Source organism: Enterobacter cloacae complex sp. P43RS (assembly GCF_014930585.1).
Taxonomy (GTDB): Bacteria; Pseudomonadota; Gammaproteobacteria; order Enterobacterales; family Enterobacteriaceae; genus Enterobacter; species Enterobacter bugandensis.
Genome location: NZ_JADBRJ010000011.1, coordinates 1 through 112,049 on the forward strand (window position 1 = coordinate 1; position 112,049 = coordinate 112,049).

Genomic DNA, 112,049 nt, shown 5'->3' on the forward strand with positions numbered 1-112,049 from the left:
GTGAAACGCCGTAGCGCCGATGGTAGTGTGGGGTCTCCCCATGTGAGAGTAGGGAACTGCCAGGCATCAATTAAGTGAAGAGGCCATCCGCAAGGATGGCCTTTTTGCGTTTCTGCGCTGCACAAACCGTAGGCCGGGTAAGGCGAAGCCGCCACCCGGCAAGTCAGACCGCACTCCACTTCACAATAAACTCAGCAATCCCATCCTCATCATTTAAATCCAGCACCGGAACCTCAATATCGAGAGCAACATCGCTGGCCACCGCAATCACATGCTCATCCAGCGTTAACTCGCTGATGTCATGCCCGGCATCACTTCTGAACAGCAGGATCTTAGGCACGGCCTCATGCTTAAATCCCTCAACCAGCACCAGATCCAGCATGGAGTGATCCATCCGGCTTACCAGATACGCGAGATCCAGCGGTGCCTCATCCGGCGTTTCTGTCATCAATGCCCAACGCTGGTTGCTTGCTACCATTGTCTGCGCGGCACCCGCTTTGCGCAGTTCATAGCTATCTTTGCCCGGCTTATCGACATCCATATTATGGTGAGTATGCTTAATCAAGCCAGGACGAATACCGCGGGCGCACAGCGCGGGAATCAGTTTTTTCAGCAACGTGGTTTTTCCTGTCCCACTCCAGGCTGAAATGGCTAAAACAGAGTTCATCTCTTCTCCTGCATGGCCTGTAAATCTTCTATTGTGTTCACATTCACGAACGATGTTTTCATGTCTCTAAAATCAACAGCATGTCCGCCGACCTTACGCATAAACACCATCACTCTTCGTTCTCCGGAAGCCAGATAGTCGCTCATAGCAGGAATCAAGGATCGGTTAATGAGCGCGATAGTTGGGTGGTCGCGCTCGCCGTCATGCACCCAGACCACGGGTGAATCACCTCGCTGTTGCACCATCCGTTCAACCAGGCAGGTGGGTATATATGGCGTATCACACGAACAAAAGAGAAACCACTCTCCCTGCGACTGCTGCATCACCGAAAGCATACCGGCCAGCGGCCCCGGAAAATCTGCGAGATTATCCTGATAAACGGGAAACCCGCTGCGCTGGTAAATATCGATATGGCGATTTGCGCTCAGCGCCATTGCCGATACCTGATCGACAAGCGTATCAGCGACATGCTGCCATAAGGGCTTGCCTTTCAGGAGCTGTAGTCCTTTATCTTCCCCGCCCATCCGCGTAGCTCTGCCGCCTGCCAGAACGACCCCAGTGATTTCCAGGCTAAGATTCACGAATATCGCCTCTTTTATTGTGGGATTGACCCTGCTAACGTGTCACTCTAAATGAAAGGAGCACCACCATGAAATGTAAACGTCTGAATGAAGTCATTGAACTCCTCCAGCCAGCCTGGCAAAAAGAGCCAGAGCTGAATCTGATGCAATTCTTACAGAAACTGGCAAAAGAGTCAGGTTTTGACGGCGATCTGGCAGACCTTTCTGACGACATCCTGATCTACCACCTCAAAATGCGCGACTCAGCCAAAGATGCTGTTATTCCTGGTATTCAGAAGGATTATGAGGAAGATTTTAAAACTGCATTGCTGCGCGCCCGAGGCGTAATTAAAGAGTAAAAGCTTGTAAGCGGAGCCACCGAAATCGCTACAAGATGATATCCTGAATCATTCGTATAATTTCCGGATGATCGGATGAACGACCAGGCTTTTACTTTCCAGACACTACACCCGGATACCATTATGGATGCCCTGTTTGAACAGGGTATTCGTGTGGATTCCGGGCTAACTCCGTTAAACAGCTACGAAAACCGCGTCTATCAATTTCAGGACGAGGATCGTCAGCGCTTCGTCGTAAAGTTCTATCGCCCTGAACGTTGGTCTGCACAGCAAATTCAGGAGGAGCACCAGTTTGCTCACGATCTGCTGGTTGATGACGTTCCCGTTGCCGCGCCGATAAAGTTCAATAACCAAACGCTGCTCACGCATGAAGGGTTTTACTACGCCGTATTCCCCAGTCTGGGTGGCCGCCAGTTTGAAGCGGATAATATCGATCAGATGGAGTGGGTTGCTCGCTATCTGGGACGCATTCATCAGACGGGACGTAAAACAGCGTTCACTGCCCGACCAACGATCGGGATTCATGAATATCTCACCGAACCACGTCAGATATTCGAAACGTCTGCGCTGATCCCCGCTACGTTAAAGGATGATTTCCTCAACGCCACCGATAAGCTTATTGCTGCGGTGAAAACCTGCTGGCGTGATGATATTTCCGTTCTGCGCCTGCATGGCGATTGTCACGCCGGAAATATTCTCTGGCGCGATGGACCGCTGTTTGTCGATCTCGACGATGCGCGCATGGGACCAGCGGTTCAGGATCTGTGGATGCTGCTCAATGGCGACAAAGCCGAGCAGCGCATGCAGCTTGAAACGATTATTGAAGCCTATGAAGAATTTAGCCCGTTTAATTCAGACGAAATTGCCCTGATTGAGCCTTTACGTGCGATGCGTTTTGTTTATTATCTCGCATGGTTAATCAGGCGTTGGGACGACCCCGCATTTCCTCGTAATTTCCCGTGGCTTACCGGAGAAGATTACTGGCGCAGCCAGATATCTACATTCACTCAGCAGGTTAAGGTTCTTCAGGAACCCCCTCTGCAATTAACGCCGATGTATTAATTGGACACACCCAGGAGAGAGTTAATCATGAAAAAAATTTGGCTGGCGCTGGCAGGTATGATTCTGGCATTTAGCGCTTCTGCTGCGCAGTTTACCGACGGTAAACAGTTTATCACGCTGGAAAAGCCGGTTGCTGGCGAGCCACAGGTTCTGGAGTTCTTCTCATTCTATTGCCCGCACTGCTATCAATTCGAAGAGGTGCTGCATGTTTCTGACAACGTGAAGAAGAAGCTGCCGGAAGGCACCAAAATGACCAAGTACCACGTTGAGTTCCTGGGCCCGTTGGGTAAAGACCTGACTCAGGCGTGGGCGGTTGCGATGGCGCTGGGCGTGGAAGATAAAATCACTGCTCCAATGTTCGAAGCCGTACAGAAAACCCAGACCGTTCAGACCACTGCGGATATCCGCAAAGTGTTCGTTGATGCCGGTGTGAAAGGTGAAGAGTACGACGCCGCGTGGAACAGCTTTGTAGTGAAATCTCTGGTTGCTCAGCAGGAAAAAGCGGCCGCTGATCTGCAGCTTCAGGGCGTTCCGGCAATGTTTGTTAACGGCAAATATCAGCTGAACATGCAGGGCATGGACACCAGCAGCATGGATATTTTCGTACAGCAGTATGCTGACACCGTGAAATACCTGGTTGAGAAGAAGTAATTTCGTTGATATGAAAACGCCGGTCACTGACCGGCGTTTTTGTATGAAGATTTAATGCTGTCTATCTGTTCGTCTTTCTCTTTCCAGAGCGTATTAAGCCACTGCTGGAAACCACGTTTAAAATTCTTATCGTTAACGTAGTCACCGTGCAGCCCGGCATCGATCGGCACTAAATTCACCCGAACAACAATGCGAGTCAGCTTGCCGCTGAGCATATCGAAGAATGGCGTCCTGTCATTTTCCGGATAGCAGAGCGTAACGTTCAGAAGTTTATCGAACTGTGCGCCCAGCACGTTAAGCGCCATCGCAATACCCGCCGCCTTTGGCGGAAGCAGGTTCTGATAAGGGGAGCGTGTTTGTTGACGTTTATCTTCCGTAAACCGTGAGCCTTCAACAAAGTTCACGATGGTCGTTGGATGTGCGCGAAACTTTTCACAGGAGCGGCGCGTGGTCTCCACATCCTTACCGCGACGCTCCGGATGACGAATCAGATAGCTGCGCGAATAGCGTTTCATAAACGGCATATCAAGCGCCCAGCAGGCCAGCCCGATAAAGGGCACCCAGGCGAGCTGCTGCTTCAGGAAGTACTTGTTCATCGGGATATGTTTGCGAAAAAGCACGCATAACACCACGATGTCCGCCCAGCTGTGATGATTGCAAATCAGCAGGTACCAGTTCTTTTTGTTGAGGCTCTCAAGCCCTTCGACATCCCATTTCAGATGCGGATTCAGGCACAGCAGGATCGCTAGCCCTTCACACCAGCAATACATCATGAAATTACAAAACGCAGAGACGGATCGCCACACCGCAGGCACAGGCAGCAGCAGTTTAACGATCCCGGCGATAATGATTGGCACAGAACACGCAATCGTCACCAGAATAGTTAAAATGATGCTTAGCGGTAATGTTATTGCAGTGAGCAATCTCGACATGATGAGCTTTTTCAGGTGGTTAGCTTTAATGGACCGGCCGATGATACGGCGCCGGGGGCTGATTTTATCAGAAAAGTGACAAAATTATGGCGCTTTCATATCGTCAATAGACGGCTTTTCCCCTGAAGCAGAAGATTTCTCTAATATTGTGCGCTAATCAGGACTTATATCCACATAGACTAAATTGCCATCAGCAGGCTATTTTCATGCAGTGTTAGTTGTTAACATTATGATATGTAATAATTTATTCTCAACGCGCGCCTGCTTTAAGTATCTGTTTTTCATTTGAAGTGAAAATATTCACAAACTTATCCACAGTTTGAATTTTGCGAGCGATCCTCACGATCGCAAAATCTTTTCCTGTATCGAACCTGAATAACTGATGTTTTCATCCTTCTGTGGCATCCTTTACGCATAAATTGATTAAAGGCACGGACATTATGGTTCAGATCCCAGAAAACCCACTTATTCTCGTCGACGGCTCTTCTTACCTGTATCGGGCGTACCATGCGTTTCCTCCTCTGACCAATAGCGCAGGGGAACCTACCGGCGCGATGTACGGCGTGCTGAACATGCTGCGCAGCCTGATTCTTCAGTATCAGCCCACCCATGCGGCTGTCGTTTTTGATGCGAAAGGCAAAACCTTCCGCGATGAGCTGTTCGAACATTACAAATCCCATCGTCCGCCAATGCCTGACGATCTGCGTGCGCAGATTGAGCCACTGCACGCCATGGTGAAAGCAATGGGCCTGCCGCTGCTGGCCGTCTCTGGAGTGGAGGCTGACGACGTCATCGGTACGCTGGCGCGTGAAGCTGAAAAAATGGGCCGTCCGGTGCTGATCAGCACCGGTGATAAAGATATGGCGCAGCTGGTGACGCCAGGTATTACCCTGATCAACACCATGACCAACACCATTCTGGGGCCAGAAGAAGTAGTCACTAAGTATGGCGTGCCGCCAGAGCTGATTATCGACTTCCTCGCGTTGATGGGCGACTCCTCGGATAACATTCCTGGCGTTCCTGGCGTCGGTGAAAAAACCGCGCAGGCGCTGCTTCAGGGGCTGGGTGGTCTGGACACGCTCTACGCTGAACCAGACAAAATCGCCGGACTTTCCTTCCGTGGCGCAAAAACCATGGCCGGGAAGCTGGAAGAGAACAAAGAGGTGGCTTATCTCTCCTATAAGCTGGCAACAATCAAAACCGATGTGGAACTGGAGCTGGGCTGTGAACAGCTGGAAGTGCAACAGCCTTCCGCTGACGACCTGCTGAGCCTGTTTAAGAAATACGAATTCAAGCGCTGGACCACTGACGTGGAAGCCGGTAAATGGCTGCAGGCTAAAGGGGCCAAACCTGCTGCTAAGCCGAAAGAGACGATTGTCGTTGATGCCGAAGATCAGGCGGAAGAAGAAGCCGCAGCGCTCTCCTTCGACAACTACGAAACCATTCTGGAAGAGTCACAGCTGATCGCCTGGATCGAGAAACTGAAAAAAGCGCCGGTCTTTGCCTTTGACACCGAAACAGACAGCCTCGACAACATCTCAGCCAATATGGTGGGATTGTCCTTTGCGACAGAGCCGGGTATTGCCGCCTACGTTCCCGTGGCGCACGACTACCTGGATGCGCCGGAGCAGATCTCCCGAGAGCGCGCGCTTGAGCTACTGAAGCCGATTCTGGAAGACGAAAAGGCGCTGAAGGTTGGTCAAAACCTCAAGTACGACCGCGGCATTCTGCAGAACTACGGTATTGAGCTGCGCGGGATTGCCTTTGACACTATGCTCGAATCCTACATTCTGGACAGCGTGGCGGGCCGCCATGATATGGATTCCTTATCTGACCGCTGGCTCAAGCACAAAACCATTACCTTTGAAGAGATTGCCGGTAAAGGGAAAAATCAGCTCACCTTTAACCAGATTGCTCTTGAAGAAGCAGGGCGCTACGCGGCGGAAGATGCCGACGTCACGCTGCAACTGCATCTGAAGATGTGGCCGAAACTGCAGAAGCACGAAGGTCCGCTGAACGTATTCCAGCATATTGAAATGCCGCTGGTGCCCGTGCTGTCCCGTATCGAACGCAATGGCGTTAAGATCGATCCAACGGTGCTGCATAACCACTCTGGCGAGCTCGCGCAGCGTTTGACCGAGCTCGAGCAGAAAGCGCATGAGCTTGCAGGCGAGCCGTTTAACCTCTCTTCACCGAAGCAGCTGCAAACCATTCTGTTTGAAAAGCAGGGCATCAAGCCGCTGAAGAAAACCCCTGGCGGCGCGCCGTCAACCTCTGAAGAGGTGCTGGAAGAGCTGGCGCTGGACTACCCGCTTCCAAAAGTGATTCTGCAGTACCGCGGTCTCGCGAAGCTGAAGTCTACCTACACGGACAAACTTCCACTGATGATCAACCCGAAAACGGGCCGTGTGCACACGTCGTATCATCAGGCGGTAGCGGCAACCGGGCGTCTCTCGTCAACCGATCCTAACCTGCAGAACATTCCGGTGCGTAATGAGGAAGGGCGCCGCATTCGTCAGGCCTTTATAGCTCCTGATGACTACCTGATTGTCTCGGCTGACTACTCGCAAATCGAACTGCGCATTATGGCGCACCTCTCCCGTGACAAAGGCCTTCTCAGCGCGTTTGCCGAAGGAAAGGATATTCACCGGGCGACAGCAGCCGAAGTCTTCGGTCTGCCGCTGGACAGTGTAACCAACGAACAGCGCCGCAGTGCAAAAGCGATCAACTTCGGTCTAATTTACGGCATGAGCGCGTTTGGCCTTTCACGCCAGCTAAACATTCCGCGCAAAGAGTCGCAGAAGTATATGGATCTTTACTTCGAGCGTTATCCGGGCGTTCTGGAATATATGGAACGCACCCGCGCGCAGGCGAAAGAGAAAGGTTACGTTGAAACCCTGGATGGCCGTCGTCTCTATCTTCCGGACATCAAATCCAGCAACGCGGCGCGCCGCGCTGGCGCAGAGCGTGCGGCGATCAACGCCCCGATGCAGGGTACCGCAGCGGACATCATCAAGCGCGCAATGATCGCCGTTGATGCCTGGCTGGAGAAAGAGAAGCCGCGCGTGAAAATGATCATGCAGGTACACGATGAACTGGTGTTTGAAGTGCACAAAGACGATCTCGATATTGTGTCGAAAAAGATCCATGAACTCATGGAAAGCAGCATGACGCTAGATGTGCCGTTGCTGGTGGAGGTGGGAAGTGGTGAAAACTGGGATCAGGCTCACTAAAGGTTCTTTGAATAACGCGCTTTTTATGTAAGTTAGCAACATAACAACACGCGTTTTGTGACGATCATTAGAATTCCCTATGTAAAGAATGAAAAAAAACTACAAAAAGTGCTTTTTCTACAGCAAAAAAAGGGGTAGAGTTATCGACGTAGGGTACAGAGGTAAGATGTTCTATCTTTCAGACCTTTTACTTCACGTAATCGGATTTGGCTGAATATTTTAGCCGCCCCAGACAGTAATGACTGGGGCGTTTTTTATTGCGGCAAAGAAAAGTTCGGGCAAAAAAAAGCGCGGACATCGCCGCGCTCGGTATTACTCTTCTTCCGCTTCCGTCGCGGGTTCCAGCTCGTTAAACCAGCTGTCGAGCTTCTGACGCAGCTTGTCCACGCCCTGTTTTTTCAGCGAAGAGAAAGGCTCAACCTGTACATCGCCATTGAAGGCCAGTACCGCTTCGCGAACCATATTCACCTGCGCTTTACGCGCGCCGCTTGCCAGCTTGTCGGCTTTCGTCAGCAGCACCAGCACGGCGATATCGCTTGCTACGGCCCAGTCGATCATCTGCTGATCGAGATCCTTTAGCGGGTGACGAATATCCATCAGCACCACCAGACCTTTCAGGCACATGCGTTTTTCCAGGTATTCGCCCAGCGCACGCTGCCACTTGATCTTCATCTCTTCAGGCACCTGCGCGTAGCCGTATCCCGGCAAGTCTACGAGGCGTTTGCCTTCAGCCACTTCAAAGAGGTTAATCAGCTGGGTACGGCCAGGTGTTTTTGAGGTACGCGCCAGGTTCTTCTGATTGGTCAGCGTATTCAGGGCGCTGGATTTCCCCGCATTTGAGCGGCCAGCAAATGCCACTTCAATACCGGTATCAGAAGGCAGGTGGCGAATATCGGGCGCACTGGTGACAAAATGCGTCTGTTGGTAGTTCCAGGTAGTCACGTGGTCGTCTCCAAAAATCGTAATCTGGAGGGATTATACCCGAATGCGGGCAAAAGGCTTTTCTCATTGCACGAGGCTTGCAGGCGAATGCCCAAACGGCTGTAAGAGATCGGCTAATGTTACTATGGGAGATTTCAGAGAATTCGCAGGCGTTAAAAAATGCAAACTGTTTTAAATCATAAGCTTATTTCCAGGTAATTATCTGAAAATCCGTATTTGTACCGTTTAGTTGCTTGTTAGTTTAACGGAACAAGGTAAAGTATGCGGCAAGGCGAGGAAGCCAACAGGAAATCGACTTAAGGATTAGGGTCAGGAGCGCCAGGAGGCGAAGACGCAGGATAGTCAGGACGACCAGCGCCTGGAGGCGTTTTAACAGGAAATGGAACCATACACGGACGGTATCAGCCAAAGGATAAACAGGGTGTGTTGTTGGTAAACATGGAATGTCTGACCCGTTAAGGGTTGTGAGTCAGGAAAAAAGGCGACAGATTGCTCTGTCGCCTTTTTTCTTTGCTTGCTTTCTGCTAGATTTCGCCGCAATTCTATACTGAAGAAAACGACTTTAAGATAAAACATCATGAAAAAACCAACCTCCGCTGCGGGCGCGAAACGCCCTGCAAAAGCACGCCGCAAAACGCGCGAAGAACTAAACCAGGAAGCGCGCGATCGCAAACGCGATAAGAAGCATCGTGGCCATGCTGCGGGTAGCCGTGCCAACGGCGGTGGTGCAGCGGGCGCTTCTGCAAAAGGCAAACAGCAAAAAGACCCTCGTATCGGCAGTAAAACTCCCATTCCACTGGGCGTGACAGACACCCCGGTCACTAAGCAGCACAAACCAAAGAGCGAGAAACCTATGCTTTCACCGCAGGCTGAGCTGGATATGCTGGAGAACGATGAGCGCCTGGACGCGCTGCTGGAACGTCTTGAAGAGGGTGAAACCCTGACCGCCGAAGAGCAGTCATGGGTAGATGCCAAACTGGACCGCATTGATGAGCTGATGCAGAAGCTGGGTCTGTCTTACGATGACGAAGACGACGAAGAGGAAGAAGAAAAGCAGGAAGATATGATGCGTCTTCTGAAAGGTGGAAACTAACATTTGCACCCGGCAGGCACGATAGTCCTGCTTATAACCCTTCCGGTTATATGTTATCTGGTGTGGTTATTCGTTAAACTACGGCGGTTGTCGCGGCGACAGAAGTGGCTGCGCACCCGAATGATGGCCCGCGATGGGGCCAGAACGGGCCGCCGTATACGAACGCGACACCAACGGAAGGAGTGAGCATGTCAGCACCAACTATCGACTGGGATTTGGCCCTAATCCAGAAGTATAACTATTCCGGGCCGCGTTATACCTCATACCCCACCGCGCTGGAGTTCTCCGATGCCTTCGGCGAGGCGGATTTTCTGCAGGCCGTCGCGCGCTATCCAGAGCGTCCGCTGTCGCTCTACGTCCATATTCCGTTCTGTCATAAGCTCTGCTACTTCTGCGGCTGCAATAAAATCGTGACCCGTCAGCAGCATAAAGCCGACCAATACCTCGATGCGCTGGAACAGGAAATTGTGCACCGCGCACCGCTATTTAAAGGTCGTCACGTCAGCCAGCTTCACTGGGGGGGCGGCACGCCAACGTATCTCAATAAGGCGCAAATAAGCCGCCTGATGACGCTGCTGCGCGGAAATTTCAATTTTAACGACGACGCTGAAATCTCGATCGAAGTCGATCCGCGTGAAATTGAGCTGGATGTACTGGATCACTTACGCGCCGAAGGCTTTAATCGTCTGAGCATGGGCGTGCAGGATTTCAATAAAGAGGTGCAGCGTCTGGTCAACCGCGAGCAGGACGAGGAATTTATCTTCGCCTTACTCAACCACGCGCGTGACATCGGCTTTACCTCGACCAACATCGACCTGATTTACGGCCTGCCAAAGCAGACGCCGGAGAGCTTCGCCTTCACGTTGAAGCGCGTGGCTGAACTTAGCCCGGACCGCCTGAGCGTCTTTAACTATGCGCACCTGCCGACGCTATTCGCCGCCCAGCGCAAAATCAAAGATGCCGATCTGCCTTCTGCCCAGCAGAAGCTGGATATCCTGCAGGAAACCATCACCTCTCTGACCGAGAGCGGCTATCAATTTATCGGCATGGATCACTTTGCCCGTCCGGATGACGAGCTGGCGATTGCCCAGCGTGACGGCGTTCTGCACCGCAACTTCCAGGGTTACACCACTCAGGGCGATACCGATCTGCTCGGCATGGGTGTCTCCGCCATCAGCATGATCGGTGACTGCTACGCGCAGAACCAGAAAGAGCTGAAGCTCTACTACCAGCAGGTTGATGCAACCGGCAACGCGCTATGGCGCGGCATCGCGCTGACCCGTGACGACTGCATTCGTCGTGATGTGATTAAGGCGCTTATCTGCAACTTCCGTCTCGACTTTAGCGACGTGGAAGCACAGTGGGATCTGACATTCAGCGAATATTTTGCGGAAGACCTGAAGCTGATTGCGCCGCTGGCGAAAGACGGGCTGGTGGATGTGTCGGAGAACGCGATTGAGGTCACGCCGAAAGGGCGTCTGTTAATCCGTAATATCTGCATGTGCTTTGACGCGTATCTGCGCCAGAAGGCGCGTATGCAGCAGTTTTCACGGGTGATTTAAGGCGCAAAGCCGGGTAAGGCGAAGCCGCTACCCGGCTTTTACATTTCAACCTGCTAGCTAAACAGCCCAACCAGCGCCGCACATAATACCGCAGCAACAGCGGTTTGCGGCGTGTGGCTTTCAGCTGCTCCGCTCGACAGTAAAGTCACTAATGATTCCAGCATGATGGTTCCCCCAATTTCCGGGCACGATCATACAAAACTCATCGGAACAGTAAAGCGCAAAATAACGGCAATTTGCGCTCAATTAATAACCTTTACACAGCGGCGTACGATCACTCCATTCCCAGCTCTTTCAGCTTGCGCGTCAGGGTATTACGTCCCCATCCCAGCAGGCGCGCGGCTTCCTGCTTATGGCCCTGCGTATGACGAAGCGCGGTGGTCAACAGCGTACGCTCCATCTCTGGCTGAGCCTCAGACAGCAGGTTTTGATGACCGGAACGCAGCGCGCGGTCGGCCCACTGCGCCAGCAGCGTTGCCCAACTGTCTGGAAGCGCGTGCCCGGTGCTGCTTTCGGGCGCGGTGGCCTCAAACAGTTCGGCAGGGAGATCCTGAATTAACACTTCCTGTCCGGCGGCCATCACGGTCAGCCAGCGGCAGGTGTTTTCCAGCTGGCGTACGTTGCCCGGCCACGCCAGACGGGTGAGGGCGGCATCGGTTTCCGGGTGAAGCTGCTTGGCTTCCACGCCCAGCTCGCGGGCCGCCACCTGCAGGAAATGACGCGCCAGGCGCGGGATATCTTCCCGACGCTCGCGCAGCGGCGGCAGGTGGACGCGGATCACATTCAGGCGATGGAATAAATCCTCACGGAATTTGCCCTCCTGCACGCGCAGCTCCAGGTTCTGGTGCGTCGCGGCGATAATACGCACGTCCACCTTCACCGGCGCATAGCCGCCCACGCGGTAAAACTGCCCGTCGGCCAGCACGCGCAGCAGGCGAGTTTGAACGTCCAGCGGCATATCGCCGATCTCGTCCAGGAACAGCGTGCCGCCGTCAGCCTGCTCAAAGCGCCCCTGGCGAATGGTATTCGCGCCGGTAAACGCCCCTTTTTCGTGGCCGAACAGCTCGGACTCAATCAAATCCTTCGGGATCGCCGCCATGTTCAGGGCGATAAACGGCGCTTTTGCCCGCGGGCTGTGGCGATGTAACGCATGCGCCACCAGCTCTTTACCTGTACCCGATTCCCCGTTAATCAACACGCTGATGGACGAGCGGGACAGACGGCCAATAATGCGAAACACGTCCTGCATCGCCGGCGCTTCGCCGATGATGTCGGTGGTTGGCCCAAAATCGGGTGCGTGGCGCGGCTGTTGTTGCTCCTGGTAGTGGCTAATCGCGCGCTCAACCAGCGCCACCGCTTCGTCGATATCAAACGGTTTGGGCAGGTAATCGAACGCCCCTTGCTGATAGGCGCTCACCGCGGCATCCAGGTCGGAATGAGCCGTCATTATGATGACCGGAAGCATAGGATGGCGCTGTTTGATCTGCTTTAACAGCGCCAGCCCGTCCATGCCCGGCATGCGAATATCCGACAGCAGAACGTCCGGCGTTTTGGTGGTGAGTGCGTCGAGCACCTCGCTGCCGCTCTCAAACGTCGTGCAGCTTAAACCTGCCCCTGTGAGCGCGCGTTCAAGCACCCAACGGATGGAGCTATCGTCATCGACTACCCAGACTATCCCTCGTTGCATAAACGTCACCTTTATTTTTTAATCGGCAGGAAAACCGAAAACTCGGTATGTCCCGGCCAACTGGTAAATTCAATTTTTCCGGAGTGCTGATCGATCAAGCTGCGGGCGATAGATAAGCCCAGTCCCGTACCGCCTTCGCGCCCGCTTACCATTGGGTAGAACAGGGTGTCCTGCAGATGAGAAGGAATGCCAGGCCCGTTATCCTCAACGTCGATGCGTGCCGCCAGACGATAGCGCACGCCGTGCAGCGTGAGCTGGAAGGCGGTGCGGGTGCGTAAAATAATCTCGCCGCCTTCCGGCCCCAGCGCCTGCAGGGCATTGCGCACAATATTCAGCAGAACCTGCTCAATCTGGTCCGGGTCATGCGCCAGTTCCGGCAGGCTTGGGTCGTAATCACGCACCAGCGTGACGTTCTCCGGCAGCTCCATGGAGACGAGCTTCACCACCCGTTCAGCGACTTTATGAATGCTTTCTGAAACGTGCATACCCGGCTGCTGCGGCCCGAGCAGGCGATCGACCAGGTTACGCAGGCGGTCCGCCTGCTCAATGATGACGTTGGTATACTCCGCCAGCGCAGGGTCGGGCAGGGCTTTGGTCAGAAGCTGCGCCGCGCCGCGTAATCCACCCAGCGGGTTTTTGATTTCATGCGCCAGACCGCGCACCAGGTCACGGGCGGCAATTTGCTGCGCATGCTGAAGCTGCTCCTGGCTCAGGCGACGCTGATTATCCATCGGCGCCATTTCCAGCAGGATCAGTCCTTCCGGCAAACGTTGCGCGGTAAGGGAAAGAATATGTGAGCGCCCGTCGATCACCAGCGTGACTTCGTTATCGGTGAACCCCTGACCGGCCTGCAAACTTTCCTGCATCAGGCCAATATTCAGCGAGAAATAGCTCAACAATTCAGGAAGCGGGGTGCCAAACAGTTTGCGGGAACTCTGGGCGAGCAGCTGTTGCGCCGCCGGGTTGGCGTAATGGACGGCCAGCTCGTCGTCGACCAGCAGAATGCTGTTAATCAAAGAATTGAGGATCTGCCCAGCATCGGGCAGCGTGCCAGTTGCCATTCAGCAGTCTCCTGGAGTCGTTGCACTGTTTTAGTGCAGTATAGCGGTTTCGGCGTAAAAAGCGCGTGAGATCAGGTTGTTGGTGGAGAAAAAAGCCCATCCGGAGATGGGCTAAAAGTTTCCACGGCAACTACCCCCGGCGCTTTTGACGCCGGGTAAAACAACTAAATTAAACGCTGTAGTACAGTTCGAACTCAACCGGATGCGGAGTCATACGCACGCGGTCGTTCTCTTCAGTACGCAGGGCGATGTAAGCATCGATAGCGTCGTCAGTGAATACGCCACCCGCAGTCAGGAACTCGCGGTCTGCATCCAGCGCCTGCAGGGCTTCTTCCAGAGAGCCAGCAACCTGTGGGATCTCTTTCGCTTCTTCTGGCGGCAGGTCGTACAGGTTTTTGTCCATCGCTTCGCCTGGGTGGATCTTGTTCTTGATACCGTCCAGACCGGCCATCAGCAGCGCTGCGAAGCACAGGTATGGGTTAGCCGCTGGGTCCGGGAAGCGCACTTCGATACGACGCGCTTTCGGAGACGCCACCACCGGGATACGGATGGAAGCAGAACGGTTACGCGCAGAGTAGGCCAGCATAACTGGGGCTTCGTAGCCCGGGACCAGACGCTTGTAGGAGTTAGTGGTTGGGTTCGCCAGGGCGTTGATCGCTTTAGCGTGTTTGATAACACCACCGATGTAATACAGCGCCTGCTCGGACAGACCGGCATATTTGTCGCCAGAGAACAGGTTGGTACCGTTCTTGGACAGAGACATGTGGCAGTGCATACCGGAACCGTTGTCGCCAAACATTGGTTTTGGCATGAAGGTCGCGGTTTTACCGAAACGGTGCGCAACGTTGTGCACAACGTATTTGTAGATCTGAATTTCGTCCGCTTTTTTGGTCATGGTGTTGAAGCGGGTTGCCACTTCGTTCTGACCCGCAGTCGCCACTTCGTGGTGGTGCGCTTCAACAACCAGGCCCATCTCTTCCATCACCAGACACATGGTGGAACGGATATCCTGTGCAGAGTCGACCGGAGGAACCGGGAAGTAACCGCCTTTCACACCAGGACGGTGACCTTTGTTACCACCTTCGTATTTGGTGGAAGAGTTCCATGCGCCTTCGATGTCGTCGATAGCCACGTGGGAGCCAGAAATAGAGGCACCGAAGCGGATGTCGTCGAACAGGAAGAACTCTGGCTCTGGCCCGAACAGAACGGTGTCCGCGATGCCGGTGGAACGCAGGTACTCTTCAGCGCGTTTAGCGATAGAACGTGGGTCGCGGTCGTAGCCCTGCAGCGTGCCTGGCTCGAGGATATCGCAGCGGATGATCAGGGTTGGTTCTTCGAAGAACGGATCAATGACCGCTGTGGTTGCGTCTGGCATCAGAACCATGTCGGATTCGTTAATGCCTTTCCAGCCACCAATGGAGGAGCCGTCAAACATTTTGCCTTCTTCAAAGAATTCGGCGTTCACCTGATGAGCAGGGATTGTGACGTGCTGTTCTTTACCTTTGGTATCGGTGAAGCGCAGATCAACAAACTTCACTTCATGTTCGTTCAGCATCGTCAAAACGTGTTCAGCGGACATACTTAACTCTCCAGATTGGTCATTGTCGTCGTGGTAACGAGGTCTTCAATTTCTGTTGGTACTGGCTGTTGCCATGTATTTTTTATAAAGCGAAATCTGTGCCAACTTTTAAAACACCCCAAAAAGGCGTTATCATGCGCACCATAGTGCAAAAGGGCTGCACCATGATGGACTTGTTGCACCAGTATAGTGCTTCAATGTGAACATTAAGCACCATATTGGTGCAATTTACGTTAAAGTGCCCTTTTACCGCTCCGTGAAAGCGATCACAAAGCATCTCTGCAATACTTGTTTGCGGGGGATGTTTGTGATCCTGTTTTGTAGTGCGATTAATCCGTGTACAATAACGCGCTATTTCTAAATGCCTGAGGCAAAGTTGTGATCGAAAATTTGCGTAACATCGCCATCATCGCGCACGTTGACCATGGTAAAACTACCCTGGTTGATAAGCTGCTGCAGCAATCCGGTACGTTTGATGCGCGTGCCGAAACCCAAGAACGCGTGATGGACTCCAACGATTTGGAGAAAGAGCGTGGGATTACCATCCTCGCGAAAAACACCGCGATTAAATGGAATGACTACCGTATCAACATCGTTGATACCCCAGGGCACGCCGACTTCGGTGGTGAAGTTGAACGTGTAATGTCCATGGTAGACTCCGTTCTGCTGGTCGTTGACGCAATGGATGGCCCAATGCCACAGACGCGCTTCGTGACCAAAAAAGCTTTTGCCCATGGTCTGAAGCCAATCGTTGTTATCAACAAAGTTGACCGCCCTGGCGCGCGTCCTGACTGGGTTGTTGACCAGGTCTTCGACCTGTTCGTTAACCTCGACGCGACCGACGAGCAGCTGGACTTCCCTATCGTTTACGCCTCTGCGCTGAACGGTATCGCAGGTCTGGACCACGAAGACATGGCTGAAGACATGACCCCGCTGTATCAGGCGATTGTTGACCGTGTTCCTGCGCCAAACGTTGACCTGGAAGGCACCCTGCAGATGCAGATCTCCCAGCTCGACTACAACAACTACGTTGGCGTAATCGGCATTGGCCGTATCAAGCGCGGTAAAGTGAAGCCTAACCAGCAGGTCACTATCATCGATAGCGAAGGCAAAACCCGTAACGGTAAAGTCGGTAAAGTCCTGACTCACCTGGGTCTTGAGCGTATCGAGAGCGACATCGCTGAAGCGGGCGACATCATCGCGATCACCGGTCTGGGTGAACTGAACATCTCCGACACCATCTGCGATCCGCAGAACGTCGAAGCGCTGCCAGCCCTGTCCGTTGATGAACCAACCGTATCCATGTTCTTCAACGTCAACACCTCTCCGTTCTGTGGTAAAGAAGGTAAGTTCGTTACCTCTCGTCAGATCCTTGACCGTCTGAACAAAGAGCTTGTGCACAACGTTGCGCTGCGCGTTGAAGAAACCGAAGACGCTGACGCATTCCGCGTTTCCGGTCGTGGTGAGCTGCATCTGTCTGTTCTGATCGAAAACATGCGTCGTGAAGGTTTCGAGATGGCGGTTTCCCGTCCGAAAGTAATCTTCCGCGAAATCGATGGCCGTAAACAAGAGCCGTTCGAAAACGTAACGCTGGACGTAGAAGAGCAGCACCAGGGTTCTGTGATGCAGGCACTGGGCGAGCGTAAAGGCGACCTGAAAAACATGAATCCAGATGGCAAAGGCCGCGTACGTCTCGACTATGTGATCCCAAGCCGTGGCCTGATCGGCTTCCGTTCTGAGTTCATGACCATGACCTCCGGTACTGGCCTGCTGTACTCCACCTTCAGCCACTACGACGACGTTCGTCCGGGCGAAGTGGGCCAGCGTAACAACGGCGTACTGATCTCCAACGGTCAGGGTAAAGCGGTTGCGTTTGCGCTGTTCGGTCTGCAGGATCGCGGTAAGCTGTTCCTGGGTCACGGTGCTGAAGTTTACGAAGGCCAGATCATCGGTATTCACAGCCGTTCTAACGACCTGACGGTAAACTGCCTGACCGGTAAGAAGCTGACCAACATGCGTGCGTCCGGTACTGACGAAGCAACGGTTCTGGTTCCACCGATCAAGATGACCCTGGAGCAAGCTCTGGAGTTCATTGATGATGACGAACTGGTAGAAGTGACTCCACAGTCAATTCGTATCCGTAAACGTCACCTGACCGAGAACGATCGTAAACGTGCTATGCGCGGTGCGAAAGAAGACTAATACGGTCAATCCGTAGTAAAAAAAGCCGCTGAGAAATCAGCGGCTTTTTTATTAGAACGAATAACGTAACCCCAGGCGGATCCTGTACTGCTCGCGGTTGTAATCATTCCATCTGTCCAGCCACTGGAGTTCGAGGTACGGCAGCCAGTTTCTGTCGATCTTATAACTGAACTTGTTGGTAATTTCCCAGTGATGGTCTTTGCCATTTTTACTGTGGTAATCATTTATCCGCTGGAAAAAATGCGGCTCAAAGGTATAGAAAAACGCATCGGTCACCTTGAAATTCCAGTAGTTGGCAAATTCGTGCGTGTCGTTCTTATCCATCTGCCCGTTATAGTCCGGCGTATCGTAATTGTTATGGTTATAGCGATAGCGGAACGTCAGATTAAACCCGTCCGTGAATTTATAGTTGGTATCTAAATAAACCGCGCCACCCGAACCGGCGCTGCTGTCGTTGATCAACCCGCCCGGCTGGAAGGTGAGTTTGTCCGTCGGTTTAAAGAGCGGATACCACCCCTCTATTTCGTTATAGCTGTGCTTGAGCTCATCCCACCTCCCCACGTTGTAGGCGTTGGTGAACATCAACCCCGCGCCCATATCGAAGTTATAGCCGGCACGCAGGATCACTTCGTGCAGCTCAGAGGCCGTATTGTAGGCTTCACGGGTTTCAACATAGGCCCCGGCGAATACCGGGCAGGACACAGACGACACGATCAGTACAATGATGATTCTTTTCATAATTTGTCCATGTATCAGGTACAGAAAGGCCTCCCTCCTGATGAACAGGAAGGAAATACTGGCCGAATTATTGTTATAAAGTGACTGCTGACGCTTTATTGTTGGGTGTTATCTCAGGGGTATTCGCTGACTGTTTTTTCCGTTTTCCAATCTCCTCGATAATAAAGGCGAAGCGCGTTTCGTTGAGTTTATAAAACAGCCCCATGGTCACTGCGGCGACGATTGCCAGGCCGCACGGCCAGAGGAAAATAAGCTGACGCAAACCCAGCAGCGTGCCCGCGCTCTGCACGGCGTGAGGAACGTAGCCGATCTGGGTCAGCATGATGCCGGGCAGGAAGCCGGCGAGAGCGGCGGAGATTTTGCGCGAGAAGGTGTAGCCGGTGTAAACCGATCCCTCGGCGCGAATGCCGGTTTTCCACTCGCCGTAATCAACGGTATCCGGCACCAGCGCCCAGTTCAGGCTGTTCACAAACGCGGTGCCGAAAAAGGCCATGCAGGAAAAGAGCACGAACAGTAGGGAGCTGGTTCCCCAGAAGAAGTTCAGCACGTCGCCCACCGCCCACAGCGCCAGCCCGCCCAGATAGACCGGCTTCTTGCCAAAGCGCTTCACCGCGCCGGGCACCAGAAACACGCCAATCAGAATGCAGCCCATGCTGAAAAAGCCCATCCACGACAGCAGATGCAGATCGTTCAGCACGTACTGGGTGTAATAGACCTGAATCGCCAGCTTGATGTTGAACGCGGCGAGAGTACACAGGTTGGCAATGCACAGCACCAGCAGCGGCGGATTGCGGAAAATCGCGCAGAACGATTTAAGAATGCCGGGCTTATGGTGATCGGGCGTTATCTCGACATAGCGCTCTTTCACCCCGCTGTAGCACCACCACATGCAGAACAGGCCGCCGGTGGCGAACACCAGCGCAGCCACCAGATAGCCGAGGGAGGGCTGGTGGACGAACAGCGCCTGAATGGGCATAAAGCCGACGGTGCAGAGCAACAGCCCCACCGTGGCGCCACCCTGTCGCCACGCCGCCAACTGCGCGCGCTCGTTCGGGTTTTTGGTGATGGCAGGGACCATCGCACCATAGGCACAGTTCATCAGGCTATAGCAGAGCCCAAACATCATGAAGAGCACGGTGGCGAGCGCCGTTTTCACCGTCAGGCTAAAGTCGTTGGCCATAAACTGCGCCGTCGCGACCAGCGCCACCGGCACGGAGGCATACAAAATGAATGGCCGGAATTTTCCCCGCGCGCCGATGTTTCGCCGGGAATCCAGCAGCACGCCGGTCAGCATGTCGGTAAACGCGGTGAAAAACTTCGCCACCAGGAAAATTATGCCGCCGTAGAACGCGGGCATCCCCAGTTCATCGGTGTAAAACTTCAGCAGGTACAGCGTGCCAATACACAGCATCAGGTTCGAGCCAAAATCGCCCATCCCGTAGGCGCACTTCTCTCGCAGGCTCAATTTCAGGGTTAACGGATCAGTATTGTGTGTCATGGTCGATCCTCAGAGCGCCCCGCAGGGCGCTCTATCACGTCATTTAGGCCGTACGTTTGCGCAGTTCGATCTCTTCCACGATGCGCACATACATCTTCTCGTTGAGGTTGTAGAAGCAGCCCATCGCCACGATGGTGATGACCGCCAGCAGGCTCGGGTAGATAAATATCAGCTGCCGCAGCCCTTCAACCGTCCCGGCGGACTGCACCACGTTCGGCACGTAGCCGATCTGGGTGAGCATGATCCCCGGGAAGAAGCCGGCCAGCGCCTGGGATACCTTCCTGAAGAAGGTAAAGCCGGTGTAGACCGTCCCTTCGGAGCGCACGCCGGTGCGCCACTCGCCGTATTCCACGGTATCGGACACCAGCGCCCAGTTCAGACTGTTCACGAACGCGGAGCCGAAGAACGCCAGGCAGGAAAACGCCACAAAGCTCACCGAGCCGCCGCCGAAGAAGTAGTTGAGCAGATCGCCCGCCACCCAAATTGCCAGCCCGCTGATGTAGACCTTTTTCTTGCCGAAGCGCCGCACCGCGCCGGGCATCATAAAGACGCCGATAAAAATACAGCCCATGCTGAAGAAGCCCATGTACGACAGCAGGATCGGGTCGTTCAGCACGTACTGCGTGTAGTAGACCTGAATGGCGAGCTTAACGTTAAACGCGCCCAGCGTGCACAGGTTCGCGATACACAGGATAAACAGCGGGCGGTTCCCGGCAATGGCGCGAAAAGACTGCAGCAGCCCCGGCTTTTGCGCCGGGTTAGCGGGCTGCGTCTCGACGTAACGCTCGGTGACGCCCTTATAGCACCACCACATAAAGAACAGGCCGAACAGCGAGAAGAGGGTGGCGGCAAAGATGTAGCCAAGCTGGTCGTTACCCTCAATCAGGTTCATCACCGGGACAAAGCCCACCGTACAGAGCAGCAGGCCGAGCGTGGCGCCGCCCTGACGCCAGGCCGCCAGCGAGGCGCGCTCGTCCGGGTTTTTGGTGATGGCGGGCACCATCGCGCCGTAAGAGCAGTTCATCATGCTGAAGAACAGGCCGTACAGCATGAACAGCACCGTCGCCATCACCGTTTTGCCGGTGATTTCAAACGGCGTGCCGACGAAGTTGGCAATCGCCAGCAGCGTCACCGGGAAGGCGGCATACAGCACGAACGGGCGGAATTTCCCTTTCGGGCCAATCTTGCGTCGGGAGTCGAGCATGATCCCGGTGCCCATATCGGTGAAGGCGGTAAAGAATTTGGCAATCAGGAAGATGATCCCGCCGTAGGTGCCGGGCAGCCCCAGCACGTCGGTGTAAAACTTCAGCAAATAGAGCGTGCCGATATCCAGCAGGATGTTAGAGCCGAGATCGCCCATCCCGTAGGCGAGTTTTTCTTTAAACGGCAGGCGTAGGGTTGCCGGATCGGAAGTATGTTGACTCATTATTGTTCTCCGTCTGCCCGCAGGTTTCCCTGCGGGCGAGCCTTATCAGATATCACGTAAGGTGCTAAACAGATCTGCCCATTCGCTGTGCTGGCGATAGAAGACCGGCGGTTTGCCAATCGGGGCATCAACGGTCACGTCACCGCCCTGGCAGGTTTCCCCGGTCCACGCATTGACCCAGCTGTCCTGCGGCAGATAAAGCGACCAGTCCCGGCGGCCCTCTTCATGAACCGGTGCCACCAGCAGATCGCGGCCAAACAGGTACTGGTATTTCAGCGTGTAGGCGCGCGCGTCGTCCTCATAGTGCAGGAACAGCGGACGCATCACCGGCAGGCCGCTTTTCGCGTTCTGCGCAACCGCAGCTTTGATGTACGGCTTCAGGGTGGTGAACACGGTGGTCATGCGCGCAAAGTGCGCGATGGTTTCCGCATCGCCGTCGAACTGCCAGTTGTCGCCAGGGCGGTTGCCCTCGTGGGTACGCATCATTGGCGTAAAGGCGCTGAAGTCGCACCAGCGCAGCAGCAGCTCCTTGCTGCGCTTCATCTCGAACAGGGTGGTATAGCCGCCGATGTCACTGTGGTGCAGGCCGTGCCCGGTCATCGCCAGCGACAGCGCCGCAGGGATGACGGACGCCAGACCGTCGTCCAGGCTCCAGTCGACGTTCTGATCCCCCGCCCACATCATCACCGAGTGCTTCTGGCTGCCGGTGTAGCCCGCGCGCATGAAGAACAGGATCTCCCCGAGCTTGCCGGTTTCCTGGAGCGCCTCGTAGTTACATTTGGCCCACAGGGCAGGCCAGGCGTTATGCATGATCTCCGCGCTCACGCCGTTGTGCAGGAAGGTATCGGTCGGCAGATATTCCCCGAAATCGGCCATCCAGCCGCCGCAGCCCAGTTCGATCAGGTTCTTTTTAATGACCTCTTTGTACCAGCCGTAGGCTTCCGGGTTGGTCAGGTCGATAACGCCCGCGTAGAACTCGCCGAATTCAACGTGGTAGTCCTCACCGTTGGCGTTTTTGGTCAGATAGCCGCGTTTCGCCGCCTCTTCGCAGAGATCTTTATCGCTGGCGACGTACGGGTTGATATAGGAGAGGAACTGTACGCCCTCCTGCTTCCACTGCCCGATCCGCTCATCAAGCTGCGGATAGAGCGCGCTGTTCCACTTCCAGTTCCACATCACGCGTTTGCCGAAGGAGGTCATGCGGATGCCGGACCAGTCCTGCGCCCAGATGCCGTTCACCTTCACGCCGCCCTCGCGCATAGCGTCGAGCTTCTGCTGGCACACCTCGGTGCCGCCCTGGATGCCCAGCGTCACGCCGTCGTAAACCCAGTCCGGCAGCTCCGGCTGACGTCCCAGCAGGCCGGTCAGTTTTTCCAGCAGATCGACGTACGTTTCCGCACATTCGAAGCGCAGCGTGGCGTTATCTTCCCAGAACGCCAGCTCGTGGAAATCCGGCGCGCTGAAGTCAAAGTTCATGTAGCAGCTGTTATCCACGTGGCAGTAGTACTTCTGGGTGCTCACGAAGGTAGGCTGCGGGAAGAAGGTCCAGTAGTAGTCACCACCCGCGTTCTCTTTGCAGTCGGCCTGCCAGGTGACGTAGGTCTGCTTGTTGCGCCCCACGCCCTGCTCGCTGGTCCAAAGCGGGAACGGCTTGCCGCGCAGGTCGAAGTACGAGAATTGCTCGCCGCAGCCGTAGATATGATCTTCCGGCTGTGCCGCCAGCCGCAGCCAGATGCGGTTATGGCCGGGAGCATCATTTTTCAGCTTCAGCTCCAGACGGCCTTCCGCATCCACGCCCACCAGCAGGGTGGCGCTCACCGCATCGCCGCGGGTAAAGCGGATGGCCCAGCCCACGCTTTGCTGCGTGACGGTCGCGTCCGTCAGGGCAATCTTTTCGTTGAGCTTGTCTTTAATGCTGAAGTTGCCGCGAAACATCTCGATATCGGCCTCGCCTGCGCCGATCCACAGGCAAGGCGCTTCTTCAGAGTGGGACAAAATCAAGCGATCCTGCCAGCGCAGGGTGAAGCCACGTTCGTTATTTTTCAGGTCAATATTGTGTAGGGTACGCATAAAAACTCCGTCTTTATTATTTGGCCTGGCTGTCCAGCAATCCGGCGGCGACGGCAGGCGCTAAGCCCGGCGCCAGCGGCAGGCGGGGGATCACCAGGCAGTGCAGCAGATGGTAAATATCCTGCTTGCCGTCCCAGACTTTGGTGGTCACTTCGTTATTGGTGTCCAGCTCCTGCCACCAGGAACCGTTTTCGTAATCCATCAGGTACTTGATGCAGTAATCCCACCACTTCTGATACCAGGCTTCGTACTGCGCCTCGCCGGTGACGGTGTAGAGCGCATAAGCCGTGCCCATTGCCTCAACGATCGGCCAGCGCACGCGTTCGCGGACGATAGGCTTACCGTCCCAGCCCACGGAATAGACAAACCCGTCGGCGCCGTCGGGTGCCCAGGCGTCGCGGATGGTGGCGTGAAACAGGCCTTTCGCATCTTCCAGCAGCCACTCCGGCGGGGTTTCAAAGCGCGCTTCCAGCGCGGCGCGCAGGTGCAGCATCAGGCGGCCCCACTCAATCCAGTGCCCCGGCGTGCCGCCGTAGGCGCGGAAGCGGTGGGCGGGATTATCAATGTTGTAGTCGCGGATCGGGTTCCAGTTGGTGTCGAAATGTTCGTTAACGCGGTACTCACCTTTGCGCGCCACGTCGTGAATAATCACCGAGGCGATGCGCAGGGCGCGGTCGAGCCATTTGCGGTCGTGGGTCACGTCATAGACAATCAGGAAGGCTTCCACGGCGTGCATGTTGGCGTTACCGCCGCGGTAATCTTCCGTTTTGCTGAAGGCTTCATCCCAGGACTCGAGGCACATTTGCTTCTGTTCGCTCCAGAAATAGTGCTCAATCACCTCGATGGCATCGTCCAGCAGCTTGCGTGCCTGCGGGTGGCCGGTGGTGACGGCGCTCGCCGCGCCCAGCAGGACGAAGAAGTGCTGATAGCCCTGCTTGGAGGCGTCAATGACGCCTTCATCGTTTACGCAGGCGTACCAGCCGCCGTGCTGTTTGTCGCGCAGCGGACCGTTGAGGGCATTAATGCCGTGCTCAACCAGCGCATACGCGCCGGGACGGCCCATGTTCGCCGCCACCGCGTACACGTGAAGCATGCGGGCGGTGATCCAAAGATGGGTGCCCATATCGCTGCGAACCTGCCCGTTATTGCCCAGCCAGCCAAAGCCGGTCGGTACGGCGGCGTTTTTGCCGAAATCGAGAATGCGGTCGGTCTCTTGTTCGAGCCAGCGGTTGTGGCTCAGGGTGTTAAACCATTTCATGTTCGGGTCCTTTCTTAACGGCGAGCCATCATTTCGTCGACGATCTCACCCAGACGCTGAAGTTTTGGTACGGAAATATCACGCAGCATCAGCTCGGTATCCGGCAGGCCAATCACCGATGACCAGACGGCGCGACCGGCTAAAAAGCCCGATGCCCCCGCCTGCATCGCCACGCTCACGGCGCGCGGGAACAGCTTATCGTCCACGCCGGAGGAGAGGATCACCCACGGCATGGCGATGTTCTCGTTCAGCTTCTGCGAGGCCGCCAGCAGTTCCTGCTGCGTGCCCTTACCAAACAGCGGCATCTCCACCTTGTAGAGGTCGGCACCGCTGTCGCCCAGCTCTTTAGCCGCATCGATAATCGCCTGTTCGCGGTTAAATTCGGCTCCACGACGCGGCGGACGCACCACCGGCTCGATAATGCTCAGCAGCCCGTTGTCGTGGCACAGCGTATTGAACGCTTTCACCATCTCCAGGCGCTGCTGCGGATCTTCATCGCTACGCCACAGCACCAGCAGCTTGAGCGCCTTGCCGCCGTCGCGTTTGACCGCCTGCGCGTCGATGCTTTTGTCGATCACCACGCTGTCGACCGGAATACCGTTCCCCGGAATAAACTCGTCGGCCGCCACAATCATCGCGCAGCTGTTGGCTACGGCCTGCTGCTCCACAATCTGGCGATAGCAGAACTGCTGGTCGACGAGAATGGCAGAGGCGTAAGGCGACAGAATCTTCGCCGCGTTGACCTTAAAATCCGTCAGGTGCTGGTCGGTTACTGGCACCGGCGCGCCTGCGGCGGCAAACATCAGGCGCATCGCTTCGCGCTGATCCACGGCCAGCATTGCAAAACCGCCGGAAGGTCGGGTGATATCTTTCAGGGTGTACATCGTCATTCCTCAGTCCTTTCGTATCAGTGTGATTTTTTCAGCCCGGCAGATGCGCGAACCTGTTCTAGAATGGCCGTCCAGTCTTCGCGCCCGCGCCCGGCGGCGCGTGCCTGGTTGTAAACTTCGCGGGACGCCGCGCCCAGCGGCATCGGAACGTGGAGCTGGTTAGCCACGTCCAGGGCGATCCCCAGATCTTTATGCGCAAGGTCGATCATGAAGGCCGGGGAAAGATCCCCTTTCAGCACCTTGTTCGGCCATGAGGTGGTGAAGTGGCCTTTACCCGCCGGCGTGCCGCTCATCACCTTCAGAGCCACCTCAAAGGAGAGACCAAGCGCTTCACACAGTACCGCCGCCTCGGCGGAAAGCGCGTTCAGGGCGATGCTCATGTAGTTGTTGATGAGCTTCACGCGGATGCCCATGCCTGGCCCGCCGGCGTTAATCAGCTCATTGCCCATCGCCATTAAGACGGGGGTGGCGCGTTCCACCTGCTGCGCGGTGCCGCCTGCCAGCAGGAGCAGCGTGCCGGCGATGGCATGGTCAGACGTGCGACCCACGGGCACGTCCATCAGGCTGAAGCCGCGTTCAGCCATATCGCGGATCAGCGCGTCGGTTTGCAGCGGGTGGATGGTGGACATATCAATCACCAGCGCGTCGCGGGATAACCCTTCGCACACGCCGTGCTCGCCGAACAGCACGCTGCGCACCAGGTCGCCGTTTGGCAGCATGGTGATGACGAATTCGGCATCCGTTGCGGCCTGAGCAGGCGTAGCCGCCGCCCGTGCGCCGCTCTCTACCAGCGCCTGAACCGCCTGCGGGTTCACGTCAAACACGTTAAGCTGGTGGCCTTGCTTCAACAGATTCTTCGCCATTGGCGCGCCCATCTGCCCTAAACCGATAAATGCGATTGCTGACATGCCTCTCTCCTGTCACATCGTGTCAATTTCTGCGCGTTTGTGTTGTCTGTTTTTGATCGTATTTGTAATTTATAGTCAAAAAATTGACACGGGTCACTTTTTAAACATTTGGTGAAATTAAAATGAAGGCATCAGAAATCGCAGAAGGAATCACCATGACTCGCATCGTTTGTGTCGGCATTACCGTGCTGGATCGCATCTGGTATCTCGATGATTTACCTAAAGAAGGAGGGAAATATGTCGCGAAAGACTATACGGAAGTGGGCGGTGGCCCGGCGGCCACGGCGGCGGTGGCCGCGGCAAAACTGGGTGCGGAAGTGGATTTTATTGGCCGGGTGGGGGACGACGATACCGGCAGACGGCTGCTCGCGGAGCTGGAATCCCTGGGGGTGAAGACTCGTTACACCCGCGTATTTAAGGGTGCCCGATCGTCACAATCGGCGGTGCTGGTGGACGCGGGCGGAGAACGAGTGATTGCCAACTATCCCAGCCCCGATCTCCCTGCCACGGCAGACTGGCTGTGTGACATCGACTTCTTGCAATGGGATATCGTGTTAGCAGACGTGCGCTGGCATGACGGGGCAAAACAGGCGTTTACCCTGGCCCGACAGCAGGGCGTTCCTACTTTGCTTGATGCCGACGTTACCCCGCAGGACATCGCGGAGCTGATAGCCTTAAGCGACCACGCGGCCTTCTCCGCGCCGGGCCTGCGGCGACTAACTCAGTTGGATAAAGCAGAAGATGCCCTGAAAAAAGCACAAACGCTCACAAATGGACATGTGTATGTCACTCAGGGGCGAGACGGCTGCTACTGGCTGGAAAACGGCGCCTTGTGTCATCAATCCGGCTTTGAGGTGAACGTGGTGGATACCACCGGCGCGGGCGACGTTTTCCACGGCGCGCTGGCGTTCAGCCTGGGACAGCAATCTACCGCCGCAGACGCCGTGCGTTTTGCCAGCGCCGTCGCAGCCCTGAAATGCACAAAGCCCGGCGGGCGCGCGGGTATACCCGACTGTGATCAAACCCGCTCTTTTTTGTCACTTTTTGTATAAAATGCGGAGCGTGATGGTTTTCAGAGGACAGCCCATGAGCCTTACCGAACTGACCGGCAACCCGCGTCACGATCAGCTGCTGACGCTGATTGCCGATCGCGGCTATATGAACATTGATGAACTGGCGCAACTGCTGGACGTGTCGACGCAAACGGTGCGCCGGGATATCCGTAAGCTCAGCGAGCAGGGGCTGATCACGCGTCATCACGGCGGCGCGGGCAGGGCATCCAGCGTGGTGAACACGGCGTTCGAACAGCGCGAAGTGTCGCTTACCGAAGAGAAGCGGGCGATTGCCGAGGCGATTGCGGACTATATTCCCGACGGCTCAACTATTTTCATCACCATCGGCACGACCGTAGAGCACGTTGCCCGGGCGCTGCTTAACCATAATCATCTGCGCATCATCACCAACAGCCTGCGGGTGGCGCATATTCTGTATAAAAACCCGCGCTTTGAAGTGATGGTGCCGGGCGGCACGCTGCGCCCGCACAACGGCGGCATTATCGGGCCTGCGGCGACGGCGTTTGTGTCTGGTTTTCGGGCGGACTATCTCGTGACCAGCGTCGGGGCGATTGAGCACGACGGCGCGATGATGGAGTTTGACGTGAATGAAGCCAGCGTGGTGAAAACCATGATGGCCCACTCTCGCCACATTTTGCTGGCGGCCGATCATACGAAATTTAACGCATCCGCCGCGGTGGAAATTGGCAACGTGGCGCAGACAACGGCTCTTTTCACCGATGAGATGCCCGGCTCGGCGCTGCAAAATCATCTGAAATCCAGTAAGGTTGAAACGGTACTGGCCTGTACCAGCGATGATATCGCCTGAAGCAAAAAGCCGCTGATTTCTCAGCGGCTTTTTTGTTATTTGAAGCTGTATTTTATTCCCAGCATTCCCTGCGTATCGCTGTAGCCTTTATCGCCAATCTGCTGTGCCACATTGCCCCAGACGCTAAGCTGCGGGGTAATCTGCCCCTCTACGCCCGTCTTTAACTCACCAATATTGCGCGTACCGCGCATCTCATTGCTGACGTCATCCATGCGGATGCGCGTGGTCTGGGTATTGTGGATCCAGTTCGCTTCAATAAACGGCTGGAAGGTGCGTGATTTAGCGTCATCCATCGCGTTATGTCCGCTGATATAGGCCTTCACGCCGAGACGCGTCATCAGGTTGCCCTGGGTTTCGTCTTTCACCCGCGTGCCGTTACGCTCGCGATGGTCGTCAGCCTGCACGTCCATCCAAACGGCCTGCGCCTTCGGCTGGATCCAGTAGCTGTTGCGGCCGCTTTTACCCACCTTAACGCTATAGCCCGCTTCGACAGAGGCGGTTATGCCGCTGGAGCGATAACGCTCGGTCGCCTGGTCCTGCCCCATCACCTTATTGTCAAACCAGTTATACAGCACCCAGCTATCAACGTAGGTGCCGCTTTTATCGGCTTCGTTTGCGTACCAGGTATCGTACAGACCTACGCTATAGCCATTCACTTCGCCACGTGAGTGGTATCCGGTCAGGCTGGAAGCGCTCCGGCTTTGGCTGTTACCGTAGCCCGCCATCAGGCCAAGATGCCAGCGGTCCAGGCCATCTGTGCTCCATTGGGCGATATCGCCACCCAACTGCAGCACGTAACGGTTGGCTGTCGTTTTTAGCTGGCCGCTGCCGTCGTTGAAACGCGCATGCCCGCCGACGTTACGCATCCAAAGGCTCGTCACTTTTTGCTCGCCGGTGAGCATGTCGGTGTACTGCGTTTCACCCAGACGATCGTGCAGGCGGGTCATAAACAGCGTATTTGCCGCATAGCTGTTTGCCTGATAGCTGCCAAATTCTGGGCGATACTGATGCTCGCTTTTCGGCGGCGCAGGTGGCGGTACCGGTTCTTGCGGCGGAATCACCGGGTCGACGGGCGGATCTACCGGGACGACAGGCGGGTCGACAGGGTCAACGGGTGGATCCACCGGGTCAACAGGCGGGTCGACGGGGTCGACCGGTGGGTCTACCGGGTCAACAGGAGGATCTACCGGGTCGATCGGTGGGTCAACGGGTTCAGCCAGGCTGGTCAGAAACCAGTTCTTACCTTTCTGCACAACGTTATAGTCATAACCCCCCGCTACGATACGGCTGGCCTTCTCAAACGTTCCCTCCGAGTTGCCGCCAACGCTGACTATTTCAATCCCTTCAACGGTTTGTGCGCCTGCACCACCAATGTTGTTTACGTCAACCGCGGTACGACCGGATGTGTTTCCTTCAACAATCAGCCTGTCAGTTTCAGAGGTATCGTCAGACAGCACGGTATTGAAAACCAGCTTGCCGCCGTTGCCTGTGTAATCCTCGTTGATGGTCAGGGTTTGCCAGGCCGCGTCCTCAGCATGCTGGAAATTTATCGTGCCGCCCGCGTTCAGGGTCAGGCTGGTCAGCGTTGAGCTGTCACGCATATTCCAGACGGCATCATTCATCGTAAGCGCGAGAGTACCGGTCCCGGCAGCGTTGCTTTCTATGTACGATGCTCCGTTCCACAGCGAGCTGTTACCCATTGTCAGCGTAATGGTACTGTTTTGTGCCGGAAGGGTACTGTTGGCCGCGACGCCACCTGCGGCGAGGATATCGCCGTTAAGGAGGAATTTTCCGCCTGCAGAGGCATCAATAATTCCGCCATTGCTGGCGTTCAGGGCATAGCTACCCTGGTCGCGCTGGCCTGCGGTGGTAATGGTTGCCCCACCGTCGAGCGTTATCACGCCGCGTGACCAGGCATACATCCCGTGCGGCGCCTGGGCGGAGCTGCTGGTTTTCTCGCTGCTGTTGACCGCAATGGTGATGTTATCTCCCACATTTACCGCTGCTGTATAAGCGTAGATGCCATGCGCGCTGGCACCGTTGGTGGTGATGGTCGCGCCTTCATCAAGGGTGATGGTTGACGAGCCGGTAGAGTACACGCCGGAGGCATTGGCTGCGTCGGTGGTAATGGTCGCTTTTTTTCCCAGCTCGATTCTGGAGGCAGAACCCGCATACAGGCCGTAGGCCGAAGTGCCATACGTTTCGATGGTGGCCTCATCCCCCAGACGGACGGATGAGCCGCTCTGGTTGGTACGAATCCCCTCGGCGTAGGTACCCCGCGTCACAATATGCGCACGATCGCCGACAACAATGTTATTTTTGGCCTTCGAGGCATCATTCAGTGCATAGGCGCTAATACCGCGACCGGTACTGCCAGTGGTTTCGATATAGAGATCGTCACCCACATAAATATTGGCGGAGCCGAGAGAACCCTGGCTGAAGGAGCTGTACCCGGCATTGATGCCATCGCCGCTTTGGCCATTAACGTAAATGTGGGTGCGGTCGCCGGTAATGATAAACACCGGGTTATTCGGCGTGTTCATACCGTGGGTACGAATACCGTCGACATCTTTACCGTTATTGGCAGCCACTTTTGACTGGGTACGAATAGTCAGGTCGTCACCAAATATCACCCCCGGGCTGCCGGACGTGGAGTTCTGAATAACGGTCACGGAGTGCTCAAAGGCTTCCGCCCCCGGCCCTTCGAGAGTAATCCCATCCCCGTAGACTGGAATATTGCCCGGGCTGTACTGGTAGACATAGTTAGGATCGCTGGTATTTTTGCTAAAGTTCGCGTTTGCCGTTGCAGGAATCAGCGCCTGTATTTCCGCAGGCAAATCCGTTACTGCTCCGGTGGCTGGTAAATTAGCAAAATCGATAACTGCAGCATTCGCGGTAAATAGCGCTGACGATAGTGCCAGCGAAATCGCAACGGCGACAGGTGAATGTTTCAATAAATATGGCATAACTGCCCCCTTTCTTTCAGGCGTAAAACATCCTCCACACCATTAAATGTGGGTATGTTAAGAAATTGAAATTACAAAATAGAAACGAGTATTTTATGAATGCTGGTACCTAACTTCCTCTCTAATCGTATTTTATGAACGTAAATTTTTTTCACATCAACGCTGGTTGTTTTTATTATCTCCCGGAGACACACCCCTGAAATAAGTCTGTTAAGTAAAGTGAATTCAACAGTGTTCAGGGTATTAACACGCCTGCTGCTCACTCGCCTGCCGGAAAAAAGATGGTTAATTTTTTCCTGCAATATAGCGTCATCGTCATCTGAATAAATAATTCCCTTTATTTCACTGTGGTGAGCGAAAAAGTAGTGAGCCAACGCCTCCAGTTTACGGTCCGCGATAAGCACGATGTGCATGTTGGTCATCGCCAGATGTTCAATCCATTGCGGATCGACAAGCAGGCGCAGGTTATACATCGCAAAATCTACAAAAATAAATCCGCGTAATAAATGATTCTTGTTTCCAGACAATATTTTATTTTCTACTGCAAGTTGCAGGAAATGATTTCCCACCGGCCAAACTGCGAAGGAGGCGCTGCCACAGTATTGTGAGCGCACCGTGTTATCCGGAAATAACTGACAGGACAATTCGCAGCTTATACAGCGGACAACCTTTCGCGACGATGTTATCATCCAGTCCACTCCTGTCTTATTTTCATTATCAATATTTCACTGCCTTTCAAATGTGTCAATCTTGAAACATATCCAGCGTTTCTGTCGTATTTATGAGAAATAATGCCAGAGAAAATAAATTCCTGGCTGTCTCTATTCTTGCAGGCCGCAGACATAGCGACAGAACATTGATTGCCAGACCTTACCCAGGAATATTCATCAATCCATTAAGATTATTCGGCAAAAACAACCCCGGAAGGAAATTGACGAAATAGCACTAATAGCTAAAGATTCGTCACCTCGATCTGCCTGAACGTCAGTCTTTTCTCAACGTGTGGCTCAATATAATTATTTGACCTGGTGAAGTGTAATGAAATCTCATTATGTCCTTTTAGCTGAGGCTCACCTAAGAAAACCGACTTGTAATTAATTGAAAAATAATGCGATGTTTCTAATCTTAGGTACAGGTGTGTCGCGCTCTAATCCTTCTGACCTATACTGTTGTTAAATATACGTATGTTTTTTGGGTTTGTGGGGTTAAATATTGTTATTGCAGAGGAAAGTGAAATTGTATCTTATTAACAAGCTGGTCGAGTATGACCCGGAAAACAAAACCCTGGCGAATCATATTACCGGGCGCACGATACATTTGCAGCTTCCTGCCAATCTCTGCTTTCTTTATCTCGTTACCCATCCTGGCGAAATAATTTCGCAAAATCAGTTAATGGTGGTGGGATGGGGTGAGCGTAACGATGTCACCACACCGAATACCTTTTACCAGGCCATTTTGACATTGCGCAATGCGCTGGCTGAGGTGGGGTTACCGCGCGATACGGTAAAAACGATTTCGCGTCGCGGGTTGACGCTTTCCGAAGCCACCCAGGTTGAAGTATTTACCCCAACCGCCGAGCCGGTAATTGCCAGTGAAGACGCGGCAATAGCCGAAGGCACCGCGATGAAGAAGCCGGCGTGGTTAATAATAGCCACCGCTGCGCTTTTTCTGATCGCGCTTATTAACGGGGTCATATTATATAAACATCACCAGAACATGCCGTTTAGTCACTACATTCCACTTTCAATGGGCAGCACGACCAACGCCTGCCAACTCTTTTATGCACCTAATGAACATATGCAGGACCATTACCTTCGCTTGTTAAAAAATTATCCCAGCCTGTGTGCCGGAAACCGATACGTTTTTCTCATCGGCTATAGTAAAACGGAGCGAATCGCGGCGTTTGTCTGTAATAACGATGCGCGACATGACGCGGCAGCGTTATGTACCACGCATTATTTTTGGGCGCATGAGCAATGATGACTCTCGGGAATCGTATTATTTTGCTGGCGGCGTTGCTGGGGGCTGCTATTACCAGCGGCTGGTTAGCGTATTCGCATTTTTCGAGTGCGCCGATACGCTGTACAGGTGATGTGGAGTGGACGATTGGTAAAAACCGATTTGTAGGAACGGTTTCATGGCGAATGCAGCATCGGGAAGGGACCGCTGTCATTAACGGTAAACTGTTTGGTCACGTGGTTTCTGAAGTCAACCGCACCATCTATTTCCACTACAGCGATCACCAGAACGCGCGCGTATTGAATAACGATCGTATTGTTAAAACCTTCGCCGATAGTGCGGATGAGGCTGATATCAATGCAACGCTACCGGGTTTTTATCGCACGCCGGGAAGAGATCTGAGCCTGATGATTGATGAGTACCGTGGAGCGTGGCTTTTTGCCGCGTCAAACGTCCCTTCGCTGTACTGCCGTAAAAACGCGCCGTAAAAATCAATCGCACACCTTAGACGGCACGCATAGTCAAATCTCGTGATTCCCGCTAAAGTTATCTCTCCACGGCGAAAGGAGATAAACATGCTTTATATCTTTGACTTAGGAAACGTAATCGTCGATATCGATTTTAACCGGGTGCTGGGTGCCTGGAGCGACTTTAGCCGTGTGCCGCTGGCGACGTTAAAGCAGGATTTCGCGATGGGTGAGACCTTCCATCAGCATGAACGCGGCGAGATTAGCGATGAAGAGTTTGCTGAACGCTTCTGCCAGGAGATGGGGCTTTCGTTAAGCTATGAACAATTTTCTCACGGCTGGCAGGCGGTATTCGTCGCGATCCGTCCGGAAGTGATCGACATTATGCACAAACTGCGCGAGCAGGGGCACCGGGTGGTCGTGCTGTCTAACACCAACCGTCTGCACACGACCTTCTGGCCAGAGGAATACCCCGAAGTTAAGGCGGCGGCAGATAAGATCTATCTTTCCCAAGAGATGGGTATGCGTAAGCCTGAAGCGCGAATTTATCAGGCTGTTTTGCAGGCAGAGGGATTCACCGCGGCCGATGCGGTCTTTTTCGATGACAACGCCGATAATATAGAGGGAGCTAACCAGTTGGGTATCACGTCAATTCTGGTGACCGGAAAAGAGACGATACCGAACTACTTTGCGAAGCAGTTATGCTAAAAACCGTTCATCAAAAAGCCACGCATCATACTCGCCCGCTGAGGGCCTGGCTGAAGTTGCTCTGGCACCGCATTGATGAGGACAACATGACCACGCTGGCGGGTAACCTCGCCTACGTGTCGTTGCTCTCATTAGTGCCGCTGGTGGCGGTTATCTTTGCGCTCTTTTCCGCTTTCCCGATGTTCGCGGACGTTAGCCTGCAGCTTCGCCATTTCGTCTTCGCGAACTTCATCCCGGCCACCGGGGATGTTATCCAGAACTACATCGAGCAGTTTGTTGCCAACTCCAGCAAAATGACGGCGGTGGGGGCGTGCGGCCTTATCGTCACCGCGCTGCTGCTGATGTACTCCATCGACAGCGCGCTTAACACCATCTGGCGAAGCAAAAAAATCCGTCCTAAGGTCTATTCCTTTGCCGTCTACTGGATGATTTTAACGCTGGGGCCGTTGCTGGCTGGGGCGAGTCTGGCAATCAGTTCGTATCTTCTCTCCTTGCGCTGGGCGAGTGATTTAAACAGCGTGATTGATAACGTGCTGCGTATTTTTCCGCTGATCCTGTCCTGGCTCTCGTTCTGGCTGCTCTATAGCGTTGTACCGACCACGCGCGTGCCTAACCGCGATGCGGTAGTTGGGGCGCTGGTGGCGGCAGTGCTTTTTGAACTGGGTAAAAAAGGGTTTGCCCTTTACATCACCATGTTCCCGTCTTATCAGCTGATTTACGGCGTGCTGGCGGTGATCCCCATTTTATTTGTCTGGGTTTACTGGACCTGGTGTATCGTCTTGCTTGGTGCCGAAATAACTGTCACTCTCGGCGTATACCGCGAACTTAAAAAAGCAGCAGAAGCTGAAAAACAATTAGAAGCAGACCAACCATGATTGCATTGATACAGCGCGTAACCCGTGCCAGCGTCACCGTGGAGGGAGAGGTGACGGGTGAAATTGGCCCAGGACTTTTGGTGTTGTTAGGTGTCGAAAAGGATGATGACGAACAAAAAGCGAACCGCTTATGCGAGCGCGTGCTGGGCTACCGCATATTCAGCGATGCGGAAGGCAAGATGAATCTGAACGTCCAGCAGGCGGGCGGCAGCGTGCTGGTAGTTTCCCAGTTTACGCTGGCAGCGGATACCGAGCGCGGCATGCGCCCGAGTTTCTCTAAAGGCGCCGCGCCGGATCGTGCAGAAGCACTTTACGAATACTTTGTTGAGCGTTGTCGCCAACAGGAAATGAATACGCAAACCGGACGATTCGCTGCAGATATGCAGGTCTCGCTGGTGAACGATGGCCCCGTCACATTCTGGCTCCAGGTATGAGCCAACTGGCGGCGTGGCCGCGGGTAACAAGAGAGAGTACAGCTATGTATCACCTTCGAGTACCGCAAACGGAAGAAGAGTTAGAAGCGTATTACCAGTTCCGCTGGGAAATGCTGCGCAAGCCACTGCATCAGCCAAAAGGATCTGAACGCGACGCCTGGGATGCGATGGCCCATCATCAGATGGTGATGGACGAAGAGGGTAACCTCGTCGCCGTCGGGCGACTGTATATCAACGCTGATAACGAAGCGTCGATTCGTTTTATGGCGGTTCACCCTTCCGTGCAGGATAAAGGGCTGGGGACGCTAATGGCGATGACGCTGGAGTCCGTCGCCCGTCAGGAAGGCGTTAAGCGCGTCACCTGTAGCGCCCGGGAAGATGCCGTGGAGTTTTTTGCCAAACTCGGTTTTGTTAACCAGGGTGAAATCACCGCCCCGCAAACCACGCCGATTCGCCACTTTTTGATGATCAAACCCATCGCCACGCTGGACGATATTCTTCATCGCGCGGACTGGTGCGGGCAGCTGCAGCAGGCCTGGTATGAACACATCCCTCTGAGTGAAAAGATGGGCGTGCGCATTCAGCAGTACACCGGGCAAAAATTCATTACCACCATGCCGGAAACCGGCAATCAGAACCCTCACCACACCCTGTTTGCCGGCAGCCTGTTTTCCCTGGCGACGCTCACCGGCTGGGGACTGATCTGGCTAATGCTGCGCGAGCGGCATCTTGGCGGCACCATTATTCTGGCCGATGCCCATATCCGCTACAGTGCGCCGATCAGCGGCAAGCCGAGCGCGGTGGCGGACCTTGGCGCGCTGGGCGGCGATCTTGATCGTCTGGCACGTGGCCGCAAAGCGCGCGTGCAAATGCAGGTTGAGCTGTTCGGCGATGAAACGCCGGGCGCGGTGTTTGAAGGCACCTATATCGTTCTTCCTGCGAAGCCGTATGGCGCTTATGAAGAGGGCGGGAACGAGGAGGAGTAGTCTCCTTCTCACTCTCGCCCGGCATGGTTAATGCGCCAGGCAATATCTCGCATAACGTCTCGCGCTGACTGGCTAATTCCACCCAACTGAAAGAAGCCGTGTATTACACCCCGCCATCGTTGAGCGGTACACTTCACGCCTTGCTCCGTGAGGCGCTGACAAAGCGCCTCGCCTTCGTCGCGTAACGGATCATACTCAGCGGTAACAATGTGGACCTTTGGCAGACCGCTAAAGTCGTTGCGCCACAGTGGGCTGACTTCAGGATGCTGACGGTCGGCTCCAGCCAGATACATTTCATAGCCGCTCAAAAGGGTATCGCGAGTAATCACGTAATCCATGCCATTGAGGGTATAGCTTTCAAAACTGGCCGTAGCGTCGAGCATGGGGTAGATAAGAATGAGCTGAACGGGATCCCAGAGACCTTTGGCCTTAAGCCGCAATGACGTTACCAGCGCAAGATGGCCTCCCGCGCTGTCTCCACAAAGTGTAATCCGGTTTTTATCCACACCTAATTGTTCTGCATTCTGCCAGACAAGTTCTGCCGCTCTCTCTGCATCGTCATGCGCAGCGGGGAAGGTATGCTCGGGTGCGAGTCTGTACTGAACCGCAATGACCCGACAGTTACCGTAAAACGCCAGTTGGCGAAGCTGATTATCATGGGTTTCAAACCCACCGCTGACAAAACAACCGCCATGATAGTAGAGGGCACAAGGTAACGTTTCAGGGGCATTGACAGGCGAAAATACCCGAAAGGTCAAATCCTCAAGAACAAGCGTTTCAACCTGGACACGAGTTTCTTTTTCCCCGGCCAGCGCTGTGCTGGCGACATATCCGCTTCTCCGGTCATCAATACTCTGCTTTCGCGAGGAAGGTCGTCCTGCGGCAATAAACTCCTGTACCAGCTTATCAATACCCTTCTCCAGAGCCATGGTTACGTCCTTTTACTGTGTGTTTATACAGTTTATAGCCTGGTTTAGAGCAGATGAAAACAGAGAAATGATGAGAGGTGCATATTGTGGAAAGCGGCTCGCAAAATCGATCATTCCCTAAAAAACGTCCTTTCACCCTAAATTGATAAAGAGTATTTTGTCTGAAAATTAACCAATGATGATATACTAAGGTGATATATGAGCGTTTTGGCGGAACTTGATATGGGCAGAATACTTATCGATTTGTCTGATGACGTGATTCAACGTTTGGATAACCTCAAGCAATTGCGAAATCAACCACGTGCTGAACTGCTTCGCGAAGCGATTGAGCTGTATCTCGACCAGCAGAGTTCTTCTGTTATCCGAAATGCGCTTGGTCTGTGGGGAGACAGAAAAGAGGACGGGCTTGAGTATGAACGCAAGCTGCGTGAGGAGTGGTAATCATGGAGCACATGGCAGTGTTTGATACCAATATTCTCATTGATCTTTTCAACAACCGTGTTGAAGCTGCGGATGCGATTGAGCATACCGCGTCGCATCGTGCCATCAGCTTAATTACCTGGATGGAAGTGATGGTGGGCGCTCGCAGGCATGGTCATGAAGCGAAAACGGCAGCCGTGATGGGCGCTTTTGAAATTATTGATGTGTCTCGGGATATCGCGGAAAGAAGCGTTTTACTACGTGAGAAGCATGGAATGAAACTGCCTGATGCTATCATCCTGGCTACAGCGCAGAGCAGAAAATGTCCGTTGATTTCTCGCAACACGAAAGATTTTGCGGGTATTGACGAGGTCCTTACGCCTTACCAGGTGTAGGCCGGGCAAGCTCGCGCCGCCCGGCACTCTCACAGGAGATTACTCCCCTTCACCCGGGAACAGGAACGGGTTGATCGAGCTGCGGGCAAAGCCCTCCTGCTCCATCTTCGCATCCAGAATCAGCGAGGCGAGATCGTCGGCCACCGCTTCGACTTTCGGGTCTTTTTCCTGATACAGGATCTTCAGGTAGGTTCCGCAGTCGCCGCAGCTTTCGGCTTTCACCGCCGCGTCTTCATTTTCCAGCGACCAGTAGTTGAGATCGCGAGTCTGCTCGCAGTTGCTGCACTTCACGCGCACCACGTGCCACTCGGTTTCACACAGGTTGCAGTGCAGGTAGCGCAGCCCCTGCGTGGTCCCAATCTGCACCATGCTGGAGACCGGCATTGAGCCGCAGACCGGGCAGAACTGGCGCGCTTCGCCGTATTCGGCGCGGGCTTTGCCCGGGATCAGGCTCGCCATTTGCGCCCAGTAGAGCGACAGCGCGGCCCAGATAAACGGCGCTTTATCGCTGCTGACCAGCGAGAAGTCGGATGCAAACAGCGCGCTCGCCATCTCTTCCAGCTCCAGGTCAGAGGCTTTTTCCAGATTCTCGATGACCGCCAGCGCGGTGCCGCTCATCTCCGGCTTCAGCTCGGCAATCAGCGAATGAAGCAGCTTATGCCAGTGCTTGTCGCGCGGCAGGACGTGAATATCCAGCGGCGGCTTGCCCTGCTCGTTAGCTTCTTTGATGCGCGCGGTCAGGTCCATTTGCAGCGGGTGATCGTACAGCACCACCTCCTGCGCATGGGCGACCAGCGCGGCAAAACGCAGAAAATCGCCCAGCGGGTTGTTCTCTGCCAGCTCGCGCAGACGCTCTGCGCGGCGGTTGTAGAGGTTCTTGAGTCTGGGGAATAACAACGGCGGAATATACTCCGCCGTACGTTTCTCGCTCGACCCCAGCTCATCTTGCGGGATTATGCGAATACTCATTCAGATGACTTTTCCTGTTTCTGGCGGACTTCACGGTACCAGCGCGGGTGATGTTTCTTCGCCCACGTTTTGGTTACCCATCCTTCCACCATCGCGGTAATGGTGCCTTTCACCCAGAGGGCGGCGTAAATATGCACCATGATAACCACAATTAACGCCACTGCGGCAAATGAATGCAGCATTAGCGCAAATCGGATCACCGGGATTGAGAAAGCAGGCGCAAAGTACGGACGCCAGATGATCACGCCGCTCACCAGCAACAGGACCAGGAAGATAATCGCCGCCCAGAATACGCATTTCTGGCCGAAGTTATAACGCCCGGTATCACCCACTTCCTCGTTGACGACGATCTTACGAATATTCTTCGCCCAAAAGATATCATCCCGATTGATTAGGTTATGGTGCCAGTAGCGGAAAAACATGATGATAAACGAGGCAAACATCACCACACCCACGAACGGGTGAAGGATGCGCGCCAGCTGCGGCGTGCCCAGGATCTGCATCAGCCAGTTGAAGGAGGGGAAGAAGAACCCCAGCCCGCTTATCGCCGCCAGCATGAAGCAGAAGGCGGTGACCCAGTGGTTGATGCGTTCCGGCGCGGTGTAGCGCACGATGGTGTCACGTTTTCTCATTTGCGCACCTCGTCTTTCTCTTCATGCAGGTTGTCGTCTTCCTCTTCCGCACGGTTCGGACCGACGCCGACGTAGTGGAAGATGCTCGCTGCGAAGGTGGCAGCAAAGCCCACCGCGGCCAGCGGTTTCCAGATGCCTTTCCAGAACTTCACGGTGGCGCTGATTTCCGGGTTCTCCGGCAGGCCGTGATACAGGTTCGGCTTGTCGGCGTGGTGCAGCACGTACATCACGTGCGTACCGCCAACCCCGGCCGGATCGTACAGGCCCGCGTTGTCGTAACCACGGGTTTTCAACTCGCCCACGCGCTCTGCCGCCAGCGTTTTCATATCCTCTTTGGAGCCAAAGTGGATAGCGCCGGTTGGGCAGGTCTTCACGCATGCAGGCTCCTGGCCCACGTTAACGCGGTCAACGCACAGGGTGCATTTGTAGACGCGGTTGTCTTCCGGGTTCATGCGCGGCACGTCGAACGGACAGCCCGCGATGCAGTAGCCGCAGCCAATGCACTGCTCGGACTGGAAGTCGACGATGCCGTTGGCATACTGAATGATAGCCCCTTCTGACGGACACGCCTTCAGGCAGCCCGGATCCGCGCAGTGCATACAGCCGTCTTTGCGGATAAGCCATTCCAGTTTGTCGTTCTGCTCCACTTCCGAGAAACGCATTACCGTCCAGGACTTGGCGGTCAGGTCTGCCGGGTTGTCGTACACCCCGACGTTGTGACCCACTTCGTCACGGATGTCGTTCCACTCAGAGCAGGCCACCTGACAGGCTTTACAGCCGATACAGGTGGTCACGTCGATCAGCTTCGCCACTTCCTGCTGGTGGTCCCGCGCCTGAGGCGCGGGCGTGAAACCGTTAGTCGCGGAACGACGGATAATGTCTTGAGATTGATAAGCCATAAGTCGTCTCCGTTACACCTTTTCCACGTTCACGAGGAAGGCCTTAAACTCCGGCGTCTGCGTGTTCGCATCGCCGACGAACGGCGTCAGGGTGTTCGCAATGAACCCTTTCTTCGCCACGCCCTCATAGCCCCAGTGAATTGGGATGCCGATGGTATCCACCTGCTGACCGTGAACGTTCAGCGTGCGAATACGCTTGGTCACCACCGCCTTGGCCTTGATGTAGCCGCGGTTAGAGGAGACTTTCACGGTATCGCCATGGGCAATGCCGAGCTTGTTCGCCAGCTTCTCGCCGATCTCCACAAACTGTTCCGGCTGCGCGATGGCGTTAAGCAGCGCGTGCTTGGTCCAGTAGTGGAAGTGTTCGGTCAGACGGTAAGTGGTGCCCACGTACGGGAACTTATCTTTTTTACCCAGCGCTTCAAAGTCGCCCTTGAAGATACGCGCTGCCGGGTTAGAGACCACGTTCGGGTGCAGCGGGTTGGTGCCCAGCGGCGTCTCAAACGGCTCGTAGTGTTCCGGGAACGGCCCTTCCGCCATCTTATCGATAGCAAACAGACGGCCCATCCCTTCAGGCTGCATGATAAACGGCCCAACGTCGCTGCCTGGTGCGGCAGTGCTGTAGTCCGGAATATCCACGCCGCCCCATTTCGCGCCGTCCCACTTCAGAAGCTGACGCTTCGGATCCCACGGGTTGCCCTGCGGATCAGCGGAGGCACGGTTATAGAGGATGCGGCGGTTCAGCGGCCATGCCCATGCCCAGCCCAGCGTATTGCCGAGGCCCGACGGGTCGGCGTTGTCGCGGTTGGCCATCTGGTTGCCTTTCGGCGTCCAGCTACCGGCAAAGATCCAGCAGCCGCTGGAGGTGGTACCGTCATCGCGCAGGTGGGCGAAGGTGCTGAGCTGGTCGCCTTTCTTCGCCAGAACCGCGCCGGTGGCCGGGTCGATAACGTCCGCCAGCGCCTTACCGTTGCTCTCCATGGCCACTTCTTCCGGCGCAGGATTTTCCGGCGTCGAGTAGTTCCAGGTCATGTTCAGCACCGGCTCAGGGTTCGCGCCGCCTTCTGCCGCATACATCTTACGCAGGCGTAAGAAGATACCGGCCAGGATCTCGCCGTCGTTCATGGCGATGCCCGGGGCGTCCGCGCCTTTCCAGTGCCACTGCAGCCAGCGGCCGGAGTTGACGATAGAACCGTTCTCTTCCGCGAAGCAGGTGGACGGCAGGCGGAACACTTCGGTCTGAATCTTCGACGGATCGACGTCGTTTGATTCGCCGTGGTTCTGCCAGAAGGTCGAGGTCTCGGTGTTGAGCGGGTCAATCGTCACCAGGAACTTCAGCTTCGAGAGGGATTCAACAACCTTGTTCTTGTTCGGGAACGACGCCACCGGGTTAAAGCCCTGGCAGATATAGCCGTTGACCTGGCCCTGATGCATCATTTCGAAGTACTGGAGAACGTCGTAACCTTTGTCCCACTTCGGCAGCCAGTCAAAGCCCCAGCTGTTTTCCGCCGTCGCCTTGTCGCCGTAGAAGGCTTTCATCAGCGAGACGAAGAACTTCGGATAGTTGCCCCAGTAGTTCACCTGGCCTTCGAGCAGCGGTTTTGGCGTGCTGGCTGTCAGGTAAGTTTGCAGGTCAGTCTGTTTTTCGCTCGGCAGGTTCATGTAACCCGTCAGGCTCTGAGACAGCAGGCCGAGGTCGGTCAAACCCTGGATGTTAGAGTGACCGCGCAGGGCGTTCACGCCGCCGCCTGCCATCCCCATGTTGCCGAGCAGCAGCTGCACCATTGCCATGGTACGGATGTTCTGGGCGCCGATGGAGTGCTGCGTCCAGCCGAGTGCATACAGGAACGACGCGGTTTTGTCCTTCGCGCTGGTCTCCGCGATCAGCTCGCAGACCTTCAGGAAGTCCGCCTTCGGCGTGCCGCAGATGTTCTCAACAACGTCCGGCGTGTAGCGGGAAACGTGCTCTTTCAGCAGGTTCCACACGCAGCGCGGGTGTTGAAGAGTGGTGTCGCGCTTCGCAAAGCCTTTCTCATCCAGCTCGTAGTTCCAGCTGGTTTTGTCGTACTTGCGTTTTTCCGCGTCATAACCGCTGAACAGGCCATCTTCGAAGTGGTAATCCTCACGCACGATCAGGCTGGCGTTGGTATAGGCTTCGGTGTACTCGCGGTTATATTTTTCATTGGTCATCAGGTACAGCAGTACGCCTGACAGGAAAGTGATGTCAGTACCTGAACGAATAGGGGTGTAGAAATCCGCCACTGACGCAGTACGCGTAAAGCGGGGATCGATCACAATCAGTTTCGCACCGTTGTGGATTTTGGCTTCCATCGCCCAGCGGAACCCGACAGGGTGCGCTTCAGCGGCGTTACCGCCCATCACCACAATGAGGTTGGCGTTCTTGATGTCGACCCAGTGGTTGGTCATCGCACCGCGACCAAATGTTGGAGCAAGACTTGCTACCGTTGGTCCGTGTCAGACACGCGCCTGGTTGTCGACCGCGAGCATACCGAGTGCGCGCGTGAATTTCTGGGTTAAATAGCCGGTTTCGTTGCTGGAGGCAGAAGCACACAGCATCCCGGTGGAGAGCCAGCGGTTGACCGTGACGCCGTCGGCGTTCTTCTCAATAAAGTTGGCATCGCGGTCTTCTTTAATATGTTTTGCGATGCGGTCAAACGCCTCTTCCCAGCTGATTTGCTGCCATTTATCGGAGCCAGGTGCGCGATATTCCGGGAATTTCAGACGGCTTTCGGAGTGGATAAAGTCCACCAGACCGGCCCCTTTCGGGCACAGCGCGCCGCGGTTGACCGGATGGTCCGGGTCGCCTTCGATATGGAAAATAGACGCTTTGGCGTTTTTCGCACCGTCGCCGAGGCTATACATCAACAGCCCACAGCCGACGGAGCAGTACGTACAGGTGTTACGGGTTTCGCGGGTGCGCAGCAGTTTGTACTGCCGCGTTTCCGCCAGCGCTACGCCGGGCGCAAAGCCCAGTGCCGCCGCCGTGGTGCCTGCCATACCGCCAGCGCAGATCTTAAAGAACTGCCTTCTGCTGACCTGCATGGGTCACTCCTTGTTCGACATTGCTTATATATGTAGTTTTAACTTCGCGGTTGAGAATTGACCGCAAAGGAGAAAAATTTGCGTTAATCCCTCATTTCTCCGAGGGATATCATCAGAATACCACAATGTCGGTATACCTGTTCCAACGGCGTTAATACAAAGTGAACGTATTATCACTGTGTTGATTATAAAGTGTGACACTGATCACACTATAAGCTCTGCATGTTAAAGGGGTGTAGCGGGGGTCGGGTTGCACCTCTTCTTAATGAGTAGGACAATGAGTGTCGAAAAGTTGATCCATACTATGCGTAAGGCCTGCGGTTTATGCTGCAATAGCAGGCTTACTTCCGTGGTTGTTCAGGAATACCGCTGTGTCTAAACAAAACCGTGCTACCCGCTCATCGCCACTGCCTGCGGGCATTGTGGAAATGTCGGTACGCAGACCGCCCCACATTACCCATGCCACACCCGATTTTCTGGCTGAAGAAGTGCCCGTTGCCCTCGTTTACAACGGTATTTCGCACGTGGTGATGATGGCCTCACCTAAAGATCTCGAACTGTTCGCCATCGGTTTTTCCCTTTCGGAAGGCATCATTGCGCACCCGCAGGAGATCTACGGCATGGACGTGGTTCAGGCGTGTAACGGTCTTGAAGTGCAAATCGAACTCTCCAGCCGCCGCTTTATGGGGCTGAAAGAGCGCCGCCGCGCGCTGGCCGGGCGTACCGGGTGCGGTGTCTGTGGTGTTGAGCAGCTTAATGATATTGGCAAGCCCGTTGCGCCACTGCCGTTTACCCAGACCTTCAATCTGGCGCATCTCGACCGTGCGCTGGAAAATCTCAACGATGTTCAGCCCATCGGCCAACTGAGCGGCTGCACGCACGCGGCAGCGTGGGTATTGCCGTCAGGAGATATTGCTGGAGGGCATGAGGACGTGGGCCGCCACGTCGCGCTCGACAAGCTATTAGGCCGTCGTGCGGGGGAAAGCGATCTCTGGCAGCAGGGCGCGGCGCTTGTTTCCAGCCGCGCCAGCTATGAGATGGTGCAGAAGTCCGCGATGTGCGGCGTGGAAATTCTGTTTGCGGTGTCGGCGGCAACCACGCTGGCGGTGGAGGTGGCGGAGCGCTGCAATCTGACGCTGGTGGGGTTCTGCAAGCCGGGCAGGGCGACGATTTATACCCATCCGCAGCGGTTAATGGTTGATCAGTAATTTTGAACGATAATAGCAAATCCTTCCGCTTTTAGTTGTTCAGGATGAGGGCTAGTATTTATCTCATCAAGGCACGGTGCCTTACCTAAACAACTTAATGAAAGGGTTTATATCATGAAAAGCATCAAAACTTTTGTCGCTGTAATCGCTCTGGCTGCTTCTTTCGGTTCTTTCGCTGCACAGACAGTGACCGCCTCTGCTTCCACCATTGATAGCGCAGAAGCGAAAATCGCGGCTCAGGCTCAGGAAGCGGGCGCGTCATCCTACAAAATTACCCAGGCGTTCACCGGTAACCGCGTACACATGACCGCTGAACTGAACAAATAATTTCGCTATACCGTCGAAAGAGCGCCCCTGGGGCGCTTTTTTAGTTTATACCCGCCAGACGCAGCAGCGCCGTCACCACCGCCGCCGCGACGATCACCACAATTAACGGCATTTTTCGCCATGCCAGGAACACCGCGAACCCCACGCCCAGCACGCGCGCCATGCCCGCAAAATGTTCCCCTTCATAAAAGGTGGTCGCCAGCGCGACGGAGAACAGCAAAACGGTAGCCGCATCGGAAAGCAGCGCCTGCGATCGTTCAGAAAGCGCCAGCCGGTTGCCCAGCTTTGCCCCCCCGAGACGCATCAGGTAGGTTCCGGCAGAAAGAATGGCGATGCCGAGAATAAAAAACGTCATGTTTCCCATTATTTTTTCCTCGCAGCGAGACCGAGTAACGAGAGCAGAACCGGTAAACCCACCGGGGCAAACGGCACGGCAGCCAGTGATAGCGCGGCACCGCTGCAGGCGCGGATCAGCGTGGTACGGTTTTTAAACGCGGGTACCACTAACGCCAGCAGGATCGCCGGAAACACCGCGTCCAGCCCGATGGTCTCCGGGTCCGGCAGCAGTTTACCGACCATGGCACCCAGCAGCGCCCCCACCGGCCAGATAATCGCCACGCCTAAACCGCACAGCCAGTAGGCCGCTTTACGCTGCTCAGGCGTTTTTTGCGACAGGCCAAACACCACGCTTTCATCGTTCATGATGTGACAGCCGAGATAGCTCAAACCCCGTTTGCCCACCAGTTCACGCACCGTCACGCCAAACGGCACATGGCGCGCGTTGACCAGCAAACCGGCGGCCGCTGCCGCCAGCGGGTTACCTCCGCTTGCCACAATGCCGATAAACATAAACTCGGATGCGCCCGCCAGCACCGTGAGGGAAAGCACAAACGGCACCCACAGCGGAAAACCGTAGGCCATCGCCAGGGAGCCGTAAGACATGCCGACCACGCCTACCGCGAGGCAGACCAAAATTATCGCTTTTATCGTGTCGCCTTTCAGGCAAGAGAGAGGATTCTTCATATCATTTTAGCCATATCGAACGTATTTCCATTATAATGAACGCATCAAAATCGTTTTACAAGATGAACGAATCGTTCGTTATAGAGAGAAAGAGGCCGTTTTTATGACGCAGCCAATCAGCGTGATCGCCAAAAGCCTGGTGCGGGAACGCCTGCGAACCGGGCTGTCACTGGCGGAAATTGCCCGCCGTGCCGGGATCGCCAAATCTACGCTTTCTCAGCTGGAGTCTGGCAACGGCAATCCTAGCCTGGAAACGCTCTGGTCGCTTTGCGTGGCGCTGGATATCCCGTTTGCCCGGTTACTGGAGCCGCAGCAGCCCGTCACGCAGGTGATCCGCCGCGGCGAGGGCACCAAGGTGGTTGCCGGGCAGGCAAACTACGAGGCGATTTTGCTGGCGGCGTGTCCGCCGGGCGCGCGTCGTGATATCTATCTGCTGCTGACGCAGCCGGGGGCAGACCGTATTTCCCAGCCGCATCCGCCGGGGTCGGTTGAGCACATTATCGTGACCCAGGGGCGGGCGATGGTCGGCCTGATCGACGCCGCGGAAGAACTCGGCCCGGGCGATTACATTTGCTACCCTGCCGATCAGCCGCATATCTTTAAGGCGCTGGAGCCAGACACCCACGCCCTTCTGGTGGCGGAACAAAATTAACGAAGATACGGAAAATCATGTCGCTCAAAGCCATTGCTAAAGAACTGGGGCTGTCCGTCACTACCGTCAGCCGCGCCCTCAACGGATATGACGATGTTTCTGCTGAGACGCGCGCCCGCGTGGAGGCGGAGGCCCAGCGCCGTGGTTACCGACCTAATACGTTTGCGCGCCGCCTGAAGATGGGCAAAATTGATGCCGTCGGCCTCGTTTTCCCCGTGCATCCTGTTCCGCTCAATAACAGCGTTTTTATGGACATGGTCGGCGAAATTAGCCACGAACTGGCGCGACATGAGATCGACCTGCTGCTCATCGCCGACGATGATCTGGCGGATAAGCACAGCTATATGCGCATGGTGCAAAGCCGCCGCGTGGATGCGCTGATTGTGGCCCACACGCTCGATCGCGATCCGCGACTTGAACAGCTGCAGGCCGTCGGATTCCCTTTTCTGGCGCTTGGCCGCAGTCAGCTGCCGCAGCCGTACGCATGGTTCGACTTCGACAACTATGCTGGCACGTACCAGGCCACCCACTGGCTGATTGAGAAAGGCCATCAGCGCATCGCCCTGCTGGGCGAAAGCAATAATCAGGCATTCATCACCCAGCGGCGACAGGGCTACCTGGACGCGCTGCGTGAAGGCGGGCTCTCCAGCGAATGGCTGCGCGCTATGCCCCCTTCGCGCCGCGTGGGGTATGCCACCACGAAAGAACTTCTCTCCCTGCCGCAGCCCCCCACGGCCATCATTACCGACTGCAACACCCACGGCGACGGCGCGGCGATGGCGCTGGCGGAACTGGGCCGCCTGACAGGCGAGAACGCCGTTGCGCTGGTGGTTTATGACGGACTTCCGCAGGACAGCATCGTTGATGCTGACGTGGCGGCAGTGATCCAGTCCACTCGTCAGGGCGTCGGGAAACAGATTGCCGATATGGTGCGCCAGCTGATTAACGGCGACGACGTCGAACGGCTCCAGGTGCTCTGGCAGCCCGAATTCTCCCCGGGCCAGACGGCCTAAACCGCGTAAATTTCCAAACCCGATCACAGATCCGAAACGTTTTGGTTTGTGTCCGAAACGTTTCGGATCAACACTCAAGACATCCCGACGACAGGAGATGTCTGATGCAAGATGCCATTTTACGACTCGAAAGCACCACCGTTGATGTGGTGATAAAAACCCAACCATTCGCCGAAATTCTCTACTGGGGGCCGCATCTTCAGCACTTTTCGCCGCAGAATGTCGCTACGCTGGTGCGGCCGGTGGCAAACGGCAGGCTGGATGTAGACTCCCCGGTAACGCTGATGGCCGAACTGGGGCACGGGCTGTTTGGCTCGCCCGGTATTGAGGGGCATCGCCAGGGGCTGGACGGTTCCCCGGTGTTTAAAACCACGCAGGTGCAGCAGGACGTAAACACCCTGACGATAACCGCCGAAGATGAATGCGCGGGACTGCGTCTGACCAGCGAGCTGACGCTGGAGGCCAGCGGCGTGCTGGTGGTGCGCCATGGAGTAACCAACCTGAAAGCGCTGGCGTGGCAGGTGGACCGATTCGCCGTCACGCTGCCGGTGGCCGAGCGCGCGCAGGAGGTTATGGCCTTTCACGGACGCTGGATCAGGGAATTTCAGCCGCACCGCGTCACGCTTGAACACGACAGCTTTATCATTGAAAACCGTCGGGGTAAAACGTCCCACGAACATTTCCCGGCGCTGATCGCCGGTACACCATCGTTCAGCGAAATGCAGGGCGACGTCTGGGGCGTGCATCTGGGCTGGAGCGGCAACCACCGCCTGCGCGCCGAAGCGAAAACCGATGGTCGCCGTTATATACAGGCAGAAGCGCTTTACCTGCCGGGTGAAATGGCGATTGAAGAGGGCGAAACGCTCTGGACGCCGCGCCTGTATGCCAGCTATTCCCCGCACGGGCTGAACGGCATGAGCCAGCAGTTCCACCGCTACCTGCGCGACAACATCATCCGCTTCCCGGAAAGCAAACCGCGCCCGGTACACCTCAATACCTGGGAGGGGATCTACTTCAGCCACGACCCGGAGTACATCATGCGCATGGCCGACGAGGCCGCCGCGCTGGGCGTGGAGCGCTTTATCATTGACGACGGCTGGTTCAAAGGCCGCAACGACGACCATGCCGCGCTGGGCGACTGGTACCTGGATGAGAAAAAATACCCGAACGGCCTGACGCCGGTAATCAGTCACGTTAAACGGCTCGGCATGGAGTTTGGCATCTGGATCGAGCCGGAGATGATTAACCCGGATTCCGATCTCTATCGCGCGCATCCTGACTGGGTGCTGGCGCTGCCGGGCTATCCCCAGGCGACCGGACGACACCAGCTGGTGCTCAATCTCAACATCCCACAGGCCTTTGATTACCTGGTGGAGCGCATGAGCTGGCTGCTGGGCGAGCATGCGGTTGACTACGTGAAATGGGACATGAACCGCGAGCTGGTGCAGCCCGGGCACAACGGTAAAGCTGCCGCCGACGCGCAGACCCGCCAGTTTTACCGCCTGCTGGACGTGCTGGGCGAGCGTTTTCCGCACATTGAATTTGAATCCTGCTCCTCCGGCGGGGGGCGAATCGATTATGAAGTGCTGACCCGCAGCCATCGCTTCTGGGCTTCCGACAACAACGACGCGCTGGAGCGCAACACGATCCAGCGCGGCATGAGCTATTTCTTCCCGCCGGAGGTGATGGGGGCGCATATCGGTCATCATAAATGTCACGCCACCTTCCGCCAGCATAGCATCGCTTTCCGTGGGCTGACGGCGCTGTTTGGGCATATGGGGCTGGAGCTGGATCCGCTCACCGTCGATGCGCAGGAGCGTGAGGGCTATCGCCATTATGCCGCGCTGTATAAGCGGTGGCGCGAGGTGATTCATCACGGTACCCAGTGGCGCGTGGACATGCCGGATGCCACCACGCTGGCGCAGGGTATAGTGAGTGAAGACAAAACGCAGGGGCTGTTTATGGTCAGCCAGCTCGCGATGCCGGATTACACCCTGATGATGCCGCTGCGCATGCCGGGGCTAGACGCCAGCGCGCAGTACCGCATCACGCTGCTGGATCACCCGAACATTCAGATCACGGGCGAGGGCGGGCACACCATGCGCAAGCTGCCGGCGTGGATGGAAGCCCCGCAAACGGCAAGCGGCGAATGGCTGATGCGGGCGGGTATTGCGCTGCCGATTCTGGATCCGGAAACCGCCATTCTGATTGGCGTGGAACGCGTGTAAAGGTGACGGGCCGGGCAACCGGCCCTCCGTTGAGGATAAAAATAATGAACACAACAACCTGTACCCACAAAGACAACCCCAATTTCTGGATCTTCGGGCTGTTCTTCTTTCTCTACTTCTTCATCATGGCCACCTGCTTTCCGTTCCTGCCGATCTGGCTGTCGGACATCATTGGCCTGAATAAAACCCATACCGGGATTGTCTTCTCCTGCATCTCGCTATCGGCCATTGCCTTCCAGCCGGTGCTGGGCGTCATTTCGGACAAGCTGGGGCTGAAAAAACACCTGCTGTGGATCATCTCGGTGCTGCTGTTTCTGTTTGCGCCGTTTTTCCTGTACGTCTTCGCGCCGCTGCTGAAAGCCAATATCTGGCTGGGCGCGCTGAGCGGCGGGCTGTATATCGGCTTTGTTTTTTCAGCCGGATCCGGGGCGATTGAGGCCTACATTGAACGCGTGAGCCGCAACAGCTTCTTTGAGTACGGCAAGGCGCGCATGTTTGGCTGCCTCGGCTGGGGGCTGTGCGCCTCAACGGGCGGCATCCTGTTCAGCATCGATCCGTCGTATGTTTTCTGGATGGGATCGGCGGCGGCGCTTTTGCTGATGCTGCTGTTGGTGGTCGCGAAACCGAAGCCCAACCAGACGGCGCAGGTGATGAACGCCCTGGGTGCGAACCAGCCGCAGATCACCGCTAAAACCGTGTTCAACCTGTTCCGCCAGCGCAGAATGTGGATGTTCATCCTGTACGTGATTGGCGTGGCCTGCGTGTATGACGTTTTCGACCAGCAGTTTGCCACCTTCTTTAAAACCTTCTTCGCCACGCCGCAGGAAGGGACCCGCGCCTTTGGTTTTGCCACCACGGCGGGGGAGATTTGTAACGCCATCATCATGTTCTGCTCGCCGTGGATCATTAACCGCATCGGCGCGAAGAACACGCTGCTGATCGCCGGGGTGATTATGGCGACGCGCATTATCGGCTCGTCGTTTGCCACCACCGCCGTGGAGGTCATCGCCCTCAAGATGCTGCATGCCCTGGAAGTCCCGTTCCTGCTGGTGGGGGCATTCAAATACATTACCGGAGTGTTTGATACGCGCCTGTCGGCCACCATCTACCTGATTGGTTTTCAGTTTGCCAAACAGTCGGCAGCGATTTTCCTCTCCGCCTTTGCCGGAAATATGTATGACCGGATCGGCTTTCAGGAGACGTATCTGATGCTGGGCTGTTTCGTGCTGGCGATTACGGTGGTATCGGCGTTTACGCTGAGCAGCAGGCGGGAGATTGCTGCCACCACAAGGGCGGCAGCGTTAACGCATCACTCCAGGTAAAACACCTCTTTCAGCCCGGCGCTCACCGGGCTGTTATCCGGGTTCGACGGCATGACGTCAGCCATATATTTCCACCAGCGCTGGCACACGTCGGTATTCGCCACCGCGTTCCAGCGCTCCTCCGACTCAATCTCCACCGTCGCAAACAGCAGGTTGCGTTCTCTGTCGAGGTAAATGGCATAGTGGTGTGCGCCGTGGGCTTTCAGCACCGCTTCCAGTTCGGGCCAGATCGGATTGTGGCGACGCGCGTACTCCTCGTGCGCGTCCGGGTTTACCTGCATCACAAACGCTTTGCGGATCATAATGCCTCCAGGTACAGCTCGCGGACCTCGTCGCGGCTGGCGGTGCGTGGGTTACACGGCGCACACGGATCGGCGAGGGCTTTATCCAGCCAGCTTTCGATATCGGCTTTGGTGACGCCGAGCTGGCTGAAGCCGGACGGAATGCCGACGCGGGCGCTCAGGTCGCGAATCGCCTGAATGGCGGACATGCTTGCGGCTTCATCGCTCATCCCGCGGGTATCGACGCCCATTGCCTGCGCCACGCGGGCAAAACGCGTGACCGCGTTCGGGCGGTTAAAGTTTTCGATGATCGGCAGCAGGATGGCGTTGCACACGCCATGCGGCAGGTTGTGCGTTGCGCCCGGCTGGTGCGCCAGAGCATGTACCAGCCCCAGCCCGGCGCTGTTAAACGCCATACCCGCCAGGTACTGACCAAACGCCATCTGCTCGCGCGCTTCCAGGTTATGACCGTCGTCGACCGCTTTCGGCAGCCAGAGGTTAATCAGGCGAATCGCTTCCAGCGCATTGGCATCGGTCAGCGGGTGTGCGCCAACGGACACGTAGGCTTCAATGGCGTGCGTTAACGCATCCATACCGGTCGCGGCGGTCACCGGGGCGGGAATATCAAGCATCACGCTGGCATCGTCCACGGCAATATCCGGGATGATGTTCGGGTCGATAATCACCTCTTTCACCTGACGCGCGGAGTCGATGATCACTGCGTTGCTGGTCATCTCTGCCGCGGTGCCTGCGGTAGTGTTAATCGCCACCAGCGGCACGCCCGCATTTTTCACCTTGCCGACGCCGGAGTAATCGGTAGACGGGCCTGGATTAGCGGTGAGGATTTTAATCGCCTTGGCGGTATCAATCGGGCTGCCGCCGCCAAAGGCGATGATGTAATCACACTCCGCGTCCCGGTAAGCCGCAAATCCTTTTTGCACCAGCGCTTCCGTCGGGTTCGGAAACACCTCATCGAACAGGTGATATGACATTTGATGGGCGTCCAGCGCGGTAAACAGGCTGTCGAGCAGGCCCAGTTTCACCAGTTGGCCGTCGGTGACAATTAGCGCTTTGCCCCACTGCCTGGTCGCCACCAGGTTGACCATATCGCCGATTGCACCCGCGCCATGCAGGCTAATTTTGGGAAGTGCCAACATAAAGCTCATGATAATTCTCCTTAACTATCGCCTGTGGCGTTACGCGTATAAATCCAGGGCCGACTGCATCGGGGTAACGCCAAAACGTTTGCCCAGCGCGATCAGCTCTTCCCGGGGGATTGTCTGCTTCATGCCGCCCATGGAGTAGACCTTAACCAGCACCTCCGCGGATTTCTCGGCGGTGTCGATCAGGCCGAAGGTTTCATCCAGCGTCGGGCCGCTGCCGAAGACGCCGTGGAACGGCCACAGCACCAGGGCGTGCTTTTGCATATCCGTCGCGGTCGCCTGACCGATTTCATCGGTACCCGGCACCATCCACGGCAGAATGCCGACGCCGTCCGGGAAGACCACCAGGCATTCGGTACTGCCTTCCCACAGCTTGCGGGTAAAGAAATCAGAATTATTTTCCAGCACGTAGGTCAGGGCGATCAGGTTAGTGGCGTGGCAGTGCATGATCACGCGGTCTTTGCCGTCAGTCGCCTTGATGCGCTCGCAGTGGGAGAGGAAGTGCGCCGGCAGTTCAGAGGTCGGCACCGCGTCGTCCGTTAGCCCCCACAGAATGTGGTATCCCGCGCCGTCGCTGTCTACCCTCACGACGCCGAGATTGGCTTCCGGGTCCAGCTGAACGTTACGGAAGAACTTCCCGGAACCGGTAACGATAAACGGCGTGTTGGCGAGCAGCGGCATCGGCTGGCTCAGGGCAATATAGCGTGGCTTCTGATGAAAATCGGCGGCGTACGGTTCGATGTCCGCATCGTCCAGGCGCAGCGTGAGGTTGCCGCCGTTGCGCTCGTCCCAGCCCTTCAGCCAGGCGTCGGAGGTGGCTTTGATCATGCCCTGGACGAACCAGGAGGTGGTGATGGTCTGCATACTGTGTTTCCTTTGAAAATGCCGGGTGGCGTTACGCTTACCCGGCCTGCTTTTACTTGTAGGCCCGGCATGCAATGCGCTACCGGGCGATATTTTTTACTGACGAGCGGCGAGCACGTCTTTTTCATACGCCCGCACGTTGTCCAGCCACTGGCTGCCCGCAGGCGCATCGTGACGCTGGCAGTACATCTCCCATACCGCCTGCCACGGCAGGGATTTTTGCTCCTCCAGCAGCGCCAGACGCGCGGTGTAGTCGCCGTTTTCTTCAAGCTGTTTCAGCGCAGCAGTCGGCTCCAGCAGGGCGCGCAGCAGCGCTTTCTTCATGTTGCGGGTGCCGATTACCCACGCCGCGATGCGGTTGATGGAGGCGTCAAAGAAGTCGAGGCCGATGTGCACGCGGTCAAACAGATCGTGACGGACGATCTCGCTGGCAATCGCCTGGGTTTCGTCGTCCAGCAGGACCACGTGGTCGCTGTCCCAGCGCACAGGACGGCTGACGTGCAGCAGCAGGCGCGGCACGTAGAGCATGGCGGCGGAAATTTTGTCGGAGATGACTTCCGTTGGGTGGAAGTGGCCAGCATCCAGGCACAGCGCGGTCTGGCGGCTGGTGGCGTAACCCATGTAGAACTCGTTTGAGCCCACGGTGTAGCTCTCTGCGCCAATGCCGAACAGCTTGCTCTCCACCGCGTCGATATGGTGCGCCGGATCAAGCTTCTCGCTGATGGCTTCATCCAGCGCGGCCAGCAGGCGCTGGCGTGGCGCCAGTCGGTCTACGGTGATGTCCTTCATGCCGTCCGGGATCCAGATATTCATCACCGACGGCGTGCCAAGCTGTTCGCCGAAATACGCCGAGACGCGTCGGCTGGCTTTGACGTGGTCGATCCAGAACTGCCGGATTTCGTCGCTGGCGTGCGCAAGGGTAAACCCGTCCGCGCTCAGCGGATGCGAGAAGCAGGACGGGTTAAAATCCAGTCCCAGCCGGTTGGCCTTTGCCCACTCCACCCAGTTCTTAAAGTGTTCCGGTTTGATTTCGTTACGCGCGACCGGCGCGTCGGATTCGAGATAAATCGCGTGTAGGTTCAGGCGTTTTGGCCCTGGGATCAGGCTCAACGCTATTTCAAGATCCGCACGCAGTTCGGTGGCGTTGCGCGCTTTGCCCGGGTAGTTACCCGTTGCCTGAATGCCACCCGTCAGGGAACCGCCCGGGTTCTCGAAGCCGGCAACGTCATCACCCTGCCAGCAGTGCATGGAGACGGGCAGACGGTCGAGCTGGCGCAGCGCCTCTTCGACATCCACGCCGACGGCGGCGAAACGCTGTTTAGCCAGGTCCCAGGCTTGTTCAAGTTGAGTGGTCATGCGCAAAGCTCCTTAGTCAGTCGTTTTTGCTGAAACTGCGCCCGGTAGCGGGCAATGTCATGGCAGGGATTGGGGGTGAAGGTGGTCAGGCTGTTATTCGCCGTCACCACCGAACGGAAATCGTCGACGTTTGATAGTTCGTCCAGCGTCATCAACTGAATGCCAATGTTGCCGAGCGTGGAAGCCTCTACGGGACCTGCCACCACGGTAATGCCGCAGGCATCGGCGCAGAGCTGGTTCAGCAGCTGGTTCTGGCAGCCGCCGCCCACGATGTGCAACTGGCTGAACGGTTTACCGCGAAGGCTCGCCAGCTCGCTCAGGATGTCGGCATAGAGCAGGGCGAGGCTGTCAAAAATACAGCGCGAAAGCTCGGCGGGGCGGGAAGGTACCGGCTGCCCCGCGTCAAAACAGGCGGCCTGGATCTCAGCGCTCATGTGCACCGGGTTAATAAAGCGGTCGTCGTTCGGGTTAATCAGGAAGGTGCAGGCCTTCAGCTTTTCGGTTTCCGCGATAAGCGCGGGCAGGTCGGTGACGTTCTGCTCTTTCAGCACCCGCTGGAGCAGCCACAGGCCCATGATGTTCTTCAGCACGCGGTAGCGTCCTTCGGCACCGCCTTCGTTGGTGATATTGGCGGCCAGCGCGGCGTCGCTGGTGTAAGGCGTTTTGCTCTCAAAACCCATCAGCGACCAGGTGCCGGAGGAGAGATAGGCCGCGTCTTTGCTTGCGAGCGGCGAGGCAATGACCGCGCTTGCGGTGTCGTGACTGGCGACGGCGACAACGGGAATTTCATTCCCCTGCGGGCAAATCCACTGGCCGATCACATTGCCCGGATGGGTTGGCGCGCCGAACCAGGACGGCGAGGCGCCCGTCCATGCCAGCAGGTGTTCATCCCAGTTATCGGTGTTGATATTGACCAGCTGCGTGGTGGTGGCGTTGGTGTATTCCCAGTTCATGTTGCCGGTCAGACGATAGCTTAAGTAGTCCGGGATCAGCAGCGCATGCGCCACCTTTTCAACCAGCTCTGGCTGTTGCTCCACCAGCGCGCGCAGCTGGTACAGCGTGTTAAACGGCAGAAACTGAATGCCGCTGCGACCATAGATGTTCTCTTTGCCAAGCTGCGCGATGGCGTGCGCCATCAGCCCATCGGTGCGGCTGTCGCGGTAGGAAACAGGCAGGCCGACGCGTTCGCCGTGACTGTCCAGCAGCACGTAATCCACGCCCCAGGTATCAATGCCGATACTGTCGATGCGGATACCGTCTTCGCAGACGTTGTGAAGTCCGGTGCGGATCTCCGCTTCCAGCGCATCAATATCCCAGGTCACAAAACCGTCCTGTTTTTGCAGACAATTGGCGAAACGGTGCATTTCGCGAAGCGTAAGGGTGTGCTGGTCACAGTCCCAGGTGGCGAGCATTACACGGCCGCTGGATGCGCCTAAATCGACAGCCACACAATGGCGAAAAGTCATGGTCGGGTCCTTTCTTAAGTCATTAGCGATGAGTGTAAGAAAGGGAAGAAATAGCCACCTTCTCGCCACTGACAGCCCAAATCTCGCGCTGGCAAGAAAGCAAAGGTGAACGTGAGGGAGTTCACAGTTTCCAGTAATGGTGGGGTTTGCAGGCAGTGTGACGCTGACCGCATTTCCCGATCTTTCCGCCTGTTTCTTGAAAAACCGGCAGCTTTTGCGCGGTTTACTGTCAAAAATTTAAGGTGAGCGTGGAGGGCCTTAATTACTATTTTGAGAACTTTTCTCATTGGTGGGGGCCGTTATGACCGTACTGCACAGCGTCGATTTTTTTCCTTCGGGGGCTTCTCCCGTCGCGATTGAGCCACGGCTTCCTCAGGCTGCGTTCCCGGAGCATCATCATGATTTTCATGAGATTGTGATTGTTGAGCACGGAACGGGCATCCACGTGTTCAACGGTCAGCCGTATACCATCAGCGGCGGTACGGTGTGCTTCGTGCGCGACCACGACAGACACCTGTATGAACATACCGACAACCTGTGTCTGACCAACGTGCTCTATCGTTCCCCGGATGCGTTCCAGTTTCTCTCCGGGTTGAATCAGCTGTTGCCGCAGGAGAAGGACGGCCACTACCCGTCGCACTGGCGGGTGAATCAATCCACGTTACAGCAGGTGCGTCAGCTGGTGAGCCAGATGGAGCAGAGCGAGGACGGGCAGGAGACGCACGCGATTGCCACCCGCGAACTGCTGTTTATGCAGCTGCTGGTGCTGCTGCGCCGCAGCAGCCTGGTGGAAGGGATGGAAAATAATGACGCACGGCTGAACCAGCTCATGGCCTGGCTGGAAGATCATTTCGCTGAAGACGTCTGCTGGGAAACGCTGGCGGACGACTTTTCGCTCTCGCTGCGCACGCTGCATCGTCAGCTCAAGCAGCATACCGGGCTCACGCCGCAGCGTTACCTTAACCGTCTGCGCCTGATCAAAGCGCGTCACCTTTTACGGCATACCGACGAAAGCGTTACGGAAATTGCTTATCGCTGCGGTTTCGGCGACAGTAATCACTTTTCGACGCTTTTTCGCCGGGAATTTAGCTGGTCGCCGCGCGATATTCGTCAGGGGAAAGACGCGTTGCTTCAGTAACGCGAGGGCAGTCACCGTTTTCTGGCCGCAAAAAAGCTAATAATGCCCGGTTATTCGCCGTAGAGGTTGTGGTGTGGCCGCTCAGTTGATTCTTCGCAAAGATGATTTTTTTGCCTCCGCGAGTCAGGCCGTCGCGGTGGCCGACCGTTACCCGCAAAATGTCTTTGCCGAGCATACCCATGAGTTCTGCGAGCTGGTGCTGGTGTGGCGCGGCAACGGCCTGCACGTCCTCAACGACCGGCCCTACCGCATCACGCGCGGGGATCTGTTTTACATTCGCGCCGAAGACAAACACGCCTACGCCTCGGTTAACGATCTGGTGTTGCAGAACGTCATCTACTGCCCTGACAGGCTTAAACTGAATGTCGACTGGGCGAGCAACATTCCGGGCATTCTGAATGCCGGAGGCGAACCGCACTGGCGCTTAAGCAGCAGCGGCATGGCTCAGGTGCGCCAGACGATTTCCCAGCTGGAGCGGGAGAGCCAGAAGAGCGACCCGGTGGCAAACCAGATGTCGGAGCTGCTATTCGCCCAGCTGGTGATGACCCTGAAGCGTCATCGTTACGCCACAGATAATCCCTCCGCCACCACGCAGGAAGCGCTGCTGGATAAGCTGATCGCCCGGCTTGCGGGCAGTCTGAACAAGAGTTTCGTACTGGAAAAATTCTGCGAGCAGGAGCAGTGCAGCGAGCGCGCGCTGCGCCAGCAGTTCCGCACCCAGACGGGGATGACGATAAACCATTACCTGCGCCAGCTGCGCATCTGCCACGCCCAGTATCTGTTACAGCATACGGAGCTGATGGTCAGTGAAGTGGCGATGCGCTGCGGCTTTGAGGACAGTAACTACTTTTCGGTGGTGTTTAACCGTGAGGTGGGGATGACGCCGGTTCAGTGGCGTCATCGCAGTCGAAAAGCAGCGTAATCAGTTCGCCATGCCGAGGCCGACGATATTGGCCGCAATGATAATCACCACGCAGCCCAGGCTCAGTACGCCAACCGGACGACGTCCGGCGTTGTTCCACTCCTTCAGCACCAGCCCAACCAGCCCACCGCACAGCACGTAGAAGCTCATGTGCAGCATCCAGCTTATGTAGTCGTACTGCGGCGGAATGCTGGCGTGGCCCCAGGCGTAGAAGAAGAATTGCAGATACCACATCAGGCCGCCGAGCGCGGAGAGCAGAACGTTGGTGAAGATAAGCGGTTTTGCCAGCGAGAAGTCGGCTTTTACCGACAGGTTCTTCACTTTTGCCAGACGGATAAAGCAGAAACCGAGGTTTACCAGCGCGCCGCCGCCCATGATCACCACGTAGCTTGGCAGGGCAACATACAGCGGGTCAACGCCCAGCGCCGCGGCGGCGTCGTGCATCGGTTTGGCGGCGTTCATGGCGAACGACATGCCCGCCGAGAAGACCCCGCACATCACCGCCAGCAGCAGCCCTTTCTTCAGGTTGAACTCTTCGGCCCTGATGCCCATCTTGCGTTCTTTTAGCTGGCCTGCGCGGGTGACGATCCCCACGCCGATCACCGCCACCAGCACGCCCAGCAGCGTCATCCGGCCGCCCTGGGTGTTGATCAGCACGTCGAAATGGCCGTTAAGGATTGGCGTCATCAGCGTGCCCACTATCAGCGTAATGCCAATCGCGATGCCGATACCCATCGACATCCCGAGGTAGCGCATGGTCAGGCCGTAGTTGATGTTGCCGATGCCCCACATCGCGCCGAACAGGAATACCGGCAGCAGGGTGGAGGCGTTGAAGGAGGAGAAGTAGCCCCAGAAATCGGGCAGCAGCATGGCGCTGATTGTCCACGGCAAAATTAGCCAGGACACGGTACCGCCAACGGACCACATGGTTTCCCACGACCAGCCTTTCACCTTTTTGAACGGGGCATAGAAACAGGCTGCACTGGCTGCGCCTATTAAATGCCAGAAGATACCCATCGTAATCGCATGATTCATTTTTACGTCCTCATCGTTTTTATAGCCGGAGGCTTCCCCCCGACTTGATGAGTGTAAAAATTAGGCTGTTCAGGAACCTTCAGAAGGTTGCCGCACTTTTGTTTTGAATGGCAATCAGCACGTTAAGCGCGTGAGCAGACTCACAATTCTTTTATTTCTCAAAAACCGAATAACCTTATAAAAACTACGGCATTGATAATCATTTTCAATATCATTTAATTAACTATAATGAACCAACTGCTTACGCGGCATTAACAGCTGTGCCGCCCGACAATAATGGAGAGGATTATGAGTTATACACTGCCATCCCTGCCGTATGCCTACGACGCACTGGAACCGCATTTCGACAAGCAGACGATGGAAATCCATCACACTAAACACCACCAGACCTACGTGAACAACGCGAATGCAGCGCTGGAAAGCCTGCCAGAGTTCGCTAATCTGCCTGTTGAAGAGTTGATCACCAAGCTGGACCAGCTGCCAGCAGACAAAAAAACCGTACTGCGTAACAACGCGGGCGGTCACGCTAACCACAGCCTGTTCTGGAAAGGCCTGAAAACCGGTACCACCCTGCAGGGCGACCTGAAAGCGGCTATCGAGCGCGACTTCGGCTCCGTAGACAACTTCAAAGCGGAATTCGAAAAAGCCGCTGCAACCCGCTTCGGCTCTGGCTGGGCGTGGCTGGTTCTGAAAGGTGACAAGCTGGCAGTGGTTTCTACTGCTAACCAGGACTCCCCGCTGATGGGTGAAGCGATCTCTGGCGCATCCGGTTTCCCAATCCTGGGTCTGGACGTGTGGGAACACGCTTACTACCTGAAGTTCCAGAACCGTCGCCCTGACTACATCAAAGCGTTCTGGGATGTCGTGAACTGGGACGAAGCAGCAGCGCGTTTCGCCGCTAAAAAATAAGGTTGCATTGACGCCTGTGAGAAGCGAGTCTGATGACTCGCTTTTTTTGTATCTGCGTAATGGAGGCAGCGATGCATTACCCGGTGAACGTGTTTACAGGCAAGGTAAGGGAGTACGACGGCAGCCGCCCGAGCGCCATCGCCAAAGTGCAGGTCGACGGTGAGCTTTCGCTGACCGAGCTCGGGCTTGTGGGCGACCAGCAGGCCGAAAAGAAAATCCACGGCGGGCCCGATCGCGCGCTGTGCCACTATCCGCGCGAGCACTATGAGCACTGGAAAACCGAATTTCCTGAGCAGGCGGACCTCTTCGTCGCGCCCGCGTTTGGCGAAAATCTCTCAACGGAAGGGCTGACGGAAAAGAACGTCTTTATTGGCGATATTTACCGCTGGGGCGATGCCCTGATTCAGGTCACCCAGCCACGCTCGCCGTGCTTCAAGCTCAACTACCATTTCGGTATTCAGGATATGTCGGCCCAGCTGCAAAACGCGGGTAAAACCGGCTGGCTGTACCGCGTGGTGCTTGCAGGACAAGTATCTGCGGATGCCCCGCTTGAGCTCGCGTCGCGTTTGAGCGACGTGTCCGTTTACGACGCCTGCGCGATTGCCTGGCATATGCCGTTTGACGATGAACAGTATCATCGCCTGCTGTCGGCGGCGGGGTTGTCTACCAGTTGGACGAGAACGATGCAAAAGCGGCGTATAAGCGGGAAGATCGAGAGTAGTTCGCGGAGATTGTGGGGGAAATAGGTTCCGTAGAAAGTAGGCCGGGTAAGGCGAAGCCGCCACCCGGCACATACCGTTACGAACGCTTATACAGCGGTAGCCACAGCGTTAACCGCAGCCCGCCCAGCGGGCTGTCGTCGGCTTTCACCCAGCCGCGGTGCTGCTGCATGGCGGTTTCTACAATCGCCAGCCCCAGCCCCGTGCCGCCGGACTCGCGGTCTCGCGCTTCGTCGGTGCGGTAGAACGGACGGAAAATCTGCTCGCGATCTTCCGGGCTGACGCCTGGACCATCGTCATCGACAATGACGGTGATCCCGTCTTTATCCACAGAGAACGCCACTTCAATCTTCGTGTGCGAGTAGCGCAGGGCGTTACGCACGATATTCTCCAGCGCGCTTTCCAGCGCGTTGGGGTTACCGTACAGCGGCCACGGGCCCGGCGGGAAGTTGACGGTGAACGATTTACCCATCTGCTCCGCTTCGAACGCCGCGTTGTCCAGCACCTCGTGCCACAGGTGATTGGCTTTCACCGTTTCGCTCACCAGCGCGTTTTTCTGCTGGTTGCGCGACATCACCAGCAGATCGTTAATCATGCTGTCCAGACGGTGCGCTTCCGTTTCAATACGCTCCAGCTCTTTGCTTTCCCCGCTGCGGCGACGCAGCAGGGCGGTGCCCAGCTGTAAGCGCGTGAGCGGCGTACGCAGTTCGTGTGAGATGTCCGACAGCAGGCGTTGCTGGGCCGTCATCATCCGATCAAGCGCGCTCACCATCTGGTTAAAACTGGTCCCGGCGGCCAGGAACTCCTGCGGCCCGGACTCCAGCTCCGGATGCTGTCTGAGATTGCCTTGTGCCACTTCGTCCGCCGCATTTTTCAGCTTACGCGCCGGTTTCGCCAGGCTCCACGCCAGCCATAACAGCAGCGGGGAACTGACCAGCATCGTGACGATCAGCAGCAGAAGCGGACGGTCAAACAGCAGGTTGATGAAGTCGGACTGGGAGCTGCTCGCAGGGCGAATCAGGTAGAGCTGGTAGTTATCTTCCCCATCCCGTACCGAGAAAGGGCCGACCATCTCTACCCGACCATATTTCTTTTTCTGTGGGTGATCGGCGTTATCCGCCTGGCCAATAAAGTTGCGGATGATCTGCATTTCATTGCGATCGGCGCCAATCACGCGGCCTTCGCTGGTAACCAGCAAAAGACGTTGTCCTGGCGGCGCCCACTTGTCGATAGCGCGAAACAGCCTGCGCCACCACATTAAATCGTTCGGCGGATCGTTTGCCAGCTCCGCTTCCACGTGCTGCTCGATCATCACGCCCTGACGTTGCTCGCTGTCGAGAAGCTCCGTCATCTGGCGTGAGTCGAGTTTTGGCAACATCAAAACGAGCATTAAAACCAGTGCCAGCGTCAGCCAGAAGATGGCGAAGATGCGGGCGGTTAAGCTACCTATCATGAAGCAGAAACCATCAGATAACCGCGACCACGCAGGGTTTTAAACCATGGGTGACCGTCTTTACGCTCCGGCAGCTTGCGGCGCAGGTTAGAGATGTGCATGTCGATGGCGCGGTCAAACGGCGTGAGGCGTTTGCCCAGCACTTCCTGGCTTAAATGTTCACGCGATACCACCTGGCCAAGATGTTGCGCCAGTAGATACAGCAGTGTGAACTCGGTGCCAGTAAGCTCCAGCGTCTGGCCGTCGAAGCTTGCTTCCTGACGGCCCGGGTTCAGGCTCAGGGAGTCCACTTCCAGCGTTGGCGAGCTGTTGTCGGTATTCTGCTGCTGCTCGCTCCAGTGGGAACGACGCAGGATCGCGCGAATACGGGCCACCAGTTCACGGTCGTTGAACGGCTTCGGTAAATAGTCATCCGCACCCAGCTCAAGGCCGAGAACGCGGTCAAGCTCGCTGCCGCGGGCGGTCAGCATGATAACGGGGGTCTGGTGTGTCTGGCGAAGCTCTTTCAGCGTATCAATACCGTTTTTCTTTGGCATCATTACGTCGAGCAAAAGTAGATCGATGCTGTCGTCAAGGAGACTCAGCGCCTGCTCGCCATCATGGGCAACCAGGACGTTGAAACCTTCCATGTCGAGCAACTCCTTTAAAAGGGATGTGAGCTCTCGGTCATCGTCAACTAACAGGATTTTATTCATTGTTTAAATACCTCCGAGGCAGAAATTACGACATCAAGGCTATCTAATCCATGACTTTACGTTGTTTTACACCCCCTGACGCATGTTTGCAGCCTGAATCGTAGACTGTCTCTCGTTGAATCGCGACACGAAAGATTTTGGGAGCAAGTGATGCGCAAAGTTACCGCTGCCGTCATGGCCTCAACGCTGGCGTTCAGTGCGTTTAGCCAGGCTGCTGTAGCTATCATCGGCGATAACGGTTCCTCGCAAGAGGGCGCAACGCAGCACAGCAGCCAAAGCCATATGTTTGACGGCATAAGTTTAACCGAACATCAGCGTCAACAGATGCGAGATCTGATGCAGAGGGCACGACACGACCAGCCCCCTGTTAATGTTAGCGAAATGGAGACAATGCATCGCCTTGTCACCGCAGAAAATTTTGACGAAAGCGCTGTGCGCGCTCAGGCCGAAAAAATGGCACAGGAACAGGTTGCCCGCCAGGTAGAAATGGCGAAGGTCCGCAACCAGATGTTCCACCTGCTAACGCCCGAGCAGCAAGCGGTTTTGAATGCCAAACATCAGCAGCGTATGGACCAGCTGCGTGAGGTTGCACGGATGCAGCGAAGCTCAGAAGCGACGTTTTTCAGTAGCAATAGCAGTACCCGTAGTAACCAGTAAACCCTGTTTTCCTTGCCATAGACACCATCCCTGTCTTCCCCCACATGATGTGGGGGTTTTTTTTGCCCCGCATTCTGATTTGTTAACCGTTTATTCATCCTTTACCTCGCCATGCTTCCGTTATACTAGCGGCATGACATGACAGGAGCGTTTATGAATCAATCCTATGGAAGGCTGGTAAGCCGGGCTGCCATTGCGGCGACCGTCATGGCCTCTGGCCTGCTGCTGATCAAAATCTTTGCCTGGTGGTATACCGGCTCGGTCAGTATTCTGGCGGCGCTGGTGGATTCACTGGTCGATATCGCCGCCTCGCTGACCAACCTCCTGGTGGTACGCTACTCGCTGCAGCCGGCGGATGAAGAGCACACGTTTGGGCACGGCAAGGCGGAATCGCTCGCGGCGCTGGCGCAAAGTATGTTCATTTCTGGCTCTGCACTGTTCCTGTTTTTGACCGGTATTCAGCATCTGGTTTCGCCTTCACCGATGAACAATCCCGGTGTCGGCGTGATCGTCACGGTAATTGCACTTATAAGCACACTTGTTCTGGTAACCTTCCAGCGCTGGGTCGTTCGCAAAACGCAAAGTCAGGCCGTACGGGCGGATATGCTTCATTATCAATCTGATGTTATGATGAATGGGGCTATTCTTATTGCGCTCGGTCTGGCCTGGTATGGCTGGCATCGGGCCGATGCGTTGTTTGCGTTAGGGATTGGTATCTATATTTTATATAGCGCCCTGCGGATGGGGTATGACGCGGTGCAATCACTGCTCGATCGCGCTCTTCCGGACTCAGAACGTAACGAAATTTTTTCTATCGTGACCTCCTGGCCCGGCGTCAGCGGTGCACACGATCTTCGAACGCGGCAGTCAGGGCCGACCCGCTTTATTCAGATTCATATTGAAATGGAAGACAACCTGCCACTGGTACAGGCTCACGTTATTGCTGAGCAGGTCGAGCAGGCGATTTTGCAGCGTTTTCCTGGTTCAGACGTCATCATTCACCAGGATCCCTGCTCGGTTGTACCCGGACATGTTGGGCTTTCGTAATTCGTTGTAAAAAAGTGAGCCAGGCCAGCATTTTGTGTATAAATTACCGCCATTTGGTCTGACCTGAATCAATTCAGCCAGAAGGGATTGATATACTATTTGCAGTATTCGTTGGTCGATAAGTTTCTTCCGGCAACAGATTTCAATTTTGCATTCCTAAGTTCAGAGGTAGTCATGATTAAGAAAATCGGTGTGTTGACAAGCGGCGGTGATGCGCCGGGCATGAACGCGGCAATTCGTGGGGTTGTCCGTGCAGCGCTGACGGAAGGTCTGGAAGTTTTTGGTATCTATGATGGTTACCTGGGTCTGTATGAAGACCGTATGGTTCAGCTCGACCGCTACAGCGTGTCTGACATGATCAACCGTGGCGGTACCTTCCTTGGGTCTGCGCGCTTTCCGGAATTCCGTGACGAACACATCCGTGAAGTGGCTATCGAGAACATGAAAAAGCGTGGTCTGGACGCGCTGGTCGTTATCGGTGGTGACGGCTCGTACATGGGTGCAAAACGTCTGACCGAAATGGGCTTCCCGTGCATCGGCCTGCCGGGCACCATCGACAACGACATCAAAGGCACTGACTACACCATCGGTTACTTCACCGCGCTGGGCACCGTTGTGGAAGCCATTGACCGCCTGCGTGACACCTCTTCTTCTCACCAGCGTATCTCTATCGTTGAAGTGATGGGCCGTTACTGCGGTGACCTGACCCTGGCAGCGGCTATCGCCGGTGGTTGTGAGTTTGTGGTGGTTCCTGAAGTGGAATTCAGCCGCGAAGATCTGGTTGCTGAGATCAAAGCCGGTATCGCGAAAGGTAAGAAACACGCGATTGTGGCTATCACCGAGCACATCTGTGACGTTGACGAGCTGGCGAAGTACATCGAAACCGAAACCAAACGCGAAACCCGCGCGACCGTTCTGGGCCACATCCAGCGCGGCGGTTCCCCTGGCCCGTACGACCGTATTCTGGCGTCCCGTATGGGCGCGTACGCTATCGAGCTGCTGCTGCAGGGCCACGGTGGCCGCTGCGTCGGTATTCAGAACGAACAGCTGGTTCACCATGACATCATCGACGCGATTGAAAACATGAAGCGTCCGTTCAAAGGTGACTGGCTGGACTGCGCGAAAAAACTGTACTGATCCTTCGAGCCCTCTTCTTTCTGAAGAGGGCTTTTATTCCTCCACGTTATAGCCAATCTTTTTTTATTCTTTAATCATCGATTCGCTTTCTGGCACGCTGCATTCATCAAAACACTACACAAGAGAGCTGGGCGATGAATAAATGGGGCGTGGGGTTAACATTATTGCTGGCATCGACCGGCGTGCTGGCAAAGGACATTCAACTTCTCAACGTGTCGTACGACCCGACGCGTGAGCTGTACGATCAATACAACAAAGCCTTCGCGGCGCACTGGAAGCAGGAAACCGGCGATAACGTGGTGGTTCGCCAGTCGCACGGTGGCTCTGGTAAGCAGGCGACATCGGTGATTAACGGTATTGAAGCCGACGTAGTTACCCTGGCGCTGGCCTATGATGTCGACGCTATCGCCGAGCGTGGCCGTATCGACAAAAACTGGATCAAACGCCTGCCGGACAACTCCGCGCCATACACCTCGACCATCGTCTTCCTGGTGCGTAAAGGCAACCCGAAACAGATTAAGGACTGGAACGACCTGATCAAACCGGGCGTTTCTGTGATTACCCCGAACCCGAAAAGCTCCGGCGGGGCACGCTGGAACTACCTGGCGGCCTGGGGCTACGCGCTGCACCACAACAACGGTGACCAGGCTAAAGCACAGGAGTTCGTCAAATCCCTGTACAAAAACGTTGAAGTGCTGGACTCCGGCGCGCGCGGTGCCACTAACACCTTCGTCGAGCGCGGAATTGGCGACGTGCTTATTGCCTGGGAAAACGAAGCCCTGCTGGCGACCCACGAACTGGGTAAAGACAAGTTTGAGATCGTGACTCCGAGCGAATCCATCCTCGCCGAGCCGACCGTTTCCGTGGTCGATAAGGTCGTTGATAAGAAAGGCACCAAAGCGGTGGCGGAAGCCTACCTGAAATATCTCTACTCGCCGGAAGGCCAGGAAATCGCGGCGAAGAACTTCTATCGTCCACGTGATGCGGCTGTCGCGAAGAAATACGACAGCGAATTCCCGAAACTGAAGCTCTTCACCATTGATGATGTGTTCGGCGGCTGGACGAAAGCGCAGAAAGAACACTTCTCTAATGGCGGCACCTTCGACCAGATTAGCCAGCGTTAACGGTTAGCAAACGACACGGCGACCCGGTGTGAGAAATCCACCGGGTTTTTTATTTGGTCATCATTTTGCGTTACTCTTTTGCCTCTATTGAAAACAGGGAACGCGTTGTGAAAAAAATTATCTTACTGATCCTGATTGTCATCGCCCTTGCCGCAGGCGGCGTGTACTGGATAAAAGCGGGTAATCCGAATGCGTTGCGCCATATCGTCCTCGACCAGTGTCTGCCTAATCAGCTGCAGCACCGTAACCCGGCACCCTGCGCGCAGGTGAAGCCTGACGCGGGCTATGTGGTATTCAAAGACCGCAACGGGCCGCTGCAGTATCTGCTGATGCCAACGTACCGCATCAACGGCACCGAAAGCCCGCTCCTGACCGAGCCTCATACGCCAAACTTCTTCTGGCTGGCGTGGCAGTCGCGCAGCTTTATGACCCTGAAGCGTGGCTCTGAAGTGCCGGACAGCGCTATTTCGCTGACGATTAACTCACCGACCGGACGCACGCAAAACCATTTCCATATCCATATCTCCTGCCTGCGCCCGGACGTGCGCGAGAAGCTCAACGCGGCGCAGGGAGACATCAGCACCCAGTGGCTACCGTTCCCGGGTGGGCTGGAAGGGCATGAGTACCTCGCACGCCGGGTGACAGAGAATGAACTGGTCCAGCGCAGCCCGTTTATGATGCTGGCGGAAGAGCTGCCGGAGGCGCGCGACCATATGGGACGCTTCGCGCTGGCGATGGCGCAGCAGTCGGATGGTTCGTTTGTTTTGCTGGCGACCGAGCGTAACCTGCTCACGCTTAACCGCGCGTCAGCAGAGGAATTGCAGGATCATCAATGCACTATCCTGAAATAACCCCACCATAAATCGCGTTTACTCAGGCTGCCTGTCACCGTAGACTTGCTGAAAAAATCTACAGGAGACAGGTATGTCGCTCTGGTTAACGCATCCTCTGCTGCTGCCCTCGCTGATCGTCGGCGTCACCATCGTGCTGTGGGCGACGTCGCTGTTGCCGGAATTTATCACCGCGCTGCTGTTTTTCACGGCGGCGATGACCGCCAGAATCGCCCCGCCGGAGGTGATTTTTGGCGGTTTTGCCTCGTCGGCTTTCTGGCTGGTCTTCAGCGGCTTTGTGCTCGGCGTGGCGATCCGTAAAACCGGCCTGGCGGACAGGGCCGCCCGGGCGCTGTCGGCAAAGCTCACTGACTCCTGGATGCTGATGGTGGCGAGCGTGGTATTGCTCAGCTACGCGCTGGCGTTTGTGATGCCGTCAAACATGGGGCGTATTGCGCTGCTGATGCCCATTGTCGCGGCGATGGCGAAACGCGCCGGTATTGCCGACGGCTCCCGCGCCTGGTTCGGCCTTGCGCTGGCAGTCGGCTTCGGTACCTTCCAGCTCTCGGCCACCATTCTGCCCGCCAACGTGCCTAACCTGGTCATGAGCGGCGCGGCGGAAGGCTCGTACGGCATTCACCTGAACTATGTCCCGTATCTGCTGCTGCACACGCCGGTGCTCGGTATTCTCAAAGGCCTGATTCTGATTGGCCTCATCTGCTGGCTGTTCCCTGGCAGCCCGAAACCGGCGAAGGATTTCACGCTGTCTGAACCGATGGGGCGTGACGAAAAACGACTCGCCTGGCTGCTGGTGGTGGTACTGATGATGTGGGTGACGGAGAGCTGGCACGGCGTGGGGCCTGCGTGGACGGGGCTGGCGGCCTCGATTATCGTTATGCTGCCGCGCATTGGTTTTATCACCGGCGAGGAGTTCTCGGCGGGGGTAAATATGCGCACCTGCATTTACGTTGCGGGTATTCTCGGGCTGGCGATCGTCGTGACGCAAACGGGTATCGGAGCGGCCGTAGGCGAGGCGCTGCTGCGCATAATGCCGCTGGATGCGGACAAACCGTTCACCAGCTTCCTGGCGCTAATCGGAATTACTACGGCACTCAACTTCATTATGACTGCCAACGGCGTTCCGGCGCTGTACACCACGCTGGCGCAGAGCTTCTCGGACGCGACCGGTTTCCCGCTGCTGTCGGTAATCATGATTCAGGTACTGGGCTATTCCACGCCGCTGCTGCCGTATCAGGCGTCGCCGATTGTGGTGGCGATGGGGCTAGGAAAGGTGCCTGCAAGGGCGGGGATGGTGCTCTGCCTGGCGCTGGCGATTGCGACGTATCTGGTGCTGCTGCCGCTGGATTATCTGTGGTTTAGCGTGTTAGGGCGTTTGTAGCGGCGGGTAAGCGCAAGCGCCACCCGCCACAAAGGCCATTACGCCTGTTTAGCCGCTTCTGCCGCTTTAACGATCACCGCGAAAGCGTCCGCTTTCAGGGATGCACCGCCAACCAGCGCGCCATCGATATCTGGCTGGGTGAACAGCTCAGCAGCGTTGGAGGCGTTTACGGAGCCGCCGTACTGGATGATCACTTGCTCAGCCACTTTCGCGTCGGCTTTAGCAATGTGGTCACGGATGAATTTGTGAACTGCCTGAGCCTGCGCAGGGGTAGCAGATTTGCCGGTACCGATCGCCCAGACTGGCTCGTAAGCGATAACCGCGCCTTCGAACGCTGCCGCGCCCTGCGTTTTCAGCACGGCATCGATCTGACGTGCACACACTTCTTCGGTTTTGCCCGCTTCGTTTTCCGCTTCGGTTTCACCGATGCACAGAACCGGGATCAGACCCTGCTCTTTCAGCACGGCAAATTTCTTCGCGATGAACTCGTCAGATTCTTTGTGGTAAGTGCGACGCTCGGAATGGCCGATGATGATGTATTTCGCGCCGATATCTTTCAGCATTTCAGCGGAAGTTTCACCGGTGAACGCGCCAGACAGGTTAACGTCAACGTTCTGCGCGCCCAGCACGATGTGGCTGCCGTCAGCGGCACGTTTAGCCAGATCCAGGTACATATCCGGCGGAGCGATAGCAACCGCGCAGCCGGTCACGCCAGCCAGCTCTTTACGCAGGTTTGCAACCAGTTCGTTTACCATGTGGCGGCTGCCGTTCAGTTTCCAGTTACCCATCACTAAAGGATGTCGCATTTCAATTCTCCACGCTAAATAAGCGAATTAAGGAATATGGCCGCCCTGTCGGGCAGCATGGTCTGTGAATCAGTATAGAGATTTTCCCTCGAAAGGCTTTGCTTTTTGTCATTAATTGGCCCCGCCAAGGGTGTCAGATAGCGCCAGCTTAATCGGTTCAACGGCGAAGGTCAGTCCTTTTTCGCCGTTATCCGCCACTACATAGCGAATCGCGCCTTCGGTTGTGGCGTAGTACCGCTTATTTTTACCGGCGGTCAGCAGCTTTTGCAGCTTTTGCTGGCTCTGCTTTTTCGTCAGCGCAGGCGTAAACGCCTGCAGCACCGCGCTCATGTAATCAAGCGCCTTCGATTTAGCCGCTTTCTGCTCTGGCCCCTGAATCGGCAGCCAGGTGATTTGCATGCTTTTGATTTTTAACGTACCGCGCTCCAGCGCCGTGGAAGCATACAAATTCTCGTTAATCTTGCTCGCTGCACGGGTCAGTGTAGGGGTATCGCGCGAGCTATCAATGGCGCGAAACTCATCCAGCGGCAGCCCTGGGTTGGCCTGATTGAAAGCTTCGCGAAACTGGCTGATGGACTGATCGAAAGACGGTGCGCCCGCCAGCAAATACGGCGCAGTGGTGGGGGCCGCGGTGTTGGCGGCATGCAGCGGAAAACCCGCGCCGAGCATCGCTAAACACAGGAAAAGAGAATGTGCCGAATTTTTCATCAACATTGCACCTGGCCGTAAGTGCTCATGATTAAAACGATATCTGGTCGGCTTGTCAAAAGGTCACAACTCCAGGGTAAAATGCGGGCTAAACGATAATAAGGAACCTTACATGACCATACAGCAGTGGCTGTTTTCATTCAAAGGGCGTATTGGACGCCGTGATTTCTGGGTCTGGATGGTGACGTGGGTCGTCGCCATGCTGCTTCTTTTTTTCGTAGCTTATAACGCCTGGCTGAGCACGCAAACGGCGGCATTTGCACTGGTCTGCCTGCTATGGCCGACGGCGGCCGTCGTGGTGAAACGCCTGCACGATCGCGGCCGCTCCGGCGCGTGGGCATTTTTGATCATACTGGCGTGGATGCTGGTGGCAGGGAACTGGGCGATGCTGCCTTCCATCCTGCCGTGGGTCGTGGGCAGGCTGCTGCCGTCGGTCATCTTCGTGATGATGATTGTCGATCTGGGCGCGTTTATCGGCACCCAGAGCGAAAATAAATACGGTAAAGATACCGTCGAGGTGAAATACCGCTGATCACCAGTAGTGTTCGGCGGTCATATGGCCCGGCCGGCGGCGAAGATGTTTCGTCATCTGCCGGGTATCCTTCAGAAGCTGCTGCGTGTCCCGGACCATCTGCGGGTTACCGCACAGCATGACGTGGCTGGTTTCGGCCGTCATCGGTAAACCCACCGCGTCTTCCAGTGCGCCGCTCTCAATTAACGCCGGTACGCGACCGGTAAGCGCTCCTGCTACGGTTTCGCGGCTGACTACCGTCTGAATCTTTAACTTTCCGCCGTACTGCTGTTCCAGCGCCTGCATCTGCGGGAGATAGCTTAAATCTGCGGCATAGCGCGCGGCGTGCACCAGCACGATGTTTTTGAAGCGCTCCAGATCCTTACCGTACTGCAAGATAGAGAGATACGGACCGATGGCCGTGCCGGTTGCCAGCATCCAGAGCGTGTCACAGTCAGGGATCTCTTCGAGCACAAAGAAGCCTGCCGCTTCGCTCACAATCTGCACATCGTCGCCGGGCTTAAGGGCGGCAAGGCGCGGGCTGAGCTTACCGTCAGGAACGGTGACGAGATAGAACTCGAGATCCGGGTTATCCGGCGCGTTAACGTAAGAGTAGGCGCGCTGCACGCGCTCGCCGTCGACATCCAGACCCAGCTTGGCAAATTGCCCGGCCTTAAACGGGTGAACGGGAGCATGCAGGGTGAGACTAAATAGCGCATCGGTCCAGAATTCTATCTTTGTGACTTTACCTGTTACCCAGTCCGCCATGATCTTCTCCTGTGCTGTTTCTCTGTTCTATCTTCCGTACTTGTGGGAAACATTTCCAGCCCCTTCGGGCCGGAAAGCTCTATCGATCAAACGGTTTTACAGAATGTGGGTCTGCACGTCCGGGTCTTTACGGTCGAGATAGTGAATGGACTGAATGCGTCGGATGGTGCGCGATTTACCGCGGATCAGCAGCGTTTCGGTGGTTGCCATGTTGCCCTTGCGGGTGATGCCGTCCAGCAGATCGCCTTTGGTGATGCCGGTTGCAGAGAAGACGACGTTATCGCTGCGCGCCATGTCGTTCAGCGCCAGTACTTTATTGGCTTCGATGCCCATCGCTGCGCAGCGCGCCAGCTCGTCCTCACCGATACGACGGTTTTCGTCGCTGTCGCCTTTCACCTCATGGCGCGGCAGAAGACGCGCCTGCATATCGCCGTCCAGCGCGCGGATCACCGCCGCAGAGACCACGCCTTCCGGCGCGCCGCCGATGCCGTAAAGCACGTCGACTTCGCTGTCCGGCATGCAGGTCAGAATAGACGCGGCAACGTCGCCATCCGGAATGGCAAACACGCGCACGCCGAGTGCCTGCAGATAAGAGATGGTGGCGTCGTGGCGCGGTTTGGCCAGAATGGTCACGGTGAGTTCGTTGAGCGGTTTAGCCAGCGCCGCCGCGATATTGCGCAGGTTGGCGTCCAGCGGCAGGCTGAGATCGATTGCGCCTTTCGCACCAGGGCCGACAATCAGCTTTTCCATGTACATGTCTGGCGCGTTGAGGAAGCAGCCTTTATCGCCCACGGCCAGCACCGCCAGGGCGTTGGCCTGGCCCATCGCCGTCATGCGCGTGCCTTCGATCGGGTCCACCGCGATATCCACCGCATCGCCTTTGCCGGTCCCGACCTTTTCACCGATGTAGAGCATCGGCGCTTCGTCGATCTCGCCTTCACCGATGACAATAGTGCCGTCGATGTTGACCTGGTTAAGCACAATGCGCATGGCGTGGACGGCCGCGCCGTCTGCGGTATTTTTGTCGCCACGACCCAGCCATTTATAGCCTGCAAGGGCGGCTGCTTCGGTGACGCGGGAAAACTCGATAGCAAGTTCACGTTTCATGAGGGACTCGTACAATCAAAAGGAATTGCACGAAGTTTATCACAGAGTGGGGAGGGGTGAGGGGACCGGTACGTTTGGAGCCCCTCACCCTAACCCTCTCCTCAGGGGAGAGGGAATATAGGCTTACTCTTCGTGCTCTTCCCACGTCAGGGCACGTTTCACCGCTTTCTTCCAGCCGCTGTAGCGGTAGTTGCGCTCGGTGGTTTCGATGCCAGGGCGGAATTCGCGTTCGATGACCGCTTTCTCCTGCAACTCGTCCAGGTTCTGCCAGAAGCCTACCGCGAGACCCGCAAGATACGCCGCGCCCAGTGCCGTCACTTCACGTACTTCAGGGCGCTCAACGCGGGTGCCCAGAATGTCGGACTGGAACTGCATCAGGAAGTTGTTGGCCACCGCGCCGCCGTCCACGCGCAGGGCGTGCAAACGAATGCCGGAGTCTGCCTGCATCGCTTCCAGCACGTCACGCGTCTGGTAGGCGATGGATTCCAGGGTCGCACGAATGATGTGGTTTGAGTTCACACCGCGCGTCAGGCCGAAAATTGCGCCGCGGGCATAAGGGTCCCAGTACGGTGCGCCCAGACCGGTGAACGCTGGCACCACGTACACGCCGTTGGTGTCTTTCACTTTGGTGGCGAAGTACTCGGAGTCAAACGCATCGCTGATCAGCTTCATCTCGTCGCGCAGCCACTGAATAGATGCGCCCGCCATAAACACCGCACCTTCCAGGGCATAGTTCACCTCGCCGCGCGGGCCGCAGGCGATGGTAGTCAGCAGGCCGTTTTCTGATTTCACCGCTTTCTCGCCGGTGTTCATCAGCATAAAGCAGCCGGTGCCGTAGGTGTTCTTCGCCATCCCTTCCTTGACGCACAGCTGGCCGAACAGCGCCGCCTGCTGGTCACCGGCGATTCCGGCGATAGGAATACGGGTGCCGCCTTTACCGCCGATGTTGGTCTGGCCGTAGACTTCAGACGACTTACGCACTTCAGGCAGCATCGCGCGCGGAATATCCAGCGCGTCCAGCATCTTGTCATCCCACTCCAGGGTGTTGATGTTGAACAGCATGGTGCGCGAGGCGTTAGTGTAGTCAGTAACGTGGACACGTCCCTGAGTCATCTTCCAGATAAGCCAGGTATCGACGGTACCGAACAGCAGCTCGCCGCGTTTTGCACGCTCGCGTGAACCTTCCACGTGGTCGAGGATCCACTTCACTTTGGTGCCGGAGAAGTACGGGTCAACCACCAGGCCGGTGGCGCTACGCACGTACTCTTCCATCCCGTCACGCTTAAGCTGTTCGCAGATCTCTGACGTACGGCGGCACTGCCAGACGATGGCGTTGTAAATCGGCTTACCGGTTTCGCGTTCCCACACCACGGTGGTTTCACGCTGGTTGGTGATACCAATCGCGGCGATCTCGTCGGAACTGATGTCGGCTTTCGCCAGCACTTCTACTAGCGTGGAGCTTTGTGACGCCCAGATCTCCATCGGGTCGTGTTCTACCCAGCCTGGACGAGGATAGATTTGTTCAAATTCGCGCTGTGACACGCTGACGATATTCGCGTCATGATCCATTACGACAGCGCGGGAGCTGGTAGTGCCCTGGTCGAGCGCAACGATATATTTTTTTTCGGTCATGGTATGTGTCCCGTAGTCAGATTACAGCGAAGCTTTTTGTTGTGCGGTAGAAGTCGTTTCCTTCTCCTCTTCCACACAGGTGTCGCACGGTAAGTGGCGACCAATTAATTTGCGATAGCCAAATGCACCCAGTGCCGCCCCTACGACTGGTCCGAACAGCGGTACCAGGAAGTAAGGAATATCTTTGCCGCCGGTGAAAGCCACGTCGCCCCATCCTGCAAAGAAGGCGAAGGTTTTTGGACCCAGGTCACGCGCCGGGTTCATCGCAAACCCTGTTAACGGCCCCATGGATGCACCGATGACGGCGATCAGCAGGCCAATCAGCAATGGCGCCAGCGGGCCACGCGGAATGCCGTTACCATCATCGCCCAAAGCCATAATGACGCCCATCAGAATAGCGGTAATCACCATTTCAACTGCGAACGCCTGCACAAAATTGATATGCGGGTTAGGGTAGGTTGAGAAGATGCCTGCCAGATCCAGACTTTCGACGCTGCCGCGCACCATATGATGCGTCTGTTCGAAGTCGATGAAAAGATTGTAATAAAGCCCGTAAACTAACGCCGCTGCGCAAAACGCGCCGGCAAATTGAGAAATAATGAAGGGAACAACTTTGCGTCCGTCGAAGCACGCGAACAGCCACAGTGCGATAGTCACCGCCGGGTTAAGATGTGCGCCAGAGACCCCTGCAGTCAGGTAGATGGCCATCGCCACGCCCAGACCCCAGATGATACTGATTTCCCACTGACCAAAACTGGCACCCGCCACTTTCAGTGCAGCGACACAGCCCACTCCGAAGAATATCAACAACCCGGTACCAAGGAACTCGGCAATGCACTGGCCTTTTAAGGTTGATGTCTGACTCATAATCGGAATCCTGAAGAAATTGATGTTTATTGTTAGCGTGGCCGCCCGTGACAGCCACGATGCCCTGTAGACATAGTGTTAATTTATCGTTAACGAGCAAAAACGAGAAATATCGAAATTAAAATGTGTGGTCTGTGTCAATAAAATGAGCGTTTTCGCGCCATAAAGCGCGTTTTTGCATCAGTCGCGTATGGTGAGCTGAATCATTTTTTTAACGAATGGGTTAACAACTTAGAGGTATATGCCGCGAACGCACCAGGACGAGGCCGAAAAGTGTTGCAAACCGCGATCTGCGTGGCATGCCGCTGGACAGGGGCGACTGCGCTCCATACAATCGGAACATATGTTGTGCGCGTTTACGTTAAAGCGTCGCCTTGCAATTCAGGAGAGGTAGGATCATGTCTTTAGAAGTGTTTGAGAAACTGGAAGCGAAAGTACAGCAGGCGATTGACACCATCACGCTGCTGCAGATGGAAATTGAAGAGCTGAAAGAGAAGAACAACAGCCTGGCGCAGGAAGTTCAGAACGCTCAGCACGGCCGCGAAGAACTGGAGCGCGAAAACAACCAGCTGCGCGAACAGCAGAACGGCTGGCAGGATCGCCTGCAGGCGCTGCTGGGACGTATGGAAGAAGTCTGATTCCCACTGGGATGAACTGAACAGGCCGGGTAAGGCGACGCCGCCACCCGGCTTTTTTTATGGTTCTCGCTGACTGACATCCAACCATAAAAAAGGCCGCCCAAGGCGGCCTTAACGCTACTTGTCCTGCGCTATCGTGATAAACGCAACAAACCCGATCGGTTCATCACTTTTTACAACGAGTACGCTGGCGACAATGAACGCGATACATAAATAGCGTTTCATTATGCGGTCCCTGCGGCTAACCGCTCCACCGTTCACCACCGGTGATAAGTCGGTGGACACAAGCCTGGTTAAAGGCTGCTTTACGGTTGTGGTTACACCTTTCCCTGGACCGATGCCCATGTGCGAAATGGCGGAAAGGGACGCTGCATCATAATGAGCAATAGCAGCGTAGTTAAGGTTTTCATAGATAATTAGGAATTTATAAAGGGTCGATGAGGTTACCTGAGGTTTGAACCAGGGTAAGATAAAAATCCTGGTTAAAGGTTGCAAAACTTCCCAACGGACCGCGAATCCCGAGGGACAAAAAAACCGCCACATTGCTGTTGGCGGTTTTTTTATGGTTCACGCTTATGGTTTTATTACTCGATATCCAGCGGATCTTCAGAAAGGATAATGCCGGTATTATCGGCGTAGAGATGATCGCCTGAGAAGAAGGTCACGCCGCCGAAGTTAACGCGCACGTCGCTTTCGCCGATACCGTCACCCGCGGCCCCTACCGGTATGGCCGCGATGGCCTGAATCCCGATATCCAGGTCTTCGAGATCGTCCACCTGACGCACGGAACCGTACACCACAAGGCCTTCCCACTCGTTCTGGACGGCAATGCCGGCCAGTTCAGCATCAATCAGTGCGCGACGCACGGACCCGCCGCCGTCGACCACCAGTACGCGGCCACGGCCGTTCTGTTCGAGCAGATCGTACAGCAACCCGTTGTCCTCGAAACATTTCACCGTGACGATTTGCCCGCCAAACGATGACCGCCCACCAAAGTTGGAGAACAGCGGTTCAACGACGTTGACATCTTCCTGGTAGATGTCACAAAGCTCGGAGGTATCGTATTTCATAGGTTTAACGCTCAGTTGCTGCGAATGTGTTCAGTATATCGTGCGAAATGCGTTGTTGGCAAAATCATCAATTGTTAATTGATATTTGTCAGCTAACTGAGCGTCTGGCTTAACACAATCCCAATGACGAACAACAGGTTAGTCAGCAGCGCGCCTTTTACCGTTCGCTCCAGCATCGGCGGCATGGCTGCCGGGCTGAGTTCACGCATCACAAAGCGGGCCTGCTTAACCAGCAGCGGCGCGGCAAGCACAAACAGCCAGCCCCACAGACTGTGCAGGGAAATCAGGTTAAACAGCGCCAGGCAAACCAGCGCGCCAATAAGCAGGCAGGCATGATAGCGGCGCGCATTCACCGGCCCCAGACGCACCGCCAGCGTGTTCTTGCCGTTCTCACGATCGCTGTCGATATCGCGCAGATTATTGATATTGAGCACCGCCGTCGCCAGCAGGCCGCAGGCGGTCGCCGGGAGGAACAGGGCAGGGATCACCGTATGCGCCTGTAAGTACCAGCTCCCCATTACGCTCAGCCAGCCGAAGAACACCAGCACAGAGATATCCCCAAGGCCAATATAGCCGTAAGGGCGCGTGCCGACGGTGTAGGTGATGGCCGCGATAATGGCGAGCAGGCCCAGCACCAGGAAGCCAATGAAGTCGCTGGTAGTTTTCGAGGCGACCGTCACCAGCGCCAGGCCCGACAAGCAAATCAGCACTACGGTGATAATCAGCGCGCGCTTCATCTGTGCCTGGGTGATCACCCCTTTTTGCATCCCGCGCAGCGGCCCGATACGGTCAGGCTTGTCGCTGCCTTTTACCGCATCGCCATAATCGTTCGCGAGATTAGAGAGGATTTGCAGCAGCCCGGCGGTAATGAGCGCCAGACCTGCCACCAGCGGATCGAAATGCCCTTGCCACCAGGCAAGCGCGGTGCCGACAATAATGGCGGCAAAAGCCAGAGGAAGCGTTTTAGGGCGCAGACTTTCGAGCCACGCCTGAGTACGGCTGATATCAGTCATAGTAATTTAGCCAATAAAAATGGGGGCCTTAGCCCCCATTAACAGTGATGAGAATGCAGTAACCGCGATTATAGGATAAAACGGCTCAGATCTTCATCTGCCACTAACGCATCCAGATGTTTGCTCACATAGTCTGCGTCGATGGTAATGGTTTGACCGTTGAGGTCGCTCGCGTCATATGAGATGTCTTCTACCAGGCGTTCCAGCACGGTGTGCAGACGACGCGCACCGATGTTCTCGGTGGTTTCGTTGACCTGCCATGCAGCCTGGGCGATACGCTTGATACCGTCTTCGGTGAACTCGAGGTTCACGCCTTCGGTCGCCATCAGCGCCTTGTACTGTACGGTAGCAGAGGCGTTTGGCTCCGTCAGGATGCGCTCGAAATCTTCGGTGGTCAGCGCCTGCAGCTCAACGCGGATCGGCAGACGACCCTGCAGTTCGGGGATCAGATCCGACGGGCTGGCTACCTGGAATGCACCGGAAGCGATAAACAGAATGTGGTCCGTTTTCACCATGCCGTGCTTGGTAGAGACGGTGCAGCCTTCAACCAGCGGCAGCAGATCGCGCTGTACGCCTTCGCGGGACACGTCCGGACCGGAGCTGTTGCCGCCGCGCTTACAAATTTTGTCGATTTCGTCGATAAACACGATACCGTGCTGCTCAACCGCGTCGATAGCGTCCTGCTTCAGCTCTTCCGGATTCACCAGCTTCGCCGCTTCTTCTTCAATCAGCAGCTTCATCGCGTCTTTGATTTTCAGCTTACGCGCTTTCTGCTTTTGGCCGCCCAGGTTCTGGAACATGGACTGCAGCTGGCTGGTCATTTCTTCCATGCCCGGAGGCGCCATGATTTCCACGCCCATCGGCGCGGCCGCGAGGTCGATCTCAATCTCTTTGTCGTCCAGCTGGCCTTCACGCAGTTTTTTGCGGAACGCCTGACGCGCGGCTGAAGGTTCAGCCTGCTGTTCAGCCTGGCCCCAGTTGTTTTTCGCCGGTGGGATCAGCACGTCGAGAATACGCTCTTCGGCCATCTCTTCCGCGCGGTAGCGGTTTTTCTCAATCGCCTGGACGCGCACCATCTTAATTGCAGAATCGGTCAGGTCGCGGATGATAGAGTCCACTTCTTTACCCACATAGCCCACTTCGGTGAACTTGGTGGCTTCAACTTTGATGAACGGCGCGTTCGCCAGCTTCGCCAGACGACGGGCGATTTCGGTTTTACCGACGCCGGTCGGGCCGATCATCAGAATGTTTTTCGGGGTGACTTCGTGACGCAGCTCTTCGTCAAGCTGCATACGACGCCAGCGGTTACGCAGCGCGATAGCCACGGAGCGCTTGGCGTTATCCTGGCCGATAATGTGTTTGTTCAGTTCGCTGACAATTTCGCGTGGGGTCATTTCAGACATGGGAGATCCTTACGCTTTGGAGGTCAATTCTTCGATGGTGTGGTTGTGGTTGGTATAGATGCAGATATCACCTGCAATATCCAACGCCTTCACCGCGATATCACGCGCGTTCATGTCGGTATTTTCCAACAGCGCGCGGGCTGCAGCCTGGGCATAAGGGCCGCCAGAGCCGATGGCAATCAGGTCGTTTTCCGGCTGAATCACGTCACCGTTACCGGTGATGATAAGCGAAGCGGTTTCATCCGCGACCGCCAGCAGCGCTTCGAGCTTGCGCAGCATACGGTCGGTACGCCAGTCTTTTGCCAGCTCAACGGCGGCTTTCACCAGATGACCCTGGTGCATTTCCAGTTTGCGTTCAAACAGTTCAAACAGCGTGAAGGCATCCGCCGTGCCGCCTGCAAAACCGGCGATCACTTTGTCGTTGTAGAGACGACGGACTTTCTTCACGTTGCCTTTCATGACGGTATTACCCAGCGTGGCCTGGCCATCACCGGCGATTACCACATGGCCGTTACGGCGTACACTTACTATTGTTGTCACGAGCAGACCCCCTGGTTACAGATTCGGGAAACAGAAGCCCTGAGCCTGTGCTCAGGGCTGAATTAAATGATAGATGGGGGGGATTTTGGGGGTTTCAACCCCCGGAGGCGAGTCGAATGCAGTTTGTGTGGCCAGCCACTTTCAAACGTGAAATGGTGCCGTCTGCGTTTTCTTTGCCTTTAACCGGGCCGATCACCACGCGGTTCCAGCCGTTATTGGTGGTAATGCGTGAATCAAATCCTTCGAACGCCAGCTGTGCACGCACCGTTTCCGCCTGCTCGGCACCTTTAAACGAACCGCACTGCACCATCCAGCGGCGCTCGTCTTTTTTCTCTGCCGTCTGCTTCGGCGCTTCGGTCTCTTTGGTCACCGGCGCGGCCTGCTGCGTTTTCGGCTGCTGCGCGGTGGTATGCGCTGGCGTCTGGAGCAGATCCTGATATGGCTGCGCCGCTTGCTTTGGCGGCTGCGCTTTTGGCTGTTGAACAGGCTGCGACTGCACCGTACGCGTCTGCTGCTGCGGTTGCTGGTATGGCTGGGCCTTCGGCTGCTGTACCGGCTGAGTTTGCGTCCACTGCTGCTGTTGCTGCTGTTGAATTTGTGCCTGGCGCTGACGCTGCAGCTGCAACGTTTGCTGACGCTGCGCTGGCGTTTGTTCATTCCACGGCACTTCATTCAGCTGCGTCGGCTGCTGGCGCATATCGGCCTGCATCTGTGCCAGCAGCTGGCGCTGCTCGTCCGTCAGCTGATCGGCATTCTTCACTTCGCCACCGGCTGAGGGCTCAGTAGGCGCACGCACGCCGGGCTGACGACTTTCCAGCTCTTTAATATAGCGCCAGCGCTCTTCAGGTTTCGGCGGCAGACCATTTCCCACCACTTTGTTGCCCTGAAGGGCCTCGGACTCTTCTTTTTTATGGTGCGTGATGAAGTACAGGCCGCCAATAAAGGCCACCAGCACGGCCGCAGCAATAGCGACCATTGCTGGCGAGACCGCAGGCAGATTACGCTGCTTGCTTTTTGAACTGCTCTTTTTGCGTCGCGAAGGTGCCGGCTGGCCGCGACGTACATAATCTCGTTGTGCCACTATCGTTTCGCTGTATTTATTCGTTCGTCAGCCCGCCATGTTACTTAAGCGGCGGGGCTTTGACCAGATAAGGGTGTCCGAAAGGCGTTTACTTTAAGTCAATGCCTGGGTAGAGCCGCGAATAATCAGCTCGCAGTCCAGCAAACGCGAGCCGCTGCTAACCGTTTGACCCTGCAGCTGATCCAGCAGAAGCAGCATCGCTTCGCGGCCAATCTGATAGCGCGGTTGTGAAACGGTGGAGAGCGGTGGATCGCAAAACTCTGAAAGTGAAATGTTATCGAATCCGATAATCGACAAATCTTTCGGCACGCGTAAGCCACGGCGCTTGGCGTGTGAAAGCGCACCCAGCGCCATCACGTCGCTGTGGCAGAACACCGCCGTTGGCGGTTCCGGCAGCGCCAGCAGTTTCTCCAGCGCCTGTCCGCCCGCTTCAAAGGTAAAATCACCGCGCGCAATATAGTGCGGATCGACAATCGCACCGGTACGGCGCAGCGCCTGAACATAGCCCTGCAGGCGGTAGTGGCACAGCGGCATCTCTTCCGGCCCGGCAATGCAGCCAATCCGCTTATGTCCCAGCTCCTGGAGATAGTTTACGGCGTTGAACGCGGCGGTGAGGTTATCAATGTGGACCGTCGGCAGCTCAAGCTCTGGCGCAAATTCGTTAGCCATTACCATCGGCGGTAAATTGCGCTGTTCTTCGATGCTGGCATCAAACGGCAGGCGAGAGCCAAGCAGCAGCATGCCGTCAATCTGCTTGGTGATAATGAGGTCGATAAAGGTTTTTTCCTGCTGGTTCTGGTGAGCGCAGTCGCCAATCAGCACCAGATAGCCCTGCTCCGCCGCCGTCACTTCGATACCGCGAATGATCTCGCTGAAGAAGGGATCGCAGATATCCGGCACTATTACCAGGATGGTCCGCGATTCATTGCGCTTGACGTTCCGCCCCATCGCCTGCGGGAAATACCCCACTTCCAGCGCCGCCTGTTCAACCTTGTTACGGGTCGCCTGGGAGACTTTATCCGGGTTCATTAATGCGCGGGACACGGTTGCCGTTGAGACTTGTGCTTTCTCGGCAACGTCTTTCATGGTCGCCGTGGCAACCTCTTTCCTGGACTTCAACGTCTTCTCCTCGCCTGAACACCGAACTGCGGACATCACCATTTTTACAGATAGTTAATGGAATCGGTTACAGAATTTTCATAAAAAGTGTGAGGCGCGTTAAATTTTTCGATCCGTCTTCAGCCTTCGATGGGATCGACGTCCAGTACCCACTTCACTTTACGCGCTTCCGGCAGGGTATTGATGAGTGCCAGCGTGCCGCTGACGATGTGCTGCAGGCGAATACGCGAGGGGTGCTGAAGTAAAATCTGCCAGCGGAAACGTCCACCGCGTTTTGGCGCCAGCGCCGGCACCGGGCCCAGGATCCACAGCTGGTTATCCACCAGCGGGCTGGCCTGCAGGAGATTCCTCAGCTGTTGCAGGAAAAGCGGCGCCTGCTGGTTGTTATGATCCTCCGCGCGGATGATGACGTGGCTGGTCCACGGCGGCAACTGCATGGTCTGGCGTTCGGCCAGCGCCTGCTCGGCAAAGGCGTCATAGCCTTTGTGCAGCAGAGTCTGTAGCAGCGGGTGCTCAGGGTGATGCGTTTGCAGTACTACCTCGCCCTGTTTACCCGCGCGTCCGGCACGCCCGGCAACCTGGGTATAAAGCTGGGCGAAGCGCTCGGCGGAGCGGAAATCTGCCGAGAACAGCGCGCCGTCGACGTCGAGCAGGGCGACCAGCGTCACGTCCGGGAAGTGGTGCCCTTTGGCCAGCATCTGGGTGCCAATCAGGATGCGCGCGCCGCCGCGATGCACTTCCGCCAGCTGCTGCTCCAGCGCCCCCTTGCGGCTGGTGGTGTCCCGGTCGATTCGGGAAATAGGCACGTCCGGGAAGAAAGGGCCAAGTGCCTGTTCCAGCTGTTCCGTTCCCAGCCCCACCGGCACGATATGCGTGGAACCACATGACGGGCACTGGCGAGGAACCGGACGCTGGCTGTCGCAGTGGTGGCAGCGCAAGTGTCGCTGGGCCTGATGGAAGGTGTAGTAGTGGTCGCAGCGCGGGCACTCGGCAATCCAGCCGCAGTCGTGGCACAGCAGGGCGGGGGCAAATCCGCGACGGTTCAGGAACAGGATGACCTGGTTCCCCGCCTGCAAATGCTGGCGCATGCGGGAAATCAAGGCGGGCGCTAAGCCTGCCTGCACCTGCTGGCCTTTGAGATCCAGCACGTGCTGAATGGCCGGGCGGGCATTCCCCGCGCGGCGCGTCAGGCGCAGCATGTGGTATTTACGCTGGCGCACGTTGTGCAGCGTTTCGAGCGCAGGCGTGGCGGATCCGAGAATAATAGGGATTTGCTCGCTGTGCGCACGGTAGACCGCCAGATCGCGGGCGTGATAGCGCCAGCCTTCCTGCTGTTTATAGGAGCTGTCGTGCTCTTCGTCGATCACGATAACGCCGAGGTTTTTAAACGGCGTAAACAGCGACGAGCGGGTGCCGATCACAATCGCCGCTTCGCCGTTTTTCGCTTTCAGCCAGGCGCTGAGGCGCTCGCTGTCGTTCAGCCCGGAGTGCAGAACCTCAACCGGTGCATTAAAGCGCTCGCGGAAGCGGGCGATGGTTTGCGGCGTCAGGCCGATTTCCGGCACCATCACCAGCGCCTGTTTGCCCTGCGCGAGCACGTTTTCCAGCACGCTCAGATAGACTTCGGTCTTGCCGGAGCCCGTCACGCCCGCCAGCAGCCAGGCGGAAAAGTGGTCCGAGGCGCTATGAATGGCGCCTACCGCGGTAGCCTGCTCGGTATTCAGGCGCAGGCGATCGCCCGAGACGGAGAAGCCGTCGCGCCAGTCGTGAAGGGCGGGCGCTTCGCTGGCCAGCTCGCTCAACCCTTTCTTTCTTAATGCCTGTAGCGCCGTTTCGCTGACCTCAAGCTCGTCGACCTGGTGCCGCCAGATTTTTCCCTGGCGCAGCGCCGCCAGCGCCTGCTGCTGTTTCTGCGAACGCTTCAGGCTGTTGATGTCCACGGCCAGCCCCTGTTCGGTGGCAAACCAGTACCACATCGGGGCGTGGCTGGCGCTTTTGCCCTGGCGCAGCAGGATCGGCAGGGCGTGGAACAGAACGTCGCCAATCGGGTGATGATAATAATCTGCCGCCCACAGCAGCAGTCGCCAGGTGCTGGTGGAGTAAACCGGCTCGCTGTCCAGCACCTCAACCACCGATTTCAGTTCATTGAGGGGCAATTCGCTTTTATCGCTGACGGAGACGACGATCCCCACGCGCTGCTGTTTGCCAAACGGCACGGTCACGCGACAGCCCGCTTTGGCGCTCATGCTGTCGGGCAGCAGGTAGTCAAAGGTGCGGGGAAGCGGAACGGGCAGGGCAACGTGAGCGACGGGCATCGAATCTTCCTGACTTGAAAAGTGGCGCGTTAGTATACACATTAGTAAAAGCGGCGTGCGGATCAGTTTGCATACGTTGGTTAAATTCTGTATGATTCGCCGCCTTTGGTGTACTTTACGCCAAAGAACTTACATTCAACATCGCGTGGTGTCTGGCGTTAGGGCTGGAAGAGCGACGCGGCCTTAACTGAGGTTCTCCCATGAAAAAAGATATTCACCCGAAATACGAAATGATTACTGCAAACTGCTCTTGCGGTAACTCTATCCAGATCCGCTCTACCGTGGGTCACGATCTGAACCTGGACGTGTGCGGCAAATGCCACCCGTTCTACACTGGTAAGCAGCGTGATGTTGCAACCGGTGGCCGTGTTGACCGCTTCAACAAGCGTTTCAGCATCCCGGGCGCTAAATAAGTTTCCCGAAAAAAAGGCACCGCAAGGTGCCTTTTTTGTATCCGCTTCTCAGTATTCCCACGTCTCCGGGTCAATACCCAGTTCACGCATGATCACCTTCGCCTCTTCCGGGATTTCGTCGCTACGCTCTTTGCGCAGATCGTCATCGTTCGGCAACGGTTGGCCGGTAAACGCATGCAGGAACGCTTCGCACAGCAGTTCGCTGTTGGTCGCGTGACGCAGGTTGTTCACCTGACGACGCGTACGTTCATCGGTGAGGATCTTCAACACCTTCAGAGGAATGGAAACCGTAATTTTCTTTACTTGCTCACTCTTCTTACCGTGCTCAGCGTATGGGCTGATATATTCGCCGCTCCATTCAGCCATGAGATACCTTTAATCCTCTCAGTCATTAATCTAAAGGTGCAAACCGGTCACTGCCCGTTTTGAACCGTAATCTTGCGTAGTTTACCGTAGAGACGATACCGTGGCACGGATATTGCCGCTGCAGCGTGCACTAAAGCATATAATTTTAACGGCTATTTGCGCATTGCTCAATCTATACGCAAAGAAGTTTAGATGTCCAGATGTATTGACGTCCATACTTTCAATGTTTACTCTGGTGGCTGACTTTTCACCTCATTCGCCAGGAAGCCCTCACCATGACGCGTAAACAGGCCACGATCGCAGTGCGTAGCGGATTAAATGATGACGAGCAGTACGGCTGCGTTGTCCCGCCCATTCATCTTTCCAGCACCTACAATTTCACCGGATTTAATGAACCGCGCGCGCATGACTACTCGCGTCGCGGCAACCCTACGCGTGATGTAACCCAGCGCGCGCTGGCGGAACTGGAAGGCGGCGCGGGTGCGGTATTAACCAATACCGGTATGTCTGCCATTCACCTGGTGACCACGGTGTTCCTGAAGCCTGGCGATCTGCTGGTTGCGCCGCACGACTGTTACGGCGGCAGTTATCGTCTGTTTGATAGCCTGGCAAAGCGCGGCTGCTACCGCGTGCTGTTTGTCGATCAAAACGACGAACAGGCGCTGAAACAGGCGCTGGCAGAGAAGCCGAAGCTGGTTCTGGTGGAAAGTCCAAGCAACCCATTGTTGCGCGTTGTCGACATTGCGAAAATTTGTCAGCTCGCAAGGGATGCGGGAGCGATAAGTGTAGTGGATAATACCTTCCTCAGTCCGGCCCTTCAGAACCCGTTAGCACTGGGTGCGGATCTGGTATTGCATTCATGTACTAAATATCTGAACGGCCATTCTGACGTGGTGGCGGGCGTGGTGATTGCAAAAGATCCCGACGTTGTCACGGAACTGGCATGGTGGGCTAATAATATCGGCGTCACCGCGGGCGCGTTCGACAGCTACCTGCTGTTGCGCGGCATCCGCACGCTGTCGCCGCGCATGGACGTGGCGCAGCGTAATGCCCAGGCGATTGTCGATTTCCTGAAAACCCAGCCGCTGGTGAAGAAGCTTTATCACCCGTCGCTGCCGGAAAACCAGGGGCATGAGATTGCCGCGCGCCAGCAGAAGGGATTTGGCGCGATGTTAAGTTTTGAACTGGACGGTGACGAGCAAACGCTGCGTCGCTTCCTGAGCGGGCTGTCATTGTTTACGCTGGCGGAATCCTTAGGTGGGGTTGAAAGCTTGATCTCCCACGCCGCAACCATGACGCACGCAGGTATGGCACCGGAAGCACGTGCCGCCGCCGGGATTTCCGAGACGCTGCTGCGTATCTCGACCGGTATTGAAGATTCTGAAGATTTAATTGCCGATCTGGAAAATGGCTTCCGGGTCGCAGCCAAGGGGTAATCATGAGTGTGATAGCGCAGGCAGGGGCGAAGGGTCGTCAGCTGCACAAGTTTGGTGGTAGTAGTCTTGCTGATGTGAAATGTTATCTGCGCGTCGCAGGGATCATGACCGAATATTCACAGCCGGGTGACATGATGGTTGTCTCGGCGGCGGGCAGCACCACCAACCAGTTGATTAGCTGGCTGAAACTGAGCCAGACCGATCGCCTTTCTGCGCATCAGGTGCAACAGTCCTTACGTCGTTACCAGAGCGAGCTGATTGCCGGCCTGCTGCCTGCGGACGTGGCGGACGGGCTGATCAGCGCCTTCACGCATGACCTTGAGCGTCTGGCTGCCCTGCTGGACAGCGGGATTACCGACGCGGTGTATGCCGAAGTGGTGGGCCACGGTGAAGTGTGGTCCGCGCGCCTGATGGCCGCCGTACTGCAACACCTGGGCGTAGACGCGGCCTGGCTCGACGCGCGTGATTTCCTGCGTGCGGAACGCGCCGCGCAGCCGCAGGTGGACGAAGGGTTGTCCTATCCGCTGCTGCAACAGCTGCTGGTGCAGCATCCGGGCAAACGTATTGTCGTCACCGGCTTTATCAGCCGCAGCAACGCCGGTGAAACCGTGCTGCTGGGCCGTAACGGCTCGGACTACTCGGCAACGCAAATTGGTGCCCTGGCGGGCGTGTCCCGCGTTACCATCTGGAGCGACGTGGCCGGTGTCTACAGCGCGGACCCGCGTAAAGTGAAAGATGCCTGCCTGCTTCCGCTGCTGCGTCTCGACGAAGCCAGCGAGCTGGCGCGTCTGGCGGCCCCGGTGCTGCACGCCCGTACGCTGCAGCCGGTTTCCGGCAGCGATATTGACCTGCAGCTGCGCTGTAGCTATACGCCGGATCAGGGGTCTACCCGCATTGAGCGCGTGCTGGCGTCCGGCACGGGCGCGCGCATTGTCACCAGCCACGACGACATCTGCCTGATTGAGTTCCAGGTGCCTGCGGGTCAGGACTTCAGGCTGGCGCATAAAGATATCGACACGATCCTGAAACGCGCCCAGGTGCGTCCGCTGGCCGTTGGCGTGCATAACGATCGTCAACTGCTGCAGTTCTGCTATACCGCCGAAGTGGCGGACAGCGCGCTGAAAATTCTCGACGAAGCGGGTCTGCCGGGCGAGCTTCGCCTGCGTCAGGGGCTGGCGCTGGTGGCGATGGTCGGCGCGGGCGTCACCCGTAACCCGCTGCACTGCCACCGTTTCTGGCAGCAACTGAAGGGCCAGCCGGTGGAGTTCACCTGGCAGTCGGAAGAGGGCATCAGCCTGGTCGCCGTGCTGCGTAAAGGCCCAACCGAAAGCCTGATTCAGGGTCTGCACACCTCGCTGTTCCGCGCGGAAAAACGCATCGGTCTGGTGCTGTTTGGCAAGGGTAACATCGGTTCCCGCTGGCTGGAGCTGTTCGCCCGCGAACAGGTCACGCTTTCGGCGCGTACCGGGTTTGAATTTATTCTTGCGGGCGTGGTGGATAGCCGCCGCAGCCTGCTGAACTACGAAGGGCTGGACGCCAGCCGGGCGCTTGCCTTCTTTAACGATGAAGCGGTTGAGCAGGATGAAGAGTCGCTGTTCCTGTGGATGCGCGCGCACCCGTATGACGATCTGGTGGTGCTGGACGTCACCGCCAGCGAACAGCTTGCCGATCAGTATCTGGATTTCGCCAGCCACGGTTTCCACGTCATCAGCGCCAACAAGCTGGCGGGGGCGAGCAGCACAGATAAATACCGTCAGATCCACGACGCGTTCGAAAAAACGGGCCGCCACTGGCTCTATAATGCCACCGTTGGCGCGGGCCTGCCGGTTAACCATACCGTGCGTGACCTGATTGAAAGCGGCGACAGCATTCTGGCGCTGAGCGGGATCTTCTCCGGCACGCTCTCCTGGCTGTTCCTGCAGTTTGACGGCACCGTACCGTTCACCGACCTGGTGGATCAGGCGTGGCAGCAGGGCTTAACCGAGCCCGATCCGCGCGTTGACCTCTCCGGTAAAGACGTGATGCGCAAGCTGGTGATCCTGGCGCGTGAAGCCGGTTATGACATCGAACCGGATTCCGTCCGCGTCGAGTCGCTGGTGCCTGCGGGCTGCGAAGAAGGTTCTGTTGACCACTTCTTCGAAAACGGCGACGAGCTAAATGACCAGATGGTGCAGCGTCTGGAAGCGGCAAACGAGATGGGGCTGGTGCTGCGCTACGTGGCGCGTTTCGAGGCGAACGGTAAGGCGCGTGTGGGTGTCGAGGCGGTGCGTCCTGACCATCCGCTGGCGGCCCTGCTGCCGTGCGATAACGTCTTCGCCATTGAAAGCCGCTGGTACCGCGATAACCCGCTGGTGATCCGCGGCCCGGGCGCGGGGCGCGATGTCACCGCTGGGGCTATCCAGTCCGATATTAACCGTCTGGCTAAGCTGCTGTAAAAAGTGAATTTCCCTCTCCCTGTGGGAGAGGGTTAGGGTGAGGGCATCAGACCGCGCTCACCCCCATCATGAATTTCCCTCATTTTCCCTGAGCAAACCTCACCGTTATTGTGATTATTTCTGTTGACGTCACGCCGCTTTTCCGTCATTTTTACATCTGGACGTCTAAACGTATAGAAGTTCACAACACAACAGACAATGACACGCGAAAGATAGAGGTAAGGTATGAGCTTTTTTCACGCCAACCAGCGGGAAGCACTGAATCAGAGCCTGGCCGAAGTAAACGGCCAGATTAACGTCTCTTTTGAATTTTTCCCGCCGCGCACCAGTGAAATGGAGCAAACCCTGTGGAGCTCTATCGATCGCCTGAGCAGCCTGAAGCCGAAGTTTGTCTCCGTGACCTACGGCGCCAACTCCGGCGAGCGCGACCGCACGCACAGCATTATTAAAGGCATCAAAGATCGTACCGGTCTGGAAGCAGCGCCGCATCTGACCTGTATTGACGCCACCCGCGATGAGCTGCGCGCCATTGCCCAGGACTACTGGAACAACGGGATTCGCCATATCGTTGCCCTGCGTGGCGATCTGCCGCCGGGAAGCGGCAAGCCGGACATGTACGCTACCGATCTGGTCGCGCTGCTGAAAGACGTTGCTGATTTTGATATTTCCGTGGCCGCCTACCCTGAAGTCCACCCGGAAGCGAAAAGCGCCCAGGCGGATTTGCTTAACCTGAAGCGTAAGGTGGAGGCCGGTGCCAACCGCGCCATCACCCAGTTCTTCTTTGACGTGGAAAGCTATCTGCGCTTCCGCGACCGCTGCGTCTCGGCAGGTATCGACGTCGAAATTATCCCGGGCATTCTGCCAGTCTCTAACTTCAAACAGGCGAAGAAGTTCGCCGATATGACCAACGTTCGCATTCCGCTGTGGATGTCCAAAATGTACGAAGGGCTGGACGATGACGCGGAAACCCGCAAGCTGGTGGGGGCCAATATCGCGATGGACATGGTGAAGATCTTAAGCCGCGAAGGGGTGAAAGACTTCCACTTCTACACGCTTAACCGCGCGGAGATGAGCTACGCCATTTGTCATACGCTGGGCGTTCGTCCGGCGTAATCAGCAAAAAGCCCTCATAAAGTGAGGGCTTTTTAATCATATAAAAAGTTAAAAGGTATTAACTATCGAATCTGTGGATTAATTCAACTATATCTTATTGCTAGTGGTGTATATCGTAACGGTATCACTGTAAAGGGAGCATAGCGATGAGCACGTCAGACGAGACCAATAACGCGGCATCCGCCGGCAAATGTCCGTTCCATCAGGGCGGCGTCGATCACAGCGCGGGCGCAGGTACCGGCAGCAAAGAGTGGTGGCCTAAACAACTCCGCATCGATCTTCTAAATCAACATTCCAACCGTTCGAACCCTCTGGGTGAAGACTTCGACTACCGCAAAGAATTCAGCAAGCTCGACTATTCCGCCCTCAAGGGCGATCTCAAAGCCCTGTTAACCGATTCTCAACCGTGGTGGCCTGCCGACTGGGGCAGCTACGCGGGTCTGTTTATTCGCATGGCTTGGCACGGTGCCGGTACTTACCGCTCCGTTGACGGACGCGGCGGTGCCGGACGTGGCCAACAGCGCTTTGCGCCGCTGAATTCCTGGCCTGATAACGTCAGCCTGGATAAAGCGCGCCGCCTGCTGTGGCCAATCAAGCAAAAATACGGACAAAAAATCTCCTGGGCCGACCTGTTTATTCTCGCAGGTAATGTGGCGCTGGAGAACTCCGGCTTCCGCACCTTTGGTTTTGGCGCCGGTCGTGAAGACGTCTGGGAACCGGATCTGGACGTGAACTGGGGTGATGAAAAAGCCTGGCTGACCCACCGTGACCCGGAAGCACTGGCGAAGCGCCCGCTGGCGGCCACCGAAATGGGGCTGATTTACGTGAACCCGGAAGGGCCAAACGCCAGCGGTGAACCGCTGTCTGCGGCTGCGGCAATCCGCGCTACCTTTGGCAACATGGGTATGAACGACGAAGAGACCGTCGCGCTGATTGCCGGTGGTCACACGCTCGGTAAAACCCACGGCGCGGGTGAAGCCACGCACGTAGGTACCGATCCAGAAGCCTCGCCGATTGAAGCGCAGGGCTTAGGCTGGGCCAGCACGCACGGCACCGGTATTGGCGCTGACGCCATCACCTCCGGGCTGGAAGTCATCTGGTCGCAAACTCCGACCCAGTGGAGCAACTACTTCTTCGAGAACCTGTTCAAATACGAATGGGTGCAGACCCGCAGCCCGGCAGGCGCGATTCAGTTTGAAGCCGTGGATGCGCCGGAAATCATGCCAGACCCGTTTGACCCGTCGAAAAAACGTAAGCCAACCATGCTGGTCACCGACCTGACGCTGCGTTTCGACCCGGAATTCGAGAAAATTTCCCGTCGCTTCCTGAACGATCCGCAGGCCTTTAACGAAGCCTTCGCGCGCGCGTGGTTCAAACTGACCCACCGTGATATGGGGCCAAAAGCGCGGTACATCGGCCCGGAAGTGCCGAAAGAAGATCTGATTTGGCAGGATCCGCTGCCTCAGCCGGTGTTCCATCCGACGCAGGAAGACATTGAAAGCCTGAAAGCGGAAATCGCGGCCTCTGGCCTCTCCGTGAGCGAGCTGGTTTCCGTGGCATGGGCGTCTGCATCGACCTTCCGCGGCGGCGACAAGCGCGGCGGTGCCAACGGCGCGCGTCTGGCGCTGGCGCCTCAGCGCGACTGGGATGTGAACGCCGCGGCGGTACGTGCGTTACCGGCTCTGGAAGCTATTCAGCGCACCACCAATAAAGCCTCGCTGGCGGATATCATCGTGCTGGCGGGCGTTGTGGGCGTTGAGCAGGCGGCGAAAGCCGCGGGCGTTTACGTCAACGTGCCGTTCACGCCGGGCCGTGTGGATGCACGTCAGGATCAGACGGATATCGAGATGTTTAACCTGCTCGAACCGATTGCCGACGGCTTCCGCAACTACCGTGCGCAGGTGGATGTGTCCACGACGGAATCATTGCTGATTGATAAGGCCCAGCAGCTGACCCTGACCGCACCTGAGCTGACGGTGCTGATCGGCGGCCTGCGCGTACTGGGCACGAACTTTGATGGCAGTAAGAACGGAGTATTCACCAACCGCGAGGGCGTGCTGAGCAACGACTTCTTCGTGAACCTGCTGGATATGAATACCCAGTGGAAAGCGACCGACGATTCAAACGAGCTGTTTGCCGGTAGCGATCGTGCCAGCGGTGAAGTGAAATACACCGCGACCCGCGCCGACCTGGTCTTCGGTTCTAACGCCGTCCTGCGCGCGCTGGCCGAGGTTTATGCCAGCAGCGACGCACACGAGAAGTTTGTCCGCGACTTCGTTGCCGCATGGGCGAAGGTGATGGATTTGGATCGGTTTGACGTGAAGTAGCCATTGTGCCGGGTGGCGGCTACGCCTTACCCGGCCTACAAATTAAAGTGCCATGTAGGCCGGGTAAGCGCAGCGCCACCCGGCTTTTTTATTACTCCCACTCCTGCAGGAATCGCTGTCCATACTGGTCTGCCACCAGCAGCGCCGCATACACCTGATCCGGCGTTACGCCCCCCGGCATGTTGTGGATCGTTTCTCCTTCCGCACAAGAGGCTTCGGCAATCAGACGCATTTTGGCCGGAATATCCTCTTTGATGTTCAGCTGTGCCAGGGTGATCGGCAGCCCTACGCTGTGGCAAAGCGCCGCGACGGTCTCAATTTCTTCTACCGGCGCGTTTTCCAGCACCAGCTGCGTCAGCGTACCAAACGCCACTTTTTCCCCATGATAGAAGTGATGCGCGTCAGGCACCGCCGTCATGCCGTTATGAATAGCGTGTGCAGCCGCCAGCCCGCCACTTTCAAAGCCGACGCCGCTGAGATAGGTGTTAGCTTCGATAATGCGTTCCAGCGCAGGCGTTACCACATGCTGTTCCGCCGCCAGCATCGCTTTTTCACCCTCTTCAACCAGCGTGTTGTAGCACAGCTCGGCGAGCGCTAATGCCGCCTGTGTGCATTTACCCCCGGCCATGGTGGTCGCGCCGCTGCGCGAGCAGGCGCGTGCTTCAAACCAGGTCGCCAGCGCGTCGCCAATCCCGGCGGCCAGCAGACGTGCAGGCGCACCTGCTACCACTTTCGTATCCACAATGACCATATTCGGGTTGTGCGGCAGCATCAGGTAGCGATCGAACTCGCCGCTGTCGGTGTAAATAACGGAAAGGGCGCTGCACGGCGCGTCGGTGGAAGCGATAGTCGGCGCAATGGCGACCGGTACGTCCATAAAGTGAGCCAGCGCTTTCGCGGTATCAAGCGTTTTACCGCCACCAATCCCCAGTACTGCCAGGCAGTCGGCGCTGTCGGCCAACTTTTTCAGGCGATCGATTTCATTTTGCGAACATTCGCCGCCAAACGGCGCGATTTCGGCATGCAGTTCGGCTTTTTTAAAACTCTGGCGCAGGGTGTCTTCGGCAAAACCCAGCACAAACTTATCGCCGACGATCAGCCAGCGGTTTGCCAGGGGTTTCAGATAGTCGCCGAGACGGGTCAGCACACCCGCGCCCTGGATATATTTCCCCGGCGATTGAATGATACGGTCCATAACAGTTCTCCCTTAGAGATTGAGGTTACCAAACGCGTTTTTCCAGTCCTGCTCGAACTTTTCTATGGCCGACTCTACCGCTGGGGTACCGAGCATTTGTTGCGCTACGTCTAAGGGGAGCGTGATTGCCTCGCATCCGGCCAGCAGGCAGTCCAGCGCCTGACGCGGTGTTTTAAAGCTGGCAGCCAGCACCATGCTTTCCGGCGCATGCAGTTCCAGCAGGGACTGCAGCTCCTGTACCATGCCAATACCGTCGCCGCCCTGTGCGTCGACGCGGTTGACGTACGGCGCAACGTATTTCGCGCCTGCCAGCGCGGCCAGTAAACCCTGAGCGGCGCTGTAAACGGCGGTGCCCAGCGTGGTGATACCCTCTCTTTTCAGCCCTTTAATGGCGATAAGCCCCTGCGCGGTGACCGGAATTTTCACCACAATACCCGGGATGGCGTTACTCAGGCGTTTGGCCTCCGCCACCATGCCTTCGGCGTCGCGGCTCATGGTTTGAGCAAACAGCGTGCCCTCCGGCCCGATGGCTTGTTGCAGCCGCGGCAGCACGTCCCAGATGGATTCACGGCTGGCGGCAATGATGCTTGGGTTGGTGGTGACGCCCGCGATGGGGAAGATGCGGGCAAGGCGTTCCACTTCCGCCACGTTGGCGGTATCCAGATACAGTTCCATTATTTTTCCTTAAGTCAGAAAGGTTGAATAAAGGATAAGGCCCGGCTGAGTGCGGCGGATACAGGTCAATTTTGCCAAATACTGGACAAATGTAATGTCCTTAGCGAAGTGCGATAGCGATCACAGTGCTATTTTTTGGCGATAAGCTGGCTGTGATACTGGCGACGATATTCGGAAGGGGAACGCTCGGTGTGCTTGCGAAAGAGGCGACAAAAGTAGTTGCTGTCAGGAAATCCGCAGCGTGCGGCAATATCTTTAATTTTGAGATCGTAGCCTTTCAGCAGCTGGCGCGCATGTTCCAGCCGCGTTTGTGTCAGATACTCGTTGAACCCCACGTGGCCGATCTTCTGAAAGAGATGGGAAAGGTAATTCGGCGAGATGTAGAACGCCTGTGCCACGGATTCGCGCGTTAACGAAGAGGCGTAATTTTCTTCGATATAGCTACGAACGGCTTCGAATAGCGCCCGGCTGCGGTTAGCGGTGTGGATGTCACTGCCAAGCAGATCCCGGCAGTGGCTGAGCAAGCTTAATACCACCAGCATGGCTGTGTCTTGCTCGTCTGGCTGCATCTGTAATTCGGTGAGCGCTTGCAGAAGAAAAGCACCCGTTCGCGGGCCACGCCGGGGAACCTGTAGCTGCTGCAAAAGCGCGTTGTCACGCTGTAAATCGAGAGTCAGCTGCTGCTTACCGAAATGTATGCTCAGGACGTTAGGCGGTGGAAGCGTGATGTGTCCAAAGGATGAAAATATCGCCTCACAGGGGGTAGCAAGGGTAATGACGAGGCAGGGAAATGTTCGGGGATGCTGTTCAGCCAGCGCTGAGAAATGAATCTTACCCAGCGGTAACGTACGGTTCACCAGGTCAGCCAAAATTCGGGTGATATCGGAATACATGAGAAGACTACCGAAACGTGCCGGGCGGCGCTAAAAACGCCTGCCCGGCATAAAGCATTACCCAGTGTTACGCATACCCGCCGCAACGCCCGCAATCGTCACCATCAGCGCCTGTTCAACGCGAGGATCCGGCTCTTTACCTTCTTCTTCTGCCAGACGGGAACGGTGCAGCAGTTCAGCCTGTAAAACGTTCAGCGGGTCGGTGTAGATGTTACGCAGCTGGATTGATTCGGCGATCCACGGCAGGTCCGCCATCAGGTGCGAGTCGTTGGCGATGTCCAGCACCACTTTGATGTCGCCTTCCAGCAGTTCGCGCAGTTCTTTACCCAACGCCCACAGCTCTGGTTTCACCAGCCGCTGGTCGTAGTATTCCGCCAGCCACAGGTCGGCCTTCGAGAAGACCATCTCCAGCATGCCCAGACGGGTAGAGAAGAAGGGCCAGTCGCGGCACATGGTTTCCAGTTCGTTCTGTTTGCCGTCTTCCACCACTTTTTGCAGCGCGGCACCGGCACCCAGCCAGGCGGGCAGCATCAGGCGGTTCTGCGTCCAGGCGAAGATCCATGGAATGGCGCGCAGGGATTCAACGCCACCGGTCGGGCGACGCTTTGCAGGACGCGAGCCCAGCGGCAGTTTACCCAGCTCCTGCTCAGGCGTTGCTGAACGGAAGTAAGGCACGAAGTCTTTGTTTTCACGCACGTAGCCGCGGTACAGATCGCAGGAAATATCTGACAGCTCGTCCATGATGCGGCACCAGGATTCTTTTGGCTCCGGCGGTGGCAGCAGGTTCGCTTCCAGGATCGCGCTGGTATAGAGCGACAGGCTGCTGATGGTCACTTCCGGCAGGCCGTACTTGAAGCGGATCATCTCGCCCTGCTCGGTCACGCGCAGGCCGCCTTTCAGACTTCCCGGCGGTTGAGAGAGCAGCGCCGCGTGAGCAGGCGCGCCACCGCGGCCAATGGAACCGCCGCGACCGTGGAACAGGGTCAGCTCGATACCGGCTTTCTCGCAGGTTTTGATCAGCGCATCCTGAGCCTGATACTGCGCCCAGGACGCCGCCATCACGCCCGCATCTTTCGCGGAGTCGGAATAGCCAATCATCACCATCTGCTTGCCCTGAATAAAGCCGCGATACCAGTCGATGTTAAGCAGCTGGGTCATGACGTCGTTGGCGTTGTTCAGGTCGTCGAGGGTCTCAAACAGCGGGGCGACTGGCAGGGCGTAGTCGATGCCCGCTTCTTTCAGCAGAAGATGAACGCCCAGCACGTCGGACGGGGTTTTCGCCATGGAGATCACGTAGGCGGCCACCGATCCTTTCGGCGCATCGACGATCGCTTTACAGGTGTTGAGCACCTCGCGGGTGTCGTTGCTTGGCTCCCAGTTGCGCGGCAGCAGAGGGCGCTTGGAGTTCAATTCGCGGATCAGGAACGCCTGCTTATCGGCTTCTGACCAGCTTTCATAGTCGCCGATGCCGAGATAGCGGGTCAGCTCGCCCAGGGCTTCAGTATGGCGGGTACTTTCCTGACGCACGTCGATACGCACCAGCGGTACGCCGAAACACTTCACGCGGCGCAGGGTATCAAGCAGTTCGCCGTTGGCGATGATGCCCATCCCGCAGGCCTGGAGTGATTTATAGCAGGCGTATAGCGGCTCCCAGAGCTGTTCGTTCTGGCTCAGCAGACCTTCCGGCTTCGGCAGGCGCTGGCCTTTAAGGCGCGCTTCCAGCCACGCCTGGGTGGCCATCAGCTGACCGCGCAGCTTTTTCATCAGGAAACGGTACGGCTCGCTGGCACCTTCTTCACCGGCCAGCGCGCGCAGTTCCGGCGTCGCTTCAACCATCGACAGCTCGGAGATCAGCACCTGAATATCCTTCAGGAACAGGTCGGTCGCTTTCCAGCGGCTCAGCAGCAGGACGTGACGGGTGATTTCCGCGGTCACGTTCGGGTTGCCGTCGCGGTCACCGCCCATCCAGGAGGTGAAGCGCACCGGCACAAAGTCTACCGGCAGACGATAGCCCAGGTTTTCTTCCAGCTGTTCGTTCAGCTCGCGCAGGTAGTTTGGTACCCCTTCCCACAGGCTGTTTTCCACCACCGCAAAGCCCCATTTGGCTTCGTCGACCGGGCTTGGGCGATGCTTACGAATTTCATCGGTATGCCAGGACTGGGCAATCAACTGGCGCAGACGGCGCATCAACTGGTTGCGCTCGTAGTCGGCAATGTCTTTGTTATCCAGCTGCTTCAGGCAGCTGTTTACTTCCACCATCTTGTGGATCAGCGTACGACGGGTGATTTCGGTTGGGTGTGCGGTCAGCACCAGCTCCAGCGAAAGGGACTCCACCGCTTTTTTGATGGTGGCTTCGTTGAGGTCTGGCTGGTCTTTCAGTTTACGAAGGGTGCGGGCAATGACTTCCGGGTTGCTGGCCGCTTCGCCATTTGGCGAAATGCTGTGGTATTGCTCAGCGGTGTTTGCCAGGTTCAGGAACTGGCTGAAGGCGCGGGCAACGGGCAGCAGCTCATCGTTAGAGAGGTTCTGCAAGGTGGTGAGCAGCTCCTGACGACTGGCCTCGTTACCGGCACGGGAAGATTTAGACAGCTTGCGGATGGTTTCAACGCGGTCGAGGATGTTCTCCCCTAATGCGTCTTTGATGGTATCTCCAAGCACTTTGCCGAGCATGCTGACATTACTACGCAACGCGGAATATTGTTCGTTCATAAAAACCCAGTCACCCCATCATTTTTGTTTATGCCCAGGCGAAAATCTTCTGGACATTATTTTGTCATCTCCCTTTATAAAGCCACGTAAAACCCCCGTCGTCAATTGCTGCGAAAACGGTTCAGCAAACGAATAAATGCGGGCAATTTACGAAATTTAATTCGCATTGCGTCAGATAAGAGATGCTTATGGAAATGTGACGGTGATCATGCGATTTGTTGCCCTCACCCGAACCCTCTCCCACGGGGAGAGGGTACTTTTCGGTGCGGTTTTAATGCCAGCAGAAGTGATGCACAACCTGGGTAATCAGCTCGCGGGTGGGCTTGATGAAGCGGGTTTCCAGATATTCATCCGGCTGGTGGGCCTGGTTAATGGAGCCAGGGCCGAGGACCAGCGTCGGGCAAAGCGTTTGAATAAACGGCGCTTCGGTGCAGTAGTTCACCACGTCGGTTTTCTCGCCGAGCAGTTTTTCCACCACCTGAACCAGCTGATGGTCTGGCGGGCATTCGTAGCCCGGGATTGGCGGATGCAGTTCGGAGACTGTCAGGCGTCCCGGCCAGCGCTCGCTCACCGGGGCCAGCGCTTCGTTCAGCAGGCCATCCAGATCGCTCAGCGTCATGCCCGGCAGCGGACGGATATCCATATGCAGTTCGCAACAGGCGCAGATGCGGTTGGACGCATCGCCGCCGTGCAGGCTACCGAGGTTCAGCGTCGGATACGGCACGGTGAATGCCTCGTAGTGATACCGCTCTTTCAAATCGTCGCGCAGGGTCATAATGCGGCCGATGGCGTCGTGCATCAGCTCAATGGCGTTCACGCCGCGCGCCGGATCGCTGGAGTGGCCGGACTGGCCCAGCACGCGCACCGCGGTAGAAATATGGCCTTTGTGCGCACGAATCGGCTGCAGAGAGGTCGGTTCACCGATGATCGCGCAGTCCGGACGAATCGACGTGTTTTCAGAGAAATAACGTGCGCCCGCCATGCTGGTCTCTTCATCGGCGGTTGCCAGAATGTAGAGCGGTTTTTTCAGCTTCGTCACGTCCACGTCACGCAGCGCGTCGAGGATAAAGGCGAAGAAGCCTTTCATGTCGGCGGTGCCCAGACCGTAGAGCTTGTTGTCATGCTCGGTCAGGGTGAACGGATCGCGCGTCCAGCGGCCATCGTCAAACGGTACGGTGTCGGTATGGCCGGCCAGCAGCAGGCCGCCCGCGCCGGTTCCGGTGCTGGCGAGCAGGTTAAATTTGTGGCGGGTTCCGGGGACGGGCTGAACCTCAACGTTAAACCCAAGATCGCTAAACCAACCCGCCAGCAGATTGATTAAAGACTCATTGCTCTGATCCAGCGCTTCTTCGGTCGCACTGATGGACGGTGTGGCAATCAGGGCGCGGTAGATCTCGATAAATGGCGGTAAGTTCATTTTCATTGTTGACACACCTTAGGTCGTGATAGTATCAATATTCATGCAATAAATGTGAATAAAAATACATTAACGTTGAGCATAAAGGAACCCGATGTTGAATACGCTGATTGTAGGCGCTAGCGGTTATGCGGGCGCAGAGCTTGTAAGCTACGTAAATCGCCACCCTCATATGACCATAACCGCTTTGACCGTGTCAGCGCAAAGCAATGATGCAGGAAAGTTAATTTCCGATTTGCATCCGCAGCTTAAGGGCATGGTCGATCTGCCGCTGCAGCCGATGTCTGACATCAGCGAGTTTACCGACGGCGTCGACGTGGTGTTTTTAGCCACCGCGCACGAGGTCAGCCACGACCTTGCGCCGCAGTTCCTGGCGGCCGGCTGCGTGGTCTTCGACCTCTCTGGCGCGTTCCGCGTTAACGACGGCGCGTTCTACGAAAAATATTACGGCTTTACTCATCAGCATCCGGATCTGCTTGAAAAAGCGGTGTACGGCCTGGCGGAGTGGAGTGCGGATAAACTGAAAGAAGCGGACCTGATTGCCGTTCCGGGCTGCTACCCGACGGCGGCACAGCTCTCCCTGAAGCCGCTGATCGAAGCCGGTCTGCTGGATCTAAGCCAGTGGCCGGTGATCAACGCCACCAGCGGCGTGAGCGGTGCGGGGCGCAAGGCCGCTATCTCCAACAGCTTCTGCGAAGTGAGCCTTCAGCCGTATGGCGTGTTTAATCACCGCCATCATCCTGAAATCACCACCCATCTGGGCGCGGAGGTGATTTTTACCCCGCACCTGGGCAGCTTCCCGCGCGGGATCCTCGAAACCATCACCTGTCGCCTGAAGCCGGGCGTGACCAAAGAGCAGGTGAGCGAGGCCTTCACGCAGGCGTATGCGGATAAGCCGTTGGTGCGTCTGTACGACAAAGGCGTGCCGGCGCTTAAAAACGTGGTTGGCCTGCCGTTCTGCGATATCGGCTTTGCCGTACAGGGCGAGCATCTGATTGTGGTCGCCGCAGAAGATAACTTACTCAAAGGCGCTGCCGCACAGGCAATGCAGTGTGCAAATATTCGTTTCGGCTTCCCTGAAACGCAGGCTCTTATTTAAGGTGTGATGATGAACCCATTAATTATCAAACTCGGTGGTGTACTGCTGGACAGCGAAGAAGCGCTGGAGCGCCTGTTTACCGCGCTGGTGAACTATCGCGAATCGCACCAGCGTCCGCTGGTGATTGTGCACGGCGGCGGCTGCGTGGTGGATGAGCTGATGAAAGGGCTGAATCTGCCGGTGAAAAAGAAAAATGGCCTGCGCGTCACGCCTGCTGACCAGATTGACATCATTACCGGCGCGCTGGCGGGCACGGCGAACAAAACGCTGCTGGCATGGGCGAAGAAACACCATATTGCGTCCGTTGGCCTCTACCTGGGCGACGGTGACAGCGTAAAAGTGACCCAGCTCGACGAAGAGCTCGGCCATGTTGGACTGGCGCAGCCAGGTTCGCCTAAGCTGATTAACACCCTGCTGGAAGGCGGTTTCCTGCCGGTGGTGAGCTCTATCGGCGTGACCGAAGAGGGCGAGCTGATGAACGTTAACGCGGACCAGGCGGCAACCGCGCTGGCGGCCACGCTGGGCGCAGACCTGATCCTGCTCTCCGACGTGAGCGGCATTCTTGACGGTAAAGGCCAGCGCATAGCAGAAATGACCGCCGCCAAAGCCGAGCAGCTGATCGCTCAGGGCATTATTACCGACGGCATGATCGTCAAAGTGAACGCCGCGCTGGATGCGGCGCGCACGCTGGGCCGCCCGGTGGATATCGCCTCCTGGCGTCACGCGGAGCAGCTCCCGGCGCTGTTTAACGGCACGCCGATTGGCACGCGTATTTTAGCGTAAGTTTTTAGTGAATGACCGTAGGCCGGGTAAGCGAAGCGCCACCCGGCGGAACTAACGAATAAAGGAACGATGTTATGGCACTTTGGGGTGGGCGTTTTACACAGGCAGCGGATCAGCGGTTCAAACAGTTCAACGACTCTTTGCGCTTCGACTACCGCCTGGCCGAACAGGATATTGTCGGCTCTGTGGCCTGGTCCAAAGCGCTGGTGACCGTTGGCGTACTGACCGCAGACGAACAGCAGCAGCTGGAAGAGGCGCTGAACAACCTGCTGGAAGAGGTGCGTCTGGATCCGCAGCAAATCCTGCAGAGCGATGCCGAAGATATTCACAGCTGGGTGGAAGGCAAGCTGATCGACAAGGTCGGCCAGCTGGGTAAAAAGCTGCACACCGGCCGTAGCCGTAACGACCAGGTCGCCACCGACCTGAAACTGTGGTGTAAAGAGACCGTTGGCGAACTGCTGGCAGCCAACCGTCAGCTTCAAAGTGCGCTGGTAGAGACCGCGCAGAACAATCAGGACGCGGTGATGCCGGGTTATACCCACCTGCAGCGCGCGCAGCCGGTGACCTTTGCGCACTGGTGTCTGGCCTACGTTGAGATGCTGGCGCGTGACGAAAGCCGTCTGCAGGATACCCTGAAGCGTCTGGACGTCAGCCCGCTGGGCAGCGGTGCGCTGGCCGGTACGGCGTATGAAATCGACCGCGAGCAGCTGGCAGGATGGCTGGGCTTTGCCTCCGCCACCCGTAACAGCCTGGACAGCGTATCTGACCGTGACCACGTGCTGGAGCTGCTCTCCAATGCCTCTATCGGGATGGTGCATCTTTCGCGCTTTGCCGAAGACCTGATCTTCTTTAACTCTGGCGAAGCGGGCTTCGTTGAGCTGTCCGACCGCGTGACCTCAGGCTCATCCCTGATGCCGCAGAAGAAAAACCCGGACGCGCTGGAGCTGATCCGCGGCAAGTGCGGTCGCGTGCAGGGCGCGCTGACTGGTATGATGATGACCCTGAAAGGGCTGCCGCTGGCGTATAACAAAGATATGCAGGAAGACAAGGAAGGGCTGTTCGACGCGCTCGACACCTGGCTTGACTGCCTGCACATGGGCGCGCTGGTGCTGGACGGCATTCAGGTGAAACGTCCGCGCTGCCAGGAAGCGGCGCAGCAGGGCTATGCCAACTCTACTGAACTGGCGGACTACCTTGTCGCGAAGGGCGTACCGTTCCGCGAGGCGCACCATATTGTGGGCGAAGCGGTGGTGGAAGCGATTCGTCAGGGTAAACCGCTGGAAGATCTGGCGCTTGCCGACCTGCAAAAATTCAGCGCGGCGATCGGGGAGGATGTGTACCCGATTCTGGCGCTGCAGTCCTGCCTGGATAAACGTGCGGCGAAAGGCGGCGTGTCGCCGAAGCAGGTGGCGCAGGCGATTGCGGATGCGAAAAACCGCCTGATTTGAACCGTGCGGGCTGGTGCCCTCACCCCGGCCCTCTCCCACAGGGAGAGGGAGAAAAACGGAGCCTGGCTTAGCGCCAGGCTTTTTTACGCAAAAAAAAAGCGGACCACGGGGTCCGCAAAAGTTCACGTTGGCTTTAGTTGTTCGAGTTTTGAGAGAAACTCGCTGACGGTGCGGGGACGTCAAGGGTCAAACACGGCCGCCTCGTCTATGTGGTGTATTATTCAACAGAATGCTTGATAGGGATAATCGTTCATTGCTATGCTATCTATCGCCATGAACTATCGTGGCGACGGAGGATGAATAATGAATATTCGTGATCTTGAATACCTGGTAGCGTTAGCCGAGCATCGTCACTTTCGCCGCGCGGCAGATTCCTGCCACGTCAGCCAGCCGACGCTGAGCGGGCAGATCCGCAAGCTGGAAGACGAGCTGGGCGTGATGCTGCTGGAGCGCACCAGCCGTAAGGTGCTGTTCACCCAGGCCGGTCTTCTGCTGGTGGATCAGGCGCGCACCGTGCTGCGCGAGGTCAAAGTGCTCAAGGAAATGGCAAGCCAGCAGGGAGAGGCCATGTCCGGCCCGCTGCATATTGGCCTGATCCCAACCGTTGGCCCGTACCTGTTACCGCACATCATTCCAATGCTGCACCAGACGTTCCCGAAACTCGAAATGTACCTGCACGAAGCGCAAACCCATCAGCTGCTGGCGCAGCTGGACAGCGGCAAGCTCGACTGCGCCATTCTGGCGTTGGTAAAAGAGAGCGAAGCGTTTATTGAAGTACCGCTGTTCGATGAGCCGATGATGCTGGCGATCTATGAAGATCACCCGTGGGCGAACCGCGATCGCGTGCCGATGGCCGATCTGGCCGGTGAAAAGCTGCTGATGCTGGAAGACGGTCACTGCCTGCGCGATCAGGCGATGGGCTTCTGCTTCGAAGCGGGCGCTGACGAAGATACCCACTTCCGCGCAACCAGTCTGGAAACGCTGCGTAATATGGTGGCGGCGGGAAGCGGTATTACGTTGCTGCCTGCGCTGGCCGTGCCGCGCGAGCGTAAGCGTGATGGCGTGGTGTACCTGCCGTGCATTAAGCCGGAGCCGCGTCGCACGATCGGCCTGGTGTATCGTCCAGGGTCACCGCTGCGCAGCCGCTATGAGCAGCTGGCAGAGGCCATCCGCGGTGCGATGGATGGCCATTTCGACAGCGCGTTAAAACAGGCGGTTTAAGCCGTTCAGCGCGGCTACCCGATAGGCTTCTGCCATGGTCGGGTAGTTAAAGGTGGTGTTAACGAAGTACTCAATGGTGTTACCACCGCCTTTCTGCTCCATGATTGCCTGACCGATATGAATGATTTCCGCCGCGCGTTCACCAAAGCAGTGAATCCCGAGGATCTCTTTCGTCTCGCGATGGAACAGAATTTTCAGCGTACCTACGCTCATCCCCACGATCTGCGCCCGCGCCAGATGTTTAAACTGGGCACGACCTACCTCGTAAGGCACCTTCATTGACGTCAGCTGCTGCTCGGTTTTCCCGACAGAACTGATTTCCGGAATGGTGTAGATCCCCGTCGGGATATCTTCGATCAGATGCGCCGTCGCTTCGCCTTTCACCAGCGCCTGAGCGGCAATGCGGCCCTGATCGTAAGCAGCGGAGGCCAGGCTCGGGTAGCCAATTACGTCGCCCACCGCGTATACGTGCGGCAGCGCGGTCTGATACATGCTGTTGACCTTCAACTGACCGCGGCTGTCTGTTTCAAGCCCGATATTTTCCAGCCGCAGTGAATCGGTATTGCCGGTACGGCCGTTGGCGTACAGCAGGCAGTCGGCTTTCAGCTTCTTACCGGACTTCAGGTGCATGATCACACCATCATCGCAGCCTTCTATTTTCTCGTACTCTTCGTTGTGGCGAATCACCACGCCGCTGTTCCAGAAGTGGTAGGAGAGAGAGTCTGACATTTCCTGATCGAGGAACGCCAGCAGGCGATCGCGGGTGTTAATCAGGTCAACTTTGACGTCCATTCCGCGGAAGATCGACGCGTATTCGCAGCCGATGACCCCTGCGCCATAGATAATGACGTGGCGGGGTTCATGGTGCAGGCTCAGAATGGAGTCGCTGTCGTAGACGCGTGGGTGTGAGAAGTCGACGTCGGCCGGATGGTAAGGGCGTGAACCGCAGGCAATAACAAATTTTTCAGCGGTGATTGTCTCAATCGAACCGTCGTGGCATTCGAGTGCCAGGGTGTGTTCATCCACAAAATGCGCATTGCCCTGCAGGATTTCACAATGGTTACGCTCATAAAAGCCCTGACGCATGCGCGTCTGCTGGTTAATGACGGTATCCGCGTGATTCAGGATGTCGGCAAAGGAGGAACGAAGAAGTCGGGAGTGGTCGCTGTAAAGAGGGTTCTGGTTAAATTCGATAATGCGGCTAACGGCGTGGCGGAGGGCTTTCGAAGGGATGGTGCCCCAGTGGGTGCAACCGCCGCCGACATTATGGTAGCGCTCGATGACCGCTACTCTGGCTCCCTGTTTCACCAGACCCATAGCAGCACCTTCGCCGCCGGGGCCGGAACCAATAACTATTGCGTCGTAATCGTAGGAATGTGGCATGGCAAGGCTTACCTGTTCTTATACATAAAAGCAACAGAATCATAACATCATTGCCAGGGTAACCCAATTATCGTTGTGCTTTTTTCCGGCAGTGGAGCACAAACCGCACGTAAACAATCATTCACAAAGCTGAGCAAACAGATTAATTTTATTCTCTGGTATAGTGCCATCAGGCCTTTGGAAGGATTCAACTATCGTGATGGGCGTAAGAGCACAACAAAAAGAGAAAACCCGGCGTTCGCTGGTGGAAGCCGCATTCAGTCAACTGAGTGCTGAGCGGAGTTTTGCCAGTTTGAGCCTGCGCGAAGTCGCACGCGAGGCCGGGATTGCGCCAACGTCCTTCTATCGTCACTTCCGTGATGTGGATGAACTGGGCCTGACCATGGTCGACGAGAGCGGTTTGATGCTGCGCCAGCTGATGCGCCAGGCGCGTCAGCGTATCGCCAAAGGCGGCAGCGTGATCCGCACCTCCGTGTCGACGTTTATGGAATTTATCGGCAATAACCCCAACGCGTTTCGTCTGCTTTTGCGCGAGCGTTCGGGCACATCGGCAGCGTTTCGTGCCGCCGTCGCGCGGGAAATTCAGCACTTCATCGCGGAACTTGCCGACTATCTTGAACTCGAAAACCATATGCCGCGTGCCTTTACTGAAGCACAGGCCGAGGCGATGGTGACGATTGTGTTCAGCGCGGGTGCCGAAGCGCTGGACGTCAGCATTGAACAACGCAAGCAGCTTGAAGAGCGACTGGTATTGCAGCTCAGGATGATCTCCAAAGGCGCGTACTACTGGTATCGCCGTGAACAAGAGAAACTGGCACATCAAACCGAAGAGTGAAGGTGAGTAATGAAACAGTCAGGTCAGGATAAAGGGACGCTGTTGCTGGCATTGATCGCTGGCTTATCCATTAATGGCACGTTTGCCGCTATTTTTAGCTCCATCGTGCCATTTTCGATTTTCCCGCTTATTGCGCTGGTGCTGACGGTCTACTGCCTGCATCAGCGTTACCTGAACCGTACGATGCCGGTTGGGTTACCGGGGCTGGCCGCTGCCTGTTTTATTCTGGGCGTATTGCTGTATAGCACCGTGGTGCGCGCGGAGTATCCGGATATCGGCTCTAACTTCTTCCCTGCGGTACTGTCCGTGGCGCTGGTGTTCTGGATTGGCTCGCGCATGCGTAGCCGCAAGAGTCAACTGCCAGAGTAATGAGGTCTGAGTAGGGCAGGTAAGCGAAGCGCCACCTGCCAAAAACGCCGGCTAGTTACTTCGCCGTGAGCAGTACACCGCACTCCATATGGTGCGTATACGGGAACTGATCGAACAGCGCCAGACGTTCAACCTTGTGCGTCTGGCTTAATGTTTCCAGATTCTTGCACAGCGTCTCCGGGTTACAGGAGATGTACAAAATACGCGGGTACGCCTGCACCATCTTCTCGGTTTCGCTGTCCAGGCCACTGCGCGGCGGGTCGACAAAAATCGTCTCACACTGGTAGCTCTTCAAATCGATCCCTTCCAGGCGGTTAAACTGGCGTACACCATTCATGGCCTGGGTGAACTCTTCTGCCGCCATGCGAATGATCTGCACGTTATCGATATGGTTAGCGGCGATGTTGTACTGCGCGGCCGCTACCGACGGCTTGGCGATTTCCGTTGCCAGCACGCGTTCGAAGTTACGCGCCAGCGCCAGCGAGAAGTTGCCGTTACCGCAGTACAGTTCAAGCAGATCGCCCTTAGACCCTTCCGTCGCCTTCAGCGCCCACTCCAGCATCTGCACGTTCATCGCGGCATTCGGCTGGGTGAAGCTGTTTTCCACCTGACGGTAAACCATCTCTTTACCCGCCACCGGCAGACGCTCGTCGACGTAATCCTGATCCAGCATGATTTTGGTTTTGGTCGCGCGGCCAATCAGGTGCACGTTGATGTTCTGCGCACGCAGCGTATCGCGCAGGGCTTCGGCCTGCTCGCGCCATTCGTCGGTCAGCGCTTTGTGGTACAGCAGAGAGACAATCGCCTGATTGCTTTGCGTGGTCAGATAGTCAATCTGGAACAGCTTGTTGCGCAGCACCGGATTGTTGCGCACGCCTTCAATGATCAGCGTCATCAGCTGGTTGATAAGCTCGCTCGCTGCCGGGAAGCTGTCCACGCGAATGCGTGATTTGGTCTGCTGATCAAAAATGATGTGGTACAGGTCGTCGCCGTCATGCCAGATGCGGAACTCGGCGCGCATGCGGTAGTGGCTGACAGGGGAGCGGAACACCTCGGGAACGGGCGCGTTGAAAGGCGTCATCATACTTTGCAGGCGGACAACTTTCTCGGCCAGCTGCGCGTCGTACTGTTCTGTCGGGAGGTGTTCTGGGGTCATGATGCGTCCTGAGTGATAAAGAATTACGCGGGGATTGTAGGGATTGTTCAGGGGATGTCCAGATTTAATGGCCAATAGCTGTCTGGACATCTATACGTGTCTAATTGTAGCATTCTGTTTCCGGTCTCCTGAGAGTGAAAAGGGAATCCAGTGAAAATCTGGAGCTGACGCGCAGCGGTAAAGACTGGCGGGATGAGAGCTGTAGACACTGTGAAAATGGGAAGTCTTCATCCGTATAACGCCACCTAGCCCGAAGACCTGCCGGGATCACGTCGCATTTGGTTTCATCATCGCGTGCTATAGATGAGGCCTGCGGCATCCTTCTTATATTGTGGATGCTTTAACAATGATTAAAAAAGTATCGCTGTTGACGGCGCTGTCCGTCACGGCATTTTCGGGCTGGGCGCAGGATAGCGCTGACTCGTTGGTGGTGACGGCAAATCGTTTTGAACAACCTGAAAAAACTATTCTGGCAGCAACGTCGGTGGTTACGCGTGCCGATATTGACCGCTGGCAGTCAACCTCGGTGCTGGACGTTATGCGTCGCCTGCCCGGCGTGGACACGGCGCAAAATGGCGGGGTGGGGCAACTCTCTTCTCTCTTTATCCGTGGCACCAACTCCAGCCACGTCCTGATTCTCGTTGACGGCATCCGCCTTAACCAGGCGGGCGTCACGGGGTCGTCCGATCTCAGCCAGTTCCCGATCTCCCTGGTGCAGCGAATCGAATATGTTCGTGGACCGCGTTCGGCGGTCTACGGCTCGGACGCGATTGGCGGTGTAGTCAACATTATTACCACCCGCATGAAGGACGGTACGACGCTGAATGCCGGCGCAGGCTCGCACGGTTACCAGAATTATGGCGGCAGTACCCAGCAAACGCTGGGCGACAGCACGCGCGTCACGCTGGCGGGGGATTACACCTATACCAAAGGTTTCGATGTGGTTGCGGACGGCAACAATGGTGGCCTTGCCCAGACCGATCGCGACGGCTTTATGAATAAAACGCTCTACGGTGCGGTGGATCACGCATTCTCAGACCAGTGGAGCGGATTTGTTCGCGGCTTTGGCTACAGCAACCGTACGGCCTATGACGGTTACTACAGCTCATTTACCCCTGACGTACTGGTCGATACCCGCCAGCTCTATAGCCAGACCTGGGACGCAGGATTACGCTTCAACGAGGACATCTTCCATTCACAGCTCCTCACCAGCTATAGCCACAGCAAAGACTATAACTACGACCCTAATTTGGGCCGTTACGATTCGACGGCCACGCTGGATGAAATCAAACAGTACAACGTCCAGTGGCTCAACTCCGTTGATGTGGGGCACGGGAACATTGGTGCGGGCGTTGACTGGCAGAAGCAGAGCACCGAGCCGGGTACAAACTACGTGACCAACGGCTACGACCTGCGTAACACCGGCGTCTACCTGACCGGGCTGCAGCAGCTGGGCGATTTCACTCTGGAAGGGGCGGTTCGCAGCGATGACAACTCTCAGTTTGGTCGCCATGGCACCTGGCAAAGCAGTGCAGCGTGGGAGTTCGTGGACGGTTACCGCTTCATTGCTTCTTATGGTACGGCCTATAAAGCCCCGAATCTGGGTCAACTCTATGGCTTCTATGGCAATGACCATCTTGATCCAGAAGAGAGCAAGCAGTGGGAAGGGGCGTTTGAAGGCCTGACGGCAGGCGTGAGCTGGCGCGTGTCTGGCTATCGTAATGACGTTGATAATCTCATCGACTTTAATAATAACCTTCAGGAATATTACAACGTCGGTAAAGCACGCATTAAGGGTGTGGAAGCGACGGCGTCGTTTGATACAGGTCCGTTGACGCATACCGTTGGCTACGACTATGTGGATGCCCGCAATGCGGCGACCAACGAACTTCTGGACCGTCGTGCTAAGCAGCAGGTGAAATATCAGCTCGATACGCAGATCTATGATTTCGACTGGAGCCTGACGTATCACTATCTCGGCACGCGTTACGACACTGATTTTGGTTCTTATCCGTCAGAAAAAGTGAAAATGGGCGGTGTGAGCCTGTGGGATGTCGCAGTTTCATATCCGGTCACCTCACACCTCATAGTTCGTGGTAAAATAGCCAACCTGTTCGATAAAGATTACGAGACAGTTTATGGCTACCAAACTGCAGGACGGGAATACACCTTGTCTGGCAGCTACACCTTCTAATCCGCGCCCTACCGTGCTGGTGTTTGATTCCGGCGTCGGTGGGCTTTCGGTCTACGATGAGATTCGGCATCTCCTGCCGGATCTCCATTACATCTACGCCTTCGATAACGTCGCTTTTCCGTATGGGGAAAAGAGTGAGGACTTTATCGTTGAGCGTGTGGTTGAAATCGTCACCGCGGTACAAAAGCGCTATCCCCTTGCGCTGGCGGTCATTGCCTGTAATACGGCGAGCACCGTTTCTCTTCCCGCCCTGCGTGAAAAATTCCAGTTCCCGGTTGTGGGCGTTGTTCCTGCCATAAAGCCTGCCGCGCGCCTGACGGCGAACGGTATCGTGGGCTTGCTGGCCACGCGTGGCACGGTGAAGCGTCCTTATACCCGCGAGCTGATCGACCGTTTTGCTAACGAATGCCAGATTGCAATGCTTGGCTCCGCAGAGCTGGTGGAGATGGCGGAAGCGAAACTGCACGGCGAGACGGTATCGCTCGAAGAGCTGCGTCGTATTCTTCGTCCGTGGCTGCGGATGCCCGAACCACCGGATACGGTTGTGCTGGGCTGCACCCACTTCCCTCTCTTGCAGGAAGAGCTATTAGAAGTGCTTCCGGAGGGGACGCGGCTGGTGGATTCTGGTGCGGCGATCGCCCGTCGTACGGCCTGGCTGCTGGAGCATGAAGCGCCAGATGCGAAATCTACCGATGCAAATATCGCGTTTTGCATGGCTATCACGAAAGAGACTGAGCAACTTTTACCCGTTTTACGCCGTTATGGCTTTGAAACGCTCGAAAAACTGGCGCTGTAGCACGGTTTTGAGCAAAAAAGAGACGGTTGAAAGTTTTTTTTAAAAGAGGGGTTGTCAACGTCTGAGAACTCCCTATAATGCGCCTCCACTGACACGGAACAACGGCTTACAGGCCGCCGGGTTAGCGGGGTTCAGAGATGAGCGCCAACAGAGAAAAGTGAAAATAATCGCTTGACTCTGAATGAGGAAAACGTAATATACGGGACCTCGCAACGGTGAGCGAAAGCCGCGTTGCAACTGCTCTTTAACAATTTATCAGACAATCTGTGTGGGCACTCA

The 112,049-nt window shown here is 56.3% G+C and carries 101 protein-coding genes and 1 riboswitch; of the genes, 48 read left to right on the forward strand and 53 right to left on the reverse strand.

The annotated features are described in order from the left end of the window. Positions 1-163 precede the first annotated feature (163 nt). Entirely contained in the window at positions 164-667 is a 504-nt protein-coding gene (mobB, locus tag IM294_RS18540; RefSeq protein ID WP_126818691.1) for a molybdopterin-guanine dinucleotide biosynthesis protein MobB, read from the reverse strand. Then, positions 664-1,248 carry a molybdenum cofactor guanylyltransferase MobA gene (mobA, locus tag IM294_RS18545; protein ID WP_126818690.1) on the reverse strand — a complete coding sequence of 195 codons (585 nt, stop codon included), beginning with the start codon at positions 1,246-1,248 and terminating at the stop codon, positions 664-666. Before mobA ends, mobB begins: the two co-directional genes overlap by 4 nt. A gap of 68 nt (positions 1,249-1,316) precedes the next feature. On the opposite strand from mobA, the gene IM294_RS18550 reads away from it, so the two are divergent. From IM294_RS18550 to dsbA, 3 genes are all read left to right on the forward strand, one after another. Further along, a complete protein-coding gene (locus IM294_RS18550) occupies positions 1,317-1,586 on the forward strand; it encodes a YihD family protein (protein ID WP_008501866.1) in 270 nt (89 codons plus the stop codon). A 75-nt stretch (positions 1,587-1,661) separates the two neighbouring features. Continuing rightward, positions 1,662-2,648, forward strand: coding sequence for a serine/threonine protein kinase (locus IM294_RS18555; RefSeq protein WP_126818689.1), 987 nt, complete (start codon positions 1,662-1,664; stop codon positions 2,646-2,648). 27 nt (positions 2,649-2,675) lie between these two features. Continuing rightward, the gene (dsbA, locus tag IM294_RS18560) at positions 2,676-3,299 is read left to right on the forward strand and encodes a thiol:disulfide interchange protein DsbA (RefSeq protein WP_028014899.1); all 624 of its coding nucleotides are present in this window, start codon (positions 2,676-2,678) and stop codon (positions 3,297-3,299) included. A gap of 23 nt (positions 3,300-3,322) precedes the next feature. Here the strand turns inward: dsbA and IM294_RS18565 are convergent, their stop codons facing one another. Then, positions 3,323-4,231: an acyltransferase gene (locus tag IM294_RS18565; protein ID WP_047366772.1), complete on the reverse strand. Its 909-nt coding sequence runs from the start codon at positions 4,229-4,231 to the stop codon at positions 3,323-3,325. A 440-nt stretch (positions 4,232-4,671) separates the two neighbouring features. Between IM294_RS18565 and polA the strand changes: the two genes are divergently transcribed. Beyond that, a complete protein-coding gene (gene polA / locus IM294_RS18570) occupies positions 4,672-7,464 on the forward strand; it encodes a DNA polymerase I (protein ID WP_063155529.1) in 2,793 nt (930 codons plus the stop codon). Between the two features lie 312 nt (positions 7,465-7,776). Here the strand turns inward: polA and yihA are convergent, their stop codons facing one another. Beyond that, entirely contained in the window at positions 7,777-8,406 is a 630-nt protein-coding gene (yihA, locus tag IM294_RS18575; RefSeq protein ID WP_014885764.1) for a ribosome biogenesis GTP-binding protein YihA/YsxC, read from the reverse strand. Positions 8,407-8,983: 577 nt separating this feature from the next. Between yihA and yihI the strand changes: the two genes are divergently transcribed. Together yihI and hemN are read left to right on the forward strand one after the other, a co-directional pair. After that, positions 8,984-9,499 carry a Der GTPase-activating protein YihI gene (gene yihI, locus IM294_RS18580; protein ID WP_028014895.1) on the forward strand — a complete coding sequence of 172 codons (516 nt, stop codon included), beginning with the start codon at positions 8,984-8,986 and terminating at the stop codon, positions 9,497-9,499. 188 nt (positions 9,500-9,687) lie between these two features. Continuing rightward, entirely contained in the window at positions 9,688-11,061 is a 1,374-nt protein-coding gene (gene hemN, locus IM294_RS18585; protein ID WP_126818688.1) for an oxygen-independent coproporphyrinogen III oxidase, read from the forward strand. 53 nt (positions 11,062-11,114) lie between these two features. Here hemN and IM294_RS18590 read toward each other — a convergent pair whose 3' ends face one another. From IM294_RS18590 to glnA, 4 genes are all read right to left on the reverse strand, one after another. Then, a complete protein-coding gene (locus IM294_RS18590) occupies positions 11,115-11,225 on the reverse strand; it encodes a YshB family small membrane protein (RefSeq protein ID WP_017382667.1) in 111 nt (36 codons plus the stop codon). A gap of 110 nt (positions 11,226-11,335) precedes the next feature. Continuing rightward, the gene (gene glnG, locus IM294_RS18595) at positions 11,336-12,748 is read right to left on the reverse strand and encodes a nitrogen regulation protein NR(I) (RefSeq protein WP_028014893.1); all 1,413 of its coding nucleotides are present in this window, start codon (positions 12,746-12,748) and stop codon (positions 11,336-11,338) included. A gap of 11 nt (positions 12,749-12,759) precedes the next feature. Beyond that, positions 12,760-13,809 (reverse strand): nitrogen regulation protein NR(II), encoded by a 1,050-nt coding sequence (glnL, locus tag IM294_RS18600; protein WP_014172250.1) that lies wholly within the window; start codon positions 13,807-13,809, stop codon positions 12,760-12,762. A gap of 169 nt (positions 13,810-13,978) precedes the next feature. Next, positions 13,979-15,388, reverse strand: a complete 1,410-nt coding sequence (glnA, locus tag IM294_RS18605) for a glutamate--ammonia ligase (RefSeq protein WP_008501856.1) — start codon at positions 15,386-15,388, stop codon at positions 13,979-13,981. Positions 15,389-15,766: 378 nt separating this feature from the next. Here glnA and typA point away from each other — a divergent pair, with 378 nt between their 5' ends. Continuing rightward, the gene (gene typA, locus IM294_RS18610; protein WP_028014891.1) at positions 15,767-17,590 is read left to right on the forward strand and encodes a ribosome-dependent GTPase TypA; all 1,824 of its coding nucleotides are present in this window, start codon (positions 15,767-15,769) and stop codon (positions 17,588-17,590) included. A 51-nt stretch (positions 17,591-17,641) separates the two neighbouring features. On the opposite strand, the gene ompL is transcribed toward typA, so the two are convergent. The 7 genes from ompL to yihU form a co-directional block, all read right to left on the reverse strand. After that, positions 17,642-18,328, reverse strand: coding sequence for a porin OmpL (gene ompL, locus IM294_RS18615; protein WP_063437447.1), 687 nt, complete (start codon positions 18,326-18,328; stop codon positions 17,642-17,644). Positions 18,329-18,401: 73 nt separating this feature from the next. Then, positions 18,402-19,826, reverse strand: coding sequence for an MFS transporter (locus IM294_RS18620; RefSeq protein ID WP_126818687.1), 1,425 nt, complete (start codon positions 19,824-19,826; stop codon positions 18,402-18,404). Positions 19,827-19,869: 43 nt separating this feature from the next. Continuing rightward, complete coding sequence (locus IM294_RS18625; protein ID WP_058646063.1) at positions 19,870-21,252, reverse strand: MFS transporter; 1,383 nt, start codon at positions 21,250-21,252, stop codon at positions 19,870-19,872. 45 nt (positions 21,253-21,297) lie between these two features. Continuing rightward, positions 21,298-23,322: an alpha-glucosidase gene (locus tag IM294_RS18630; RefSeq protein ID WP_193360378.1), complete on the reverse strand. Its 2,025-nt coding sequence runs from the start codon at positions 23,320-23,322 to the stop codon at positions 21,298-21,300. A gap of 16 nt (positions 23,323-23,338) precedes the next feature. Then, positions 23,339-24,580: a sulfoquinovose isomerase gene (gene yihS, locus IM294_RS18635; RefSeq protein ID WP_193360379.1), complete on the reverse strand. Its 1,242-nt coding sequence runs from the start codon at positions 24,578-24,580 to the stop codon at positions 23,339-23,341. Between the two features lie 14 nt (positions 24,581-24,594). Then, entirely contained in the window at positions 24,595-25,470 is an 876-nt protein-coding gene (yihT, locus tag IM294_RS18640; protein ID WP_045260226.1) for a sulfofructosephosphate aldolase, read from the reverse strand. A gap of 17 nt (positions 25,471-25,487) precedes the next feature. Beyond that, positions 25,488-26,378: a sulfolactaldehyde 3-reductase gene (yihU, locus tag IM294_RS18645; protein ID WP_126818684.1), complete on the reverse strand. Its 891-nt coding sequence runs from the start codon at positions 26,376-26,378 to the stop codon at positions 25,488-25,490. Positions 26,379-26,533: 155 nt separating this feature from the next. On the opposite strand from yihU, the gene IM294_RS18650 reads away from it, so the two are divergent. Beyond that, positions 26,534-27,430, forward strand: a complete 897-nt coding sequence (locus IM294_RS18650) for a sugar kinase (protein WP_126818683.1) — start codon at positions 26,534-26,536, stop codon at positions 27,428-27,430. Between the two features lie 34 nt (positions 27,431-27,464). After that, positions 27,465-28,259 carry a DeoR/GlpR family DNA-binding transcription regulator gene (locus IM294_RS18655; protein ID WP_032644939.1) on the forward strand — a complete coding sequence of 265 codons (795 nt, stop codon included), beginning with the start codon at positions 27,465-27,467 and terminating at the stop codon, positions 28,257-28,259. Between the two features lie 35 nt (positions 28,260-28,294). On the opposite strand, the gene IM294_RS18660 is transcribed toward IM294_RS18655, so the two are convergent. Both IM294_RS18660 and IM294_RS18665 read right to left on the reverse strand, forming a co-directional pair. Beyond that, positions 28,295-31,225, reverse strand: a complete 2,931-nt coding sequence (locus tag IM294_RS18660) for an autotransporter outer membrane beta-barrel domain-containing protein (protein WP_126818682.1) — start codon at positions 31,223-31,225, stop codon at positions 28,295-28,297. A 71-nt stretch (positions 31,226-31,296) separates the two neighbouring features. Then, positions 31,297-31,914: a helix-turn-helix transcriptional regulator gene (locus IM294_RS18665; protein WP_126818681.1), complete on the reverse strand. Its 618-nt coding sequence runs from the start codon at positions 31,912-31,914 to the stop codon at positions 31,297-31,299. A 547-nt stretch (positions 31,915-32,461) separates the two neighbouring features. On the opposite strand from IM294_RS18665, the gene IM294_RS18670 reads away from it, so the two are divergent. From IM294_RS18670 to fabY, 6 genes are all read left to right on the forward strand, one after another. Then, positions 32,462-33,205, forward strand: coding sequence for a winged helix-turn-helix domain-containing protein (locus IM294_RS18670; protein ID WP_136344168.1), 744 nt, complete (start codon positions 32,462-32,464; stop codon positions 33,203-33,205). Beyond that, a complete protein-coding gene (locus IM294_RS18675; protein ID WP_028014878.1) occupies positions 33,202-33,672 on the forward strand; it encodes a hypothetical protein in 471 nt (156 codons plus the stop codon). The genes IM294_RS18670 and IM294_RS18675 overlap by 4 nt, the downstream gene beginning before the upstream one ends. Before the next feature lie 87 nt (positions 33,673-33,759). Then, a complete protein-coding gene (gene yihX / locus IM294_RS18680) occupies positions 33,760-34,359 on the forward strand; it encodes a glucose-1-phosphatase (RefSeq protein WP_045260234.1) in 600 nt (199 codons plus the stop codon). Beyond that, positions 34,353-35,234 (forward strand): virulence factor BrkB family protein, encoded by an 882-nt coding sequence (locus tag IM294_RS18685; RefSeq protein ID WP_045260235.1) that lies wholly within the window; start codon positions 34,353-34,355, stop codon positions 35,232-35,234. The genes yihX and IM294_RS18685 overlap by 7 nt, the downstream gene beginning before the upstream one ends. Next, a complete protein-coding gene (dtd, locus tag IM294_RS18690; RefSeq protein ID WP_008501836.1) occupies positions 35,231-35,668 on the forward strand; it encodes a D-aminoacyl-tRNA deacylase in 438 nt (145 codons plus the stop codon). Before IM294_RS18685 ends, dtd begins: the two co-directional genes overlap by 4 nt. A gap of 44 nt (positions 35,669-35,712) precedes the next feature. Then, entirely contained in the window at positions 35,713-36,654 is a 942-nt protein-coding gene (gene fabY, locus IM294_RS18695) for a fatty acid biosynthesis protein FabY (RefSeq protein ID WP_028014875.1), read from the forward strand. A gap of 8 nt (positions 36,655-36,662) precedes the next feature. Here fabY and IM294_RS18700 read toward each other — a convergent pair whose 3' ends face one another. Further along, positions 36,663-37,583, reverse strand: coding sequence for an alpha/beta hydrolase (locus IM294_RS18700; protein WP_126818680.1), 921 nt, complete (start codon positions 37,581-37,583; stop codon positions 36,663-36,665). Between the two features lie 198 nt (positions 37,584-37,781). On the opposite strand from IM294_RS18700, the gene IM294_RS18705 reads away from it, so the two are divergent. Continuing rightward, entirely contained in the window at positions 37,782-38,024 is a 243-nt protein-coding gene (locus IM294_RS18705; protein ID WP_015569912.1) for a ribbon-helix-helix domain-containing protein, read from the forward strand. 2 nt (positions 38,025-38,026) lie between these two features. After that, complete coding sequence (locus IM294_RS18710; protein ID WP_077266491.1) at positions 38,027-38,398, forward strand: type II toxin-antitoxin system VapC family toxin; 372 nt, start codon at positions 38,027-38,029, stop codon at positions 38,396-38,398. 39 nt (positions 38,399-38,437) lie between these two features. Here IM294_RS18710 and fdhE read toward each other — a convergent pair whose 3' ends face one another. The 4 genes from fdhE to fdnG are packed head-to-tail and all read right to left on the reverse strand — an operon-like array spanning position 38,438 to position 43,961. After that, positions 38,438-39,367, reverse strand: coding sequence for a formate dehydrogenase accessory protein FdhE (fdhE, locus tag IM294_RS18715; RefSeq protein ID WP_028014872.1), 930 nt, complete (start codon positions 39,365-39,367; stop codon positions 38,438-38,440). Next, positions 39,364-39,999, reverse strand: coding sequence for a formate dehydrogenase cytochrome b556 subunit (fdoI, locus tag IM294_RS18720; RefSeq protein WP_015569914.1), 636 nt, complete (start codon positions 39,997-39,999; stop codon positions 39,364-39,366). Before fdoI ends, fdhE begins: the two co-directional genes overlap by 4 nt. After that, positions 39,996-40,898: a formate dehydrogenase subunit beta gene (gene fdxH, locus IM294_RS18725; RefSeq protein ID WP_003861960.1), complete on the reverse strand. Its 903-nt coding sequence runs from the start codon at positions 40,896-40,898 to the stop codon at positions 39,996-39,998. The genes fdoI and fdxH overlap by 4 nt, the downstream gene beginning before the upstream one ends. A gap of 12 nt (positions 40,899-40,910) precedes the next feature. Then, a complete protein-coding gene (fdnG, locus tag IM294_RS18730) occupies positions 40,911-43,961 on the reverse strand; it encodes a formate dehydrogenase-N subunit alpha (RefSeq protein ID WP_100171272.1) in 3,051 nt (1,016 codons plus the stop codon). A 371-nt stretch (positions 43,962-44,332) separates the two neighbouring features. Here fdnG and fdhD point away from each other — a divergent pair, with 371 nt between their 5' ends. Together fdhD and IM294_RS18740 are read left to right on the forward strand one after the other, a co-directional pair. Then, entirely contained in the window at positions 44,333-45,169 is an 837-nt protein-coding gene (fdhD, locus tag IM294_RS18735; protein WP_047366787.1) for a formate dehydrogenase accessory sulfurtransferase FdhD, read from the forward strand. A 114-nt stretch (positions 45,170-45,283) separates the two neighbouring features. After that, the gene (locus IM294_RS18740; protein ID WP_041911778.1) at positions 45,284-45,496 is read left to right on the forward strand and encodes a DUF1471 domain-containing protein; all 213 of its coding nucleotides are present in this window, start codon (positions 45,284-45,286) and stop codon (positions 45,494-45,496) included. 40 nt (positions 45,497-45,536) lie between these two features. On the opposite strand, the gene IM294_RS18745 is transcribed toward IM294_RS18740, so the two are convergent. Continuing rightward, positions 45,537-45,860: an AzlD domain-containing protein gene (locus IM294_RS18745; protein ID WP_028014868.1), complete on the reverse strand. Its 324-nt coding sequence runs from the start codon at positions 45,858-45,860 to the stop codon at positions 45,537-45,539. Beyond that, positions 45,860-46,519 (reverse strand): AzlC family ABC transporter permease, encoded by a 660-nt coding sequence (locus IM294_RS18750; RefSeq protein ID WP_028014867.1) that lies wholly within the window; start codon positions 46,517-46,519, stop codon positions 45,860-45,862. Before IM294_RS18750 ends, IM294_RS18745 begins: the two co-directional genes overlap by 1 nt. A 103-nt stretch (positions 46,520-46,622) precedes the next feature. On the opposite strand from IM294_RS18750, the gene IM294_RS18755 reads away from it, so the two are divergent. From IM294_RS18755 to IM294_RS18770, 4 genes are all read left to right on the forward strand, one after another. Then, positions 46,623-47,171 (forward strand): helix-turn-helix domain-containing protein, encoded by a 549-nt coding sequence (locus IM294_RS18755; RefSeq protein WP_003861973.1) that lies wholly within the window; start codon positions 46,623-46,625, stop codon positions 47,169-47,171. A 17-nt stretch (positions 47,172-47,188) separates the two neighbouring features. Beyond that, entirely contained in the window at positions 47,189-48,184 is a 996-nt protein-coding gene (locus tag IM294_RS18760; protein ID WP_126818679.1) for a LacI family DNA-binding transcriptional regulator, read from the forward strand. A 104-nt stretch (positions 48,185-48,288) separates the two neighbouring features. Continuing rightward, positions 48,289-50,412, forward strand: a complete 2,124-nt coding sequence (locus IM294_RS18765; protein WP_126818678.1) for an alpha-galactosidase — start codon at positions 48,289-48,291, stop codon at positions 50,410-50,412. A gap of 44 nt (positions 50,413-50,456) precedes the next feature. Next, positions 50,457-51,734, forward strand: coding sequence for an MFS transporter (locus tag IM294_RS18770; protein WP_126818677.1), 1,278 nt, complete (start codon positions 50,457-50,459; stop codon positions 51,732-51,734). Here IM294_RS18770 and rhaM read toward each other — a convergent pair. From rhaM to rhaB, 5 genes are all read right to left on the reverse strand, one after another. Continuing rightward, positions 51,722-52,036: an L-rhamnose mutarotase gene (gene rhaM / locus IM294_RS18775; protein WP_048958108.1), complete on the reverse strand. Its 315-nt coding sequence runs from the start codon at positions 52,034-52,036 to the stop codon at positions 51,722-51,724. The genes IM294_RS18770 and rhaM overlap by 13 nt on opposite strands. After that, positions 52,033-53,181, reverse strand: coding sequence for a lactaldehyde reductase (fucO, locus tag IM294_RS18780; RefSeq protein ID WP_126818676.1), 1,149 nt, complete (start codon positions 53,179-53,181; stop codon positions 52,033-52,035). The genes rhaM and fucO overlap by 4 nt, the downstream gene beginning before the upstream one ends. 30 nt (positions 53,182-53,211) lie before the next feature. Continuing rightward, positions 53,212-54,042 (reverse strand): rhamnulose-1-phosphate aldolase, encoded by an 831-nt coding sequence (rhaD, locus tag IM294_RS18785; RefSeq protein ID WP_063437463.1) that lies wholly within the window; start codon positions 54,040-54,042, stop codon positions 53,212-53,214. A 96-nt stretch (positions 54,043-54,138) separates the two neighbouring features. After that, positions 54,139-55,398, reverse strand: a complete 1,260-nt coding sequence (gene rhaA / locus IM294_RS18790; RefSeq protein WP_126818675.1) for an L-rhamnose isomerase — start codon at positions 55,396-55,398, stop codon at positions 54,139-54,141. Then, positions 55,395-56,864, reverse strand: a complete 1,470-nt coding sequence (gene rhaB, locus IM294_RS18795; protein ID WP_126818674.1) for a rhamnulokinase — start codon at positions 56,862-56,864, stop codon at positions 55,395-55,397. Before rhaB ends, rhaA begins: the two co-directional genes overlap by 4 nt. Before the next feature lie 301 nt (positions 56,865-57,165). Between rhaB and rhaS the strand changes: the two genes are divergently transcribed. Together rhaS and rhaR are read left to right on the forward strand one after the other, a co-directional pair. After that, on the forward strand, positions 57,166-58,002 hold the full coding sequence (rhaS, locus tag IM294_RS18800; protein ID WP_041911785.1) for an HTH-type transcriptional activator RhaS: 837 nt from the start codon (positions 57,166-57,168) through the stop codon (positions 58,000-58,002). 73 nt (positions 58,003-58,075) lie between these two features. Then, entirely contained in the window at positions 58,076-58,924 is an 849-nt protein-coding gene (rhaR, locus tag IM294_RS18805) for an HTH-type transcriptional activator RhaR (RefSeq protein ID WP_126818673.1), read from the forward strand. Here the strand turns inward: rhaR and rhaT are convergent, their stop codons facing one another. Continuing rightward, positions 58,925-59,959, reverse strand: coding sequence for an L-rhamnose/proton symporter RhaT (rhaT, locus tag IM294_RS18810; RefSeq protein ID WP_126818672.1), 1,035 nt, complete (start codon positions 59,957-59,959; stop codon positions 58,925-58,927). A 288-nt stretch (positions 59,960-60,247) separates the two neighbouring features. Between rhaT and sodA the strand changes: the two genes are divergently transcribed. Both sodA and yiiM read left to right on the forward strand, forming a co-directional pair. Next, positions 60,248-60,868, forward strand: a complete 621-nt coding sequence (gene sodA, locus IM294_RS18815) for a superoxide dismutase [Mn] (RefSeq protein WP_003861999.1) — start codon at positions 60,248-60,250, stop codon at positions 60,866-60,868. A gap of 71 nt (positions 60,869-60,939) precedes the next feature. Continuing rightward, positions 60,940-61,614, forward strand: a complete 675-nt coding sequence (gene yiiM, locus IM294_RS18820) for a 6-hydroxyaminopurine reductase (protein WP_126818692.1) — start codon at positions 60,940-60,942, stop codon at positions 61,612-61,614. 52 nt (positions 61,615-61,666) lie between these two features. Here the strand turns inward: yiiM and cpxA are convergent, their stop codons facing one another. Further along, on the reverse strand, positions 61,667-63,040 hold the full coding sequence (gene cpxA, locus IM294_RS18825) for an envelope stress sensor histidine kinase CpxA (RefSeq protein WP_003862003.1): 1,374 nt from the start codon (positions 63,038-63,040) through the stop codon (positions 61,667-61,669). After that, positions 63,037-63,735, reverse strand: coding sequence for an envelope stress response regulator transcription factor CpxR (cpxR, locus tag IM294_RS18830; protein WP_006179159.1), 699 nt, complete (start codon positions 63,733-63,735; stop codon positions 63,037-63,039). Before cpxR ends, cpxA begins: the two co-directional genes overlap by 4 nt. A gap of 150 nt (positions 63,736-63,885) precedes the next feature. On the opposite strand from cpxR, the gene cpxP reads away from it, so the two are divergent. From cpxP to IM294_RS18860, 6 genes are all read left to right on the forward strand, one after another. After that, positions 63,886-64,392, forward strand: coding sequence for a cell-envelope stress modulator CpxP (gene cpxP, locus IM294_RS18835; protein ID WP_028014854.1), 507 nt, complete (start codon positions 63,886-63,888; stop codon positions 64,390-64,392). Between the two features lie 153 nt (positions 64,393-64,545). Continuing rightward, positions 64,546-65,439, forward strand: coding sequence for a CDF family cation-efflux transporter FieF (gene fieF / locus IM294_RS18840; RefSeq protein WP_126818671.1), 894 nt, complete (start codon positions 64,546-64,548; stop codon positions 65,437-65,439). A gap of 174 nt (positions 65,440-65,613) precedes the next feature. Continuing rightward, on the forward strand, positions 65,614-66,576 hold the full coding sequence (gene pfkA, locus IM294_RS18845; protein WP_028014852.1) for a 6-phosphofructokinase: 963 nt from the start codon (positions 65,614-65,616) through the stop codon (positions 66,574-66,576). A 134-nt stretch (positions 66,577-66,710) separates the two neighbouring features. Then, positions 66,711-67,700: a sulfate ABC transporter substrate-binding protein gene (locus IM294_RS18850; RefSeq protein WP_126818670.1), complete on the forward strand. Its 990-nt coding sequence runs from the start codon at positions 66,711-66,713 to the stop codon at positions 67,698-67,700. A 107-nt stretch (positions 67,701-67,807) separates the two neighbouring features. Continuing rightward, on the forward strand, positions 67,808-68,551 hold the full coding sequence (locus IM294_RS18855; protein WP_061099596.1) for a CDP-diacylglycerol diphosphatase: 744 nt from the start codon (positions 67,808-67,810) through the stop codon (positions 68,549-68,551). A gap of 73 nt (positions 68,552-68,624) precedes the next feature. After that, positions 68,625-69,929: an SLC13 family permease gene (locus IM294_RS18860; RefSeq protein WP_126818669.1), complete on the forward strand. Its 1,305-nt coding sequence runs from the start codon at positions 68,625-68,627 to the stop codon at positions 69,927-69,929. 38 nt (positions 69,930-69,967) lie between these two features. Here the strand turns inward: IM294_RS18860 and tpiA are convergent, their stop codons facing one another. Next, on the reverse strand, positions 69,968-70,735 hold the full coding sequence (gene tpiA / locus IM294_RS18865) for a triose-phosphate isomerase (protein ID WP_006808674.1): 768 nt from the start codon (positions 70,733-70,735) through the stop codon (positions 69,968-69,970). A gap of 111 nt (positions 70,736-70,846) precedes the next feature. Then, positions 70,847-71,443: a DUF1454 family protein gene (locus IM294_RS18870; protein WP_028014848.1), complete on the reverse strand. Its 597-nt coding sequence runs from the start codon at positions 71,441-71,443 to the stop codon at positions 70,847-70,849. Between the two features lie 112 nt (positions 71,444-71,555). Between IM294_RS18870 and IM294_RS18875 the strand changes: the two genes are divergently transcribed. Continuing rightward, positions 71,556-71,975, forward strand: a complete 420-nt coding sequence (locus IM294_RS18875; protein ID WP_028014847.1) for a DUF805 domain-containing protein — start codon at positions 71,556-71,558, stop codon at positions 71,973-71,975. Here the strand turns inward: IM294_RS18875 and fpr are convergent, their stop codons facing one another. From fpr to IM294_RS18895, 4 genes are all read right to left on the reverse strand, one after another. Further along, positions 71,976-72,722 (reverse strand): ferredoxin--NADP(+) reductase, encoded by a 747-nt coding sequence (fpr, locus tag IM294_RS18880; protein WP_047362494.1) that lies wholly within the window; start codon positions 72,720-72,722, stop codon positions 71,976-71,978. 96 nt (positions 72,723-72,818) lie between these two features. Beyond that, positions 72,819-73,829, reverse strand: a complete 1,011-nt coding sequence (gene glpX / locus IM294_RS18885) for a class II fructose-bisphosphatase (protein ID WP_028014845.1) — start codon at positions 73,827-73,829, stop codon at positions 72,819-72,821. Between the two features lie 123 nt (positions 73,830-73,952). Beyond that, on the reverse strand, positions 73,953-75,461 hold the full coding sequence (gene glpK / locus IM294_RS18890; protein ID WP_126818668.1) for a glycerol kinase GlpK: 1,509 nt from the start codon (positions 75,459-75,461) through the stop codon (positions 73,953-73,955). A 21-nt stretch (positions 75,462-75,482) separates the two neighbouring features. Then, entirely contained in the window at positions 75,483-76,328 is an 846-nt protein-coding gene (locus tag IM294_RS18895; RefSeq protein WP_028014843.1) for an MIP/aquaporin family protein, read from the reverse strand. A gap of 398 nt (positions 76,329-76,726) precedes the next feature. On the opposite strand from IM294_RS18895, the gene zapB reads away from it, so the two are divergent. Beyond that, on the forward strand, positions 76,727-76,966 hold the full coding sequence (gene zapB, locus IM294_RS18900) for a septal ring assembly protein ZapB (protein WP_028014842.1): 240 nt from the start codon (positions 76,727-76,729) through the stop codon (positions 76,964-76,966). 584 nt (positions 76,967-77,550) lie between these two features. Here zapB and rraA read toward each other — a convergent pair. The 7 genes from rraA to priA all read right to left on the reverse strand — a co-directional run bounded on the left by rraA (position 77,551) and on the right by priA (position 85,507). Continuing rightward, positions 77,551-78,036 (reverse strand): ribonuclease E activity regulator RraA, encoded by a 486-nt coding sequence (gene rraA / locus IM294_RS18905; protein ID WP_023309687.1) that lies wholly within the window; start codon positions 78,034-78,036, stop codon positions 77,551-77,553. A gap of 92 nt (positions 78,037-78,128) precedes the next feature. After that, positions 78,129-79,055: a 1,4-dihydroxy-2-naphthoate polyprenyltransferase gene (gene menA, locus IM294_RS18910; protein ID WP_100171285.1), complete on the reverse strand. Its 927-nt coding sequence runs from the start codon at positions 79,053-79,055 to the stop codon at positions 78,129-78,131. A 62-nt stretch (positions 79,056-79,117) separates the two neighbouring features. Next, a complete protein-coding gene (gene hslU, locus IM294_RS18915) occupies positions 79,118-80,452 on the reverse strand; it encodes an HslU--HslV peptidase ATPase subunit (RefSeq protein ID WP_028014840.1) in 1,335 nt (444 codons plus the stop codon). A gap of 9 nt (positions 80,453-80,461) precedes the next feature. Next, on the reverse strand, positions 80,462-80,992 hold the full coding sequence (gene hslV / locus IM294_RS18920; protein ID WP_008501802.1) for an ATP-dependent protease subunit HslV: 531 nt from the start codon (positions 80,990-80,992) through the stop codon (positions 80,462-80,464). A gap of 94 nt (positions 80,993-81,086) precedes the next feature. After that, entirely contained in the window at positions 81,087-82,073 is a 987-nt protein-coding gene (ftsN, locus tag IM294_RS18925; RefSeq protein ID WP_028014839.1) for a cell division protein FtsN, read from the reverse strand. Positions 82,074-82,166: 93 nt separating this feature from the next. After that, complete coding sequence (gene cytR, locus IM294_RS18930; RefSeq protein ID WP_041911797.1) at positions 82,167-83,192, reverse strand: DNA-binding transcriptional regulator CytR; 1,026 nt, start codon at positions 83,190-83,192, stop codon at positions 82,167-82,169. A 119-nt stretch (positions 83,193-83,311) separates the two neighbouring features. Next, positions 83,312-85,507 carry a primosomal protein N' gene (gene priA, locus IM294_RS18935; RefSeq protein ID WP_126818667.1) on the reverse strand — a complete coding sequence of 732 codons (2,196 nt, stop codon included), beginning with the start codon at positions 85,505-85,507 and terminating at the stop codon, positions 83,312-83,314. 200 nt (positions 85,508-85,707) lie between these two features. Here priA and rpmE point away from each other — a divergent pair, with 200 nt between their 5' ends. Further along, on the forward strand, positions 85,708-85,920 hold the full coding sequence (gene rpmE / locus IM294_RS18940; RefSeq protein ID WP_003862040.1) for a 50S ribosomal protein L31: 213 nt from the start codon (positions 85,708-85,710) through the stop codon (positions 85,918-85,920). Between the two features lie 48 nt (positions 85,921-85,968). Here the strand turns inward: rpmE and metJ are convergent, their stop codons facing one another. After that, positions 85,969-86,286 (reverse strand): met regulon transcriptional regulator MetJ, encoded by a 318-nt coding sequence (gene metJ, locus IM294_RS18945; protein ID WP_003862042.1) that lies wholly within the window; start codon positions 86,284-86,286, stop codon positions 85,969-85,971. A 275-nt stretch (positions 86,287-86,561) separates the two neighbouring features. Here metJ and metB point away from each other — a divergent pair, with 275 nt between their 5' ends. The 4 genes from metB (at position 86,562) to katG (ending at position 93,597) form a co-directional block, all read left to right on the forward strand. Beyond that, the gene (gene metB / locus IM294_RS18950) at positions 86,562-87,722 is read left to right on the forward strand and encodes a cystathionine gamma-synthase (RefSeq protein WP_021242813.1); all 1,161 of its coding nucleotides are present in this window, start codon (positions 86,562-86,564) and stop codon (positions 87,720-87,722) included. 2 nt (positions 87,723-87,724) lie between these two features. Beyond that, positions 87,725-90,157 (forward strand): bifunctional aspartate kinase/homoserine dehydrogenase II, encoded by a 2,433-nt coding sequence (locus IM294_RS18955; protein ID WP_041911800.1) that lies wholly within the window; start codon positions 87,725-87,727, stop codon positions 90,155-90,157. Between the two features lie 225 nt (positions 90,158-90,382). Further along, the gene (metF, locus tag IM294_RS18960; RefSeq protein ID WP_041911801.1) at positions 90,383-91,270 is read left to right on the forward strand and encodes a methylenetetrahydrofolate reductase; all 888 of its coding nucleotides are present in this window, start codon (positions 90,383-90,385) and stop codon (positions 91,268-91,270) included. Positions 91,271-91,416: 146 nt separating this feature from the next. Continuing rightward, the gene (gene katG, locus IM294_RS18965) at positions 91,417-93,597 is read left to right on the forward strand and encodes a catalase/peroxidase HPI (RefSeq protein ID WP_028014834.1); all 2,181 of its coding nucleotides are present in this window, start codon (positions 91,417-91,419) and stop codon (positions 93,595-93,597) included. Between the two features lie 91 nt (positions 93,598-93,688). On the opposite strand, the gene IM294_RS18970 is transcribed toward katG, so the two are convergent. From IM294_RS18970 to argE, 5 genes are all read right to left on the reverse strand, one after another. After that, entirely contained in the window at positions 93,689-94,792 is a 1,104-nt protein-coding gene (locus IM294_RS18970) for a glycerol dehydrogenase (RefSeq protein ID WP_126818666.1), read from the reverse strand. Between the two features lie 12 nt (positions 94,793-94,804). Beyond that, entirely contained in the window at positions 94,805-95,467 is a 663-nt protein-coding gene (fsa, locus tag IM294_RS18975) for a fructose-6-phosphate aldolase (RefSeq protein WP_126818665.1), read from the reverse strand. Between the two features lie 128 nt (positions 95,468-95,595). Beyond that, positions 95,596-96,360, reverse strand: a complete 765-nt coding sequence (locus tag IM294_RS18980; RefSeq protein WP_126818664.1) for an AraC family transcriptional regulator — start codon at positions 96,358-96,360, stop codon at positions 95,596-95,598. A gap of 57 nt (positions 96,361-96,417) precedes the next feature. Continuing rightward, on the reverse strand, positions 96,418-99,069 hold the full coding sequence (ppc, locus tag IM294_RS18985; RefSeq protein ID WP_041911805.1) for a phosphoenolpyruvate carboxylase: 2,652 nt from the start codon (positions 99,067-99,069) through the stop codon (positions 96,418-96,420). Positions 99,070-99,340: 271 nt separating this feature from the next. Further along, complete coding sequence (gene argE, locus IM294_RS18990; protein WP_028014830.1) at positions 99,341-100,492, reverse strand: acetylornithine deacetylase; 1,152 nt, start codon at positions 100,490-100,492, stop codon at positions 99,341-99,343. An 88-nt stretch (positions 100,493-100,580) separates the two neighbouring features. Here argE and argC point away from each other — a divergent pair, with 88 nt between their 5' ends. From argC to oxyR, 4 genes are all read left to right on the forward strand, one after another. Then, positions 100,581-101,585 (forward strand): N-acetyl-gamma-glutamyl-phosphate reductase, encoded by a 1,005-nt coding sequence (gene argC, locus IM294_RS18995; RefSeq protein ID WP_126818663.1) that lies wholly within the window; start codon positions 100,581-100,583, stop codon positions 101,583-101,585. 6 nt (positions 101,586-101,591) lie between these two features. Then, entirely contained in the window at positions 101,592-102,368 is a 777-nt protein-coding gene (argB, locus tag IM294_RS19000) for an acetylglutamate kinase (RefSeq protein WP_098946274.1), read from the forward strand. 74 nt (positions 102,369-102,442) lie between these two features. After that, entirely contained in the window at positions 102,443-103,816 is a 1,374-nt protein-coding gene (argH, locus tag IM294_RS19005; RefSeq protein WP_045260261.1) for an argininosuccinate lyase, read from the forward strand. Between the two features lie 303 nt (positions 103,817-104,119). Further along, complete coding sequence (gene oxyR / locus IM294_RS19010) at positions 104,120-105,037, forward strand: DNA-binding transcriptional regulator OxyR (protein WP_025758848.1); 918 nt, start codon at positions 104,120-104,122, stop codon at positions 105,035-105,037. Here oxyR and sthA read toward each other — a convergent pair. Beyond that, positions 105,020-106,420 (reverse strand): Si-specific NAD(P)(+) transhydrogenase, encoded by a 1,401-nt coding sequence (gene sthA, locus IM294_RS19015; protein ID WP_045260262.1) that lies wholly within the window; start codon positions 106,418-106,420, stop codon positions 105,020-105,022. The genes oxyR and sthA overlap by 18 nt on opposite strands. A gap of 196 nt (positions 106,421-106,616) precedes the next feature. On the opposite strand from sthA, the gene fabR reads away from it, so the two are divergent. Both fabR and IM294_RS19025 read left to right on the forward strand, forming a co-directional pair. Next, the gene (gene fabR / locus IM294_RS19020) at positions 106,617-107,255 is read left to right on the forward strand and encodes an HTH-type transcriptional repressor FabR (protein WP_008501784.1); all 639 of its coding nucleotides are present in this window, start codon (positions 106,617-106,619) and stop codon (positions 107,253-107,255) included. Between the two features lie 9 nt (positions 107,256-107,264). Next, positions 107,265-107,624 (forward strand): YijD family membrane protein, encoded by a 360-nt coding sequence (locus tag IM294_RS19025; RefSeq protein ID WP_008501783.1) that lies wholly within the window; start codon positions 107,265-107,267, stop codon positions 107,622-107,624. A 55-nt stretch (positions 107,625-107,679) separates the two neighbouring features. Here IM294_RS19025 and trmA read toward each other — a convergent pair whose 3' ends face one another. After that, the gene (trmA, locus tag IM294_RS19030) at positions 107,680-108,780 is read right to left on the reverse strand and encodes a tRNA (uridine(54)-C5)-methyltransferase TrmA (protein ID WP_063155505.1); all 1,101 of its coding nucleotides are present in this window, start codon (positions 108,778-108,780) and stop codon (positions 107,680-107,682) included. A gap of 104 nt (positions 108,781-108,884) precedes the next feature. Then, positions 108,885-109,061: riboswitch (cobalamin riboswitch) on the forward strand. Between the two features lie 65 nt (positions 109,062-109,126). On the opposite strand from trmA, the gene btuB reads away from it, so the two are divergent. After that, positions 109,127-110,974: a TonB-dependent vitamin B12 receptor BtuB gene (btuB, locus tag IM294_RS19035; RefSeq protein WP_126818662.1), complete on the forward strand. Its 1,848-nt coding sequence runs from the start codon at positions 109,127-109,129 to the stop codon at positions 110,972-110,974. Beyond that, complete coding sequence (gene murI / locus IM294_RS19040) at positions 110,919-111,770, forward strand: glutamate racemase (RefSeq protein ID WP_028014824.1); 852 nt, start codon at positions 110,919-110,921, stop codon at positions 111,768-111,770. The genes btuB and murI overlap by 56 nt, the downstream gene beginning before the upstream one ends. Positions 111,771-112,049 lie beyond the last annotated feature (279 nt).

Bases quoted from the DNA above. Each gene is read 5' to 3' on its own strand.
- mobB (WP_126818691.1), bottom strand. From the start codon at position 667: ATGAACTCTGTTTTAGCCATTTCAGCCTGGAGTGGGACAGGAAAAACC.
- IM294_RS18550 (WP_008501866.1), top strand. From the start codon at position 1,317: ATGAAATGTAAACGTCTGAATGAAGTCATTGAACTCCTCCAGCCAGCC.
- IM294_RS18555 (WP_126818689.1), top strand. From the start codon at position 1,662: ATGAACGACCAGGCTTTTACTTTCCAGACACTACACCCGGATACCATT.
- dsbA (WP_028014899.1), top strand. From the start codon at position 2,676: ATGAAAAAAATTTGGCTGGCGCTGGCAGGTATGATTCTGGCATTTAGC.
- IM294_RS18565 (WP_047366772.1), bottom strand. From the start codon at position 4,231: ATGTCGAGATTGCTCACTGCAATAACATTACCGCTAAGCATCATTTTA.
- polA (WP_063155529.1), top strand. From the start codon at position 4,672: ATGGTTCAGATCCCAGAAAACCCACTTATTCTCGTCGACGGCTCTTCT.
- yihI (WP_028014895.1), top strand. From the start codon at position 8,984: ATGAAAAAACCAACCTCCGCTGCGGGCGCGAAACGCCCTGCAAAAGCA.
- hemN (WP_126818688.1), top strand. From the start codon at position 9,688: ATGTCAGCACCAACTATCGACTGGGATTTGGCCCTAATCCAGAAGTAT.
- IM294_RS18590 (WP_017382667.1), bottom strand. From the start codon at position 11,225: ATGCTGGAATCATTAGTGACTTTACTGTCGAGCGGAGCAGCTGAAAGC.
- glnG (WP_028014893.1), bottom strand. From the start codon at position 12,748: ATGCAACGAGGGATAGTCTGGGTAGTCGATGACGATAGCTCCATCCGT.
- glnL (WP_014172250.1), bottom strand. From the start codon at position 13,809: ATGGCAACTGGCACGCTGCCCGATGCTGGGCAGATCCTCAATTCTTTG.
- glnA (WP_008501856.1), bottom strand. From the start codon at position 15,388: ATGTCCGCTGAACACGTTTTGACGATGCTGAACGAACATGAAGTGAAG.
- ompL (WP_063437447.1), bottom strand. From the start codon at position 18,328: ATGAAAAGAATCATCATTGTACTGATCGTGTCGTCTGTGTCCTGCCCG.
- IM294_RS18620 (WP_126818687.1), bottom strand. From the start codon at position 19,826: ATGACACACAATACTGATCCGTTAACCCTGAAATTGAGCCTGCGAGAG.
- IM294_RS18625 (WP_058646063.1), bottom strand. From the start codon at position 21,252: ATGAGTCAACATACTTCCGATCCGGCAACCCTACGCCTGCCGTTTAAA.
- IM294_RS18630 (WP_193360378.1), bottom strand. From the start codon at position 23,322: ATGCGTACCCTACACAATATTGACCTGAAAAATAACGAACGTGGCTTC.
- yihS (WP_193360379.1), bottom strand. From the start codon at position 24,580: ATGAAATGGTTTAACACCCTGAGCCACAACCGCTGGCTCGAACAAGAG.
- yihT (WP_045260226.1), bottom strand. From the start codon at position 25,470: ATGACGATGTACACCCTGAAAGATATCACCCGACCTTCCGGCGGTTTT.
- yihU (WP_126818684.1), bottom strand. From the start codon at position 26,378: ATGTCAGCAATCGCATTTATCGGTTTAGGGCAGATGGGCGCGCCAATG.
- IM294_RS18650 (WP_126818683.1), top strand. From the start codon at position 26,534: ATGACTCGCATCGTTTGTGTCGGCATTACCGTGCTGGATCGCATCTGG.
- IM294_RS18655 (WP_032644939.1), top strand. From the start codon at position 27,465: ATGAGCCTTACCGAACTGACCGGCAACCCGCGTCACGATCAGCTGCTG.
- IM294_RS18660 (WP_126818682.1), bottom strand. From the start codon at position 31,225: ATGCCATATTTATTGAAACATTCACCTGTCGCCGTTGCGATTTCGCTG.
- IM294_RS18665 (WP_126818681.1), bottom strand. From the start codon at position 31,914: ATGATAACATCGTCGCGAAAGGTTGTCCGCTGTATAAGCTGCGAATTG.
- IM294_RS18675 (WP_028014878.1), top strand. From the start codon at position 33,202: ATGATGACTCTCGGGAATCGTATTATTTTGCTGGCGGCGTTGCTGGGG.
- yihX (WP_045260234.1), top strand. From the start codon at position 33,760: ATGCTTTATATCTTTGACTTAGGAAACGTAATCGTCGATATCGATTTT.
- IM294_RS18685 (WP_045260235.1), top strand. From the start codon at position 34,353: ATGCTAAAAACCGTTCATCAAAAAGCCACGCATCATACTCGCCCGCTG.
- dtd (WP_008501836.1), top strand. From the start codon at position 35,231: ATGATTGCATTGATACAGCGCGTAACCCGTGCCAGCGTCACCGTGGAG.
- fabY (WP_028014875.1), top strand. From the start codon at position 35,713: ATGTATCACCTTCGAGTACCGCAAACGGAAGAAGAGTTAGAAGCGTAT.
- IM294_RS18700 (WP_126818680.1), bottom strand. From the start codon at position 37,583: ATGGCTCTGGAGAAGGGTATTGATAAGCTGGTACAGGAGTTTATTGCC.
- IM294_RS18705 (WP_015569912.1), top strand. From the start codon at position 37,782: ATGAGCGTTTTGGCGGAACTTGATATGGGCAGAATACTTATCGATTTG.
- IM294_RS18710 (WP_077266491.1), top strand. From the start codon at position 38,027: ATGGAGCACATGGCAGTGTTTGATACCAATATTCTCATTGATCTTTTC.
- fdhE (WP_028014872.1), bottom strand. From the start codon at position 39,367: ATGAGTATTCGCATAATCCCGCAAGATGAGCTGGGGTCGAGCGAGAAA.
- fdoI (WP_015569914.1), bottom strand. From the start codon at position 39,999: ATGAGAAAACGTGACACCATCGTGCGCTACACCGCGCCGGAACGCATC.
- fdxH (WP_003861960.1), bottom strand. From the start codon at position 40,898: ATGGCTTATCAATCTCAAGACATTATCCGTCGTTCCGCGACTAACGGT.
- IM294_RS18740 (WP_041911778.1), top strand. From the start codon at position 45,284: ATGAAAAGCATCAAAACTTTTGTCGCTGTAATCGCTCTGGCTGCTTCT.
- IM294_RS18745 (WP_028014868.1), bottom strand. From the start codon at position 45,860: ATGGGAAACATGACGTTTTTTATTCTCGGCATCGCCATTCTTTCTGCC.
- IM294_RS18750 (WP_028014867.1), bottom strand. From the start codon at position 46,519: ATGAAGAATCCTCTCTCTTGCCTGAAAGGCGACACGATAAAAGCGATA.
- IM294_RS18755 (WP_003861973.1), top strand. From the start codon at position 46,623: ATGACGCAGCCAATCAGCGTGATCGCCAAAAGCCTGGTGCGGGAACGC.
- IM294_RS18760 (WP_126818679.1), top strand. From the start codon at position 47,189: ATGTCGCTCAAAGCCATTGCTAAAGAACTGGGGCTGTCCGTCACTACC.
- IM294_RS18765 (WP_126818678.1), top strand. From the start codon at position 48,289: ATGCAAGATGCCATTTTACGACTCGAAAGCACCACCGTTGATGTGGTG.
- IM294_RS18770 (WP_126818677.1), top strand. From the start codon at position 50,457: ATGAACACAACAACCTGTACCCACAAAGACAACCCCAATTTCTGGATC.
- rhaM (WP_048958108.1), bottom strand. From the start codon at position 52,036: ATGATCCGCAAAGCGTTTGTGATGCAGGTAAACCCGGACGCGCACGAG.
- fucO (WP_126818676.1), bottom strand. From the start codon at position 53,181: ATGAGCTTTATGTTGGCACTTCCCAAAATTAGCCTGCATGGCGCGGGT.
- rhaD (WP_063437463.1), bottom strand. From the start codon at position 54,042: ATGCAGACCATCACCACCTCCTGGTTCGTCCAGGGCATGATCAAAGCC.
- rhaA (WP_126818675.1), bottom strand. From the start codon at position 55,398: ATGACCACTCAACTTGAACAAGCCTGGGACCTGGCTAAACAGCGTTTC.
- rhaB (WP_126818674.1), bottom strand. From the start codon at position 56,864: ATGACTTTTCGCCATTGTGTGGCTGTCGATTTAGGCGCATCCAGCGGC.
- rhaS (WP_041911785.1), top strand. From the start codon at position 57,166: ATGACCGTACTGCACAGCGTCGATTTTTTTCCTTCGGGGGCTTCTCCC.
- rhaT (WP_126818672.1), bottom strand. From the start codon at position 59,959: ATGAATCATGCGATTACGATGGGTATCTTCTGGCATTTAATAGGCGCA.
- sodA (WP_003861999.1), top strand. From the start codon at position 60,248: ATGAGTTATACACTGCCATCCCTGCCGTATGCCTACGACGCACTGGAA.
- yiiM (WP_126818692.1), top strand. From the start codon at position 60,940: ATGCATTACCCGGTGAACGTGTTTACAGGCAAGGTAAGGGAGTACGAC.
- cpxA (WP_003862003.1), bottom strand. From the start codon at position 63,040: ATGATAGGTAGCTTAACCGCCCGCATCTTCGCCATCTTCTGGCTGACG.
- cpxR (WP_006179159.1), bottom strand. From the start codon at position 63,735: ATGAATAAAATCCTGTTAGTTGACGATGACCGAGAGCTCACATCCCTT.
- cpxP (WP_028014854.1), top strand. From the start codon at position 63,886: ATGCGCAAAGTTACCGCTGCCGTCATGGCCTCAACGCTGGCGTTCAGT.
- fieF (WP_126818671.1), top strand. From the start codon at position 64,546: ATGAATCAATCCTATGGAAGGCTGGTAAGCCGGGCTGCCATTGCGGCG.
- pfkA (WP_028014852.1), top strand. From the start codon at position 65,614: ATGATTAAGAAAATCGGTGTGTTGACAAGCGGCGGTGATGCGCCGGGC.
- IM294_RS18850 (WP_126818670.1), top strand. From the start codon at position 66,711: ATGAATAAATGGGGCGTGGGGTTAACATTATTGCTGGCATCGACCGGC.
- IM294_RS18860 (WP_126818669.1), top strand. From the start codon at position 68,625: ATGTCGCTCTGGTTAACGCATCCTCTGCTGCTGCCCTCGCTGATCGTC.
- tpiA (WP_006808674.1), bottom strand. From the start codon at position 70,735: ATGCGACATCCTTTAGTGATGGGTAACTGGAAACTGAACGGCAGCCGC.
- IM294_RS18870 (WP_028014848.1), bottom strand. From the start codon at position 71,443: ATGAAAAATTCGGCACATTCTCTTTTCCTGTGTTTAGCGATGCTCGGC.
- IM294_RS18875 (WP_028014847.1), top strand. From the start codon at position 71,556: ATGACCATACAGCAGTGGCTGTTTTCATTCAAAGGGCGTATTGGACGC.
- fpr (WP_047362494.1), bottom strand. From the start codon at position 72,722: ATGGCGGACTGGGTAACAGGTAAAGTCACAAAGATAGAATTCTGGACC.
- glpX (WP_028014845.1), bottom strand. From the start codon at position 73,829: ATGAAACGTGAACTTGCTATCGAGTTTTCCCGCGTCACCGAAGCAGCC.
- glpK (WP_126818668.1), bottom strand. From the start codon at position 75,461: ATGACCGAAAAAAAATATATCGTTGCGCTCGACCAGGGCACTACCAGC.
- IM294_RS18895 (WP_028014843.1), bottom strand. From the start codon at position 76,328: ATGAGTCAGACATCAACCTTAAAAGGCCAGTGCATTGCCGAGTTCCTT.
- zapB (WP_028014842.1), top strand. From the start codon at position 76,727: ATGTCTTTAGAAGTGTTTGAGAAACTGGAAGCGAAAGTACAGCAGGCG.
- rraA (WP_023309687.1), bottom strand. From the start codon at position 78,036: ATGAAATACGATACCTCCGAGCTTTGTGACATCTACCAGGAAGATGTC.
- hslU (WP_028014840.1), bottom strand. From the start codon at position 80,452: ATGTCTGAAATGACCCCACGCGAAATTGTCAGCGAACTGAACAAACAC.
- priA (WP_126818667.1), bottom strand. From the start codon at position 85,507: ATGCCCGTCGCTCACGTTGCCCTGCCCGTTCCGCTTCCCCGCACCTTT.
- rpmE (WP_003862040.1), top strand. From the start codon at position 85,708: ATGAAAAAAGATATTCACCCGAAATACGAAATGATTACTGCAAACTGC.
- metJ (WP_003862042.1), bottom strand. From the start codon at position 86,286: ATGGCTGAATGGAGCGGCGAATATATCAGCCCATACGCTGAGCACGGT.
- metB (WP_021242813.1), top strand. From the start codon at position 86,562: ATGACGCGTAAACAGGCCACGATCGCAGTGCGTAGCGGATTAAATGAT.
- IM294_RS18955 (WP_041911800.1), top strand. From the start codon at position 87,725: ATGAGTGTGATAGCGCAGGCAGGGGCGAAGGGTCGTCAGCTGCACAAG.
- metF (WP_041911801.1), top strand. From the start codon at position 90,383: ATGAGCTTTTTTCACGCCAACCAGCGGGAAGCACTGAATCAGAGCCTG.
- katG (WP_028014834.1), top strand. From the start codon at position 91,417: ATGAGCACGTCAGACGAGACCAATAACGCGGCATCCGCCGGCAAATGT.
- IM294_RS18970 (WP_126818666.1), bottom strand. From the start codon at position 94,792: ATGGACCGTATCATTCAATCGCCGGGGAAATATATCCAGGGCGCGGGT.
- fsa (WP_126818665.1), bottom strand. From the start codon at position 95,467: ATGGAACTGTATCTGGATACCGCCAACGTGGCGGAAGTGGAACGCCTT.
- IM294_RS18980 (WP_126818664.1), bottom strand. From the start codon at position 96,360: ATGTATTCCGATATCACCCGAATTTTGGCTGACCTGGTGAACCGTACG.
- ppc (WP_041911805.1), bottom strand. From the start codon at position 99,069: ATGAACGAACAATATTCCGCGTTGCGTAGTAATGTCAGCATGCTCGGC.
- argE (WP_028014830.1), bottom strand. From the start codon at position 100,492: ATGAAAATGAACTTACCGCCATTTATCGAGATCTACCGCGCCCTGATT.
- argC (WP_126818663.1), top strand. From the start codon at position 100,581: ATGTTGAATACGCTGATTGTAGGCGCTAGCGGTTATGCGGGCGCAGAG.
- argB (WP_098946274.1), top strand. From the start codon at position 101,592: ATGATGAACCCATTAATTATCAAACTCGGTGGTGTACTGCTGGACAGC.
- argH (WP_045260261.1), top strand. From the start codon at position 102,443: ATGGCACTTTGGGGTGGGCGTTTTACACAGGCAGCGGATCAGCGGTTC.
- oxyR (WP_025758848.1), top strand. From the start codon at position 104,120: ATGAATATTCGTGATCTTGAATACCTGGTAGCGTTAGCCGAGCATCGT.
- sthA (WP_045260262.1), bottom strand. From the start codon at position 106,420: ATGCCACATTCCTACGATTACGACGCAATAGTTATTGGTTCCGGCCCC.
- IM294_RS19025 (WP_008501783.1), top strand. From the start codon at position 107,265: ATGAAACAGTCAGGTCAGGATAAAGGGACGCTGTTGCTGGCATTGATC.
- trmA (WP_063155505.1), bottom strand. From the start codon at position 108,780: ATGACCCCAGAACACCTCCCGACAGAACAGTACGACGCGCAGCTGGCC.
- btuB (WP_126818662.1), top strand. From the start codon at position 109,127: ATGATTAAAAAAGTATCGCTGTTGACGGCGCTGTCCGTCACGGCATTT.
- murI (WP_028014824.1), top strand. From the start codon at position 110,919: ATGGCTACCAAACTGCAGGACGGGAATACACCTTGTCTGGCAGCTACA.